This is a genomic window from Telluria sp. ZB4P37, assembly GCF_059685855.1.
This window is the reverse complement of sequence record NZ_JCASID010000012.1, coordinates 1-114,083: the sequence shown is the minus strand read 5'-3', so window position 1 is coordinate 114,083 and position 114,083 is coordinate 1. Positions and strand designations below refer to the sequence as shown.

104 protein-coding genes and 1 pseudogene (1 of these 105 running past the window's edge) are annotated in these 114,083 nt (G+C 64.0%); 63 read left to right on the top strand and 42 right to left on the bottom strand.

Annotated elements, in window-relative coordinates; genetic code table 11:
* The 16 genes from AC56K1_RS17850 to AC56K1_RS17775 all read left to right on the top strand — a co-directional run.
* Window positions 1-125, top strand: the end of a protein-coding gene (locus tag AC56K1_RS17850) for a prohead protease/major capsid protein fusion protein (RefSeq protein ID WP_497159140.1). 1,963 nt of this gene lie to the left of the window's left edge; only the last 125 of its 2,088 coding nucleotides appear in the window; the start codon falls outside the window, past its left edge; the stop codon is at window positions 123-125.
* Window positions 126-175: 50 nt separating this feature from the next.
* Window positions 176-508 (top strand): DUF2190 family protein, encoded by a 333-nt coding sequence (locus tag AC56K1_RS17845; RefSeq protein ID WP_497159139.1) that lies wholly within the window; start codon window positions 176-178, stop codon window positions 506-508.
* Window positions 509-521: 13 nt separating this feature from the next.
* Window positions 522-818: a head-tail joining protein gene (locus tag AC56K1_RS17840; RefSeq protein ID WP_497159138.1), complete on the top strand. Its 297-nt coding sequence runs from the start codon at window positions 522-524 to the stop codon at window positions 816-818.
* A complete protein-coding gene (locus AC56K1_RS17835; protein WP_497159137.1) occupies window positions 815-1,252 on the top strand; it encodes a hypothetical protein in 438 nt (145 codons plus the stop codon). The genes AC56K1_RS17840 and AC56K1_RS17835 overlap by 4 nt, the downstream gene beginning before the upstream one ends.
* Before the next feature lies 1 nt (window position 1,253).
* A complete protein-coding gene (locus AC56K1_RS17830; protein WP_497159136.1) occupies window positions 1,254-1,427 on the top strand; it encodes a hypothetical protein in 174 nt (57 codons plus the stop codon).
* Window positions 1,428-1,430: 3 nt separating this feature from the next.
* The gene (locus AC56K1_RS17825; RefSeq protein ID WP_497159135.1) at window positions 1,431-2,390 is read left to right on the top strand and encodes a phage tail tube protein; all 960 of its coding nucleotides are present in this window, start codon (window positions 1,431-1,433) and stop codon (window positions 2,388-2,390) included.
* Between the two features lie 42 nt (window positions 2,391-2,432).
* On the top strand, window positions 2,433-2,774 hold the full coding sequence (locus tag AC56K1_RS17820; RefSeq protein ID WP_497159134.1) for a hypothetical protein: 342 nt from the start codon (window positions 2,433-2,435) through the stop codon (window positions 2,772-2,774).
* Window positions 2,775-2,848: 74 nt separating this feature from the next.
* Window positions 2,849-3,136: a DUF1799 domain-containing protein gene (locus tag AC56K1_RS17815; protein ID WP_497159133.1), complete on the top strand. Its 288-nt coding sequence runs from the start codon at window positions 2,849-2,851 to the stop codon at window positions 3,134-3,136.
* Window positions 3,137-3,154: 18 nt separating this feature from the next.
* Window positions 3,155-7,804, top strand: coding sequence for a DUF4214 domain-containing protein (locus AC56K1_RS17810; protein ID WP_497159132.1), 4,650 nt, complete (start codon window positions 3,155-3,157; stop codon window positions 7,802-7,804).
* An 8-nt stretch (window positions 7,805-7,812) separates the two neighbouring features.
* Window positions 7,813-8,715: a hypothetical protein gene (locus tag AC56K1_RS17805; protein ID WP_497159131.1), complete on the top strand. Its 903-nt coding sequence runs from the start codon at window positions 7,813-7,815 to the stop codon at window positions 8,713-8,715.
* The gene (locus AC56K1_RS17800) at window positions 8,716-9,690 is read left to right on the top strand and encodes a hypothetical protein (RefSeq protein WP_497159130.1); all 975 of its coding nucleotides are present in this window, start codon (window positions 8,716-8,718) and stop codon (window positions 9,688-9,690) included.
* Window positions 9,687-10,184: a hypothetical protein gene (locus tag AC56K1_RS17795; RefSeq protein ID WP_497159129.1), complete on the top strand. Its 498-nt coding sequence runs from the start codon at window positions 9,687-9,689 to the stop codon at window positions 10,182-10,184. The genes AC56K1_RS17800 and AC56K1_RS17795 overlap by 4 nt, the downstream gene beginning before the upstream one ends.
* Window positions 10,185-10,422: 238 nt before the next feature.
* Window positions 10,423-10,779, top strand: coding sequence for a phage holin family protein (locus AC56K1_RS17790; RefSeq protein WP_497159128.1), 357 nt, complete (start codon window positions 10,423-10,425; stop codon window positions 10,777-10,779).
* Complete coding sequence (locus AC56K1_RS17785) at window positions 10,757-11,302, top strand: glycoside hydrolase family 108 protein (protein WP_497159127.1); 546 nt, start codon at window positions 10,757-10,759, stop codon at window positions 11,300-11,302. Before AC56K1_RS17790 ends, AC56K1_RS17785 begins: the two co-directional genes overlap by 23 nt.
* Before the next feature lie 154 nt (window positions 11,303-11,456).
* Window positions 11,457-11,882: a DUF1353 domain-containing protein gene (locus AC56K1_RS17780; protein WP_497159126.1), complete on the top strand. Its 426-nt coding sequence runs from the start codon at window positions 11,457-11,459 to the stop codon at window positions 11,880-11,882.
* A 159-nt stretch (window positions 11,883-12,041) separates the two neighbouring features.
* The gene (locus AC56K1_RS17775) at window positions 12,042-12,332 is read left to right on the top strand and encodes a hypothetical protein (protein ID WP_497159125.1); all 291 of its coding nucleotides are present in this window, start codon (window positions 12,042-12,044) and stop codon (window positions 12,330-12,332) included.
* Between the two features lie 267 nt (window positions 12,333-12,599).
* On the opposite strand, the gene AC56K1_RS17770 is transcribed toward AC56K1_RS17775, so the two are convergent.
* Complete coding sequence (locus AC56K1_RS17770) at window positions 12,600-13,082, bottom strand: hypothetical protein (protein WP_497159124.1); 483 nt, start codon at window positions 13,080-13,082, stop codon at window positions 12,600-12,602.
* Between the two features lie 72 nt (window positions 13,083-13,154).
* Here AC56K1_RS17770 and AC56K1_RS17765 point away from each other — a divergent pair, with 72 nt between their 5' ends.
* On the top strand, window positions 13,155-13,772 hold the full coding sequence (locus AC56K1_RS17765) for a hypothetical protein (protein WP_497159123.1): 618 nt from the start codon (window positions 13,155-13,157) through the stop codon (window positions 13,770-13,772).
* A 277-nt stretch (window positions 13,773-14,049) separates the two neighbouring features.
* On the opposite strand, the gene AC56K1_RS17760 is transcribed toward AC56K1_RS17765, so the two are convergent.
* Entirely contained in the window at window positions 14,050-14,280 is a 231-nt protein-coding gene (locus tag AC56K1_RS17760; protein ID WP_497159122.1) for a site-specific integrase, read from the bottom strand.
* 59 nt (window positions 14,281-14,339) lie between these two features.
* Between AC56K1_RS17760 and AC56K1_RS17755 the strand changes: the two genes are divergently transcribed.
* Window positions 14,340-14,846 carry a recombinase family protein gene (locus AC56K1_RS17755; protein ID WP_497159121.1) on the top strand — a complete coding sequence of 169 codons (507 nt, stop codon included), beginning with the start codon at window positions 14,340-14,342 and terminating at the stop codon, window positions 14,844-14,846.
* 187 nt (window positions 14,847-15,033) lie between these two features.
* On the top strand, window positions 15,034-15,528 hold the full coding sequence (locus tag AC56K1_RS17750; protein WP_497159120.1) for a hypothetical protein: 495 nt from the start codon (window positions 15,034-15,036) through the stop codon (window positions 15,526-15,528).
* Window positions 15,529-15,944: 416 nt separating this feature from the next.
* Here AC56K1_RS17750 and AC56K1_RS17745 read toward each other — a convergent pair whose 3' ends face one another.
* From AC56K1_RS17745 to AC56K1_RS17735, 3 genes are read right to left on the bottom strand one after another with little or no spacing between them, the layout of a single operon-like run.
* Window positions 15,945-16,196 (bottom strand): hypothetical protein, encoded by a 252-nt coding sequence (locus tag AC56K1_RS17745; RefSeq protein ID WP_497159119.1) that lies wholly within the window; start codon window positions 16,194-16,196, stop codon window positions 15,945-15,947.
* Complete coding sequence (locus AC56K1_RS17740) at window positions 16,193-16,912, bottom strand: hypothetical protein (RefSeq protein ID WP_497159118.1); 720 nt, start codon at window positions 16,910-16,912, stop codon at window positions 16,193-16,195. The genes AC56K1_RS17745 and AC56K1_RS17740 overlap by 4 nt, the downstream gene beginning before the upstream one ends.
* A 12-nt stretch (window positions 16,913-16,924) precedes the next feature.
* Window positions 16,925-17,182: a helix-turn-helix transcriptional regulator gene (locus tag AC56K1_RS17735; RefSeq protein WP_497159117.1), complete on the bottom strand. Its 258-nt coding sequence runs from the start codon at window positions 17,180-17,182 to the stop codon at window positions 16,925-16,927.
* Between the two features lie 762 nt (window positions 17,183-17,944).
* On the opposite strand from AC56K1_RS17735, the gene AC56K1_RS17730 reads away from it, so the two are divergent.
* Entirely contained in the window at window positions 17,945-18,145 is a 201-nt protein-coding gene (locus AC56K1_RS17730) for a hypothetical protein (RefSeq protein WP_497159116.1), read from the top strand.
* A gap of 200 nt (window positions 18,146-18,345) precedes the next feature.
* On the opposite strand, the gene AC56K1_RS17725 is transcribed toward AC56K1_RS17730, so the two are convergent.
* Window positions 18,346-19,731: a sialidase family protein gene (locus tag AC56K1_RS17725; RefSeq protein ID WP_497159115.1), complete on the bottom strand. Its 1,386-nt coding sequence runs from the start codon at window positions 19,729-19,731 to the stop codon at window positions 18,346-18,348.
* A gap of 11 nt (window positions 19,732-19,742) precedes the next feature.
* Here AC56K1_RS17725 and AC56K1_RS17720 point away from each other — a divergent pair, with 11 nt between their 5' ends.
* Complete coding sequence (locus tag AC56K1_RS17720) at window positions 19,743-20,906, top strand: GNAT family N-acetyltransferase (RefSeq protein WP_497159114.1); 1,164 nt, start codon at window positions 19,743-19,745, stop codon at window positions 20,904-20,906.
* Between the two features lie 80 nt (window positions 20,907-20,986).
* Here the strand turns inward: AC56K1_RS17720 and AC56K1_RS17715 are convergent, their stop codons facing one another.
* Together AC56K1_RS17715 and AC56K1_RS17710 are read right to left on the bottom strand one after the other, a co-directional pair.
* Window positions 20,987-22,306 carry a tyrosinase family protein gene (locus tag AC56K1_RS17715; RefSeq protein WP_497159113.1) on the bottom strand — a complete coding sequence of 440 codons (1,320 nt, stop codon included), beginning with the start codon at window positions 22,304-22,306 and terminating at the stop codon, window positions 20,987-20,989.
* Between the two features lie 610 nt (window positions 22,307-22,916).
* Window positions 22,917-24,032, bottom strand: coding sequence for a succinylglutamate desuccinylase/aspartoacylase family protein (locus AC56K1_RS17710; RefSeq protein WP_497159112.1), 1,116 nt, complete (start codon window positions 24,030-24,032; stop codon window positions 22,917-22,919).
* A 188-nt stretch (window positions 24,033-24,220) separates the two neighbouring features.
* On the opposite strand from AC56K1_RS17710, the gene trmB reads away from it, so the two are divergent.
* Window positions 24,221-24,901 carry a tRNA (guanosine(46)-N7)-methyltransferase TrmB gene (trmB, locus tag AC56K1_RS17705; protein ID WP_497159179.1) on the top strand — a complete coding sequence of 227 codons (681 nt, stop codon included), beginning with the start codon at window positions 24,221-24,223 and terminating at the stop codon, window positions 24,899-24,901.
* A gap of 54 nt (window positions 24,902-24,955) precedes the next feature.
* Here trmB and AC56K1_RS17700 read toward each other — a convergent pair whose 3' ends face one another.
* Genes AC56K1_RS17700 through AC56K1_RS17690 form a run of 3 tightly spaced genes read right to left on the bottom strand, consistent with a single transcriptional unit; the run spans window position 24,956 to window position 28,983 of the window.
* Window positions 24,956-26,257, bottom strand: a complete 1,302-nt coding sequence (locus AC56K1_RS17700; RefSeq protein ID WP_497159111.1) for a sugar MFS transporter — start codon at window positions 26,255-26,257, stop codon at window positions 24,956-24,958.
* Between the two features lie 38 nt (window positions 26,258-26,295).
* Window positions 26,296-28,119, bottom strand: a complete 1,824-nt coding sequence (recQ, locus tag AC56K1_RS17695) for a DNA helicase RecQ (protein ID WP_497159110.1) — start codon at window positions 28,117-28,119, stop codon at window positions 26,296-26,298.
* A gap of 30 nt (window positions 28,120-28,149) precedes the next feature.
* Entirely contained in the window at window positions 28,150-28,983 is an 834-nt protein-coding gene (locus AC56K1_RS17690; protein WP_497159109.1) for an undecaprenyl-diphosphate phosphatase, read from the bottom strand.
* Window positions 28,984-29,243: 260 nt separating this feature from the next.
* Here AC56K1_RS17690 and AC56K1_RS17685 point away from each other — a divergent pair, with 260 nt between their 5' ends.
* Both AC56K1_RS17685 and AC56K1_RS17680 read left to right on the top strand, forming a co-directional pair.
* Window positions 29,244-29,654, top strand: a complete 411-nt coding sequence (locus tag AC56K1_RS17685; RefSeq protein ID WP_497159108.1) for a hypothetical protein — start codon at window positions 29,244-29,246, stop codon at window positions 29,652-29,654.
* An 82-nt stretch (window positions 29,655-29,736) separates the two neighbouring features.
* Window positions 29,737-29,934, top strand: a complete 198-nt coding sequence (locus AC56K1_RS17680) for a hypothetical protein (protein WP_497159107.1) — start codon at window positions 29,737-29,739, stop codon at window positions 29,932-29,934.
* A gap of 131 nt (window positions 29,935-30,065) precedes the next feature.
* Here the strand turns inward: AC56K1_RS17680 and AC56K1_RS17675 are convergent, their stop codons facing one another.
* Complete coding sequence (locus AC56K1_RS17675; protein ID WP_497159106.1) at window positions 30,066-30,389, bottom strand: YkgJ family cysteine cluster protein; 324 nt, start codon at window positions 30,387-30,389, stop codon at window positions 30,066-30,068.
* A 250-nt stretch (window positions 30,390-30,639) separates the two neighbouring features.
* Between AC56K1_RS17675 and AC56K1_RS17670 the strand changes: the two genes are divergently transcribed.
* The 5 genes from AC56K1_RS17670 to glf all read left to right on the top strand — a co-directional run bounded on the left by AC56K1_RS17670 (window position 30,640) and on the right by glf (window position 35,262).
* A complete protein-coding gene (locus AC56K1_RS17670; protein ID WP_497159105.1) occupies window positions 30,640-31,293 on the top strand; it encodes a TetR/AcrR family transcriptional regulator in 654 nt (217 codons plus the stop codon).
* A gap of 164 nt (window positions 31,294-31,457) precedes the next feature.
* A complete protein-coding gene (locus AC56K1_RS17665; RefSeq protein ID WP_497159104.1) occupies window positions 31,458-32,111 on the top strand; it encodes a protein-L-isoaspartate O-methyltransferase family protein in 654 nt (217 codons plus the stop codon).
* Between the two features lie 7 nt (window positions 32,112-32,118).
* The gene (locus AC56K1_RS17660; RefSeq protein ID WP_497159103.1) at window positions 32,119-32,451 is read left to right on the top strand and encodes a rhodanese-like domain-containing protein; all 333 of its coding nucleotides are present in this window, start codon (window positions 32,119-32,121) and stop codon (window positions 32,449-32,451) included.
* 39 nt (window positions 32,452-32,490) lie between these two features.
* Window positions 32,491-33,852 (top strand): TolC family outer membrane protein, encoded by a 1,362-nt coding sequence (locus tag AC56K1_RS17655; RefSeq protein WP_497159102.1) that lies wholly within the window; start codon window positions 32,491-32,493, stop codon window positions 33,850-33,852.
* Between the two features lie 255 nt (window positions 33,853-34,107).
* Complete coding sequence (gene glf, locus AC56K1_RS17650; RefSeq protein WP_497159101.1) at window positions 34,108-35,262, top strand: UDP-galactopyranose mutase; 1,155 nt, start codon at window positions 34,108-34,110, stop codon at window positions 35,260-35,262.
* A gap of 195 nt (window positions 35,263-35,457) precedes the next feature.
* Here glf and gloA read toward each other — a convergent pair whose 3' ends face one another.
* A complete protein-coding gene (gloA, locus tag AC56K1_RS17645; protein WP_497159100.1) occupies window positions 35,458-35,871 on the bottom strand; it encodes a lactoylglutathione lyase in 414 nt (137 codons plus the stop codon).
* A 297-nt stretch (window positions 35,872-36,168) separates the two neighbouring features.
* On the opposite strand from gloA, the gene AC56K1_RS17640 reads away from it, so the two are divergent.
* Window positions 36,169-36,801 (top strand): hypothetical protein, encoded by a 633-nt coding sequence (locus AC56K1_RS17640; RefSeq protein WP_497159099.1) that lies wholly within the window; start codon window positions 36,169-36,171, stop codon window positions 36,799-36,801.
* Here the strand turns inward: AC56K1_RS17640 and AC56K1_RS17635 are convergent.
* Both AC56K1_RS17635 and AC56K1_RS17630 read right to left on the bottom strand, forming a co-directional pair.
* Window positions 36,798-37,232, bottom strand: a complete 435-nt coding sequence (locus tag AC56K1_RS17635; RefSeq protein WP_497159098.1) for an OsmC family protein — start codon at window positions 37,230-37,232, stop codon at window positions 36,798-36,800. The two genes, AC56K1_RS17640 and AC56K1_RS17635, sit on opposite strands and share 4 nt — an antisense overlap.
* Before the next feature lie 10 nt (window positions 37,233-37,242).
* Window positions 37,243-37,563 (bottom strand): hypothetical protein, encoded by a 321-nt coding sequence (locus AC56K1_RS17630; protein ID WP_497159097.1) that lies wholly within the window; start codon window positions 37,561-37,563, stop codon window positions 37,243-37,245.
* Between the two features lie 163 nt (window positions 37,564-37,726).
* On the opposite strand from AC56K1_RS17630, the gene AC56K1_RS17625 reads away from it, so the two are divergent.
* The 10 genes from AC56K1_RS17625 (at window position 37,727) to AC56K1_RS17580 (ending at window position 48,780) form a co-directional block, all read left to right on the top strand.
* Complete coding sequence (locus AC56K1_RS17625) at window positions 37,727-38,620, top strand: DUF3667 domain-containing protein (protein ID WP_497159096.1); 894 nt, start codon at window positions 37,727-37,729, stop codon at window positions 38,618-38,620.
* 153 nt (window positions 38,621-38,773) lie between these two features.
* Complete coding sequence (locus tag AC56K1_RS17620) at window positions 38,774-39,676, top strand: NAD kinase (protein WP_497159095.1); 903 nt, start codon at window positions 38,774-38,776, stop codon at window positions 39,674-39,676.
* Window positions 39,677-39,731: 55 nt separating this feature from the next.
* Window positions 39,732-41,396 (top strand): DNA repair protein RecN, encoded by a 1,665-nt coding sequence (gene recN, locus AC56K1_RS17615; protein WP_497159094.1) that lies wholly within the window; start codon window positions 39,732-39,734, stop codon window positions 41,394-41,396.
* A gap of 328 nt (window positions 41,397-41,724) precedes the next feature.
* Window positions 41,725-42,153 (top strand): organic hydroperoxide resistance protein, encoded by a 429-nt coding sequence (locus AC56K1_RS17610; RefSeq protein WP_497159093.1) that lies wholly within the window; start codon window positions 41,725-41,727, stop codon window positions 42,151-42,153.
* Window positions 42,154-42,233: 80 nt separating this feature from the next.
* Window positions 42,234-43,337: a ferrochelatase gene (gene hemH / locus AC56K1_RS17605; RefSeq protein WP_497159092.1), complete on the top strand. Its 1,104-nt coding sequence runs from the start codon at window positions 42,234-42,236 to the stop codon at window positions 43,335-43,337.
* 390 nt (window positions 43,338-43,727) lie between these two features.
* Window positions 43,728-44,309: a nucleotide exchange factor GrpE gene (gene grpE / locus AC56K1_RS17600; protein WP_497159091.1), complete on the top strand. Its 582-nt coding sequence runs from the start codon at window positions 43,728-43,730 to the stop codon at window positions 44,307-44,309.
* Between the two features lie 120 nt (window positions 44,310-44,429).
* Window positions 44,430-46,370 (top strand): molecular chaperone DnaK, encoded by a 1,941-nt coding sequence (gene dnaK, locus AC56K1_RS17595; protein WP_497159090.1) that lies wholly within the window; start codon window positions 44,430-44,432, stop codon window positions 46,368-46,370.
* A gap of 140 nt (window positions 46,371-46,510) precedes the next feature.
* A complete protein-coding gene (dnaJ, locus tag AC56K1_RS17590) occupies window positions 46,511-47,641 on the top strand; it encodes a molecular chaperone DnaJ (protein ID WP_497159089.1) in 1,131 nt (376 codons plus the stop codon).
* A 100-nt stretch (window positions 47,642-47,741) separates the two neighbouring features.
* Window positions 47,742-48,434: a carbonate dehydratase gene (can, locus tag AC56K1_RS17585; RefSeq protein WP_497159088.1), complete on the top strand. Its 693-nt coding sequence runs from the start codon at window positions 47,742-47,744 to the stop codon at window positions 48,432-48,434.
* Window positions 48,412-48,780, top strand: a complete 369-nt coding sequence (locus AC56K1_RS17580; RefSeq protein WP_497159087.1) for a nucleotide pyrophosphohydrolase — start codon at window positions 48,412-48,414, stop codon at window positions 48,778-48,780. The genes can and AC56K1_RS17580 overlap by 23 nt, the downstream gene beginning before the upstream one ends.
* Before the next feature lie 189 nt (window positions 48,781-48,969).
* Here the strand turns inward: AC56K1_RS17580 and AC56K1_RS17575 are convergent, their stop codons facing one another.
* Window positions 48,970-50,424 carry an NAD-dependent succinate-semialdehyde dehydrogenase gene (locus AC56K1_RS17575; RefSeq protein ID WP_497159086.1) on the bottom strand — a complete coding sequence of 485 codons (1,455 nt, stop codon included), beginning with the start codon at window positions 50,422-50,424 and terminating at the stop codon, window positions 48,970-48,972.
* Between the two features lie 339 nt (window positions 50,425-50,763).
* Between AC56K1_RS17575 and AC56K1_RS17570 the strand changes: the two are divergent.
* The 5 genes and pseudogenes from AC56K1_RS17570 to AC56K1_RS17550 form a co-directional block, all read left to right on the top strand.
* A pseudogene (locus AC56K1_RS17570) lies at window positions 50,764-50,922 on the top strand (S41 family peptidase); the annotation flags it as partial.
* Window positions 50,923-50,971: 49 nt separating this feature from the next.
* The gene (locus AC56K1_RS17565) at window positions 50,972-51,133 is read left to right on the top strand and encodes a hypothetical protein (protein WP_497159182.1); all 162 of its coding nucleotides are present in this window, start codon (window positions 50,972-50,974) and stop codon (window positions 51,131-51,133) included.
* 288 nt (window positions 51,134-51,421) lie between these two features.
* Complete coding sequence (locus AC56K1_RS17560) at window positions 51,422-52,216, top strand: gamma-glutamyl-gamma-aminobutyrate hydrolase family protein (RefSeq protein ID WP_497159085.1); 795 nt, start codon at window positions 51,422-51,424, stop codon at window positions 52,214-52,216.
* A 142-nt stretch (window positions 52,217-52,358) separates the two neighbouring features.
* Entirely contained in the window at window positions 52,359-53,729 is a 1,371-nt protein-coding gene (locus tag AC56K1_RS17555) for a glutamine synthetase family protein (protein ID WP_497159084.1), read from the top strand.
* 31 nt (window positions 53,730-53,760) lie between these two features.
* Complete coding sequence (locus tag AC56K1_RS17550) at window positions 53,761-55,209, top strand: aspartate aminotransferase family protein (protein WP_497159083.1); 1,449 nt, start codon at window positions 53,761-53,763, stop codon at window positions 55,207-55,209.
* A 19-nt stretch (window positions 55,210-55,228) separates the two neighbouring features.
* Here the strand turns inward: AC56K1_RS17550 and AC56K1_RS17545 are convergent, their stop codons facing one another.
* Window positions 55,229-56,689: a high affinity choline transporter 1 gene (locus tag AC56K1_RS17545; protein WP_497159082.1), complete on the bottom strand. Its 1,461-nt coding sequence runs from the start codon at window positions 56,687-56,689 to the stop codon at window positions 55,229-55,231.
* Between the two features lie 129 nt (window positions 56,690-56,818).
* On the opposite strand from AC56K1_RS17545, the gene AC56K1_RS17540 reads away from it, so the two are divergent.
* Complete coding sequence (locus AC56K1_RS17540; RefSeq protein WP_497159081.1) at window positions 56,819-58,321, top strand: aldehyde dehydrogenase; 1,503 nt, start codon at window positions 56,819-56,821, stop codon at window positions 58,319-58,321.
* 20 nt (window positions 58,322-58,341) lie between these two features.
* Here AC56K1_RS17540 and AC56K1_RS17535 read toward each other — a convergent pair whose 3' ends face one another.
* The gene (locus tag AC56K1_RS17535; RefSeq protein ID WP_497159080.1) at window positions 58,342-58,980 is read right to left on the bottom strand and encodes a Vat family streptogramin A O-acetyltransferase; all 639 of its coding nucleotides are present in this window, start codon (window positions 58,978-58,980) and stop codon (window positions 58,342-58,344) included.
* A gap of 209 nt (window positions 58,981-59,189) precedes the next feature.
* On the opposite strand from AC56K1_RS17535, the gene AC56K1_RS17530 reads away from it, so the two are divergent.
* On the top strand, window positions 59,190-60,755 hold the full coding sequence (locus AC56K1_RS17530) for a S8 family serine peptidase (protein WP_497159079.1): 1,566 nt from the start codon (window positions 59,190-59,192) through the stop codon (window positions 60,753-60,755).
* A gap of 74 nt (window positions 60,756-60,829) precedes the next feature.
* Here the strand turns inward: AC56K1_RS17530 and AC56K1_RS17525 are convergent, their stop codons facing one another.
* Both AC56K1_RS17525 and AC56K1_RS17520 read right to left on the bottom strand, forming a co-directional pair.
* Window positions 60,830-61,579 carry a LytR/AlgR family response regulator transcription factor gene (locus tag AC56K1_RS17525; RefSeq protein WP_497159078.1) on the bottom strand — a complete coding sequence of 250 codons (750 nt, stop codon included), beginning with the start codon at window positions 61,577-61,579 and terminating at the stop codon, window positions 60,830-60,832.
* Complete coding sequence (locus AC56K1_RS17520; RefSeq protein ID WP_497159077.1) at window positions 61,576-62,652, bottom strand: sensor histidine kinase; 1,077 nt, start codon at window positions 62,650-62,652, stop codon at window positions 61,576-61,578. Before AC56K1_RS17520 ends, AC56K1_RS17525 begins: the two co-directional genes overlap by 4 nt.
* 289 nt (window positions 62,653-62,941) lie before the next feature.
* On the opposite strand from AC56K1_RS17520, the gene AC56K1_RS17515 reads away from it, so the two are divergent.
* Both AC56K1_RS17515 and AC56K1_RS17510 read left to right on the top strand, forming a co-directional pair.
* The gene (locus AC56K1_RS17515) at window positions 62,942-64,087 is read left to right on the top strand and encodes an MFS transporter (protein ID WP_497159076.1); all 1,146 of its coding nucleotides are present in this window, start codon (window positions 62,942-62,944) and stop codon (window positions 64,085-64,087) included.
* Window positions 64,088-64,530: 443 nt separating this feature from the next.
* A complete protein-coding gene (locus tag AC56K1_RS17510; protein ID WP_497159075.1) occupies window positions 64,531-64,803 on the top strand; it encodes a hypothetical protein in 273 nt (90 codons plus the stop codon).
* A 118-nt stretch (window positions 64,804-64,921) separates the two neighbouring features.
* Here AC56K1_RS17510 and AC56K1_RS17505 read toward each other — a convergent pair whose 3' ends face one another.
* Window positions 64,922-65,440, bottom strand: coding sequence for a CcdC protein domain-containing protein (locus AC56K1_RS17505; protein WP_497159074.1), 519 nt, complete (start codon window positions 65,438-65,440; stop codon window positions 64,922-64,924).
* Window positions 65,441-65,615: 175 nt separating this feature from the next.
* Between AC56K1_RS17505 and AC56K1_RS17500 the strand changes: the two genes are divergently transcribed.
* A complete protein-coding gene (locus AC56K1_RS17500) occupies window positions 65,616-65,780 on the top strand; it encodes a hypothetical protein (protein ID WP_497159073.1) in 165 nt (54 codons plus the stop codon).
* Here AC56K1_RS17500 and AC56K1_RS17495 read toward each other — a convergent pair.
* Window positions 65,777-70,216 carry a translocation/assembly module TamB domain-containing protein gene (locus AC56K1_RS17495; RefSeq protein ID WP_497159072.1) on the bottom strand — a complete coding sequence of 1,480 codons (4,440 nt, stop codon included), beginning with the start codon at window positions 70,214-70,216 and terminating at the stop codon, window positions 65,777-65,779. The two genes, AC56K1_RS17500 and AC56K1_RS17495, sit on opposite strands and share 4 nt — an antisense overlap.
* A gap of 5 nt (window positions 70,217-70,221) precedes the next feature.
* Window positions 70,222-72,075, bottom strand: a complete 1,854-nt coding sequence (locus AC56K1_RS17490; RefSeq protein WP_497159071.1) for an autotransporter assembly complex protein TamA — start codon at window positions 72,073-72,075, stop codon at window positions 70,222-70,224.
* Window positions 72,076-72,240: 165 nt separating this feature from the next.
* Between AC56K1_RS17490 and queC the strand changes: the two genes are divergently transcribed.
* Complete coding sequence (queC, locus tag AC56K1_RS17485) at window positions 72,241-72,948, top strand: 7-cyano-7-deazaguanine synthase QueC (protein WP_497159070.1); 708 nt, start codon at window positions 72,241-72,243, stop codon at window positions 72,946-72,948.
* A 68-nt stretch (window positions 72,949-73,016) separates the two neighbouring features.
* Here the strand turns inward: queC and AC56K1_RS17480 are convergent, their stop codons facing one another.
* The 3 genes from AC56K1_RS17480 to AC56K1_RS17470 form a co-directional block, all read right to left on the bottom strand.
* Window positions 73,017-74,630: a methyl-accepting chemotaxis protein gene (locus AC56K1_RS17480; protein WP_497159069.1), complete on the bottom strand. Its 1,614-nt coding sequence runs from the start codon at window positions 74,628-74,630 to the stop codon at window positions 73,017-73,019.
* Between the two features lie 274 nt (window positions 74,631-74,904).
* Window positions 74,905-77,556, bottom strand: coding sequence for an EAL domain-containing protein (locus AC56K1_RS17475; RefSeq protein WP_497159068.1), 2,652 nt, complete (start codon window positions 77,554-77,556; stop codon window positions 74,905-74,907).
* A 129-nt stretch (window positions 77,557-77,685) separates the two neighbouring features.
* Window positions 77,686-78,081: a hypothetical protein gene (locus tag AC56K1_RS17470; RefSeq protein ID WP_497159067.1), complete on the bottom strand. Its 396-nt coding sequence runs from the start codon at window positions 78,079-78,081 to the stop codon at window positions 77,686-77,688.
* A gap of 579 nt (window positions 78,082-78,660) precedes the next feature.
* Here AC56K1_RS17470 and AC56K1_RS17465 point away from each other — a divergent pair.
* Window positions 78,661-79,173, top strand: coding sequence for a hypothetical protein (locus tag AC56K1_RS17465; RefSeq protein WP_497159066.1), 513 nt, complete (start codon window positions 78,661-78,663; stop codon window positions 79,171-79,173).
* 91 nt (window positions 79,174-79,264) lie between these two features.
* Entirely contained in the window at window positions 79,265-81,205 is a 1,941-nt protein-coding gene (locus AC56K1_RS17460; RefSeq protein ID WP_497159065.1) for a GAF domain-containing sensor histidine kinase, read from the top strand.
* 163 nt (window positions 81,206-81,368) lie between these two features.
* Here AC56K1_RS17460 and AC56K1_RS17455 read toward each other — a convergent pair whose 3' ends face one another.
* Entirely contained in the window at window positions 81,369-82,886 is a 1,518-nt protein-coding gene (locus tag AC56K1_RS17455) for a DUF3369 domain-containing protein (protein WP_497159064.1), read from the bottom strand.
* A gap of 189 nt (window positions 82,887-83,075) precedes the next feature.
* Window positions 83,076-83,816, bottom strand: a complete 741-nt coding sequence (locus tag AC56K1_RS17450; RefSeq protein WP_497159063.1) for a DNA-formamidopyrimidine glycosylase family protein — start codon at window positions 83,814-83,816, stop codon at window positions 83,076-83,078.
* A gap of 161 nt (window positions 83,817-83,977) precedes the next feature.
* Between AC56K1_RS17450 and AC56K1_RS17445 the strand changes: the two genes are divergently transcribed.
* A complete protein-coding gene (locus tag AC56K1_RS17445) occupies window positions 83,978-84,469 on the top strand; it encodes a DUF3016 domain-containing protein (protein WP_497159062.1) in 492 nt (163 codons plus the stop codon).
* A gap of 56 nt (window positions 84,470-84,525) precedes the next feature.
* Here the strand turns inward: AC56K1_RS17445 and AC56K1_RS17440 are convergent, their stop codons facing one another.
* The 9 genes from AC56K1_RS17440 to mepK form a co-directional block, all read right to left on the bottom strand.
* Window positions 84,526-85,650 carry a hypothetical protein gene (locus tag AC56K1_RS17440; protein ID WP_497159061.1) on the bottom strand — a complete coding sequence of 375 codons (1,125 nt, stop codon included), beginning with the start codon at window positions 85,648-85,650 and terminating at the stop codon, window positions 84,526-84,528.
* Window positions 85,651-85,677: 27 nt separating this feature from the next.
* Window positions 85,678-86,169 carry a hypothetical protein gene (locus AC56K1_RS17435; protein WP_497159060.1) on the bottom strand — a complete coding sequence of 164 codons (492 nt, stop codon included), beginning with the start codon at window positions 86,167-86,169 and terminating at the stop codon, window positions 85,678-85,680.
* Window positions 86,170-86,177: 8 nt separating this feature from the next.
* Window positions 86,178-86,780, bottom strand: coding sequence for an RNA polymerase sigma factor (locus AC56K1_RS17430; RefSeq protein ID WP_497159059.1), 603 nt, complete (start codon window positions 86,778-86,780; stop codon window positions 86,178-86,180).
* A gap of 566 nt (window positions 86,781-87,346) precedes the next feature.
* Window positions 87,347-87,790: a thioesterase family protein gene (locus AC56K1_RS17425; RefSeq protein ID WP_497159058.1), complete on the bottom strand. Its 444-nt coding sequence runs from the start codon at window positions 87,788-87,790 to the stop codon at window positions 87,347-87,349.
* A 27-nt stretch (window positions 87,791-87,817) separates the two neighbouring features.
* Window positions 87,818-89,281 carry a PQQ-dependent sugar dehydrogenase gene (locus AC56K1_RS17420; RefSeq protein ID WP_497159057.1) on the bottom strand — a complete coding sequence of 488 codons (1,464 nt, stop codon included), beginning with the start codon at window positions 89,279-89,281 and terminating at the stop codon, window positions 87,818-87,820.
* A 115-nt stretch (window positions 89,282-89,396) separates the two neighbouring features.
* On the bottom strand, window positions 89,397-90,701 hold the full coding sequence (locus AC56K1_RS17415; protein ID WP_497159056.1) for a M20/M25/M40 family metallo-hydrolase: 1,305 nt from the start codon (window positions 90,699-90,701) through the stop codon (window positions 89,397-89,399).
* Between the two features lie 66 nt (window positions 90,702-90,767).
* Window positions 90,768-91,070 carry a hypothetical protein gene (locus AC56K1_RS17410; RefSeq protein ID WP_497159055.1) on the bottom strand — a complete coding sequence of 101 codons (303 nt, stop codon included), beginning with the start codon at window positions 91,068-91,070 and terminating at the stop codon, window positions 90,768-90,770.
* Window positions 91,067-91,864, bottom strand: a complete 798-nt coding sequence (locus tag AC56K1_RS17405) for a hypothetical protein (RefSeq protein ID WP_497159054.1) — start codon at window positions 91,862-91,864, stop codon at window positions 91,067-91,069. Before AC56K1_RS17405 ends, AC56K1_RS17410 begins: the two co-directional genes overlap by 4 nt.
* Before the next feature lie 4 nt (window positions 91,865-91,868).
* A complete protein-coding gene (gene mepK / locus AC56K1_RS17400; protein ID WP_497159053.1) occupies window positions 91,869-92,408 on the bottom strand; it encodes a peptidoglycan L,D-endopeptidase MepK in 540 nt (179 codons plus the stop codon).
* Between the two features lie 135 nt (window positions 92,409-92,543).
* Here mepK and AC56K1_RS17395 point away from each other — a divergent pair, with 135 nt between their 5' ends.
* Both AC56K1_RS17395 and AC56K1_RS17390 read left to right on the top strand, forming a co-directional pair.
* Window positions 92,544-93,734 (top strand): PQQ-dependent sugar dehydrogenase, encoded by a 1,191-nt coding sequence (locus tag AC56K1_RS17395; RefSeq protein ID WP_497159052.1) that lies wholly within the window; start codon window positions 92,544-92,546, stop codon window positions 93,732-93,734.
* A 228-nt stretch (window positions 93,735-93,962) separates the two neighbouring features.
* Window positions 93,963-96,749: a M16 family metallopeptidase gene (locus tag AC56K1_RS17390; RefSeq protein WP_497159051.1), complete on the top strand. Its 2,787-nt coding sequence runs from the start codon at window positions 93,963-93,965 to the stop codon at window positions 96,747-96,749.
* A gap of 83 nt (window positions 96,750-96,832) precedes the next feature.
* Here AC56K1_RS17390 and AC56K1_RS17385 read toward each other — a convergent pair whose 3' ends face one another.
* Together AC56K1_RS17385 and AC56K1_RS17380 are read right to left on the bottom strand one after the other, a co-directional pair.
* Entirely contained in the window at window positions 96,833-97,894 is a 1,062-nt protein-coding gene (locus tag AC56K1_RS17385) for a serine hydrolase domain-containing protein (protein WP_497159050.1), read from the bottom strand.
* Window positions 97,895-97,974: 80 nt separating this feature from the next.
* Window positions 97,975-98,961: an LLM class flavin-dependent oxidoreductase gene (locus AC56K1_RS17380; protein ID WP_497159049.1), complete on the bottom strand. Its 987-nt coding sequence runs from the start codon at window positions 98,959-98,961 to the stop codon at window positions 97,975-97,977.
* A gap of 141 nt (window positions 98,962-99,102) precedes the next feature.
* Between AC56K1_RS17380 and AC56K1_RS17375 the strand changes: the two genes are divergently transcribed.
* Window positions 99,103-100,365, top strand: a complete 1,263-nt coding sequence (locus tag AC56K1_RS17375) for a serine hydrolase domain-containing protein (protein ID WP_497159048.1) — start codon at window positions 99,103-99,105, stop codon at window positions 100,363-100,365.
* 132 nt (window positions 100,366-100,497) lie between these two features.
* Window positions 100,498-101,376: a hypothetical protein gene (locus AC56K1_RS17370; protein WP_497159047.1), complete on the top strand. Its 879-nt coding sequence runs from the start codon at window positions 100,498-100,500 to the stop codon at window positions 101,374-101,376.
* Window positions 101,377-101,486: 110 nt separating this feature from the next.
* Here AC56K1_RS17370 and AC56K1_RS17365 read toward each other — a convergent pair whose 3' ends face one another.
* Complete coding sequence (locus AC56K1_RS17365) at window positions 101,487-103,073, bottom strand: FAD-dependent oxidoreductase (protein WP_497159046.1); 1,587 nt, start codon at window positions 103,071-103,073, stop codon at window positions 101,487-101,489.
* 273 nt (window positions 103,074-103,346) lie between these two features.
* Here AC56K1_RS17365 and AC56K1_RS17360 point away from each other — a divergent pair, with 273 nt between their 5' ends.
* The 4 genes from AC56K1_RS17360 to AC56K1_RS17345 all read left to right on the top strand — a co-directional run bounded on the left by AC56K1_RS17360 (window position 103,347) and on the right by AC56K1_RS17345 (window position 111,534).
* Window positions 103,347-104,729, top strand: a complete 1,383-nt coding sequence (locus tag AC56K1_RS17360) for an HD-GYP domain-containing protein (protein WP_497159045.1) — start codon at window positions 103,347-103,349, stop codon at window positions 104,727-104,729.
* A gap of 301 nt (window positions 104,730-105,030) precedes the next feature.
* Window positions 105,031-107,667 (top strand): TonB-dependent receptor, encoded by a 2,637-nt coding sequence (locus tag AC56K1_RS17355; protein ID WP_497159044.1) that lies wholly within the window; start codon window positions 105,031-105,033, stop codon window positions 107,665-107,667.
* Between the two features lie 61 nt (window positions 107,668-107,728).
* On the top strand, window positions 107,729-110,224 hold the full coding sequence (locus tag AC56K1_RS17350) for a family 20 glycosylhydrolase (RefSeq protein ID WP_497159043.1): 2,496 nt from the start codon (window positions 107,729-107,731) through the stop codon (window positions 110,222-110,224).
* Entirely contained in the window at window positions 110,221-111,534 is a 1,314-nt protein-coding gene (locus AC56K1_RS17345; protein ID WP_497159042.1) for an MFS transporter, read from the top strand. Before AC56K1_RS17350 ends, AC56K1_RS17345 begins: the two co-directional genes overlap by 4 nt.
* On the opposite strand, the gene AC56K1_RS17340 is transcribed toward AC56K1_RS17345, so the two are convergent.
* Window positions 111,521-112,426, bottom strand: coding sequence for a helix-turn-helix domain-containing protein (locus AC56K1_RS17340; protein WP_497159041.1), 906 nt, complete (start codon window positions 112,424-112,426; stop codon window positions 111,521-111,523). The two genes, AC56K1_RS17345 and AC56K1_RS17340, sit on opposite strands and share 14 nt — an antisense overlap.
* Window positions 112,427-112,930: 504 nt before the next feature.
* On the opposite strand from AC56K1_RS17340, the gene AC56K1_RS17335 reads away from it, so the two are divergent.
* Window positions 112,931-113,467 carry a DUF2058 domain-containing protein gene (locus tag AC56K1_RS17335; protein WP_497159040.1) on the top strand — a complete coding sequence of 179 codons (537 nt, stop codon included), beginning with the start codon at window positions 112,931-112,933 and terminating at the stop codon, window positions 113,465-113,467.
* A gap of 48 nt (window positions 113,468-113,515) precedes the next feature.
* Here AC56K1_RS17335 and AC56K1_RS17330 read toward each other — a convergent pair.
* Window positions 113,516-114,083 (bottom strand): transposase (locus AC56K1_RS17330; protein WP_497159039.1); only part of this gene is annotated, 568 nt, incomplete at its 5' end.

Genomic DNA, 114,083 nt, shown 5'->3' with positions numbered 1-114,083 from the left:
CCGAAGGCCCGGTCATCGACAGCCAGAACGGTTTCGAGATCGACGGCGTCACCTGGAAGTGCCGCCTCGATTTCGCCGCCAAAGCCGTCGATCACCGTGGCCTGTACAAGGGCAACGGCGCATAAGCCGCACCCTAGTAGTCCACCCGTCCAACAAACGATAGGAAGCAAAAGCTATGAAGAACAAGATCCAAAGCGGCAAGGTGGTCTCGGTCATCGCGCCGTACGCCGTCACCAGCGGCCAGGCCCTGCAGGTGGGCGCGCTGGTCGGCGTCGCATCGAGCGACGCAGCCAACGGCGTGCCGGTCGAGATCGACCGCGAAGGTGTGTACTCGCTGGCGGCCACCACCGCCGACGTGGGTGCCTTCGGCGCCAAGGCGTACTGGGACAACACCGCCAAGCGCATCACCGTCACCGCCGGCGCAAATGCGCTGGTCGGCTGCCTGATGGCGGCGAAGGGCAACGGCGAGACCAGTGCCACCGTGCTGCTCGACGGCGCGATCCGCTAAGCCCTGACCCGTCATGTTCTTCGCCAACCTTGAAGCCACCGCCAACGCCGCCGTGCTGAACCACCTGGCCAATGTCCAGGTGACGATCGCGGGCGTGACGGTGCCGGGCATCTTCCGGAATCCTTCGAGCGTTGCGGCGCTAGGGCACGGCGCAGCCGACACCAGCCCGACCGTCTCCGTCGCCTCAAGTGCGGTGATGGACGAACCGGAAAACCAGTTGATCCACATCGCTGGCGTACCGTATTCCATTGTCCGGCCCGAACCAGACGGTACCGGCATGACGAAACTCATCGTGGAGTGCGTGCAATGAGTACCGCCTTCTCGAAGGTGGTCAGCGCGGTCATGGCGGTACTCGCCGCCAGTCCGGCAGTCTGCAACACGAGAGCCATCCACCGCGCACGCACAATCGTGATATCCGACCAGGACGACGAGGCGGTCACCGTGCAGTGGGAGCAGGGTTTGCCCCGGCCCGGCACGATCAGCGGTGCCCCGATTGATTGGCAGACCCGTATCACCGTCGAGTGCTTCGCGCGCAGCACGCGTGAGACCGGCGACGTGGCGGTGGATCCGCTGCTGCAGCGGGTGTTCGAGCGCCTCAGCGCGGACCCGACGCTGGGCGGAATGGTTGACGACTTGGTCATTGCAGGTGTTGAAGCGGAGAACACTGCCGAAGGAAAAAAAACCGGGTGGGTTCGACTCACCTATATCGCAGAACACCGCACTGAAAATTCCCTCATCAGCTGACATGTACACACTCGACAAACCGAATCCCCGCGCGATCCCGCCGCTTCCCGGCGGGGGCTCGTACACCTTCAACGAAGAGCAGTGGGCATGGATCTCGAACGATCCAGCACCTGCCGAAGTCCCTGCTGCTGCAGGCAACGAACAGGCCGAGCTGTCGGCCGCCGACCCGGAGTAACTCATGCCGCGCATTATCAAAAATACCGTCGTCACTGCAAAGGTTCAAACCGGCTCCGGCGAAGACGCTGCGCCAACCGGCGCGGATGCCGTTCTCGTGTCCGATGTCAGCATCACCCCGCTGGACGCGCAGGCAATCGACCGCAACCTGATCCGTGGTTACTTCGGTGGCAGCGAACAGCTGGTCGGCCCGTCCAGCGTGAAGGTGAGCTATACGGTCGAGCTCGCTGGTTCCGGCACTGCCGCAACCGCGCCTGCCTGGGGCAAGCTCCTGCAGGGCTGCGCGGCAGGTGAAGGCCTGCTGACCACCCCTGCCCGCGTCGAGTACTCGCCGCAGTCGTCGAACCTGAAGGCGCTGACCCAGTATTACTACGACGACGGTGTCGTTCACAAGCTGATCGACACGCAAGGCAACTGCACCCTGTCGGCCAAGGTCGGCGAGCGCCCGGTCCTGCGCTTCGAATGGGTCGGCCTGGACGGTGGCATTGCCGCCACTCCAAACGTCGCTCCAGTCTATACGCCGTGGAAGAAGCCCGTGGCCATGACAAAGGCGAACGTGGTCGACATCACTCTGGGCGCCACCTATGCCGCTGGCGCGCTGAACGGCGGCACGGTCTACAACAGCACCGGCCTCGAACTGAACTTCGGCAACGTCGTGAACTTCAGCCCGATGCTGAGTACCGAGACCGTCGACATTACCGACCGGGCATCGACCGCATCGCTCGAGCTGGAACTGACCGCTGCGCAGGAAGTCGCGCTGATGGCCGCCGTCAAGGCGAACACGACGCAGAGCCTGGCCCTGACCATCGGTACCGTGGCCGGCAACAAGATCATCGTCTTCGCGGCGGCCGCGCAGCTGACCACCCCACGTAAGTCAGAACTGAATGGCAAGCGCCTGATCGGTTTCGATGTGCGCCTGGTCCCGGCCAACGGCAACGACGAATGGCTCATCGTCACCCAGTAATGGGTGGCGGTACCCCTTAATACTCAGATCACATACAAACAAATGGCACACAAACTCATCGTACGCAACAAGCTCAAGGTGCACGTCAAGGGCGAACTCAAGGACGAGGACGGCAGCGCTGTTCCGTTCGACTTCCACCTGCATTGCAAGCGCAAGACTCAGGAAGAGCTCAACGCCCTGATCGGCGGCGGCGCAAGCCAGCCGATCAAGGACTTCTTGAAGGAGAACACCGAAGGCTGGGACAGCGACATGCAGGACGAGACCGGCCAGCCGCTCGCCTTCAGCGCCGAAAACTTCGACCGCGTGCTCAACCAGGACCCGGGCATGGCGATGGTCTGCTTCCAGTCCTACTTGCGCGATTCGGGCGCTGTAACAAAAAACTAACCACGGCCGCGCGCTACCTGGCGCGCGGCCAGCTCCGCTTCGGCGGCGACGACGAGCCGCCGGCCGAAGAGTACGTGGACAAGGCGCTAGCCGCCTTCGGCCTGTATGCCGTCGATGCGCTGCAGCTCGACCGGGATGAATACTGGCTGTGGCCGGAGAACGACGAACCGTTCCGGCTGTGGCTCGCGGTCCAGACCCAGTGGAACGTGGCCGGCATGGGTGGGGCAATCGGCCTGAACTACCCCGGCGTCGAAGCCTGCATGCGGTTGAAGGGCATGACCCGCAAGAAAAGCTCTCAAGCGTTCGAACAGATACAGGCAATGGAACAGGTGACCCTCGAAGAGTGGGCACATCGACGTTAAGTCCAAGGAACAAAGCACATGGCATCAACTTCCCGTCAAGGTTCGGCAACCATCACCATGGGTGTGGACGGCGCGGACGCGTCACGCCGGGAGATTGAGACCGTCGGCGATGCACTGCGCCGTATCAATGCCGCGTCCCTCGACCGGCTCACTGGCCAGGTCTCGGCCATGGAAGGTAGGTTCTCCAGCCTGCAGTCCACGATCGGGAACGTCGCCGGGTTCAGCATCGCCGGTCTGTCGCTGGGCGCCCTGGCCTCGAAGGTCAAGGACGCTATCGACGTCATGGGCGACCTCGACGACATGGCCCAGAAGACCGGCTCCAGCGTCGAAAGCCTGTCGCGCCTGCAGAAGGTGGCCAACGCCTTTGGCGTCGACATGGGCACTGTCGACAGCGTTCTGACCAAGCTGGCCAAGGGCATGGCCGGTACCGACGAGAAGGGCACCAAGACGGGCAAGGCGCTGGCTGCGCTCGGTGTGTCGTCGCGCGCAGCAGACGGCAGCATCCGCAGCGCCGCTGACGTCATGGTCGATGTCGCCCACAAGCTGCAGGGTTACGAGGACGGCGCAGCCAAAGCCGCGCTGATGAACGATCTGCTCGGCCGCTCAGGCGCGGACCTGCTGCCGTTCATGAACGACCTTTCCGAGAACGTCGACAAGTTCTCGGCGGTGTCGGCCGAGTCGGCCAAGCGCGCCGCTGCGCTGCAGGATCAATTTGGTTTCCTCCGTGTTCGTACCGACGAGCTGTACACATCGGTAGCGGAAGCTACGCTGCCGGCGATGACCGACCTCGCCGGCGCAATGCTGGACGTAGCTAACGAGCAAACAGGCTTGACGTCTGGTAAGGGGGTCGAGTGGGCGGATGACATCGCGGTTGGCCTGGCGCGAGTCGTCGACGTGGCAATCCTTCTGCCAAGGCTATTCAAGGCCATCGCCGGGAGTTTCCAGACCGTTGCGGCGGACGTGAGCGTTCTGTGGGATGCAGCGCCCGTGAACATGGCCTACAAGCTCACCCAAGGCAGGGACCCGATCGCTGAGTTTAAGAAGACACTTGCCGAAAGAAATGCGGTCCTTGCGGCGGCCAACAATGCTTGGGACATTGCGTGGAACAAGCCGGCCAATGAAGTTGAGCAGGCAATGCTGAAGCGCATCGCCGGACGGGGCACCACGGCTCTGGCTGCGGCGGCGGGTTTCAATGATATTTTGCCGAAAGACCCAGCGAAGAAAACCCTCAACTATGGAGGTGACGACGCCGCGGATAAAGCTGCGGCTGAAGCCAGTCGCAAGGATGCCGCCCTGCTGGCTGAGTTGTCCGGGGTAACCGCCGACTACATGGAGAACCTGGAGCGGTTGCAGAAGCTGCGTGCCTCCGGCAATGTAGGCGAGGAGCGCTACATCGAGCTGGTCACCGAGCTGATCTCCAAGCAGCCCGGCGCCAAGAAGTGGATTGACGAGCAGGCGAAGGCGCTCGAGGAATCGAACAAGCGCGCGGCCGAAGGCGGCCGTGCCTGGGATGCGATCATGAAGACGCACCAGGCCACCACGGCGCGCACGATCGAGGACGCCACCCAGGAGGCACTCAAGAACGAGGAGCTGGCCCACACCTTTGGCTTGACCAAGTCGGCTGTGGAGCAGCTCGAGCTCGCGCGCCTGGAAGAGCAGCTGGCCCAGCGCGCGGCCACCCCCCTCACACTCGTCGAGATCGAGAATCTCGAAAAGCTGATCGCAGCCAAGAAGCGGAACGTGGCCGCCTTGGTCGCCATCGATTCGAACGAGGCTGCCCGGAAGGGAGCGCAGGAGCTAAACAGTTTCCTCGACCCGTCCAAGGCCGAGACCTTCGGCGACGCGCTGCGTGAGGCCTTCGGTAGCGCCGGCACCGCCCTGACGAAACTGACCGGTAACCTCGACGGCTTCGCCCGCCGCCAGGCCGAGTTCACCAAGCAGCGCGGCAATGCCGCCAACGCCTACCTGAACGGGCTCGACGACGAGCAGACCTACCTGCGCAACGTCGCGCGCCTGAACGAGATGGAAACCAAGGACCGGCTGGCCGGCTATGGCGACATGGCCAGCGCGGCAGCCGGGTTCTTCGGCGAGCAGAGCAAGGGCTACCAGGTCCTGATGACCGTGTCCAAGGTGTTCCACGCGGCCGAGCTGGCGATGACGCTGGCCGAGCTGGTCCCGAAGGGGATCTCGGCCGTGCTGAACCAGGCAAGCGGCGACCCTTATTCTGCCTTTGGCCGCATGGCAGCCATGGCCGCCATTGTCGCCGGCCTTGGCGTCGCGATCGGTGGCGTGGGTGGCGGTGGCGCGGACACGACTGCCGCCGACCGCCAGAAGGCCAACGGCACCGGGTCCGTCCTGGGTGACCCGACCGCGAAATCCGAATCGATCGGGCGCGCGCTCGGCCTGATCGAAGACAATACTTACCAGGGCCTGGAGATCAGCTCGAGCATGCTGTCGGTCCTGCAGGCGATCAATGTCGGCATCAATGGTCTGGGCAGTATCCTGTATCGCACGGACGGCTTCAGCACCGAGACGGCTGGGATGAAGGAAGGCTGGGTGTCGCAATCCTTCCAGACCGGTGTGCTCGGTGAGATCAACAAGGCGTTCTCGGGCGGCGAATGGTTTGGCAAGCTGCTGGGCAAGGCTGGCAATGCCATCTTTGGCGGCAACGTACATACCATCGACACTGGTCTTACCGTTGGCAAGGGCGCGCTCGGGCAGATCCTGTCGTCGGGAGCCAGCGTCAGCCAGTTCGCCGAGACCAAGAAAGACGGCGGCCTGTTCCGGAGCGACAAATACGGCACCCAGCTCGCCGCCCTGGGCAGCGAGATCAACGACCAGTTCACGAAAATCCTGGCCGGGATGGGCACCGCGGTCACCGAAGGCGCAGGCATCCTTGGGATCAGCGGAGATGCGTTCACCGACAAGCTTGGCAGTTTCGTCGTAGACATCGGCAAGATCAGCACCAAGGACATGTCGTCCGAAGAGGTGCAGGAAGCGCTGCAAAGCGCCCTGAACAAAGTCAGCGACGACCTGGCGAAGTATGCGGTTGATGGGCTGCAGCAATTCCAGAAGGTGGGCGAGGGGGCTTTCGAAACCTTGGCGCGCATCGCGACCAGCTACCAGGCTGTGACAGTGGTAGCTGACTCGCTGGGCATGGCCTTCACTGCCGTGGGATTCGATTCAGTCGGAGCGCGCGAGCGGCTGATTCAACTGTCTGGTGGACTGGAAGAATTCACGTCGAGTGCCGAGAAATTCCTCACCGACTTCTATACCGACAAGGAACAGGCCGACGCGCTGCGCACACGCATCAAGCCGGCCCTCGACCAGTACGGGATTGCGACCGGCGCCGCGGACTCGCTCAAGCAATTCCGCAATGTCGTCATCGGGCTCGACCTGACAACGGCTGCTGGCGCCCAGGCCTATGCCACCTTGATGCAGATTGCCCCGGCGTTCAAGCAAATTGCCGATGTCGACGCCTCTATCTTCGAAGAGCGCGCGGACTTGCAGCGACAGTACGACGAGCTGACCATGTCTTCTGCGCAGCTGCTGACCCAGCAGCGTGATGCGCTCCACGAAAGTAACCGCGCCCTGTTCGACCAGGTGCAGGCAGTCAAAGATGCCGCAGCAGCCTCGCAGACCGCGGCCCAAGCCGCCACTGCTCGCGGCGCAGGCCTGCTGTCCGGCGTGGACAGTGCCTTCGCGGCGCTGCAAACCGTGGTTGGTCGGGAGAAGGAGCTGTTACAGGAGGTCACTGGCAAACATCAGGCGCTGGCGTCCGCGTTGCGCGGGACGCTGGACGGAATGAGCGTGGCCGGCCAGGAGCCGCAGGAGCGCCAGACTGCGCAAGCCCAGATCCGCGCTGCGCTGCTGATCGCCAAGGCATCCGGTCCACTGCCGGACGTCGACAGCCTGAAGGGCGCCCTGTCGATCGTGGCACGGGATTCGTCGGCCATGTTCGCCACGCAGGAAGAGTACCTGCGCGATTTTTACTCCACCCAAAACGATATCGCCGACCTCGCGGGCCTGACCGACAAGACGCTGAGCGTCGAGGAACAGTCGTTGAAGTCGCTCGACGGCATTCTTGAAAAGGCGGAGCTGCAGATCAACGTGCTCAAAGGAATAGACCTTTCCGTGCTGACGGTGGCGGATGCGGTCAGCGCGATGGGCCGCGCCCTTGGTGCGGCCCAAGCTAACCCCGTCGCCAGCTCCGGTGGGAGCATCGCCAGTTTGTACCAGTCGCTGCTAGGCCGCGCACCCGACTCGGCAGGCCTGGCCTATTGGCAGGACCAGGTTGCTGGTGGCATGTCGATCGAGCGCATCCGAGAACTCATCAAGGGCAGCAGCGAGTTCGCCAGCTTGGGCCGCATTCCCGGGTTTGCCGCCGGCGGCGACTTTGCTGGCGGCGTCCGGATCGTGGGCGAGCGCGGTCCTGAAATGGAAATTACCGGAGCGAGCCGGATCGTCAGCCACGAGCAGCTGATGCGCCGGCTCGCCAGCCCATCCGAGAATAATGCAGCCCTGGCTGCAGCTGTTGAACGGCTGACGCGCCAGGTTGAAGGTTTGCGCTCCGAGGTGCGGGCTACCGCAACGCATACCGAGAAGTCTGCCCGCTTGCTTGGCCGGGTCATCAGCGAGGATGTTTTGAGAGTGAAGGCGGAAGTCTAATGAGCGGCATGAAGATCATCAAGCCTACCGTCATCACTGATGCCATGCTGATCAGCAGTTCAGTGGCCGAGCCGGCTGCAGGTGAACCGGCGTGGAACGGTGGGACAGCCTATGCGAAAGGCGCTGTCGTAACACGTGTGACCACCCACTGCCGATACGAGCGGCTGGTTGCCGGAGCCACGCCTGCTGCGCCAGAAAGCGATACGGCCAACTGGCTTAATCTGGGCCCGACCAACCGCTGGGCTGTGCTCGATCGGAAGGTCGGCACGGCCACCAGCGCATTAGGTTCGCTGACTATGGTGCTTCGGCCTGGAGGCGTGTCTGGCATCGGCGCCCTGGAGATCGTTGGCCGCGGGTTTACGGCGACGCTGAAGGATGCCCCGGGTGGCACGGTCGTGTACAGCAAGGCGGTGCCGCTCGACGGCACGGTAATCACGAGCATCTACGACTGGTTTTACTCGGAATTCGAGCAACTGACTGATGTCGTGCTGACCGATCTTCCGCAGCACTACGAGAGCGGTGAGCTGACAATTGAACTGACTGGCACGGGCGTCGTGTCGATGGGCGTGCTTCAGGTCGGACAGGTGATCGAGGTCGGCGATACGCAGTACGGCGCATCGGTTGGCATCATCGATAACAGCCGCAAAGAGAAGGACCAGTTCGGGAACATGGACGTTCTCGAGCGCAGTTACAGCAAGCGCAGCAGCCTGCAAGTCGTCACCAGGAAGGCTGAGTTCAACAAGATCTACCGCCGCCTCGCGTCGCTTCGCGCCACGCCCTGCATCTTCATCGGCGCCGACCAGGTCGGCTACGAGCCCATGATTACATACGGGTTCTACAAGGACTTTGGCATCGCCGTTAACTATCTGCATACACACCTGCTTAACATCGAAATCGAAGGGCTCAGCTAAATGGCAATAACATCTCTTTCACCTCTGGACCGTACCAGCCCATCGTTCCGTTCTGACGTGGATCAGTTCTTCGGGGCGCGTCTCCCGCTGCTGGTATCGGAGATCAACACGGCGGCGGCGGGTATGTCGGCCTACGCCGCGGGAGGTGCATTCGCCATCCCGTACACCTTCGACACGGCTACGGCCGCTGACGACCCGGGCGCTGGCAAGCTGCGCTTCAACAACGCTACGCAATCGTCGGCAACTTCGATGTACCTCGACCTGACCAGTTCGGACGCCCAAGACGTGAGCGGCCTTCTTGATCAATTCGATGCTGCAACGAGCACTATCAAAGGTAAGGTGCGGCTGGTCAAGGCCACCGACCCAAGCAAATGGATCACGTTTGACGTCTTGTCGCGCAGCGCACCGGGCGGCTACCGCAGCATCCAGATTAGCGGCGCTTGGGGCGCGTCGCCGAGTCCATTTGCGAACGGCGACGCGCTGGTTCTCTTCTTTCAGCGGACGGGCGATAAGGGCGATACCGGCCCGGCTACCTTCAACGTGCCGATATTGCATGTTCGGGAAGAGTACAGCGGGGGCACCAACGCGCCAAGCGCCGGTAGCGGTGCGGCCCGCGTGCTGAATACGGTTCTGCTGAACGGCATTACCGGCGCTTCGCTCGCAAGCAACCAAGTCACTCTGCCAGCGGGAACATATGATGTTGACGCGAGCGCAACGATCATCAACGGCGCCACACACCGCATCAAGATTTTCAATGTCACCGACAACGCTGTCGCGGCAATGGGCAGCAGTGCTTATGTCGGCCCCAACCAGTATAACGACGGCATCCCGAGTCGCGTCCAAGGCCGCTTCACCATCGCCGCCGCAAAGGTGTTTGAGGTTCGCCACTATGGCAATTCGGGCGGCGGTGGGCAATCGCCGAATGACGGAAGCAACGCAGCGTATGCCGAAGCAATTTTCAGAAAGGTCGCATGATGGGCAACATCTCTTACGTCACCTACGATGCCGAGGGCAAGTTGACCGGCGTATACCTGCAGGAGTTGCAACCGGAGCACGTCGACTGCCACATCGCGATCAGCGACGAGCAACGCCTCAACTGGCTGGCCTACCACGCAAATGAAGCACGCGATAGGATCGAGCTTCTGCCGCCCGCCGCGCCGCCGGCGCCCACCGAAGCTCAGGTGGTTGCCGCCTACATGGCAGCCGTGCAGCAGCACATGGACGCGCGTGCCGTCGCGTTCGGCTACGACAACCTGATCAGCGTGATCACCTATGCAGAGGAGCCTGCGGTCGCGCGCTACCAAGCCGAGGGCCAGGCTTTCCGCGCATGGCGGTCCTCGTGCTGGTTCGCCTGCGAGCAGATGCTGGTCGCCGTCAAGGCTGGCGACCGCACGGCACCAACGCACCAGGAGCTATTCGACGAACTGCCCGCCCTCGACCTGTCCGATCCGGTGGCCCTTACAACTTAATTTTCCACTATGCGTCGCCTAAAGCCCGCTTCCTGCGGGTTTTTTTTCGCCAGTTGAATTGTCTCAACTTTCCTAGAAATGAGACGGCTTCAACAGGACACTATGGACTTCTAGGAACGTCACGACTATGAGAGAAAAATTAATAAGCGAACCGTTCCCGAACCGCTCGCGTAGCTACACCGCGCATTCCCACGCCCTAGCCACCCAAGGTGGCCTTTCTTTCACCTGAAAGGTTCGCATGAACCCACCAACCCCACAAGGCGCAGACGACGTCGCCGAGGCCATCACCTGGCTCTGGATCTTCGGCCTGTCCCTTCTCGGCGGCTTCGTCTCGTTCTACCGCAAGCTGCGTGAAAAGCACGTGCGCGCATGGAATTTCACCGAGTTCATCGGCGAGATCGTGACCTCTGCCCTAGTGGGGATCATCACTTTCAACCTGTGCCAGTGGCTCGGGTACCCGCTGTCGCTGTCGGCCGCCCTGGTCGGTATCACCTCCCACATGGGCAGCCGCGCCCTCTTCAAGTTCGAGAAGGCGCTCGACGCGAAATTCCCACAAGCCAAGGAGGCAAGCGATGACCATCCAAAAAATCATTGAAGGCGTGCTCGAGCGCGAGAAGGGTTATGCGAATAATCCGAAGGATGCGGGCGGCGAGACCATGTGGGGGATCACCGTCGCGACGGCGCGCCGCAACGGCTACACCGGGGCGATGCGCGAGCTAACGCGCGAGCAAGCCACCTCGATCTACCTACAGGAATACGTGGTCGCGCCCGGCTTCAAGCGCATCGCGGCGATTAACACGCTGATCGCCGAGGAGTTGGTCGATTCCGGAGTGAACTGCGGCCCCGGCCGGCCCGGCCCATGGCTGCAGCGCACCCTGAACCTGCTCAACCGCGAAGCCCAACTTTTCCCTGACCTGGTCGTCGACGGCCAGCTCGGCCCGGCCACGCAGGCAGCACTGATGCACGTGCTTAGGTACCGCGGCGCCGACGGCGAGAAGGTGATCCTCCGGACGCTGAACTGCCTGCAGGGCGCGTACTACATGGAAATCACCGAGCGCCGCGCGGCGAACGAGGAGTTCTTCTTCGGCTGGCTGCTGCACCGCGTTGCAGCCGCATGACCGACACAGCCCGTTTGCCCACCCACTCGCAAAGGAAAAGTCTGATGAAAGCCCGTACCCTGATCGCCGCCCTGCTGCTAGCCACCCTCGCCGGCTGTGCCAATGTCACCGTCAAGGCGACCTACCAATATCCGGCATCGACCGCCGCGGCGAAATGACAACGCCGGCCCGGTTTCACACGACGCTGCAGGTTGAGCAGATCGGCGAAGCGCGCTGGCGGCTGACGGAGCTGCTTGCGTTTTACTCGGCGAAGTTTGACCGCATGATCATCGTCGGAAAAGGCTTCGTCACCGACTTTGCGAGCGTGCCGCGTGTGCCCGGGGCGTACCTGTTGTTCGCTGGCGTGGGGGAGCAGGCGGCCGTGGTGCACGACGCGCTGTACAGCAGCGGGGAGGTGTCGCGCAAATCGGCCGACGAGATCTTCCTGGAGGCGCTGGAGGCGTGCGGCGTGTCAGCCTGGAGGCGCTGGCCGATGTACTGGGCGGTGCGCACTCTCGGCGCTGCGCGTTACACCTCGTCGCAACCAGGGTTGCAGCAAGACCCGCCGAGCGACATCGATCGAGACACCATGCTCGAATAGCGCTCGGGCGCCGGCGGCGACACCACGGACGGCGGCCAGGTTAATGGCCAAGTCCACGTGGGTCGCCGTCAGGCGGTCGGTTCGCTTTTTCATCCAGGGAGCGTACCAGGCCCGCAATGAGCCGGGTTTGATTCAGCTCAACGGTGATAGACTTCCGCGATGCATGGAAAAGTCAAAAAGCTACGCAACCGCGGAGCCCGCCTGTCGGATCAGGACATCGGTCGGTCCGATTTTGTCGAGGGCGACGTCAAGTTGTCCGGCCTGAACGATACCTTGGTACTCACGGTGAGCGACCCTAACTCTACGGTCGGTGCCTCACTATTCCCCCAATTGTTCGAGGCCCGCCTCATCACCATGCATGGGAACAAGATGCTATTCAAGGGCGAGGAGCACCCCCAGGGCGACGCCGGCCCTGCCTTCGTTCAGGAGTGGGCTGTGGTAGTGGGGTAGGCGAAACACAGTTCACAAACCCAGTTCTTACTCCAGCACCCGCAACCTCATACACTTGCTCGTCCCGACTGTCCGCAATCGGCCCAGGCTGTGTAAAAACGCAGAGTGGACAGCATGCCAGCGACACCCGGCCTCTCAAAACGCTCTCCAAGGCGTTTTCTCAAGGTCGGGAATGGTAAAGAGACCCCTGAAAAACACGCTGATCTCGCGTTTTTACACAGCCTGGGCCAGTAGCGGACATAACCTCCTAAGAAGCCCGGATGTCGCTTAGCAAGCAGTAACCCGCCATAGATGAGATCCAGAGCGTTGGGCCCATTGGGTGTTTCTTAAGGGCCACGCAACCTGTGAGGAAAAAAACTGATTCGGAACCTCATACACATAACGTCCACAACCGCGCCTAAACTGGTGCTGTAACTGCATAACAAAAGCATTTGTTGGGTTGGTGAGAGTAATTGTGACCACTACATCATTCCCCCATTCGGGGTGATCTGTCGCGGCATGGACCGGTGTATCGACTACCCAATGAAATAATGCTCGAACAGAAAACTCGCTAACTTCTTCCAGATCTACTCTCATTTCTGAAAGTGTAGTCACCCAAGCATAGGATCTAAATTCCCACGGCTCGGGCCATCTAAAACTGGCGGTCGGGCCTATATTTTCAATCGCGGATTTTTCACCTACAACAAATCCAATTTCCCCATCACTGCCGAGATGCGTGCCAGACTCGATCACTTTTTCAGATGAATTCATGGCACGCTCCAAGTAGAAAGAATCGACGGGATTATTTTACCTTTTAAATCCCAGTTGCTCGCGCGCGTACATTTGAGCAAAATCAACACATCAGGTATAAAGGCATATTCGGCTCGTTATAAGTTCGCTTTAGCGCAAGATCGACAACCTGCGGCACCCTCCACAGCTGTAGAGGAAGAGCATACGTTGGTCTATGCGACGTCCCCTATCGGGCCAGAAGCGGACGAACAGATAACAGGCAAACACCAAGAGGAACATATGCTCGCAGCCTTATTGCTCAGCACTACTGTTGTTGTCAGCACAGACGATAGTTATCACATACCACAAGTTGAGCGCTCAATGCTTGAAGGAAAATGTTCTACGCAAGAGCTTAAGTTGACTGAGCAGCGCGGGACGATGACGCTCTCTGTCAATGGCAAAGTTCGTGATATCAGCGATACCTCGTTTGCGAAAAGCTACCTGTCAGGAAGCTATCTCGGTCGCTTTACCTTTACATGTCGCAGGGACAGCAAAGAGTTCTCTATCAACTTCTTTGGGTTGGAAGTTCCCGAAAATGGGGCCCCCAGGACGTCGACTGGGTCAGTCTCGTATGATGTGTCCTTCTCCGTCACCCAAGACTCAGCCATCTCAAATCAGGAAGTAAATCTGCACAAATTCAACATAAGACGCAACGAGCGCTGGGTCCGGTAACTTTTGAGTCGCATGTGCAATGTCCGATCTGGGTCGATTGCGGACGTAGCGCTCCACAAAGTTTTTTGCACCCGCATGGGTAGTGGGTCTTAGCAGTGCTTGCGCTGCAGTTTTGTGGAGCGGAAACAGCACTTCAGCCCGCATGGTTGTGCGATTCCTTATGCAACTTCCCAAGCTTACGACGAGGGTTCGATTCCCTTCACCCGCTCCATAGGAGAATTGCCGGTTTTTCGGGGCGCTCTCTGCTCCCCAAAAATGGGTTTGCTCCCCAAAATCCCTATTTCGTAGACCCGACGATCTTGCCCCGACGCAGGTAATGCCGCTGGGTTGTCTTGACGCTGTCGTGCCCAAGCAGGTCACTGGCGGCCTGCTCGCCGCGCTCGTCGCTTGTGTCGTCGGCGGCCTTCGCGCGTAGGTCGTAGAAGTGGAAAGCCTTGATCGCGGTGGCCAGCGCCGGGTGCTTCTCGGCGGCCGCGGTGCGCGCGTCATCGAAGTGATTGCGCAGCACGGCCGGGGTCAGCCGCTTGCCTTGCTGGTTGACTCGAGATCGAGCGGGCCGGCTTCACGGTGGACTACTGGTTTGCCCACCAGGTCAGTGGCAAGGTCTCGGCGACGCAGCGCCTGGAGTTCCGACAGCTGCTGGCCAAGATCAGAGATGGTGAGCGCCTGGTGGTCGCAAAGCTCGACCGGCTTGGACGGGATGCCCAGGACATCGGCGCGACGATCAAGCTGCTCGCCGCACGCCAGATCGAAGTCGTCGTACTCCAGCTCGGGAAGCTGGACCTGACGTCGGCGCCAGGGAAGATGATCTTGGCCGTGCTCGCCGCGATGGCGGAAATGGAGCGAGACCTGCTTGTAGAGCGGACGCAGTCAGGGCTGGCCCGGGCCAAGGCCGAAGGCAAGACGCTCGGCCGGCCAAGCAAGACCACCGCACGCGACCAGGCCAGGATCGTGGAGCTGCACGCTGCCGGCCAGTCGCTCACGAAGATTGCCGCCCAGTTCAAGATCGGCAAGGCGACCGTTCACAGCATCACCAAGGCCGCCAAAGCCGCAGCGCAGGCACCGGCCCCCTAATGTCACAGCGAAGGCACTCAAAGCCATCAGGAAGCTCGCAGCAGGCTGCACAGCCGAAGGGGTTGACATAAGGCGGTGTCCTTGAAGCGGCCACATGAACAGCGCCGCTAAACCCCTGCCCAAGCCGGTTGCCTCCTCCTAAAAAAGAGCTATAACTAGATTAGGTAATGCCATTAAGGAGAACGAAATGAAAGCGTTATTGCCGACAGTAGTCATTTTGTCCACGCTGGTCAGCCCAGTGTGGTCGCAAACCAAGCCAACCAAGCCAACGACCAACACACCAATGGTTGTTAATTCCGCAGGACAGGCAATTGGTCGCTACGTTGCTGACGCACATGGGCGCGTTGCTGTATTGATCAATTCTGGAAACCAGGTTGTTGCTATAGGGCTTACAAATGGTGCAGCAGGTTTAGATTGGGCAACAACAACTTACCCTCTTTTTACTTCTAGTAATTGTACTGGACAGGCTTATGTTAATGCCAACACTGGCCTGACGCGATTTGCAGGAACGGTTATTCCTGCGCCTTCGCCTCGCGGATTTGTTCAGTCAGGAGCGCCGCAGATGATCAATCCCCAGTCGTATCTTTTATCGGATGGGACATGTAATGCAACCACAGGGAACTCCCTGTTTGCCCCAGCCAATACCATTTCATTGGATAGCCCGCCCTTGTACGTCCAGTAAAGATCGCTGGCTTGCGAAGCGAAGATCGCGGCCAGTTCAAGATCGGCAAGGCGACCGTTCACAGTGTCATCAAGGCCGCGAAGAAGGCTGCGCAGGCATATCGCCCCACACCAAACCTGCAAAGGTCGCCAAGGCCACCAGGAAGCTCACAGCGGCCCGTACAGACGATGAAACGGACATGGAACGGCGAGTGGCCCTGGAGTAGCAGCACGGCCAGCTGCGCCTGCATCCATAAACAGGCCACGACAACGGTTCAAGGCTGAAAAGAACAAGGGGACCCTATGGCGTGGGGTCCCCCTGCGGGAAGCACCTTAGAAGGGACATGTCCCAAAATCGGGTGCTAAGACCTTTGACGGTTTATACGCCGTCGCATAACCTGGGGTCGGTGAAGCTTGTGTCGTACTGGCCGCCTTCAATCAACGCCGACGACGCGCCGCTTCGACCGCCTTCAGCCGCTGCATCACCACCTTCAAATCGACGATCATGCCCGCAATCTGCCGCCGCACCGAGTCCGGCTTGTAGGCGTTCTTGGCGACGCGAGCCTTCCCTTCCGGCGTGACAGGTCCTTGGCTTTGGAGCCACGGCTTCCAGCGGTGGATAGCCTGCGACTGCTTCGCGCGGCGGGCGGCGGTCCAGCCCCAGGGATGGGGAGGATCGGGATCGGTCATGACGAACGAATAGACTGTTTGGATGAAACTTGCGCCAGTCGTGCCAGCGCGTCGTTTGCCGCAGTTCTCGCCTGCTCCTGACGCGATGGCGACTTGGCCGGGGGCGGCATGGGCTGGCCTAGGGTGTCGTCCCAGTACGCCACTGGGACCTGGTCTTCGCGCACACGGATGAAGTCGTCGATGGCGACGTCGACATCGGCGGACTGCCCAGCGGCGTCGAGCACGATGCGGGTTGGCTGTGCAATCAATTGCACTACGGGGCTGGCGCTGCCGATGGCCGCGATCTGCCAGGTCGGCAGGACCAGCCACGCTTCGCTGGCGAGGACGTTCGCCGCGTCATGATGGTCGGGCAGCTCGACCACCGGGCGGGCACGCTGGCCGACACCGTCAGCACCCACCAGGTCATCACCCATCACGTCAGTGTCGACCGCATAACATAGGTATGCGGTCGACACTCCCACCGCATCCGCTTCCACCACGCCGGCAACCGCATAAGCTTTCTTGTCGACATCACCGGCAGGCGCCGTCTGCATCAAGCCGAGCGCCTGTGCCATCGACACCGGGTCGGCGGTCAGCATCTTGCGCAGTGCCGCCACGGCAGCCGGGTCGTCGGCCCATGCCGCGCCGTCGGCCGCCATCTTGACCAGCACGCGCTCCGCGACGTGCTGACCGGGCGCGTCGCGCCCCAACGTGTCGTCGTTATGGATGAAGTTCATGGACGTTCTCGCTTAGCGGGCGCGTGCTTGTTCGAGGGCGAACACCAGAGCGCGGATGGCGTTTTCGCTCTTGCCGGCGATGCGCGCTTTGTTGATTGCGTAGACTTCGGAAGCGGGCCATCCGACGAGGCGTGAGCCTAGCTGGACAGGCGTGGTGAAGGTGCCATCGGAGACGCGCAGGTACAGCGTCGAGCGGGACACGCCAGTTTCGATGGTCGTGTCGGAGACACGGAGGATGCGGGCGGACGGTGCGGTCACGAAGTCGTTCATGTGACGGATTCACTAGGAGGGGAATAAGCCAACCCGTTCGCAAGAAGAATCGGGTTGGACCATTCGCCGCCCCGCCGCATTCCTCGGGGTCCTTAAATGTTCCGTCGGGTATTGGGCCGAGGTTGAAGCAACCTCGTCAGCTCACCGCACATCAGCTACAACGCATGCTATAGGATTGTCAAAACAACTCAAGAACATTTTATTGATCCCGCCTTCGTCTGACAAAAAACCACGTTGAAGTTTAGAACGGTGCGGACAACATCGTGACGAGAGGTTGCGGTTCAGGCTGCATCGCGTTGCCGGTCCTGCGACTACGCTGCGGCTGTCTGAGGGACCCGCCTATTTCGAGGGTGGCGTCGGAGCGACTGGCACGTCATCGTCATCGGCCAGATCGGTGCCATGATCGAGCTGCGGTCGTCTTGGCCGTGCCGGAACGCATGTGGGCGGACAGGCAGCGCCGGCAGCGGGTGTCCATGACACACCCTACGCTTAATTCAGCGGAGGTTGCGGGCGAGAGCCGCAAATTGCAGGCCAGGATCGCCGGCGCCGGCAGCGACCCGTGCGCAAGGTCGAACAGATCATCGCCAAGGCCACGCCCGAGGTAGTGGCGAAAGTGCAGCGGCGAGCTGTCGATCAACGCGGCGGCCAAGCTGGTGATGGCGTCGAAACCGGCGAAGCTGGTCGTCCGCCACCAAGTGGTTCGACACGTCGCACGCCTTGGCGGTGTTCATCGTCGCCGTCGTACCGTGCTTGGTGGTGTAGGTGCACCGGCATCGGACCCAGCCTAAGCCAGATGAAGCGGTCGACGAGACCGTCGATATCCTGACGACGACGCAAAAGAGCAACGACGACACGTCGCCGCTTCAATTCATCAGCAACGAAAAGCCGGCGTATTTTGAAGGGCCGGAAAAGGCCGTGATGGCGTTCGCTGAGGCCATCGGTGCACTGTCCGCGAGCGAGTAATTCTGCTTCCCAAAGCAGGGTAGCCGGGGCAATTTGCCGGGCAAGGTAACACGGGATTTTTAGGCTTTTGGGGAGCAGGAAACCTTTTTAAACCCGCGCCAATCCTCATCTCATGAGACAGCTTCCCAAGCTTACGACGAGGGTTCGATTCCCTTCACCCGCTCCAGTGACCGGCCGCAGTACCTGCCGCTCCAAGTCGCTTAGCGATCCTCCTGTACCCGCCCCCGTATCACCCAAACACGGCTTCCGCGTCCCGCTGCCAAGCTGCTGCCGACGACCGCGATCATTCCATCCGGACCCATGGCGAGCTTTTGGCCCAAGATGCCTTGCTGGCTGCCATGTCGTCCGTCATCCTTGCTATGCAGGATCACCGCGGAACGCGTGAAACCGGCACCGGCCATGTACGCATGTCCCAAGCTGGTACGCGACACCGGCTCCCGCACGACGTGGGCGCGGCCATGTCCGTCGATGGCGAGGTGCGCGGCCAACGCGCCTTCTACGGACAGAGTGTGCGGTCTGCCGAAACTCAAGGCCTGGCCGTTGGCGCGCGCGTAGCGGATCACGGGCGCGCCCTTTCCCACCTGTTCCACATAGACCAGATGCAGGAAGCCATTGCGGTCTACGGCAATGCGCGGCGCGTCGGCGCGTGCCCTCGCGGCGCCAACCTGCACCGGTGACGCAAACGTGGCGCCGCCATCGCCCGACCGGCTCACGCGGATATCGGCGTCGCGGTCTTCGCCGACGGTCCAGGCGAGGTAGACCTGGGAGGCAGCACCGATGGCTAACGAGGGGGCCCGCGCCGGCAGCTTCGTGTCGCCTGCAATATGCTGCGGCCTCGAAAAGCTGCGGCCGGCGTCAAGCGAGCACGCCAGCCACAACATCCCGTCGTACTCCGTCCATACTGCATAGACGCTGCCATCCACGCCTGCCGCAAGATCCAGGCTGCCGTTCGACCAGGTATCGCGGTCGAGGCGGCCCTTGCCGTCGCCGCCGCGTGAGGACGACAGGTTGCGCGGCTGGGAGAAGGTTTCCCCCCCATCGGTCGAATGCGCGAACAGGATGTCGCCGCCGTGGGAGCCTCCCGAAAAGATAATCTCCTGCCAGAGCACGTACAGCGTGTCCGGCCCCGCGCTGACGATGCGGGGCTGCCAGGAGAAGGTGGCCGGGTTGCGCGAGACATTGACTGGCGCGCCCCGCGGGCGGCCGTTGGCGCCGAGCACCTGCAACAGCACGTCCTTGCGCCGCTGGTCCACCCAAGCCACCGCCAGCGCGCCGCTGGGGAAGAAGGCAGCGGTGCCGTCGTCGACGTAATCGTAGTCCGAGTCGTTCTGGCGCCATGGCCCCTTGGTGCCGCCACCGCTGGCGATCTCCACGCTTGGCAACCATTCCGCGCCATCTGTACCAGGCAGGGATAGCGCTAATAATGAGGGAACCCAGGCAAGCACGGCCGCAATGATGAATGCGCGTTGGTTCATATAAATAATCCCCTGGGCTGGAGCGCGATCAAGGTCGCTGCTCTTATTGATCTCTCGCAAAGAGAGGGGCTGATTAGCACTTAATATCAATTGAACCGGGGATGACATCAAGGGGGTCTTCAATGAACCGAGAGACCTTTATCCGATCTAAGCAGCCAAATTTGAAATCCGCAGGCCCTCAAGAACCCGAGAGTGCCGATGGAAACGTTTTTGAGCATTTATTTTACGAACAGCACATACCGGATTTTGCTGCGGCAACTCTGGAGCGGCTATACTCGAATATTTACTGCACTTTAGCCCGCATAGATGCCTACGAATCCCTCGAAGGGATCAGTACCTACGTCAGGCAACGCGGGTCTTCTGTCGAGACATTGATTATGTTTCGACAGAAAAATCATCTTATAACAGTTGTAAATCAACAATCCGACTTTTCTGTCGAAGAACTTTCATCATTTTGCAAGGCCATATTTTCTCGTTATAAAACAGCGCAGGCAATTTGCTTTTATGCACTAGACATGCGCTTGACAAGCTTTCCTTTTGTTTTTCATCAGGTTGAGCAAATTGAAGAAAACATCATTTTGTTGCCGAAAGAGAAAAGCATATATGTTGATAGCATACGACCTCAATTCAGAAAGCAGTTGAGGTACGGAAGTGAAGGTATCAAAGCAGCTCATCCGACTTATCGTATAGAGCTCGTTTCAAAAAGCGACATCCAAGCCGAGGCCGTTGAGTCAATCCTCATGCATGCAATGAAACGGATGCAAGTGAAAGGGCAGTGCAACTATACAGCTAAAGTAGAGAAAAAAGCATTGCTCAAAATGCTTAAAAAATATGGGCATATCGCGCTAGCAACTATCAACGGCAAGATCTGCGGAGGGGCAATGTGGTTGAGTGTGGGAAAGCGCCACTTTCATCAGATCGCGGCCCATGATCCAGAATACGACCAGTATATGTTGGGGAACCAAATTTGGATGGCGGCTATATTATATTGTCTCGATCTCGGCGGAGAGGAATGTTGGCTGATGGGAGGTGCTAGTGCACACAAAGCAAGGTTTCGTGCTCAGAAGCGGATCTTTAACAGCATCACTGTCTACCGATCCAAACTCCATCAGTTTCTGAACTGGAAAATATCTCTTCCATGCTGGGCAAGTCTACAGGCCGCCCGGTTCAAGGCCGCTGCAATCTCGCGCTCGACTCGCCCCGACCATATTGGACGCAACATGGAAAAAGCCATTGCTGCCATAAAAAATATGCGCAAAAATGCCCGTCAAAAAGGAAGCCGGTGAGGGCCCACTATCGGGTTGCATCAAGATCCCTGACTGCCTGGCCAGGGATCAGTGAGTTTAAACGCTTTCCGTCGCTTAAACTATTCTTCGGTGGACAATTCCAGCCGCGCTTCGCCCACATTGATCGTCTTGCCGACAGGGCTATTGTCTCCGTCCACACGTACAAACGAGATGGAGACTATGCCAACCTGCAGCGACGGCGATGTTGGCAGGACGTCGCGTAGAGAATAGCGTAGTTTAATCCGACCATGCCCGTGGTGTGCAGCGCCGCGAATCTGGAAGGCGCCAAGTGTGCCTAACAGTAGTGACTCAGGTTTATTTTGACCGGATACAACAGATGGTACATTCAGATAGATCTGATAGAAGTAGCCGCCGTTTTTTCCGTTTTCAGCAAGCTCGACCTGATCGAGTACAAGATGCGCAGCCCGGTACTTTACGGTACTGCCGCGTAACGATACCGCATTACCCCGTGCAATTCCCTGCAAAGCAGTCCAATGCTCTCCGTCCACCGGAAGTTGGGCGCTGATCGACCTCTTTTCCAAACCAATATTCAGTGCCCCGCCGAGCGAAAAATTCGCGGGCCCGATCAGCCGTGGACTGCTGATTCTGAACGATCCGGTAGCAGGCATGGACCGCATCAGATTGCCGGGCGTTGCCTGTACTTTGGCGAATCTTGCGCCAGGAACGGCTGCAACTGGCAGGGTGTTAGGCATTACTTCGTTTTGATAGTAATAATGCAGGCCAATTCGTGTTTCATAGGTTGTCCTTCGTGGGAGGGTCAGCGCGGTAGCGTAAGTGTGACTGCCCGACCAGTATGAATGCGTCTGCGCAGGCATTCTTCGTTTACCACCTGCGGCTACCCATGCAACCCATAGTCGATCAATGTTTGCATGGTGGAGCCAAAAGATAGGATCTATCGGAGAATTCATTGTAGACATAACATTTCCGATGATATCGTGAACCGGATTATGTGGAGCGTTCTCGATGCTTGGCTCAAAGGCATTACTCGTCCAACGTTGGAAATTCGTTACGGAAGATGCAAACGGAGCCAGCGTCAGCGCTTGGCGCACGTTTGTATTCAAACGCTCAACGTACAAGGGATTTGTGGTGCTTGAGTCGGTAAACTCTGCAGGTATTGTAGCATTGGAATAATAATTCCAATAAGGAAGGACGAGGCTGGGGTCTCGGGACACAATCCGAAGTTGCCGTTCGAAATAGTACAGATATCCACGGTGCCAAGCCAAAAAATATGCTACCCCATGCGGACAGTATTTGATATGGACATTGGTCCAGTACGCCCAGCTATTCGGGTCAGCAGCGTTCGTATTCGCCTTCATCAAGCGGATCGCGTTTAAAAGGGAATCATATTGGGAAGTTGTCTTGAAGTCCTGCCACTCCATGCGTCTATAAAGAGCGTCTTGCGCTAGAAGGGATGTGGGAAACGCCGGAATCGTGAGTGCGAGGGCTGAATTCCGAAGGAAATATCTTCTGCCAATGCAATGTTGCCACATGGTGCTCTCCTGGCCATTTGAGGATTGAAAATGGCAAGCTGCAAGCCATTCCAGGAAATCTGTTGAGCTTGCCATTGGAAACACAAGTCACTGACTTGATATTTGTCAAGAATAAGCTTCCCGTGATAAACACCTTTGATAAATATCATAGGCTATGCAATCTCGGGGTGTGATGCTGAATGGATCAGTTATCATCATTGATGAAGTGGGATTGGTTACGTCTCGTTTTCCAGGCGTGACTGATATGTTGGTGCCGGTATATTTCCCGACCGCCGGCTCCGGTAGAGCATCAATATGCTGTTTGTCAAAGAAAGTGGACAATAGAAACTGCCCGTCTCCAAGCCCACAAAGATATCTTTGCGGGCTCAGCTAACTTCACTTTGCGCAGGCGCAAACTACTATCGCCTGGCCGGCTATATTTTTCACATTCTATTGTTGAGCGCTTGTGTCTATCGGCCTGTAATGAGCAGATCCGCTCTTAACGTTCGGCAATAAATCGCTAGTTCGACAATAAGCTTCCCGAGCGGAAGGATTTCTCGCCGGCGATCTTACAGATGTGCATTCCGCGCAGCAGGTGGCGGTGCGCGGTGCTGGCGAACAGCAGGCCGGCATGGCTGGCCGCTACCGTCGTCACCTTGCCGCTGACCGGATTGACGACGTCGGCGATCGGCTCGTTGGCCTCGACCCGGTCGCCCAGCTTCTTGTGGAAGACCAGCACGCCGGCATGCGGCGCGTGCAGAGGCTCGACGGCATCAAGCGGAGTGGGTCCGCAGAGGGCGTCGGGCAGAGGGCGCAGGGGCATGTCGATCACACCTTCCAGCGCCAGGTACTGCAGGATGGCGGCGGCATCCTGGCCGGCATACTCGTAGCTGACGTCGTTCTCGCCGCGCAGCTCGACCGTGACGGCCACGCAGGACGGCGGAATGGCCGCCTCGGTGAAATGGTCGGCCAGGTCCCACCAGAGGCGGCTGCAGGCTTCATCAAAAGCTTCGCCGCCCGAGGCCTTGGCCACCAGCAGCACGCGCGCCTCCATCAGCGTGGCCAGCGGCAGCACCGCGTCCACCAGCGGCGTGCCGGCGTACATGTGCAGCACCGCTTCGTTATCGCAGTGCAGGTCGAGCACGATGTCGGCGTCGATCGCCATCGACAGCAGGGTTTTCTTGAGCGTGCCGGCGTTGTCGGTCGGCTCCCAGGCGTCCACGCCGCGCTTGGCTTCGGCGCGGATCAGCGCCACGTTGGCTGCGGCGTCCTGCCCCAGCCGGCCCGCGAGCGAGGTCTTGAGGCCATCGGCGGCGTGATGGTAGGCGCGGTTGAAATTGGTGCCGGTCGAGAGGTCGTAGCGGCCGAACGGCGCGCCGTGCAGCACCTGCGACAGCCCGAGCGGATTGGCCGCCGGGACCAGGATGACTTCCCCCTTGATTCGGCCTTCGGCATCGAGCCGCTCCAGGTGCTGGCGCAGCAGGTGGGCGACCAGCATGGCCGGCACTTCGTCGGCATGGATCGCCGCCTGAATGTACACCTTCTTGCCGGCGCCGGCCTGGCCGTAATGATGAGAAGTCAGGTGCAGGGTCGCGACATTGTCATCGAGGGCGATCGGGTGTTTCGTCGAATGCATGGCAGGGACTCCGGCGGTGCGGCAAGGGATAAACCACGATTATGCAGGATAGCGCCCCCGAGCATCCGCACGCTGCGGGGCGCTGGCTCGGGAAGGCGGCTAGGCTATAATGGCAGCCGTTTTTCCTCACTTGTCCCCACATCGCTCCCATGTCCTCTGATACGCCCACCAACGGCCCGGCGCGGCCCATGCTTTACGACCCGACCGAACACCGCATCCGCAGCTTCGTCACGCGTGCCGGACGGATGTCGACCGCGCAGGCGCGGGCGCTGAAAGAACTCGGTCCCAGATTCCTGATCGAGTACAAGAAGGATGCGCTCGACATGGAAGCGGCGTTCGGGCGCAAGGCGCCGGTGGTGCTGGAGATCGGCTTCGGCATGGGCGACACCACGGCGCACATCGCGCGTCTTATGCCGGAAAAGGATTTCATCGGCGTCGAGGTGCACACGCCGGGCGTGGGCAGCCTGCTCAAGCAGATCGGCGAGCAGGGCATCGAGAACCTGCGCCTGGTCCAGCACGACGTGGTCGAGGTGCTGGCCAACATGATCCCGGGCGGCTCGCTGCACGGCGTGCACGTGTTCTTCCCGGACCCGTGGCACAAGGCGCGCCACAACAAGCGCCGCCTGATCCAGCCGCCGTTCGTGAAGGTCTTGTGCGACAAGCTGGCGCCGGGCGGCTACCTGCATTGCGCGACCGACTGGGAAGACTACGCGGTGCAGATGCTGGAGGTGCTGGGTGCCGAGCCGGCGCTGCAGAATACGGCCGAAGGCTATGCGCCGCAGCCGGCCTACCGCCCGCTGACCAAGTTCGAGAACCGTGGGCTCAAGCTGGGGCACGGGGTGTGGGATTTGGTGTTCACCAAGAAGTAAAATGCGGCGCCTGGGCGCGCATAAAAAACGCGCGCCCAGGCGCGCGTTTTGCGTTTACGTCGCCGCGTGCGGCCGTCGGGCATACAGCCCAAAATACAAAATCACCACATAGCACAGCGCCGGCACGACCAGCGACATCTTCAGGCCCGCCGCATCGGCCGCAAAGCCCGTGATCAGCGGCACGATTGCACCGCCGACGATCGCCACGCAGATCACTCCCGAACCTTCCGCCGCGCGCGAGCCCAGGCCCTCGCAGGCCAGCGAGAAGATGGTCGGGAACATGATCGAGTTGAACAGGCCGATGGCCAGCAGCGACCAGCCCGACACCGTTCCGGTTGTATTCGCCGACACGAACAGCAGCACGAGCGTCATGCCGGCCGCGCAGGCCAGCACCTTCCCCGGCGAGAACATGCGCAGCAACGCGGCGCCAATGAAGCGGCCGACCATCGCGCCGCCCCAGTACAGCGGCACGTGCTTGCCGGCCGCCTCGGCGCCCAGGCCCAGCACGTCGGCTTCCATCAGGTAGTTGACGATGATCGAGCCGATCGCCACTTCCGCGCCCACGTACAGGAAGATGCACAGCGCGCCGCGCGCGAAGCGGGGTTGCCTGAGCAGGCCGAAGGCGCCCAGGACGTTTTCCGACGGCGCCGGCGTCTCGGTCAGCTTGCTGCGGTTCAGCCACACGGCCCCGGCCAGCACCACCAGCGCGATCGCCAGCCCGATGTAGGTGTGCACCACGACGCGGGTTTCTTTCTCGCGGAAGGCGTCGAGCGCTGCGCCGCTGAGCGTCGTCGGATCGACCGTCGCCAGCGAACCCAGGATCAGGATCGCGCCGACATACGGGAACACCGTGGTGCCCAACGAATTGAAGGCCTGAGCGAAGGTGAGGCGGCTGTGGGCCGTCTGCGGCTTGCCGAGCATCGAAATCAGGGGATTGGCCACCACCTGGACGATGGTGATGCCGGCTGCCAGCACGAACAGCGCCAGCAGGAAGGTGGCGAACACGCCGGAAGACGAAGCCGGGATGAACAGCAGGCAGCCGACCGCCATCGTGACCAGGCCGGTGACGGCGGTGCGCATGTAGCCGATGCGCTGCACGATGGCCGCCGCCGGGATCGACACCACGAAGTAGGCTGCGAAGAAGGCCGACTGCACCAGCATCGCCTGCGCATAGCTGAGGGTGAACAGGTCCTTCAGCTTGGGAATGATGACGTCGTTCAGGCTGGTGATGCCGCCGAAGACGAAGAACAGCGCGAAGACAAAGGTCTGCAGGCTGGCGGCGTTGTCGGGGATCTGTGCGGGAGCGCCGTCCTTGGCGGGTGAGGCGGTTGTGCTGGTGGGAGTCGGGATGGCCATGTAGGTGTCGTTGGGTTGAACGGATTCAACCCATGACACTACATCATCTCATTGATGATTGCGACGATTTCATCGCCATACGACACCAGCTTCTTCTCGCCGACGCCCGAGACGCCGCGCAGCGCATCGAGCGAGGTCGGCTTGCCCTTGGCGATCTCGCGCAGGGTCGCGTCCTGGAACACGACATAGGCCGGCACGCCGTGCTCGCGCGCGGTGCCCATGCGCCAGGAGCGCAGGCGCTCGAAGATGGCCTGCTCGGAGCGCGACAGTTCGATTTCCTCGTAGCTGCCGGCGGCGCGCGAGGACGGGCGCTTGGCCTTGACCGGTTTCTGGTACTGGCGCAGCTGCACCTTCTGCTCGCCCTTGAGCACCGGGCGCGCCGCGTCGGTCAGCTTGAGCGAACTGAAAGCGTCGTGGTCGACCGTGACGAAGCCCAGCGCAATGGCCTGGCGCGCAATAGCGCGCCACTCCTGCTCGGAGCGGTCGGCGCCGACGCCGAACACGGTGAGCTTGTCGTGGTGCCACTGACTGATGCGTTCGGTCTGGGCGCCGCGCAGCACGTCGATCACGTGGCCGGCGGCGAAGCGCTGGTCGACCCGGTAGACGGTGGAGAGCAGCTTTTGCATCGGCACCGTGCCGTCGACCTGCACCGGCGGGATCAGGCAGGTGTCGCAGTTGCCGCAGGGGCCGGAGCGCTCGCCGAAATAGTCGAGCAGGCGCATGCGCCGGCAGGACAGGGTTTCGCACAGGCCAAGCATGGCATCGAGCTTCATCGACAGCACGCGCTTGAAGGTCTCGTCGGCGTCGGATTCGTCGATCATCCGGCGCTGCAGCACCACGTCTTGCAGGCCATAGGCCATCCAGGCGCTGGCGGGGGCGCCGTCGCGGCCGGCGCGGCCGGTCTCCTGGTAATAGCCTTCCAGGCTTTTCGGCAGGTCGAGGTGGCAGACATAGCGCACGTCCGGCTTGTCGATGCCCATGCCGAAGGCGATGGTGGCCACCATCGTGATGTTGTCTTCGCGCAGGAAGCGCGACTGGTTCGCGGCGCGCACGCTGTATTCCATACCGGCGTGGTAGGGAAGGGCGCGGATGCCGTTCTGGTTCAGGAAGTCGGCAGTTTCCTCGACTTTTTTGCGCGACAGGCAGTAGACGATGCCGGAATCCTGCGGGTGCTCGCTGGTGATGAAATCGAGCAGCTGCTTGCGGCCGGTGGTCTTCTCGACGATCGAGTAGCGGATGTTGGGGCGGTCGAAGGACGAGACGAACTTGCGCGCGTCGTCCAGCTGCAGGCGGTGCGCGATCTCGTCGCGGGTTTGCTGGTCGGCCGTGGCCGTGAGCGCGATGCGCGGGATGTTCGGGTAGCGCTCGTGCAGCACCGACAGGCGGATGTATTCGGGCCGGAAGTCGTGGCCCCATTGCGACACGCAGTGCGCCTCGTCGATGGCGAACAGCGAGATGGTCGACGCGTCGAACAGCTCCAGGCAGCGCTGGGTCAGCAGGCGCTCGGGCGCCACGTAGACCAGGTCGATCTCGTTTGCCCGCACCAGGCGTTCGATGCGCAGGGTTTCTTCGAAGGTTTGCGTCGAGTTCAAAAAGGCGGCGCGCACGCCGACTTCTTCCAGTGCATCGACCTGGTCTTGCATCAGTGCGATGAGCGGCGAGACGACCACGCCCACCCCGTCGCGCAGCAGCGCCGGGATCTGGTAGCACAGCGACTTGCCGCCGCCGGTGGGCATCAGGACAAGTGCGTCGCCGCCGCCGGCGACGTGCTCGACGATCTCCCCCTGCTGCCCGCGGAAGGCGGGATAACCGAAGACCGTCTCGAGGACGTGCAGCGCGCGCGCTTGAAGCTCGGAATTCATGCTCTTAGTTCACTTGCTGGTTCAGCCCGCTCATTCAGCCCACTGGACGAGGTTGAAATGCGCGGTCACGAGTACGAGGATACCGAATACGATACGGTACCAGGCGAAGATCGTGAAGTCGTGCGTGCTGATGTAGCGCAGGAGCCAGCGCACGCACAGGAAGGCCGAGACGAACGCAGCCAGGCCGCCCAGGCCGAACATCGGCAGGTCGGCCATCGACAGCAGGTGGCGCTCTTTCACCACCGAATACACGGTGGCCGCCAGCAGGGTCGGGATCGCCAGGAAGAAAGAAAATTCGGTGGCCGCCTTGCGCGACAGGCCGAACAGCATGCCGCCAATAATGGTCGCACCGGAACGGCTAGTGCCGGGGATCAGCGCGAAGGCCTGCGCCAGGCCGACTTTCAGTGCATCGTCGAAGCCCATGTCGTCCACGTTTTCGACGCGTGCCGCGCGGTCGCTGCCTGCATGGCGGCGTTCCACCCACAAGATGATCAGGCCGCCGACGATGAAGGCGGTCGCGACCGGCACCGGCGCGAACAGTTCCGCCTTGATCATCTTGTTGAACAGGAAGCCGAGCACGGCCGCCGGGATGAAGGCGATGATCAGGTTGGCGACAAATTTCTGCTGCTTCCGGTCCGAGCCGAGGCCGGAGAGGACGGTGGCGATGCGCTGGCGGTATTCCCAGATCACGGCCAGCATGGCGCCGGCCTGGATCGCGATCTCGAAGACCTTGACCTTTTCGCCGGTGAAATTGAGCAGGCTGCCCGCCAGAATCAGGTGGCCGGTGGACGAGATCGGCAGGAACTCGGTAAAGCCCTCGACCAGGCCCATGATGATCGCCTTGATGGCGAGAAGAATATCCATGAATGCGTAACAGTCAGTGTGGGTGAATGCGGTGGTATCGGGATGGACCGTGGGCGAACCGGCGGGGTCGAAGCTTACCATGTGCACGGGCAGCGCCGGGGTGTCCCGGCCTGCAGCTGTGCCCGGCGCAAGATTGTACCGCGCGCGCCTTGCCGCCGGGTTACAACTGACGCGGCGGCAACGAAATTGTTTCGTGCGCCGCCACGGAAAACGCGTGCTACACTCAAGCGCATGAGTATTTTTGATGTTCTCATCCCTGCATGAGTCTTCTCGTTGTCCTGATCCTTGCTGCCCTTGCCTGGGCCGCATTCCACGGTTGGCACAAACCCAACCACTTGCGCTACCGCCCCTACCAGGGCCGGGCCTGGCGCAGCACCTTCCCTGGCGCCTCGCGCAAAGATATTCGCGACTTCCTGTCGCTGTTCGTGTCCGCCTTTTCGTTCCGTGCGAGTGAGCAATCGCATTTCCGCCCGGATGACGAAGTGCTGGGCATTTATCGCGCGGTCAACCCGACCCGCTGGCTGCCGGACTCGACCGAAATCGAGACGCTGGCCAAGGCGCTGCGCGACAAATACGGCCTGATGCTCGACGATATCTGGCACGAAGGGCTGACCCTGGGCGGCTTGTTCCAGCGCGTGCAGCAGGCGAGCGGCAAGCTGGCGACGGCCTAAGCGCGCAGGTTTTCGGCAAGTTACCGCTGCTGGGTAACTGTTTGTTCTTGTGTTTACGCCAGCCCAGCACTATCTGCTGGGCATGCTGAAACAGAAACTGAACTGGAAACGGCCGCTGTTTTTTCTCCTGCTGCCGATCTTTCTCGTGATGGTCTTTCTTGGTTTTCCCCTGCCGGTTGCACCACCGCCTGCCATCAAGGCGGCGCAGGAGCAGACGGTCGTCGTGAAAAAGAAGAAGAAAAAGTTCAATCTGGTGAGGCAGGAAAGCGATGAGTCGTAGGGTAGGCGGCTGCACCCGGCCCCGGATGCATTGAAGCGCTCGGGCCGCCAACGCGGTCAAATCACAGTGCTGCAGCCCGTGCGACTTTCATAGCGCAACTATCACGGCGTGGGCGGCGCAAGAGCCGCCAATCAATCCCGGGGCCGGGTGGAGCCGCCCACACTACGAATCTCGGAAGGCGCAGTCGCCCTCTCCAGTTCATCGAGCCAGCGAATCGCATATTCCCGGCTATCCCCGCACATCTCCGCCGAAGGCTGCAAGCCACCACAAAACGCCGGCCGCTCCGGCTTGCCGAAGATGCGGCAGCGGTTGTCGTCAGCCAATTGAACGCAGCGCAGGCCGGCCGGCTTCCCCTTGGGCATGCCGGGGATCGGACTGGTGATCGAGGGCGCGGTGCAGCAGGCGCCGCAGTGGTCGCGGCATCGCACGGTAGCTGGAGAAAGAAGGGCGGTCATGGGAGGCAGGAGTATACCGCTCCTCGGGCCCAAAGAGGGCGCGTCGCCGCGTGTTTTGCTGCTAGCTTGTGGCTAACGCGCGTCGCATTGCGGGCCTCGCGGCGGTCGGTCCCGGACCGTCCCGAAATGCATTGTAAAGACACGTAAATACCTGTTTATATTGACAGTTTCGATATCGCAACGATTGCTTGACTGAGTGACAAGCCCCGTCTATATTCGATGGCTCTTCAGTTGGTTTCTAGGCAGTAGCATGGAATGCTCAATCGACAGCAAGCCGCGCTGGGAGCGCCGCAAGGATGCCCGTCCCCAGGAGCTCCTGGCTGCTGCCATTGACCTGTTCGTCGAGCGCGGTTTCGCCGCTACCCGGCTGGAAGACGTGGCCCGCCGTGCCGGTGTTTCCAAGGGTACGCTGTACCTGTACTACACCAACAAGGAAGAGCTGTTCAAGGCAGTCGTGCGCGAGAGCATCGTTCCCTTCCTGGGCGAGGCCGAAGTCTCGGTGGCCGAATTCGAGGGCCACAGCGCCGACCTGCTGCGCCATGTCATGCTGAGCTGGTGGGGGCGCATCGGCCAGAGCAAGGCTTCCGGCATCAGCAAGCTGATCCTGGCCGAGGCCGGCAATTTCCCCGAGCTGGCCAAGTTCTACCAGGAAGAAGTCACCCGGCGCGGCACCCGCATGATCTCGAGCATGCTCGAGCGTGGCGTCAGCCGCGGAGAGTTCCGCAACATTAATATCCCGCAGCTGACCCAGGTCCTGATTGCGCCGATGATGATGCTCAATACCTGGAAACATTGTGCTGTAGCGCCCTGCGACGCCCATGAGCTGCAGCCGCTGGCCTTCATCGACGCCTTCCTCGACATGGCCCTGCACGGCCTGCTTCCGCGCGCCTCGCAGCCGCAATAAAGCTTGCCATTTACGCCAAGCGGTCGTTTTTTTGGCGTTCAACCCCTCTAAACTGCAGACTGTCGCAATTTCCCCTGTCTTGGGGAGCCCATCGCTAAGATGTGCGTCCTGAGGCCGTTCAACGATAAAATATCGGATTATTTATTTTTCCACCGAGAACTCAGATGAATATCGAACAAGCCCGCTTCAACATGATCGAACAGCAGATCCGCCCCTGGAACGTGCTTGACCAGGACGTGCTCGACCTGCTGCACGTCGTCAAGCGCGAAGGGTTCGTGCCGGCTGCGTACCAGAACCTGGCGTTTGCCGACGTCGAAATCCCGCTGCCGGGCGGCGAGGCGATGTTCAACCCGAAGGTCGAAGCGCGTATTGCGCAGGAGATCGCGGTCAAGAAGCATGAGAACGTGCTCGAAATCGGCGCCGGCTCGGGCTATATGGCGGCACTGCTGGCGCACAAGGCGCGCCACGTGACCACCGTCGAGATCCTGCCGGAAACCAAGGCGCTGGCCGAGCAGAACCTGGCCCGTGCCGGCGTCACCAACGTCACCGTCGAACTGGGCGATGGTGCCCAGGGCTGGGCCAAGGGCGCGCCCTACGACGTGATCGTGGTGTCGGGCGGGCTGCCGGTGCTGCCGGAAGCGCTGCTGCAGCAGGTCAAAGTGGGTGGCCGCCTGGCGGTGATCCTGGGCGATGCGCCGGCGATGAGCTTCAACATCATCACCCGCGTATCGGAGACGGCGTATGACACGGTCAAGCTGTTCGAGACCAATGTCAAGACGCTGACGGGCGCGCAGACGCCGTCGCGCTTCCGGTTCTGAGGACGCGATGCAGCACCTGACCGCACCGGAATTGGCCGCAAGACTGGCTCAGGTTGACGCCGGGGCAGCCGAGCAGCCGCTGTTGCTGGACGTGCGCGAGAACTGGGAGTTCGCTACCTGCCATATCGCAGGCTCGACCCAGATCCCGATGCACCTGATCCCGATCCACGTGGGCGAACTGGACGACGATCGCGAGATCGTCTGCATTTGCCACCATGGGGCGCGCAGCATGCAGGTGGCGGCCTTCCTGGAACGTAACGGATTTACGAACGTAACGAATTTGACGGGCGGGGTACACGCCTGGGCCGTACAGGTCGATCCTTCGATGCCGAAGTACTGACCTGCATCCTAACTTTTGATGACTCCTGTGGAGAATGCAATGCAGAAACCCCTTATTGCCGTGCTGGTTGCCAGCGCCTTCCTTTCGCTGAGCGCAAGTGCGGCCGACCTGATCCAGGTGTACCAGCAGGCACTGGCCAACGACGCCACGTTTGCCAGCGCACGCGCGTCGGCGGCTGCCGGCCGGGAACGGGTCGCACAGGGGCGCGCAGGCCTGTTGCCGACGGTAGGCATCACCGGCAGCAGCATCAAGAACGACGCCGACAACACGCCATGGAACGAGGGGCAGTTCGTCAACAATCCGATCACCGGCGCGCCGACCCTGGTGGTCGCCAGCGGCTCGAACGTGCGCACCACCGAATACACGCTGGCGCTGACCCAGCCGCTGTTCCGCTGGGCCGCATGGCAGACCTACCAGCAGAGCAAGCTGCAGCAGGCCGTGGCCGAGGCGCAGTTTGCCCAGGCCCAGCAAGACCTGATCACCCGCGTGGCGCAGGCTTATTTCGACGTGCTGGCGGCCCAGGACAAGCTGGAATCGACCCGCGCCCAGAAGACCGCGGTGACCGAGCAGCTGGCATCGGCCAAGCGCAATTTCGAGGTCGGCACCCAGACCATCACCGACACCCACGAAGCGCAGGCAGCGTATGACCTGGTGATCGCCCAGGAATTCGCGGCGGCTAACGACCTGGACAACAAGAACAATGCCCTGCAGGCGATCATCGGCACCTCGCCGGCGACGCTGGCGCCGCTCAAGGCCGGCATCACCCTGGCGCCGCCATCGCCGGCTTCGCCGGATCCATGGGTCAGCTCGGCCGAAACCCAGAACTATGGCGTGACCGTGTCGCAGCTGCAGGTGGAACTGGCGCGCCGCGAAATCTCGCGCAACCGCGCCGGCCACTACCCGACCCTCGACCTGGTGGCGGCATCGACCCGCCGCGACGTCGGCGGCCAGCTCAACGGCTCGGGTGTCGCCAAGAACAACGGCATCGGCGTGCAGTTCGCCGTCCCGATCTTCAGCGGCTTCGGCGTGACCAGCCGCGTGCGCGAATCGATCGCCCTGGAAGACAAGGCGCGCAACGACCTGGAAGCGACCCGCCGCCAGGCCGCCCTGCAGGCGCGCCAGGCCTATCTCGGCGTGAACAGCGGCATGGCCCAGGTGAGGGCGCTGGAAGCAGCGGAAGTGTCGAGCCAGTCGGCACTGGAATCGAACAAGCTCGGTTACCAGGTCGGCGTGCGCATCAATATCGACGTGCTCAACGCGCAGCGCCAGCTGTACTCGACCCGCACCGACCTGTCGCGCGCCCGCTACGACACCATCCTCAACGGCCTGCGCCTGAAGGCTGCTTCGGGCTCGCTGCGCGAAGCGGACCTGGCGGCGGTGAACAACCTGCTCGCCAAATAAGTTCCTGCGCAGGCCAGTCCCGAGCCTGAAAATGTCAAAAGCCCGAGCCATAATGGTTCGGGCTTTTTGCATTTGGGAACGATTTAAGTCCTTGATTTTAAGACTGAATAGTTGGCGCACGACAAGTAATGTAAGCGTGGGTTTTTTCATAAAGCTGATAAACTGACAACGTTAAGCACTCCCCCCGTGGCACGCCGGCAGAGGCCGCTTGTCACCAGTGCGCGGAGTCAAGAATCCACTTCCTAAGGAAAAAACATGCAAAAGAATATCGCGATTGTCGGCGCCGGTTTTTCCGGAGCTGTCATTGCCCGCGAGCTGGCGCAGGCTGGCTACAAGGTCGAGATTTTCGAATCGCGTCCCCATATTGCCGGTAACTGCCACTCCGAACGCGACGCCGAGACCGGCGTCATGGTGCACATCTACGGTCCGCATATCTTCCACACCGATATCGAGCGTGTCTGGGAATACGTGAACCGCTACAGCCGCTTCATGCCTTACGTGAACCGGGTCAAGGCGATCACCAACAACAGCGTCTACACGCTGCCGATCAATCTGCTCACGATTAACCAGTTTTTCGGCAAGACCTTCCGCCCGGCAGAAGCCCAGGCGTTCCTGGCCACGCTCGGCGACAAGACGATCGAGAACCCGGTGACCTTCGAAGACCAGGCCCTGCGTTTCGTCGGCCGCGAGCTGTACGAAGCCTTCTTCAAGACCTATACCGTCAAGCAGTGGGGCATGCAGCCGTCCGAACTGCCGGCCAGCATCCTCAAGCGCCTGCCGGTGCGCTTCAACTACGACGATAACTACTTCAACCACAAATACCAGGGCATGCCGGAAGACGGCTACACCTCGCTGGTCGAGAAGATCCTCGACGTCCCGGGCGTGACCGTGCACCTGAACACCCGCTTCGACCCGGCCCAGAAAGACGAGTACGCGCACGTGTTCTACAGCGGTCCGATCGACGCCTGGTTCAACCACGCCGAAGGCCGCCTGCCATACCGCACGCTCGACTTCGAAGTCTTCCGCGATACCGGCGACTACCAGGGCAATGCGGTGATCAACTACTGCGACAATGCGCAGCCCTATACCCGCATCACCGAGCACAAGCACTTCTCGCCATGGGAACAGCACGAGAAGACGCTGCTGTACAAGGAATACAGCCGCCAGTGCGAAGAGAAGGATATCCCGTACTACCCGATCCGCCAGGCGCGCGACAAGGAGCAGCTCGAGCGTTACGTGAAGGTGGCGAAGGAAGAGCCGAACGTGACCTTCGTGGGGCGCCTTGGTACCTACCGTTACCTGGATATGGACGTGACCATCAACGAGGCGCTGTCCACCGCCGATAAATTCCTGGCGTGTGCCAAGGGGAATGAGCGGATGCCGGCGTTTGTGATTGATCCGCTGGCGTAAATCGCGGGCGTCGCGGGTTCGATTTTCGTAGGGCGGGCAGGTTTCCTGCCCGCGCGTTCAAACAACGTATGAATTGGCGCTCTGTCTGTTCATATTCGGTTTGAACGCGCGGACGGCGAAGCCGTCCACCCTACATTGAAACGGGCGGCATGGCTTGATAGCCATGCCGCCCGTTTTTGTATTGGCGCCGCCGTCTTAGCTGCTCAAGCCGCCACCCGCAGCATGGTCCTTGCGCTCGATCAGCTCGACCTTGTAGCCGTCCGGATCGGTGATGAAGGCGATCACGGTGGAGCCGCCCTTGACCGGCCCTGGCTCGCGGGTGATGTTGCCGCCAGCGGCGCGGACGCCATCGCAGGTGGCGTAGATGTCGTCGGCCGAGATGGCGATGTGGCCGTAGGCCGAGCCCATGTCGTAGCTGTCGACGCCGTAGTTATAGGTCAGTTCGAGTTCGGCGTGATCCGGGTTGCTGCCGTAGCCGAGGAAGGCCAGGGTGTACTTGTATTCGGGGTTGTCGCTGGTGCGCAGCAGTTTCATGCCGAGTACCTTGGTGTAGAAGTCGATCGAACGCTGCAGGTTGCCGACGCGGAGCATGGTGTGCAGGATGCGCATGGGCTTGTCCCTTTGATAAATCAGAAAGCAGTCATTTTAAGTGCTCTACAGGATTCTTGCCGACGCACGCACGCACGCACGCAAGCATGAGCCTGGGCATGGCAATTAACATGCCGGGAAGTTTTACATGCGCCAGTCGGTGCTGCGGTATGTCGCCTGCAAGTGGCTGATTTCATACGCTAACTCAAAATGGGTATGGTTCCTGCATTCGGTTAACGCGACTATCCTGGGAGCTGGGACAAGTCCTGGCACGGCAAGATTTTCCTATTATGGAGTGCAACCTTGTGGAGTAATGCGATGCACATTTTCCGTTCACTCATGCTGGTCTTGATCGGCTTGATGACTGTCGCGCTCGGCCAGGCGACCGCGCAGGCTGCAGTGATTGTTGCTCAACTGATCGACACCAATCCTGGAATACGTGGTCTCACCTACATCGACGGAATATTGACCCAGGATGAGTTGTTGGGTGACGAAGTGTATGACGGCAGGTTTACTGGTTTTGTCCTGCGGGATCCAGGCCTGCTGGTGGACGACATTGAACAAAGAATCAATATCTTCGATGGCGGCGGCAAGAACCTGATCGCTACGCTGGCATTTGGTGGAAATCTGGCTACCAACTTCGTCCATGCCTCGTATTTCTCGGATTCGGACAGTTACGTGCTAACGCCCGTGGTATTTCCTACCATGGCCCTGAGCGCGGACGGAAGTCTCCAGACTGTGCTGGAATTTACAACCGACATAGGCGATCAATACATTTTCCAGTACCAATATATTTCAGCCGCCATCCCGGAAGCTTCGACGATCCCGCTCTTTGCCATCGCAGCAGCTGCCTTGGGCTTCATGCACCGCCGACGTCTACTGCGGGTCAAAGCGTCAGGCCGCCATATGAATGCGGCCTGGGACGCCCGACAGGAAAATCTTCTGGACTAGGCTGTCTCGAGCCGGGAACTGAGTGTAATCGTTGCATTCAGCAGCTTCGACACCGGGCAGTTTTCCTTGGCGGTGGTGGCCGCCTTATCGAAAGCTTCCTGGCTGGCGCCGGGAATCTTCGCGACCAGGTCAAGGTGCACGGCGGTGATCGAGAAGCCGCCTTCGACCTTTTCCATCGATACTGTCGCGGTGGTACGCAGCTCGTCGGCGGTCAGGCCGGCCTGGCCCAGCTGGCCCGACAGCGCCATCGTGAAGCAGCCCGCGTGGGCGGCGCCGATCAGTTCTTCCGGATTGGTGCCGGGGCCGTCTTCGAAGCGGGTGTTGAAGCCGTATTGCGAATCCTTGAGCACGCCGCTGGCGGTCGAGACCGCGCCCTTGCCGTCCTTCAGGCCGCCGCTCCAGACGGCGCTGCCGTTGCGTTTGATGGTCATTGTTTGTTCCTTAGAGGTTGTTCTTGTCGGTGGGTGCGTCGTCGGCGTCGTGGCGGCGCATCGAGCGGTGGTTGTCGGGCAGGGGATTGGCTTCGCCGGTGGCGCCGGCCTTGGGGGTGACTGCCTGGTCCAGGCCCTGGCCGTTAGTGCCATAGCAGTCGGTGTTCTGCAGGCCTTGGGCCAGGTCTTCGGCGGCCTGCTTCATGACGCCGCGCGGCGCCTGGTCCTGCGCGTCCGGGGTCTCGTCGCGCTCGTGCGGCTGGCGCTTGACGCCGTCGTTTTCGATCGGTGCTTTCGTGTTGACGAAGCGGTCTTTGGTTTCGGTGACCATGTGCATCTCCTTGCATAGCAGTTGACTGAATCCTAACCGTGCGCCGCCGATGGAGTCGCGCAATTGGAAGTTGGCCTGGACCGGCTGGTGTGTAAATGCATGATGCTTTTTTGCAATTGTCCCGCTAACATGGCGACTCCGACGACCTTTCCGGATTGGCACCTTGACGACCGAAGCCCTCGACCACCACCAGCAGCACGCCGGCACTTGCAGGAATTGCGGCGCTTCTACCTGCGGCAACTTCTGCCAGGCCTGCGGCCAGGCCACCCACCTGCATGTGCCGAGCGCGCGCGAATTCCTGCATGAATTCCTGTCGCATTACGTGGCGCTCGAAGGCAAGCTGTGGCGCTCCTTGATGCTGCTGCTGTTCAAGCCTGGCTTCCTGACCCGCGAATACATCGAAGGCCGGCGCGTGCGCTATGTCGAGCCGCTGCGCCTGTACCTGAGCTTTTCCATCATCTTTTTCTTCCTGGTCAAGCTCAGTGGCGTGCAGATCATTGAGAACGAGACCGACGCGCCGGCCAATGCCCGGCCGGCGGTGAGCGCGCCAGCGCTTGACGCGCCGCGGCAGCCCGCAAGCTTTACCGAATTCGAACGCGATGTCGTGCGCGAGCTGGGGGCAATCAGCCCGCGGCTGGGCAAGGGCGCCAAGAATTTCCTCGGCCTGCCGGGCGAGCAAAAGAGTGCGGCAGCAAAAAGTGCTTTCTTCAGCTACGCCCCGTATGCGATCTTTCTGTTGATGCCGGTATTCGCGCTCTACCTGAAGCTGCTCTATCTCGGATCGGGCCGGCGCTACGGCGAGCACTTCCTGTTCGCCCTGCACAGCAATGCCTTCGCCTTCTTCATGCTGAGCCTGTTCATCCTGGCGAACGGCTGGGATTTCGTGCGCTTCCTGCTGCTGGCCTGGCTGGTCATCTACCTGCCCGCCGCCATGCGCCGGGTGTATGGGGGAGGGCGCCTGGTGACCGCGCTGCGCTGGATCACACTGGTGGCCCTGCATCTGCTGAGCTTGATCGCGGCGGTGGCTGTGGCCGTTGGCCTGGTCCTCGTCAATTAAATTCGCTGCCCCGCAACTGCCGACTTGCCGGTTGCGCGCCGTCCCCGCTATACTGTTTATTTGTACAGTCATTCCGGGCGCGCGTAGCCGAACCTTCTATCGCAGCCGCTAATCGGTTAATCTCACTAGTCCTGCCCCAACCGCCCGAGACCCATGCCCGTGACGTCCCAACCGCAACAAATCATCGCGCTCGTGGTGCGGCAAAACACTCCCGGCATCGAAGAGCCGGTGAGGCGCCTGACCGAATTCCTGGCCGCATCAAGCTACCGGGTCGTGTACGAAACCGACACCGCGGCGCACCTGGGAACGGACGGCATCGAGGCCATGAGCGTCGCCGAGATCGGCGAGCAGGCCAGCTACGCGGTGGTCATGGGCGGCGACGGCACCATGCTCGGCATCGCGCGCCAGCTCGCCAAGTACGACATTCCGCTCATCGGCATCAACTCCGGCCGCCTGGGCTTCATTACCGACATCCCGATCGACCGCATGGTCCCGGCGCTGGGTGAAATCCTGCAGGGCCAGGCCAAGACCGAGGAGCGTACGCTGCTGGAAGCGCGCGTGGTGCGCGACGGCCAGCAGATCTTCTGCGCAGTCGCGTTCAATGACGTCGTGGTGGCGCGTGGCGCCGGCGCCGGCATGGTCGAACTCAAGCTCACCGTGGATGGTGAATTCATGTACAACCAGCGCGCGGACGGCCTGATCGTCTCCACGCCCACCGGCTCGACCGCCTATGCGCTGTCGGCCGGCGGCCCGCTGCTGCATCCGCGCGTGCAGGGCATCGTGCTGGTGCCGATCGCGCCGCATGCGCTGTCGAACCGGCCCATCGTGGTGCCGGAGTCGAGCGAGATCGTGGTCGAACTGGTGGCCGGGCGCGACATCAGCGTGAACTTCGACATGCAAACCTTTACCAGCGCGCAGCTGGGCGACCACATCGTCATCTCGCGTTCGCCGCACACGATCACCTTCCTGCACCCGCGCGACTGGAGCTATTACCATACGCTGCGCGAAAAGCTGCATTGGAACGAATACCCGACCAACGAAGGCAAGCTCACGTAAGGCCTTCCGGCCGCGTCCAGCACCAAACAAGCCACGACAGGAGACCCGATTTTTCATGCTGCGCACACTTACCATCCGTGACTTCGTCATTGTCGACGCCATCGAGCTCGAATTCGCGAACGGTTTTTCCGTGTTCACCGGCGAGACCGGCGCCGGCAAGTCGATCCTGATCGACGCGCTGCAACTGGCGCTGGGCGGACGCGGCGATGCAAGCATGGTGCGCGAAGGCGCGGCCAAGGCCGACATCACGGCCGAGTTCGCGCTGACACCAGGCGCAAGCGAGTGGCTCGCGCAGCACGAATTCAGCATCGAAGAGGGCGGGGCGCTGCTGCGCCGCGTGATCGACAACGCCGGCCGCTCGAAGGCCTATATCAACGGCATCAGCGCCACCGCCGCGCAGCTGCGCGAGCTGGGCGACATGCTGGTCGACATCCACGGCCAGCATGCGCACCAGTCGCTGCTCAAATCCGACGCCCAGCGCGCCCTGCTCGACAACCAGATCGCAGTGCGCGACCCGTCTGCTGCTGCGGACATCGAGGCCGTGGCCGGCAGCTACAAGACCTGGCGCGCCCTGGTGCGCCAGCGCGAGGAGTTCGAGAACGACGCGCGCAATGTGCTGCTCGAGCGCGAGCGCCTGGAATGGCAGGTGGGCGAGCTCGATAAACTCGCCCCGAAGGCCGGCGAATGGACCGAGATCACCAATGAGCACAGTCGCCTGTCGCATGCCGCCAGCCTGCTGGAAGGCGCGCAGGAAGCACTGCTGGCCATTTCCGAAGCCGACCAGCCGATCCTGTCGCAGCTGTCCTCGCTCAACGCCAAGCTGGGCAAGCTGGTCGATGTCGACACAGGCCTGCAGCCGGTGCTCGACTGCATGGAGCCGGCTCGCATCCAGCTGCAAGAGGCTGTGTACGCGCTGAACAACTACATCGACAAGGTCGAACTCGACCCGGACCGCCTGCGCCAGGTCGACGCCCGCATGGAAGCCCTGCACGGCGCCGCACGCCGCTACCACGTCACGCCCGAAGAGCTGCACGAAGAACACGCCACCCTCGCCGAGCGCCTGCGCCAGCTGGCCGATGCCAGCGACATGGACGGCCTGCGCAAGCAGGAAGACAAGGCCAAGGCGGTCTACCTGACGGCGGCCGCGCGCCTGTCGAAGCGCCGTGCGCAGGCGGCCGTCGAACTGGGCAAGGGCGTGACCGCCGCAATGCAGGAACTGAGCATGACCGGCGGCAGCTTCGCCGTGGCCCTGAACGCCGGCGAGCCGGGCGTGCACGGGGTCGAGCAGGTCGAATTCCTGGTGGCGGGCCATGCGGGCGTGGCGGCGCGGCCGCTGGCCAAGGTAGCTTCCGGCGGCGAACTGGCGCGCATTTCGCTGGCGATCGCCGTGATCACGGCGCATGCCACGACCACGCCGACCCTGATCTTCGACGAAGTCGATACCGGCATCGGCGGCGGCGTCGCCGAGGTGGTGGGACGGCTGCTCAAGCGCCTGGGACAGCAGCGCCAGGTACTGTGCGTGACCCACTTGCCGCAGGTAGCCAGCCAGGCCAACCAGCACTTCCAGGTGGCCAAGGGCACGACCGGCGAGGGGCGCACCGTGTCGCGCATCGACGTGCTGGACAACCGCTCGCGCGTTGAAGAAGTGGCGCGCATGCTGGGCGGGATCGAGATTACGGAGACGACACGCAAGCATGCAAGGGAGCTGCTGGCATCGTGATGGGGGAGGATGTTGTGGCATGCCCGCGAGACGGGAAAACCACCGACTTGCATCTTTTCCTACGCCCTTAGCACGTCGTTCCGGCGAAGGCCGGAACCTCATGTTTGCGCATATCGGATGGCTGGCGTTTTCAGGGAAAGCCAGCGTATTGGTTGTTCCGCAAACCTGGATCCCGGCCTGCGCCGGGAGTCGTAGGCGCCAGTGCGCGTATGACGGTTTTTAAGGCAGTGGTGGAATCAGGCGACACCATCCAACGTACCGTCATCCCCTTTCGACCGTTCTGTGGCAAAGTCTTGGCTTGTCCACCACCACACAGAAGGGAGTTCGAATGAGCATTGATAAAGTGCTGTACCGCGCCCAGGCGACGTCGCAGGGCGGCCGCGAGGGGACCTCGAAAAGTGCAGACGGCGTGCTGGACCTGAAGCTGAGCACCCCGAAAGAACTCGGCGGCGGGGGCGGCCCCGGCACCAATCCCGAGCAGCTGTTTGCCTCCGGCTATTCGGCCTGCTTCCTCGGCGCGCTGAAATTCGTCGCCGGCCAGCAAAAGGTGACCTTGCCGCAAGACCTGACCGTCAAGGGCGACGTCGGCATCGGCCCGATCCCGACCGGTTTCGGCATCGAAGTCGACCTGACCATCCACGGCCCCGGCATGGACCCGGCCCAGCTCAAGGACCTGGTCGACAAGGCCCACATCGTCTGCCCGTATTCGAACGCCACCCGCAACAACATCGACGTGCGCCTGCACACGACCACCTGACCCGGTGTTGTCCGCCGTACACATGTTCGGCGGCAGGACGCCACTTTATAATAGCGGCGTCCCCTGACCCTTCCCCACTCATGCCATTCCGAAAAGAACCGCCCTTCACCCACGGCACCGTGTCCACGAACGCCATCGTGCTGGTCAACCTCGGCACGCCGGATGAGCCGACCCGCAAGGCCGTGCGCCGCTACCTGAAGGAGTTCCTGTCCGACGGGCGCGTAGTGGAGATCCCGGCCAAGGTCTGGTGGTTCATCCTGCACCTGTTCATCCTGCCTTTCCGCTCCGGCAAGTCCGCGGCCAAGTACCGCACCATCTGGACCCGCGACGGCTCGCCGCTGAAGGTGCATACCGCGAAGCAGGCGGCGCTGCTCGACAAGATGCTGCACGAGCGCGGCCATGAAGCAGTTAAGGTGGTGATGGCGATGCGCTACGGCTCGCCGTCGCTGCCCGAAGCGCTGGATCGCCTGAAGGAAGAGCATTGCGAGCGGATCGTGGTCCTGCCGGCCTATCCGCAATATTCCGGCACCACCACCGCCTCGGTCTGGGATGCCGTATACGCCTATTTCGGCAAGATCCGCAACATCCCCGAGCTGCGCCTGGTCAGGCACTACCACGACCACGAAGGCTATATCGAGGCGCTGCGGGCGAGCGTCGAAACGTATTGGGAAACCCATGGCCGCGGCCAGAAGCTGGTGATGAGTTTCCACGGCATCCCCAAGCGCACGCTGCTGATGGGCGACCCGTATTTTTGCGAATGCCAGAAGACTGCGCGCTTGCTGGCTGTTGCCCTGGGCATGGGTGCGGACGAATACATCGTCACCTTTCAGTCACGTTTCGGCAAGGCCGAATGGCTCCAGCCTTACACGGCCCCGACCGTGCAACAGCTGGCGCGCGAAGGCCTGGAGCGGATCGACGTGATCTGCCCGGGCTTCACCAGCGACTGCCTGGAAACCCTGGAAGAAATCAACATGGAAGTGCGGCACGATTTTGAAGTGGCGGGCGGCAAGGAATTCCACTACATTCCCTGCCTGAACGAATCGCCGGCCTGGATCACCGGGCTGGCCGAGATCGCCGAACAGCACCTGATCGGCTGGCCGACCATCCTCACGCCGGCCCAGCGCGCGGCCCAGCGCCGCGATGCCCAGGTGGGCGCCCAGCATGCGGCGCAACTCGGCGCCTGAGTTGCACCGAAGTAACCTCATTTCCGGCGTCTTGCCAACCTGTTAAAATAAACGGTTGTCAGGGCGTCGCGCCGATTCCCACGTAGCACAGCCAGACCAGCACCGCGAGGGTGTACAGGATCACGGCGCCGCTGATCAGTTGTAATCTCATGAAGTCTGCTCCCAGGAGTCTGCGGCCCCCATGCCGCACCCTTATTGGAAGAGTAAAACTTTTCAATGGGAAATGATCCAGGGAAACCGTAAATCTTGTAACAAATAATTTCCGAATTTTCATCATGGGACCTCTGCAATCCCCTTGAAAATGTAGGAGATCACCCCATCTGCGGGCCTGTGTGTCAGGCAGGATACGTTACCAATTAAGCCAAGTCCTTGATTCTAGGAGTTTTTTCGATGCAAGACCAAGAAAACCAAGAGGTGTCCCAGCAATCGCCGGCCGATGCCGCCATTGCAGATGCAGCCGCCGAGGCCGCGCCGGCCAGCGCCGGCCAGGCGGGTGTTCCGCCGGCCGCCGAGTCGGACCTGGAAGCCCAGCTGAGCGCCACCGAGGCCAAGCTGGCCGAGATGCACGATGCCTTCATGCGCGCCAAGGCAGACGCGGAGAATATCCGCCGCCGCGCCCAGGAAGACGTCGCCAAGGCCCATAAATTCGCCATCGAAAGCTTCGCCGAGGCCATGGTGCCGGTGCGCGACAGCCTGGAAATGGCGCTGAAGGTCGAGACCCAAACCGTCGAGGCCATCCGCGAAGGCGTGGAAATGACCCTCAAGCAGCTCAGCGCCGCGTTCGAAAAGAACCGTGTGCTCGAAGTCATGCCGCAAGCGGGCGAAAAGCTCGATCCTAACAAGCACCAGGCCGTGGCCGTGGTGCCGTCCGAGCAGGAGGCCAATACCGTGGTCACCGTGCTGCAAAAGGGATACATGATTGCCGACCGCCTGCTGCGTCCGGCAATCGTGACGGCCGCCGCGCCGAAGTAAGTGGAAGTCACGCTGCGGCGCGCTCGTCAGGGTTTCGATCAGTATCCCCTTGAAAGCACGCAGTTTTTCCCAATATTGAATCCATCCGAAACTAAGCGTTTTATATAAAAGGAACACATCATGGGCAGAATTATCGGTATTGACCTGGGAACCACCAATTCCTGCGTCGCGATCATGGAAAACGGCCAGCCTAAGGTCATCGAGAACGCGGAAGGCGCGCGTACCACCCCGTCGATCATCGCCTACCAGGAAGACGGCGAGATCCTCGTCGGCGCACCGGCGAAACGACAGGCCGTGACCAATCCAAAAAATACCCTGTTCGCCGTGAAGCGCCTGATCGGCCGCAAGTACGACGAAAAAGAAGTCCAGAAGGACATCGGCCTGATGCCGTATGCGATCGTCAAGGCCGACAACGGCGACGCCTGGATCGGCGTGCGCGACAAGAAACTGGCGGCACAGCAGGTGTCGGCAGAAATCCTGCGCAAGATGAAGAAGACCGCCGAAGACTACCTCGGCGAAGAAGTCACCGAAGCGGTCATCACCGTGCCGGCCTACTTCAACGACTCGCAGCGCCAGGCAACCAAGGATGCCGGCCGTATCGCGGGCCTGGACGTCAAGCGCATCATCAACGAGCCCACCGCGGCCGCGCTGGCTTTTGGCCTGGACAAGACCGAAAAGGGCGACCGCAAGATCGCCGTGTATGACCTCGGCGGCGGCACCTTCGACGTCTCGATCATCGAGATCGCCGACGTCGATGGCGAGAAGCAGTTCGAAGTGCTGTCGACCAATGGCGACACCTTCCTGGGCGGCGAAGACTTCGACCAGCGCATCATCGACTACATCATCGACGAGTTCAAGAAGATCAACGGCCTGGACCTGTCGAAAGACGCGATCGCCCTGCAGCGCATCAAGGCCTCGGCCGAGCGCGCGAAGATTGAACTGTCGTCGTCGCAGCAGACCGAGATCAACGAGCCGTACATCGCCATGGCGAACGGCGCGCCGGTCCACCTGAACCTGAAGATGACCCGCGCCAAGCTGGAGTCGCTGGTCGAGGAATTGATCGCGAAGACGATTGAACCATGCCGCATGGCGATCAAGGATGCGGGCGTCAAGGTCACCGACATCGACGACATCATCCTGGTCGGCGGCATGACCCGCATGCCGAAGGTGCAGGAGAAGGTGAAGGAGTTCTTCGGCAAGGATCCACGCAAGGACGTGAACCCGGACGAAGCCGTCGCCGTCGGCGCCGCGATCCAGGGCTCGGTCCTGTCGGGCGAGCGCAAGGACTTGCTGCTGCTGGACGTCACCCCTCTGTCGCTGGGTATCGAAACCCTGGGCGGCGTGATGACCAAGATGATCCACAAGAACACCACGATCCCGACCAAGTTCTCGCAGGTGTTCTCGACCGCCGACGACAACCAGCCGGCAGTCACCATCAAGGTCTACCAGGGCGAGCGTGAAATCGCAGCCGGCAACAAGAGCCTGGGCGAATTCAACCTCGAGGGCATCCCGCCGGCACCACGCGGCACCCCGCAGGTCGAAGTGACCTTCGACATCGACGCCAACGGCATCCTGCACGTCGGCGCGAAAGACAAGGCCACCGGCAAGGAAAACAAGATCACCATCAAGGCGAACTCGGGCCTGACCGAAGACGAGATCCAGAAGATGGTGAAGGACGCCGAGCTGAACGCGGAAGAAGACAAGAAGGTCAAGGAACTGGCCGAATCCCGCAACCAGGGTGACGCGCTGGTGCACTCGACCCGCAAGTCCCTCATCGAATACGGCGACAAGCTCGAAGCCGGCGAGAAGGAAGCGATCGAAACGGCCATCACCGACCTGGAAGGCGCGATCAAGAGCGGCGACAAGGCGGACATCGATGCCAAGACCGCGGCCCTTTCGACCGCATCCCAGAAGCTGGGCGAGAAGATGTACGCCGACATGCAGGCCCAGCAGGCAGGCGCTGCCGGCGCGGCCGGTGGCCAGCAGGCCGGCGGTGGCGAGCAGCCGCAGCAGGACGACGTGGTCGACGCCGACTTCAAGGAAGTGAAAGACGCGAAGTAATCCCGGCCGGGGCGGGCTGCACCGCCGCCCCATCCCGTGGGAACCGCCGAGCCGCTGCGACCGAAGGGTTCCCCGGCTCGGTTTTTTTGCATATACATCGTTTGACCAGTTTCACTACATAACAAAGCAAGGTGCCGCCTATGGCAAAGCGTGATTTTTACGAGATCCTCGGGGTCGCGAAGAATGCGTCGGAAGACGACATCAAGAAGTCGTATCGCAAGCTCGCGATGAAGTACCACCCCGACCGCAATCCCGACAACAAGGAAGCGGAAGAGAAGTTCAAGGAAGTAAAAGAAGCCTACGAGATGCTGACCAATCCGGAGAAGCGCGAAGCGTATGACCGCTATGGTCATGCCGGCGTGGACCCGAACATGGGCGGCAGCGGAGGCGGTGGCTTCGGAGCCGGCGGTTTCGGCGACCTGGGCGACATCTTCGGCGACATCTTCGGCGGCGGCCGTGGCCGCGGCGGCGGCGGGGGACCTCAGGTCTACCGCGGCGCCGACCTGCGCTACAACCTCGAGATCACGCTCGAGCAGGCAGCCCACGGCTACGAGACCACGATCCGCGTGCCGAGCTGGGACAAGTGCGACACCTGCCACGGCAGCGGCGCCAAGCCGGGCACCCAGCCGGTCACCTGCACCACCTGCGCCGGCCACGGCCAGGTGCGCATGCAGCAGGGCTTCTTCAGCATCCAGCAGACCTGCCCGAAATGCCACGGCAACGGCAAGATCATCCCGGATCCGTGCGCGGCCTGCGGCGGCGCTGGGCGCATCAAGCGCAACAAGACGCTGGAAGTGAAGATCCCGGCCGGCATCGACAACGGCATGCGCATCCGCTCGACCGGCAACGGCGAGCCGGGCACGAATGGCGGGCCGTCGGGCGACCTGTACGTCGAGATCCATATCAAGCCGCACGCAGTATTCCAGCGCGAAGGCGACGACCTGCACTGCGAGATGCCGATCTCGTTCTCCAAGGCTGCCATCGGCGGCGAGATCGAAGTGCCGACCCTGACCGGCAAGGTGTCGTTCACGGTGCCCGAAGGCACCCAGACCGGCAAGACCTTCCGCCTGAAAGGCAAGGGCATCAAGGGCGTGCGTTCCGGCTACGTGGGCGACCTGTTCTGCCACGTGGTGGTCGAGACCCCGGTCAAGCTGACCGACAAGCAGAAAGACCTGCTGCGCGAGTTCGAGCGCTCGACCAACGAGGGCGGCGCCAAGCACAGCCCGCAGAGCAAGGGCTGGATGGACAAGGTCAAGGACTTCTTCGAATAAGAAGGCGTCATGATGAACCGCTGACCGGTGTGAACCGGCAGCGGTTTTTTTTGACGTTACACTCTTGCCTATTCAAGACGCAACAAAACAGGGAGAAAAATTGGAAAATAAAACAGGACTGACTGCGGAAGACCTTTTCGCACGCAACCGCAAATGGGCTGCCTCGATGGTGGCCGAAGACCCGAACTTCTTCAAGGACCTGGCAGCGCAGCAGGCCCCGGAATACCTGTGGATCGGCTGTTCCGACAGCCGCGTACCGGCCAACGAGCTGCTGGGCATGGCGCCGGGCGAACTGTTCGTGCACCGGAACATCGCCAACGTGGTCGTGCACTCCGACCTGAACTGCCTGAGCGTGCTGCAGTTCGCGATCGACGTGCTGAAGGTCAAGCACATCATCATCTGCGGCCACTACGGCTGCTCGGGCGTGCACGCGGCGCTGACCGGCCAGCGCGTCGGCCTGGCCGACAACTGGCTGGGCCACGTGCGCGACGTGCGCGAGAAGCATGGCAAATACCTCGGCAATGTGGTGGGCCGCGCCGCGACCAACCGCCTGGTGGAACTGAACGTGGCCGAGCAAGTGATCAACGTGGCGCAGACGACGGTCGTGCGCGACGCCTGGGAACGCGGCCAGCCGCTGACCATCCACAGCTGGGTCTACGGCGTGCACGACGGCCTGCTGCGCGACCTCGGGATTACCATCGGCAGCCAGGACGAGATCGCGCCCAAGCTCGAGCGCGTGCTCAATGGCTACCTGGACGGGGGACAAGTGCGTGACGAACGGCGCGGACAGTGATCTAACCCGGCTGCGCGACATCGTCCGCAGTTTTGTCGACGAGCGCGACTGGGACCAGTTCCATACGCCGAAGAACCTGGCCTCGGCCTTGAGCGTGGAAGCGGCCGAGCTGCTGGAGCATTTCCAGTGGCTGCAGCACGGCCGCGTCGACGAACTGGGCGAAGCCAAGCTGGTGGAAGTGCGGCACGAGATGGCCGATGTGCTGGTCTACCTGGTGCGGCTGGCCGACAAGCTCGATGTCGATTTGTTCGCGGCGGTGCAGGAGAAGATGGTGCTGAACCGGGAGAAGTATCCTGCGGAGCAGGTGCGTGGGGATGCGCGGAAGTATTACGAGTACAAGAAGTAAGGCGCTGCGTGCTTGAGATGCAGCCGCGTCTATTTGTATTGTTATCCTCAAAACCGTCGTGCCGGCGAAGGCCGGTACGACGTGCAAGAGGAGCGGACCGAGCTTGATGGATCAGCCAAATAAATAGCTGAACCCATGCTCCTCTCTCACACCCAACGGGCCGCGGCAGGAGCGCGGCCCGCCAGGGCTTTAGATCCCGCCCATGCAGATGTACTTCACGACCAGGTAGTCATCCATGCCATAGGTCGAGCCTTCGCGTCCCAGGCCCGACTGCTTCACCCCGCCGAACGGCGCCACTTCGGTCGAGATCAGGCCGGTGTTCACGCCCACCATCCCGGTTTCAATGGCCTCGGCCACGCGCCACACGCGCCCGATGTCGCGCGCGTAGAAATACGAGGCCAGCCCGAACTCGGTGGCGTTGGCCATGGCGATCACTTCTTCCTCGGTCTTGAAGCGGAACAGCGGCGCCAGCGGGCCGAAAGTCTCTTCGCTGGCCACCAGCATGCTTGAGGTGACTTCGGTCAGCACGGTCGGCTGGAAGAAGCTGTGCCCGAGTTCATGGCGCTTGCCGCCGGCCAGCAGCTTGGCGCCCTTGCCGACCGCGTCCTCGATGTGCTGCTCGACCTTGCGCACGGCCTTCTCCTCGATCAGCGGGCCCTGGTTGACGCCTTCATCGGCGCCATTGCCGACCTTGAGCTTGCCGACCGCCGCCACCAGCTTGCGCGCGAATTCGTCGTAGACGCCGTCCTGCACGTAGATCCGGTTGGCGCATACGCAGGTCTGGCCGGCGTTGCGGTATTTCGAGGCGATCGCGCCTTCCACGGCCGCATCGATGTCGGCATCGTCGAACACGATGAAGGACGCATTTCCGCCCAGTTCGAGCGAGACTTTCTTGATCGTCGGCGCGCATTGCTCCATCAAGAGGCGTCCCACCGCGGTCGAGCCGGTGAAGCTGAGTTTGCGCACGATGGGGCTCGCGGTCATCTCGCCGCCGATCGCCTTGGCGTCGCCCGGCACCACGCTGAACACCCCTTTCGGCACGCCGGCGCGTTCGGCCAGCACCGCCAGGGCCAGCGCCGAGAAGGGCGTCAGTTCGGATGGTTTCAGCACGATCGGGCAGCCCGCGGCCAGCGCCGGCGCGACCTTGCGGGTGATCATCGCGGACGGGAAGTTCCAGGGCGTGATGGCGGCGCACACGCCGACCGGTTCCCTGGTGACGACGATGCGGCGGTCCGGCCACGGCGAGGCCAGGGTTTCGCCGGCGATGCGCTTGGCTTCCTCGCCGAACCACTCGAAGAACGAGGCGGCATAGGCCACTTCACCTTTCGATTCGGCCAGCGGCTTGCCCTGCTCGAGCGTCATCAGGAGCGCCAGGTCATCGGCGTTTTCCAGCATCAGGTCGTTCCACCGGCGCAGGATGGCGGCACGTTCCTTGGCGCTCTTCTTGCGCCAGGCCGGCCAGGCGGCGTTCGCGGCCTCGATCGCGCGGCGGGTTTCGACAGCGCCCATGTGCGGCACGGTGCCCAGGGTCTCGCCGGTGGCGGGGTTGGTCACGGCGACGGTCGCGCCGTCGTCGGCAACGCACCATTCGCCGCCGATGTAGGCGTGCTGGCGCAGCAGGGAAGGGTCTTTGAGGTTCGGCATGGTGGTCCTTTGCATGGGCTGCGATTTGCGATGCGACATAGTAGACCTTTTTGCCACGGTTTGCCGGGTGGCGCCTTGCCGCCGCCGTGCAGCCCGCCCCGCGTTTCCTGCAGTCCGTCGCAGGCCGCTTCAGCAGGCAGGGCCCGGCTTTATAAAATCGCGCCATTCGTTCAACCAGGAGACCCCATGGTTCGTCGCATCATCGCGGCCGCGGCAATTGCGCCAGGTGGCGCCCTACTGAGCGCATCGACGCCGCAGGACATGGAGCGGCGTGCCTATGGCTTCCAGTAGTGGGCGACCCGCCATTACCTCCCGGCCTACCGCGCATGGAAACGTCCGATGCCGGACTTCGAGGGCAAGCAGAACGCCTGGCAGCCCGACGCCAAACGCCATTTCAGCAAGCCGGTCGCGGTGCTCATTTCGGGCCCGACCTATTCGGCGGCGGAAGACTTCATGGTGGCCTTCGAGTCGATGGGCCGTGGCGCCATCGTCGGCGAGGCCACGGGCGGCAGCACCGGACAGCCGCTGGTGGTGCAGCTGCCGGGCGGTGGTTCGGCGCATCCGCACCAAGGCCGACACCTATCCCGACGGGCGGGCCTGGGTCGGGCACGGTATCGAGCCCACCGTGAAGGTCGCGCCGAAGGTGGCCGACCTGCGCCGCGGCCGCGACACGGTGCTGGAAGCGGCGCTGGCGCAGTTGCGTAAATAAGCGGCAGGCGGGCGCGGCGGCATGCCCGCTGCGCCTATGCTGGAGTGAAATAATATTTCTCTGCAGGCTATTTTCTGTAAGGAAATTTCATATACCGCCGACTTACCGTGTTGGCATGGTTTTCCGGAAACCGTTAAGATTTTGTTACGGAACTCTTGTTCCGAGGCAGATCAGCAGGAAGCCGGTACGGCCTTTCGCTACTATCCTTGATCTGGATTAATGGCCCACTCGCGCCCGGAACGGAATGCTCGTATCATGGTTTCGCGCGCTTCACACAAGGTAGAGACCATGCGCCCCATCGTGATCGTCCCCGCATGCACGCGTGATTTCGGCGAACACCCGTATCACGCCGCCCAGTACAAGTATGTCGACGCCGTCGTCCTCGGCGCCGACTGCGCGCCCATGATCCTGCCTTCGCTCGGCGAATCGCTCGACCTGGAGACGGTGCTCGACCTGTGCGACGGCATCATGCTCACCGGCTCGGCCTCAAACGTCCATCCCAGCTACTATTCCGAAGAACTGCTCGACCCGTCGCTGCCGCAAGACCCGGCGCGCGACCAGACCACGCTGCCCCTGATCCGCGAGGCGGTCCGGCGCGGTATCCCGATCATCGCGATCTGCCGCGGCTTCCAGGAGATGAACGTGGCCCTGGGCGGCAGCCTGCACCAGGCGGTGCAGGCGGTCAGCGGGAAGTTCGACCACCGCGAAAATCCCGAACTCGGCATGGACGAGCAGTACGGCGACGCCCACAACGTCACCATCATCCCCGGCGGCTGTCTCGAGCGCATGCTCGGCGTGCCCGAGATCCCGGTCAATTCGCTGCATGGCCAGGGCGTCAACGAACTCGGGCCGGGCCTGCGCATCGAAGCCGTCGCCGAAGACGGCCTGGTCGAGGCCTTCTCGGTCGAGACCGCGCATGGCTTCACGCTGGCGCTGCAGTGGCATCCCGAATGGCGCATCCAGCACAACCCGTATTCGATGAAGATGTTCGGCGCCTTCGGGCAGGCCTGCCGCGACTACCACGCCCAGCGCATGGCGCGCACCCTGGCCCAGCGCCAGGCGCAGGAGTGGAACCAGTCATGAGCCCGAGCATCCAGGCCGCGGCCCGCCAATGGGCAACCAGCGCCGTCCCCTAGCTTCCCTGCCTGAAGCATCCAGCGCGCCCGGCAGCGGCGCCTCCGCGCGCACTGCCGCGCGACCCCCCATCACAGACAGAGAGGCAATCATGGCAATCCGCGACAAGTTTTCTTATACCGACATGGAGGAGTGGCTCAACGCCAAGCGTGTCACCGAAATCGAATGCCTGGTGCCCGACCTGACCGGTGTCGCCCGTGGAAAGATCCTCCCACGGGTGAAATTCACCGAAGACCGCGGCATGCGCATCCCCGAAGTGGTGCTGGGCATGACCGTGACCGGCAACACGCCCGAGCGCGACGACTCCTACAACAGCGCCATCGCCGTCACCGACCGCGACATGATCCTCAAGGCCGACCCCACCACCATCACCATGGTGCCCTGGGCGGTCGACCCGACCGCGCAGGTGATCCACGACTGCTATTTCGCCGACGGCAGCCTGGTTGATTTCGCGCCGCGCAGCGTACTGCGCCGCGTGCTCAAGCTGTACGCCGATCGCGGCTGGAAGCCGGTGGTGGCGCCCGAGCTGGAGTTCTACCTCACCGCCAAGAACATCGACCCGAACCTGCCGCTGGCCCCGCCGGTGGGCCGCAGCGGCCGCGCCGAGACCAGCCGCCAGGTCTACAGCATCGATGCGGTCAACGAATTCGATCCGCTGTTCGAGGACATCTACGACTACTGCGAGTTGATGAACCTCGATGTCGACACCCTGATCCACGAGATCGGCGCCGGCCAGATGGAAATCAACTTCCTGCACGGCGACCCATTGGGGCTGGCCGACAAGGTCTTCTACTTCAAGCGCACCCTGCGCGAAGCCGCGCTCAAGCATGAGATGTACGCCACCTTCATGGCCAAGCCGATGGCCGACGAGCCGGGATCGGCCATGCACGTGCACCAGAGCGTGGTCGATGCCGAGACCGGCCGGAACATCTTCAGCAACGAGGACGGCAGCGCGTCGGCGGCCTTCAGTCACTACATCGGCGGCCTGCAGCGCTACATGCCGTCGGCGATGGCGATCGTCGCGCCCTACGTGAACTCCTACCGCCGCATCGTGCGCCACACGGCCGCGCCAATTAACCTGCAGTGGGGCATGGACAACCGCACCGTGGGCTTCCGCGTGCCGGTGTCGGGCGCGCAAGACCGGCGCGTCGAGAACCGCGTGATCGGCGCCGACGCCAATCCCTACCTGGCGCTGGCGGTCACGCTCGCCTGCGGCTACCTCGGCATGACCGAGGCGCTCGACCCGAGCCCGATGGTCGAGGGCAGCGCCTACGACATGCCGGTCGAGCTGCCGGGCGGCCTGTCCGAGGCGATTACGCAACTACGGCGCGAAGACCGCCTGCGCGATGTGCTTGGCGAGCGCTTCATCGACGTGTACTCTGCAGTAAAGGATCTCGAGCACCAGGAATTCATGCGCGTCATCAGCCCTTGGGAACGCGAACACCTCTTGCTGCACGTCTGATCCATGCGAGTCCACACGATGGGAGGCGATCATGACAACCAATCCACCGCAGGCCTGCGTGCCTGCCGCAGCAGCGGAGGGCGCCGAGCAGCAGGAGCGTGATACCAGGGCCCTGCAGCAGCTCGACAGCGCGCACTACCTGCATCCGTTCACCGACCACGCCGCGCTGCGCGAACGCGGCGCCCGCGTGATCGTGCGCGGCGACGGCGTCTACCTGTGGGATTCCGAGGGCAATAAAATTATCGACGGCATGGCCGGCCTGTGGTGCGTGAACGCCGGCTATGGCCGCAGCAGCATCGCCGACGCGGTGCACGCGCAAATGCTGCAGCTGCCTTTCTATAACAGCTTCTTCAACACCACCAACGTCCCCGCGGTGAAACTGGCGGCGCTCCTGGCCGAGCTGGCGCCGCCGCAGTTCCAGCACGTGTTCTATACCGGCAGCGGCTCCGAGGCGAACGACACCATCGTGCGCATGGTGCGGCGCTACTGGCAGCTGGCCGGGCAGCCGTCGCGCCAGGTCATCATCAGCCGCCGCAACGCCTACCACGGCAGCACCATGGCGGGCGCTTCGCTGGGCGGCATGGCCGGCATGCACGCCCAGGGCGGGCTGCCGATTCCCGGCATTGTCCACATTGGCCAGCCGAGCTACGCGGAAGGCGGTCGTGGCATGAGCGAGGCCGAATTCGGCTTGGCCGCCGCCGGCTGGCTGGAAGCGAAACTCCTTGAAGTGGGGCCCGACAAGGTGGCTGCCTTCATCGGCGAGCCGGTGCAGGGCGCGGGCGGCGTCATCATCCCGCCCGCCACCTACTGGCCCGAGATCCAGCGCATCTGCACCAAGTACGACATCCTGCTCATCTCCGACGAAGTGATCTGCGGCTTCGGACGCCTGGGCACCTGGTTCGGCTGCGAGCTGATGGGCTTCCAGCCCGACCTGATCGCCTTTGCCAAGGGCGTCACTTCCGGTTACGTGCCGCTGGGCGGGGTGCTGGTGGGCGGACGCGTGGCGCACATGCTGATCGAGAAGGGCGGGGACTTCAACCACGGCTTCACCTATTCCGGCCACCCGGTAGCCTGCGCCGCGGCGCTGGAAAACATCCGCATCCTCGAGACCGAGCGGCTGGTCGAGCGCGTGGCGCTGGAAACCGGGCCGCACCTGAAGGCCTGCTTCGCTTCCCTGGTGTCGCATCCGCTGGTGGGCCATGCCGAAACCTGCGGCCTCACGGCAGGGCTGAACCTGGTGCGGCGCAAGGGCGCGACCGTGCACGACTGCGAACCGTTCGCCTCAACGCATGCGGTGGGAATGCTGTGCCGGAAGCACATGTTCGACAATGGCGTGATCATGCGCGCGGTCGGCGACCGGATGATCGTGGCGCCGCCGCTGTCGATCACGGTGGCGGAGATCGACGAGATGGTGGGGCGGATTCGGGAGTGCCTGGATTTGACGCTGGAGGAGGTGACACACCGTGGGTGGATGGATTAGCTGGTAGCACAGTGCCAACTCAAGCATTCACCGCAATATGCTTCGCCGGCTCTCCACCATTTTTAAACACCTGCGGCATCAGCGACCCAATAAACATCCCGACAAACGCCGCCACCAGCCCCGCCAGCTGCCCCGGGAAATGCTCGCCCCAGCTGGTGAAATGCGGGAAGAACAGCAGCCACACGATGATGCCGGCGCCGATCGACACGATCGCCCCCTGCGTGGTCGCGCGCTTCCAGTACAGCCCCATCACCAGCGGCACGAAGGCGCCCACGAGCGTCACCTGGTAGGCGCTCGACACCAGCTCGTAGATCGAGGTGCCTTCCATCGCGATCGCATACAGCAGCACCGTCGCTGCGAAGATCACGATCGTGACGCGCATGGCCAGCAGCTTCTGCTTGTCCTTCATGCCGGGGCGCAGGTTCAGCAGGATGTTCTCGACGAAGCTGGTCGACGGCGCCAGCAGCGTGGCCGACGAGGTGCTCTTGATGGCCGACAGCAGGGCGCCGAAGAACAGGATCTGCATCACCAGCGGCATCTTGGTCATGATGAAGGTCGGCAGCAGGCGCTGGTAGTCGTTCTTGGCAATGTCCATCGCCTGGCCGCCCATCACCACCACGGCCGCGGCCACGATGAACATCGGCACGAAGGCGAACAAAATATAGCTGGCGCCGCCGATCACGGCGCCGGCGCGCGCGGTCGGGGCGTCCTTGGCCGACATCACGCGCTGGAACACGTCCTGCTGCGGAATCGAGCCGAACATCATGGTGACGGCCGCGCCCACGAAGAACATGATGTCGGTGAAGCTCGGCTCCGGCAGCACGCGCCACAGGTCGGCCTGCTGCGCCATCGCCAGCACCTTGTCGGCGCCGCCGGCGAGATCCGCCGCGAAGATGGCGATGATGCTCATGCCCACCACCAGCACGATCATCTGGATGAAGTCGGTGATCGCTACGGCCAGGAAGCCGCCCACCACCACGTAGATCAGCACGGCCATCGTTCCGACGAACATGCCCACCGAATGTGACATCGCGCCATTGGTCAGTACCGTGAACACCAGGCCCAGCGCGGTGATCTGCGCCGCCACCCAGCCCAGGTAGCTCAGGATGATCGCCACCGAGCAGAAAATCTCGATGCCCTTGCCGTAGCGCTGACGGTAATAGTCGCCGATGGTCAAGAGGTTCAGCTTGTAGAGTTTCGAGGCGAAGAACAGGCCGACCAGGATCAGGCACATGCCGGCCCCGAACGGGTCTTCGATCACGGCATTCAGGCCACCCTGCACGAACTTGGCCGGGATACCCATCACGGTCTCGGCGCCGAACCAGGTGGCGAAGGTGGTGGTAATCACCATGATCAGCGGCAGGCTGCGTCCGGCCACCGCGAAGTCGCTGGTATTCTTGATCCGCGTGCCCGCCCACACACCGACTCCCAGCGTGCCGATCAGGTAGAGGGCGACGAAAACGATCAACGTGGTGTTCATGCGGTCGGTGCTCCGAAGAGAAAAATGTTCGCGCGGAAAATCCGCGATTATAAAGGCAGAATCTGGCCGCTGGATCCAAGTTTGCTAGTATTTGGCATCGAGTGTTGTTCAACAGGGAAGGAAACCGACATGTCGGATAGCAGCAACTCCACCACCTCCTGGCACGACCGTGCCGCCAGCCTGGCCATCGACGGCCGCGCCTTCATCGATGGCTTTCGGGTGGAAGCCCGCAGCGGCGCCCGTTTCGACTGCCTCTCGCCGGTGGACGGCCGCAAGCTGGCCGAGGTCGCGCGCTGCGACGGCCTGGATGCCGATGCGGCCGTGTCCAGTGCCCGCGCCGCCTTCGAAGACCGCCGCTGGGCCGGCATGGCGCCCGCCAAACGCAAGCGCATCCTGATCCGCTTCGCCGACCTGATGCTCGCGCACCGCGACGAGCTGGCGCTGCTGGAAACCCTCGACATGGGTAAACCAATTCGCTACAGCCTGAGCGTGGACGTGCAGCAGGCGCAGAACTGCATCCGCTGGTACGGCGAGGCCATCGACAAGATCTACGACCAGGTGGCCCCCACGGCAGAAGACAGCCTGGCCCTGATCCAGCGCGAGCCGGTCGGCGTCGTGGCGGCCGTCATCCCGTGGAACTACCCGATGCTGATGGCGTCTTGGAAGATCGCTCCGGCGCTCGCCGCCGGCAACAGCGTGATCCTCAAGCCATCCGAAAAGGCGCCGCTCACCTCCCTGCGCATGGCCGAACTGGCGCTGGAGGCGGGCATGCCGCCCGGCGTGTTCAACGTGCTGCCCGGGTACGGCAATGAGGTCGGCAGCGCGCTGGCGCTGCACATGGACGTCGACTGCATCGGCTTCACCGGCTCCACGCGCGTGGGCAAGCAGATCCTGCAGATGGCCGGCCAGTCGAATTTGAAACGCGCCTGGACCGAATTGGGTGGCAAGTCGGCCAACATCGTTTGCGCCGACTGCCCCGACCTGGACGCCGCCGTGGAAAGCGCGATCGGCTCGATCTATTTCAACCAGGGCGAAAGCTGCAATGCGCCCTCGCGCCTGTTCGTGGAAGCCTCGATCAAGGACGCCTTTTTAGAAAAGGCGCTGGCGCTGATACCGCGTTATGCGCCGGGCGACCCGCTCGATGCAGCCACGGTGATGGGCGCCATCGTCGACCCGATCCAGATGAAGACGGTGCTCGGGTATATCGAAGAGGGGAAGACTGGCGGCGCGCGCCTGCTGGCGGGCGGCAATGCGGTGCGGCAGGACAGCGGCGGCCTGTTCATCGAGCCGACGCTGTTCGATGGCGTCGAGGCCGATATGCGCATCGCGCGCGAGGAGATCTTCGGGCCGGTGCTGTCGGTGCTGTCGTTCACGGATCTCGACGAAGCGGTGCGGCAGGCGAATGCCACGCCCTACGGCCTGGCCGCCGGCGTGTGGACGGCCGACATGAGCAAGGCGATCCGCGCCTCGCGCGCCCTGCGGGCCGGCACGGTGCACGTCAACCAGTACGACAGCGACGATATCACCGTGCCTTTCGGGGGCTATAAACAGTCGGGCAATGGGCGCGACAAGTCGCTGCATGCCTTCGACAAGTACACCGAGCTGAAGACGACCTGGATCCGGGTCGGCTGAACGCCTACCCGGGCGCTTCCTCAGTTGCGCGCGGCGCTTTCGAGCGCCGCAATGTCGCCTCCGCGAATCAGGTCGAGGTGCTGGGTGATCCACTCTAGCGGGCGGTCCCACCAGGCCAGCGCCAGCAGCCTGCGCACGTGGTCGGCATCGAAACGCGGGCGCACGACCCGGGCCGGGTTCCCGCCCACGATGGCATAGGCCGGCACGTCGCTCGTCACGACCGAACGCGCCGCGATGATGGCGCCGTCGCCGATACGCACGCCAGGCATGATCAAGGCATCGAAGCCGATCCAGACGTCGTTGCCGATGACCGTATCGCCCTTATACGGCAGCTCACCCTCGGCTGGCCGCGCGCCTTCCCAACCATTGCCGAAGATGAAGAACGGATAGGTCGAGATCCCGTCCATCTGGTGGTTGGCGCCGTTCATGATGAACTTCACGCCGCGCGCGATCGCGCAGAATTTGCCGATGCGCAGGCGGTCGCCGATGAAGGGAAAATGGTAGAGGACGTTATTTTCGAAGTTCTTGGCGCCGTCCAGATCATCGTAATAGGTGAATGCGCCGACCTCGATGTTCGGGCGCGTGACCAGGTTTTTCAGGAAGCAGACTTGCGGGAAGCCTGGCAGGGGGTACGGGTTGTCCGGGTCGGGGTGGGGCATGGTCGCAGCGCAGTTTTATTAGAAATTTCTTTGAGAAAATAATAATAAACTGCTGAGTCTGTTTTCGTTCACATAAATGGTGAGTTCTTTGCTCGCGTTGGCGCTTTCGAAATACACTGCCTGATCACATGTGCATACATGTGGCCGGAGACAACACCGGCGCAGCCGCAAGCCTCGGCGTCATCATCAGTATCCAACGGAGAAGACACATGATCAGCAAAGAAACGCGCGCATCGAAGCCCCTCACCATTTGCCTGGCCGCCCTGGTCGCCGCCGGCGCATTCGGTAGCGCGCAGGCTGCCCCACCCGCAACGACGCGCGTCATCGTCGCGTTCAAGCCTGGCGCCGCCGCCAACGTCAAATCCGCGGTCAGCGCCGCCAAGGGCGCCGTCAAGCACGAGATCTTCGGCATGAACGCCATGGCAATCGAAGTGCCCGCCGTCGCCCTGAAAGGCCTCGAGAACAACCCGAACGTGCAGTACATCGAAGAGGACGTCGTGCGCCGTCCATTTGCCCTGACCAGTCCTTCGACAGGTATGCCCTATGCAGAGGGTCAGTTGGTCCCTTACGGCATCAAGCTGGTACAGGCTGACCAGCTGCCGGACAGCGCCGCCGCCAATCGCAAGGTCTGCATCATCGACTCCGGCTACGACCGCGCCCACGAAGACCTGTCGGGCAACAACGTGACTGGCGAATACGATGCCGGCACCGGCTGGTGGTACAGCGACGAAAACCACCACGGCACCCACGTGGCCGGCACCATCGCCGCGATCAACAACAGCGGCACCGGCCTGGTCGGCGTCAACGCCAACCGCCAACTCAAGCTGCACATCGTGAAGGTGTTCGGCAAGGACGGCTGGGCCTATTCCTCGACCCTGGCCTCGGCCGCCAACAAGTGCGGGGCGGCAGGCGCGAACGTGATCAGCATGTCGCTGGGTGGGGATCGCAGGAGCCAGACCGAGCAGGTCGCCTTCGATAACCTGTATGCCAAGGGCGTCTTGAGTGTCGCGGCGGCCGGTAACGACGGCAACCGTGCCGTGTCTTATCCGGCCAACTATCACAGCGTGATGTCGACCGGCGCCCTGGACGAGAACAAGCAGTGGGCCAGCTTCTCGCAGTACAACAACAAGGTCGAGCTGTCGGCGCCTGGCGTCAGCGTACTGTCCACGGTGCCGATGGGTAGCGGTATCGACGCCGCGCTGACCGTGGGCGGCGTCGCCTTCGCCGCCGCGACGATGGAAGGTTCGCCTGTCAAGACTGCAAGCGCACCGCTCGCCGATTTCGGGCTTGGCGACCAGGTGAATGGCGCTGTCGCCGGCAAGGTCTGCCTGATCCAGCGCGGCAGCATCGACTTCGCGACCAAGGTGTCGAACTGCCAGACCAGCGGTGGCGTCGGGGCGGTGGTGTACAACAACGTGGCAGGCGCGTTCGGCGGCACGCTGGGCAGCACCGTGACCAGCATTCCATCGGTGACGGCATCGGACACCGACGGCATGGCCATGAAGGCACGGCTCGGCCAGAGCGCGACGGTGAGCGTCAAGGCAAGCAACTACGCCTACTATGACGGCACCTCGATGGCGACCCCCCATGTGTCTGCCGTCGCCGCCCTGGTGTGGAGCTACTTCCCAGGCTGTAGCGCCGCACAGCTCCGTACCTCGCTGAACAACAGCGCACTGGACCTCGGCCCGGCCGGACGCGATACCCAGTACGGCTATGGCTTGGTGCAGGCAAAAGCTGCCTACGACCGCATCAAGGCTAAAGGTTGCGGCAACTAATTTCCGCTACTTGTGAAAAGGACGCTTCGGCGTCCTTTTTTTGGCCGTCGCGCGGAGCTCGCTGCGTGGGCGTATCACACTGCCATGTCGCGCAAGATGCGCGACGCATCCCTGTTCGCACCCAGCACCGTCCCGTCGCGCATGTGGATCTGCAGCTGCGACTGGTCGTCCGCCCGCATCGACTCGACGAAATCGAGATTCACCAGCGCCGAGCGGTGGATGCGCACGAAGCGCGCCGGGTCGAGCTGGGCTTCGAGTTCCGAGATGCCGATCCGGACCAGGAAGTGCTGGCCGCGCGCCGCGATCACGGTGTATTTTGAATCCGCCTTCATGTATTCGATGTCGCCGGCGGCCAGCGGAAAGATGCGGCCACGGTCGCGCACGAGGATGCGTTCCAGCCGCGCCGGGGCAGCGAGCGGCCTGCCCGCCTGGTTTAGCGCGCCTTCGAGCGATTCGCGCGCATGCACAGCGCCCTCCAGCAGCCGCGACACGGCTTCCGCGAACCGCGCTTGCGTAAATGGTTTGAGCAGGTAGTCCACTGCATTGAGCTCGAACGCGGTCACCGCATACTGGTCGTAGGCCGTCGTGAACACGATTTGCGGCAGGTAGTCGAGCCGGCGCAGCACTTCCAGCCCGGTCATCTCGGGCATCTGGATATCCATGAACACGACGTCCGGACGCAGGCGCTCGATTCGTTCTAGTGCACCCGCCCCGTCGGACGCTTCGCCGACAAGGCGCAGGCACGGGTGGGCATAGATGGCGTCGCGCAGCACGTCGCGCGCCAGCGGTTCGTCCTCGGCGAAGAAGGCGGTTTTGGTCGTCATGCGTAGCTCTCCTGGCGCACGGCGGGAATGGTGACGGCGACGCTGAAGCCCGCGCCCGGCGCGCACTGCACGCGCAGTGCGGCGCGGCTGCCGTAGTCCAGCTGCAGGCGCCGCTCGACGGTGCGCAGGCCCAGGCCGTTTGAGGCTGCGACGGCCGCAGGGTCGGCGCCGGGACCGGTGTCGCGCACCGTCATGGTCAGCGCGCCGGAAGCAGGGTCGCGGCGGGTGCGGATCTGCAGGATGCCCGGCCGGCTGTGCGGGTTGAACGCATGCTTGATGCTGTTCTCCACCAGCGGCTGCAGCGACAGCGCGGGCAGCGGATGGTCGCCTGCGTCATCATCGAGGTCCCACTCGACGTGCAGGCGCTCGCCCAGGCGCAGCTGCTCCAGCTCGAGGTAGTCGCGCACGAAACCAAGTTCCGCATCGAGCGTCACGCGGTCGCTGCCGCTGCGTTCCGTGTCGAGCACATAGCGCAGCATGTCCGAAAATTGGAACAGCGCCGTCTCGGCGGCGGCCGGGTTGCGCTGGGTGAGCGCGATGATCGAGTGCAGGGTATTGAACAGGAAGTGCGGATTGAGCTTGTTGCGCAGCGCGCTCAGCTCCGATGCCACCAAGAGCGTGCGCGCCTGCTGCGCGGCCAGCGCCTGCTGCTGGGCGGCCATGCCGGCGCGTACCGTGTGGAAAATCCCGGCGACCAAGGCATAACTCATCAGGCTATACATGAAAGGCCAGGCATGCCACTGGATCGAGCGCGTGACCGCGCCCAGCATCGCTAACGTCAGCAGGTGGGACCCGACGGCAAAGCACAGCGCCGCGCAGGCGTGGATCGCGACCAGGGCAAAGCCGCGCACCGCGCGTGCCTCGAGCCGGCCGGTGAGCGGCCACACCAGCGCCAGCAGGGCGGCGGCGGGGATCGTACTGTAGGCGCCCTGCAGCAGGTCGAGCCAGCGCACGCCTTGGTCGAGGGTGTCGGCCTGCAGCACGAAGCCGACGATGACGCCGTATAGGCTCCATCCGGCGATGTAGGCGCGCCACATGAGCGGAACGCGTGCGAAGAAGGTGGTCGGTTTCATGGGGCTAGTATGGCGCGGCTACGGGTGCGTGCATCAGACCATGCGACGGATCGCGGGAAAACGACGCGGATTGCGCATGCCGGGGAATCAAGTGCAGCGGCCGAGTGTAGCAAGTTCGAGTAGGGCCGACTATTGCTACCTGTCCTGCATGACCGCGCCTTATCAAGGCCCGGCGTGGATTTGCAAGTTGGCGCCCGTTTGCGTAAAGTCGTGCCGACTCGACAGGACAACAGATCGGCCGCGATAGTCGCAGCCGCCCCTTGCCTGCCTACCGCCGCAAAGACCCGCCATGACCCCGCTTCCCGCTTCCCTCTCGCCCGCACGCTGGGCCATCTCCACCGTTTTCCTGCTCAATGGCGCCGGCATCGGCCTGTGGGCCGCGCACGTGCCGGTCGTGCAGGCGCGCACCGGCATCGACACCGCGACCCTGAGCATGGTCCTGCTCACCATCGCCGCCGGCGCCTTGCTGGCGATGCCGCTGATGGGCGGCTTCACCGCGCGCTGGGGCACGCGCCGCATGACGCTGGTCGCCGGTTTTGCCTTTGCGGCGGCGCTGGCCGTGGTCATGGGCGTGACCGACCTGCGCCTGCTGTTCCTGGTCGCCTTTGCCTTCGGCATCAGCAACGGCGCCCTGGACGTGGCCATGAATGCGAATGCCAGCGAGGTAGAAACGGCGCGCGGCCTGCCGACCATGTCGTCCTTCCACGGTTTCTTCAGCCTTGGCGGCCTGCTAGGCGCAGCGCTGGGCGCCGTGATGATCAGCCAGGGCTGGGGCGACGGGCGGGGCGCGCTGGCCATGGCCATCGTCACGGCGCTTGCGCTGGCGGTAGCAAGCAAGCGCGTAATGGCCTTCGCACCGAGCCATGAAGCCGGCAGCCATTTCCAGCTGCCGTTCGGCGCCGCACTGAGCCTCGGCCTGCTGGCGTTGCTGTGCTTCGCGGTGGAAGGCGCGCTGGTCGACTGGAGCGCGCTGCTGATGCAGGAGCGTACCGCGGCCGCACCCGCGACGGCGGCACTGGGCTATTCCGCCTTCTCGATCGCGATGGCGGCCTGCCGTTTCGCCGGCGACCGCCTGATCCTGCGCTTCGGCGCGATGCGCGTGATGGTGCTGGGCGGGCTGGCGATGTTCGCGGGACTGGCCACCGCGGTGCTGAGCACGCACTTGCTGCTGTCAGCGGCGGGCTTTGCGCTGATCGGGATCGGGGCTGCAAACGTAGTGCCCTTGTTGTTCGGTGCCGCCGCGCGGATTCCTGGCATGAGCGCAGGCGCGGGCGTGGCGGCGGTCGCGACGCTGGGGTATGGGGGATTGCTGCTGGCGCCGCCGGTGCTGGGTTATATCGCGGCGCAGGCGAGCATCATGGTGGCGCTGGGGGCCTTGTCGCTGTCGGGGCTGGTCATTGCGCTGAGCGCCGGGATTATCAAGCGCCAAGCTTGATGTCTGCGCGCTATTTTTGGTTAGTTTTCAAGGCAGTGTGGCTTGCACACTGAGCCGTACTGAATGTCTGCATTCGGCCCAGCCCGTGTCAGAACTCAAATAGATGGGCTGGTAGTCCATTTGTATGAATGAAGGGTGCCCTTAAGATGTATAGAGGCGCTCCAGGCCACGTTGTCCCGTTTGGACATTCTCATCAAGGCCAGCAGGGAAAACGCTTCAAGCAGGCCTTGTAGCGTCAGAAAATGGGCATACGCCCGGATCGCGGCCAACATTCTTTCAGTGCCGAGAATCGCCAGCAAACGTCTGAAGTTAGAGGCGAGCACATGTTGCCCACTCATGAACCCAGCAAGGAGTAGCGATGCCCCGACTCGAACTAAGCGACCGCGAACTCATTGTCCACCTAGCGGCATGGGAATCGATCTGGTCTGCGCCGTAGCTTTCGCGTGCCGCTGGCCCAAGTTCGCGGCGCGACTGAGGACAATGGCTATGGCGGCAGAGCACTCGGTCTGCGCATCCCGGGCACTCACATCGCCGGCCTGATCGCGGCGGGCACCTTCATTAAAGACGGTGACAAGCAGTTCGGCTATACCATGCGCAAGCTGCAGACCATCGTGATCGAACTAGCCGGAAATCACTGGGCTCGTTTGGTAATTGGAGTGCCAGACGTGCGCGTCGAGGTGGCGCGAATTAACGCCGCCGTGGCCCGCCACCGCTAGCATCTAGAATCGCACGGCTGGTTGAACGCGTGGGCTAGGTAGTTCAGGCCAGTGGCCTGAACTACGAATTGCCCACCCTACGAAGCGCGGCCAAGCGGTGTCAAGCGACGATACCCGATCACCCTGCATCGAGCGCTTTGCGCATCTTGCGGCGCCAGCGTAGCAGCCCCGCCGAGTAGTAGCCGAAGTAGCCCGCCGTGAGCCCCACGCACAGCATGGTCAGCGGGCTATCCGTCAGCTTCGGCGCAGGAATCCCCTTGCCCTGGTTCGCATAGATCTCCACGCCGATATACAGCACCCGCGCCACGAAGATCATTGCCATCACGATGCCCAGCCGCGCGTTCGGCGTGAAGAAATAACCCTGCGGCGTATCCTCGAAGCGCGTGAGCTTCAGGCCCCACACGCTCCAGCCGATGCCGAACAGGGCGCCGACCACCAGCGCACCCAGATTGTAGGGCTGGTCAAGCAGCTGCGCGGCCGGCACGATGACCAGCGCACCGAACACCAGCACGCCGGTGTAGTGGCGCGAGACGATCGAGCGCTGGCGCGCCATGCGGGCCTTGATGCGGTTGTAGACGCGCCAGACCAGCAGCGGGGTCAGGACGAGCAGGGCGAGGGTGGTGATCGAGAGGTCCATGTGGCGCTAAAGAGAGTCAAGTCCGCCATTGTAATGGAGGGGGCGGATGCCGCACGGGAGGCGGCCCCGGAGGGCGGCCGGCACCGCATCATGATAAAGTGATCACACCGTTTTTTTCGAGGAGATCCGCACCATGAATGCCGCCTTGCGCACGAGTTCGCACGAATATGTTCCGATGAGTTTCCCCATCCAGGCGCACCGCGCACCCGACCCGGCCCCGATCGAGGAACCAAGCCCTGAGCCCTTCGATACGCCCCATCCGCACCACCAGCCCGGCCACGGCCATACGCCCCAGACCGAAGAGCCGGTCCCCGATCCGAAGCCGAGCGTCTTCCACTAATCGAACGCCCAGGAATACAGCACATCCAGGGCGGTATTGGTGCCGGTCTGAAACTGCAGCGAGATCCTCGGGGTCAGTTTGTAGCGCAGGCGCACCAGACTCGAGGCCGTGGTGGCGCCCTGTTCGAAGCTCAGGTAGGCGCGCGACGAGATGCGCTTGCCCACCGTCACCACGGTGCCCTCCAGGCCGGTCCCGCTACCGTTGGCCTGCCTCAGCCCCAGTTCATCCACACCGAGCGAGCTCGCCAGCTTCTGCGTGAATCCGCCGCTGCCGCCCTTGCCGCCCAGCAGGGCGCCCGCAGCGGCCGCCAGCACGTCCTTCTCGTTGCCGCTCGTGCCTTCCATGCCGTGGCCTAAGACCAGCCAGGACAGCTTCTCGCTGTCCGGCACGTTCGGCGTCGACACCAGGCGCGCGTCCGGCGACTGAGCGGTGCCGCGCACCTGCACGCCGGCTTCCACGTTGGTCTGCGAGAGCTGCTCGCCTTCCGGACGCTTGCGCACCGCGAGGATGTCGAGCGCCGGGTTGTCGTAGGCGCCGCTGAAGGTCATCACGGCGCGCTCGATCGCCAGTTTCTGGCCATAGGCCGCGTAATTGCCTTCGACGGCGCGGATGGTGCCGTTGATCCGTGGAGCGGCAGCCCCGATCTTGCGTACGCGGACGTTGCCGGCGAGGGTGGCGTCGATGCCCAGGCCGCGCAGGCGGAACTCGTCGCCCAGGTCGGCGCGCAGGTTGATCGACAGTGGCATTTCCGGTTCCTTGTTCGAGGGCACCGGCTTGGCGCCGCCCTGGCCCAGCACGATGACGTCATCCGACATGGTCGGCCGGCCCTGCGGAGCGAATTCGATCAGCGCACGGTCGGCGCGCACATTGCCTTCCAGCGTGAACTGCTTGGCGTCGCGCACCAGTGCGGCATTGCCACTCACGACCACGGTGCGGTCAGGGCGCGACAGCACCTCGAGCTTGTCCGCCGTGACTTTCAGATTGGCAGCCGACAGGCCGCTCGAGAAGCGCACGAAGCCGTCGGCCGTGGCGCTGCCCTGGCGGCCCTGGAAATACAGGCGCTGCAGTTGCAGCTCGTCGCCCGCAAGCTGGGCGCGCAGCTCGCCGTTCTGCAGGCGCACGCCCTGTTCGGCCCAGCGCACCGCCAGCTTGTCGCCCGTGACGTTGCCGTTCAGGCGAGGCGTGCCGATGGTGCCGGCGCCCGTGAGCGCCAGGCGCAGTGCGCCGTCCAGTTCCAGCCCGGGCTGGCCGGCAAACGATGCCAGCCAGGCGATCGAGGCCATGTTGGCGTTGGCCGTCATGCGCATCGGGCTGTCGCGGTCCAGGCGCCCCTGCAGCAGCTGGGCGCTGCCGTCGAGCGTCGCGGTGCCGGTGCGGGTGCCGTCCAGGTTGACGCGCACGCGCAGTGCGCCCGCCTGGACGTCGGCGCGCGCGTCCAGCTGGCGCAGGCCGAGCGGCACCGGGCTGTCGCCGCCGGCGATCACGTCGCCTTTTTCGCGGAACACGTGGACCATGCCGTCCAGTGCCGGGGCGCCGCCGGTGGCAGTCGCGGTACGCAAATCGAGCGCCCATTGCGCGCCCAGGGTCAGGTCGCCGCGCGCATTCTCGCGGATCGCCGGCGAGAACTGCGCCAGGTAGGTGAGGGGCACGTTGTCGGCATGGCCGCGGCTGTTCCAGCGCGGGCCGTTCTTCACCAGCGAGTCCACCGTGATGCTGCCCGAGGCCAGCTTGATCACGGCGCCGTTGAAGGCGATCCGTTCCGGTTTGGCCAGGCCCATGACGCCGCTGCCCGGTGCGCCGCTGATGCGCAGCGGGACCGGCGCCTGCAGCGACATGGCGTAGCGTCCGCGGTTCTGCAGGGTCGCCAGCGTGCCGCCCCAGGTATCGCCCGTCCAGCCGCCGCGTACCTCAAGGTTCGCGTCGAAGGCTTCGCCGACCGCGGCGGCCCGCAAGGTGTGCGCGCCGCGCATGCCTTCGGTCTTTACGCTGGCCGAGGCGATGCGGGTCTCGCCGTTGACGTACCCGGTGATTTGCACGTCGCTGGCCAGCGCGTCGCGTGCGCCACGGCCGGCGCCCAGGTTGGCGTTCGCGCGCAGCGCGCGGATGCTGTGGGTGCCGAGCAGGCGCAGGTTCTGGCCTTCCAGGGCAGCGGTGAGCGAGGGCGTGTCCATGGTGCCGGACAAGCTGCCCTGGCCACGCAGCACGCCGCTGTAATCAGGGCCGAGCGCCGCCAGCTGCGGCGCGTCGATGCGCCAGGTCAGCTGGTCGCTGCCCGCACCGAAGCTGCCCTTGGCAGCGACCACGTTGGCCCCGACGTGCAGGTCGACGTCGGCATCCGATACGTGGCGGCGGTCGGCGCTGAAGCGGGCATGGCCCCACAGCGGGGATTTCGACAGCGTCGAATCCTGCACGCGCATATCAAACGCGGCACGCCAGTCGGCGCCGCCGCGGCCCCTGCCGCTGAAATTGGCGTTGATGGAGCCGGCCAGCGGTGAGCCGAATGCGGCCGGGTTGAAGCGCTGGGCGGTGCCGGCCAGTTTCGCTTCCACGGTGCGCGCACCATCTGGGCCGGCGAGCCAAGCTTCGCCTTTCGCATTCAGGGTGCCGCCGGCGTCCTTGCGCTGCGCCGCGACCCAGCCGAGGCCATTCGCATTGACTTCGAAGGTGGTGCGCGGATCCTGCATGGTGCCGGTGGCCACGCCATTGGCGACCACGGCGCCATACAAATCGCTGCGCACCGCCGCCAATTGGCGGCCGTCGACGCGCCACTGCAGGCGGTCGCCGCTGCCGCCGAAAGCGCCGTTCAGGGCGACGGTATTCTGGCCAAGGGCCAGGTCGGCATCGATGCCGCTGATACGCTTGGCATCGGCGCGCAATTTACCCTCGCCCGACAGCGGCTGGTCGAACAGGCGGCTGCGGCGGACGGCGAAGTCGGCATCCACGCGCCAGGCCGGAGCGAGGGCGCCGGCCACGTTGACGCTGGCATTGATGTCGGCTTGCGGATAGTCGCCGAAAGCGGCCGGGTTGAAACGGCTGGCGCTGGCGCTGGCCTTGAAGGCCTTGTCCTTCAGCAGGCTCATGGTGCCGGTGACATCGACGCTGCTGCTACCGGCGGACAGTCGGCCTTCGCGCAGCGTGACGACGTTGTCTTCCAGCGTCGCCAGTGCCGCCAGGCGCAAGCCCTTGTCCAGCAGGTTCGCCTGCAGGGTCTGCGTCTTGCCGGCATTGGTCACCTGGATGTCGCCGCGGATGGCGGTCGGCTTCATGCTGGAGTGGATCTGTTTCAGGTCAAAGCGGTCGGTGCGCAGGGTGAAGCGCGCAACGCCGAGTCCTTTTGCATCGGCACCGCGCTCCACGCCGCCTGTGCCGGTAAAGCGTCCGGCGCCGCCGAAGTCCATCAGCACGTCGGACACTTGCAGCGCATCGAGATTGCCGCCCAGTTGCCCGCGCATGGCGCGCAGCGGCAGGCGTTGCTGGTCGATGGTGCCCTCGGGCCCCTCGTTGACGATATTCACACTGCCGCTGATGTTGCGCTTGTCATCCAGCTGGCCGTTGACGGCGAAGGTCAGGTCGGCCGTCGGCAGCGAAGGGTTGAAGAAGCCCGGATCGACGTTGCGGCCGCTGATGCGCATCGAGCGCAGCGGAATTTTTGCATACGGCGACAGCACCATGTGGGCTTCGCCGACGGCGCGCCCGGCCTGGCCGGTAGCGTCGAGCAGGGTCGTCTCGAGGTCGCCGCCGACCTTCATTTTTAGCTGGGCCGCGCGTGCGCCGGCCTTGGCTTGCGACTGGCTCAGGCTGGCGGTGGCGTCGATCTTGAAGGGACGCTGGGCCTGGATACTGCCGGCGGCCGTCACGTCGCCCCAGGGCGTCACGGCGGCGGCGTCGCGGATCTGCCAGCGGGTCTTGTTGCCTTCCAGGCGCAGGCGGATATTGTCGATATGGGTTTCGGCGCCATTGGCGACAAAGGTGGCCCGGTTCAGGCGCGCGTCCTCGATCGAGATGGGGAAGGGCGCAGCCAGCTTGACCGGCATGGTGCTCGGCTCTTCGCTTTCCTTGAGCGTCTCGACCCGCAGGTTGGCCGCGTGCAGCGTGTCGACCAGGATGCCGCGCGAGACGATCTGGCGGGGAGACCATTGCAGGTCGATCTTGTTGGCGACGATGAGCTGCTCGTCGGTGCGCCAGGTCAGGCGCTCGATGTGCATGGCGCCGTACAGCGAGCCGGATACGCCGCTCAATGTAAGCTTGCCGCCGGTGGACGCGGCGACCTTTTGCGCGATCATCTGGAGCGTGGTTTCGCGCCCCAGGTACCAGAGCGTGCCGCCGACGATGGCGCCGGTCACGACGACGCCAATGGCGACGCGGCGCGGCCAGCGGCGCTGTTTGTGCGGAGCCGGCGCAGGAGAATCCGCGGCGGCTGGGGTGGTGTCGTTCATGTCCATCAGAAGGTGAATCCCAGGGAGAAGTGCAGGCGCGCCTTTTTCACGGCGTGGCCGTAAGCCAGGTCGACATTGATCGGGCCGACCGGGCTGCGCCAGCGCGCGCCGACGCCGAAGCCCGATTTCGGCTGCAGGTCCCCGACCTTGTCGGCCGCATTACCGACGTCGTAGAACACCGCCACGCCCCATGGTGGACGGAACCAGTACTGGTATTCGGCGCTGGCAGTGGCCAGGTACTTGCCGCCGACGATGGCGCCGTTTTCGCGCACGCCCAGTTCGCGGTAGCCGTAGCCGCGCACCGACTGGTCGCCGCCGGCGCGGAACAGGAAGGTGCTCGGCACGCCGATCTTTTCCTTGGCCGCGACGGCGCCGAATTCGCCGCGCAGGATCAGCGTGCCGCTCGGGCCCAGCGGCTTGTACATCAGCCCGCGCAGGTAGAGGCGCAGGAATTTTTCGTCGGTCAGGATCGGCAGCAGCGCGCCGCCCAGCTGGCCCTGGAACACATAGCCGTTGGTTGGCTGGATCAGGCTGTCGAGCTTGCGCCGGGTCATGCTGTAGGTAAGCGGAATACTGCGCGTGGTGGTCGCTTCGTTCGGCGGCACCTCGCGTTTTTCAATCAGCGCTTCTAACGTGAGGCTGCGTTCGAGCAGCGGCGAGCCCCAGGCGCGGCGCGCGGCGACCGTGGCCAGCGTGGTGATCTCGCCGCGCACGTCGTTGCGCTCGACGCCGGCGCCGACGCTGTCGTTATAGCCCTTGGGCGTGGTCGGCCAGTAAAAATCGACGCGTGCGGTCTGGCGCTTTTGCTCGTAAATCAGGTCGCTCTTCATGCGCTTCCCAAACACGTTCAGGTCGTCGTAGCTGGCCTGCAGGCGCCCGCCGGTGTCGGTCGAGAAGCCGACGCCGACCTCGACGTTCTTGCGCAAGTTCTCGGTTACGCGCACCAGCACCGGCAGCACCGTGGGGCCGGTCGGCGGGTTTGGGGTGGTGGCGTCGCCATCGGGATCGTCGTCGCCTTCGCGCAGTTCGCGCAGCTCTTCGTTGAGCACGGCGCGCATGTCGGCGCTCACTTCAACGCTGGCGAAATAGCCGGTGTCCTGCAGGCGCGATTGCAGGGCCTGCAGCGCGGACTCGCTGTACATGTCGCCCGGGTTGATCTTGTTCAGGTTGGTGATGACTTCGCGCGGATAGCGCTTCAGGCCGCGGATACGCAGCTCGCCGAAGCGCATCTCGGGGCCGCTGTCGATGACGACGTGCAGCAGTGCGCGCCGCGCTTCCGGATCGACCGTGGCGCTGGTCTCGACCAGTTGCGCACGCGGGAAGCGCGTCTGCGCCACTTCGCGCAGCAGGCCTTTCTTTGCGCCTTCCCAGTCGGCCTGGCGGAAGCGCGCGCCGACCGGCAAGGTCCAGCGGCTGCGCAGGGCGGCCGCGTCGAATGGGGCCGCTCCCTTTTCGAGCGGCGCAAAGCCCTGCAGCACCAGGTCGACTTCGCCCACCACGGTCGGCTCGCCCACGTCGACGATCACGCGCGCGACCGGCCGCCCGCCATCGGTATCGAGGCCGGCCGAGATCTTGGGCGAGTAATAGCCTTCGGTGGCGATCAGGGTCTTGGCCTGCTCGGGCGCTTCCTTGACCAGGCGCTGCAACTGCTCCATGTCGACCTTCGGATTGCCGCGCCAGCGCATCAGGTCGAGGTTTTCTTCCAGCATGTTCTCGATCTGGCGCGGCGCGTCGATGCGAACCTGGTAATCGATGCCCTGGGCGTGAAGGGAGCTCGCCACCAGCAAGGCGCCAAGGCCAAGGGCCAGGCGGGGCAGGGGACGCAGGCGGTGGCGGGGAATCGATCGTGCAGCAAACATGGGGCTCCGATGGTAAGGTTCATGGCAATCTTAGCGGATCGGCAAAAATGATGACGGACGCTTAACTCATCCGTGTGAGGCTTGCAGCTTCACGCAAGCCCCCGTTTTATGCCAGAATCCGCGCTTCCCCAAGTTTGTTGCCCATCATTTTTCCGGACCACCACCATGCCATCCCAAGATACCGCGCTCGTCCTCTTCAGCGGAGGCCAGGACTCCGCCACCTGCCTGGCCTGGGCGCTGCAGCGCTATGCGCGCGTGGAGACGATCGGCTTCGACTACGGCCAGCGCCATGCGATCGAGCTGGAGGTGCGCCCGACGGTGCTGGCCAAAATGCGCGCGCTCGATCCGGGCTGGGACGCGCGCCTTGGCGAAGACCACATGATCGACCTGTCCCTGATCGCGAAGATCTCGGATACGGCGCTGACCAGCAACGTGGCCATCGCGATGCAGGAAAACGGGCTGCCGAATACCTTCGTGCCGGGCCGGAACCTGCTGTTCATGACGGTGGCGGCCACGGTGGCCTATCGCCGCGGCCTGAGGGTGCTGGTGGGCGGCATGTGCGAGACCGATTTCTCGGGTTACCCGGACTGCCGCGACGATACGATGAAGGCGCTGCAGGTGGCGCTCAACCTGGGCATGAACACCCGTTTGAAAGTCGAGACCCCGCTGATGTGGATCGACAAGGCGCAGACCTGGGAGCTGGCCCATGACTGCGGGGGCGATGCGCTGGTGGACCTGATTCGGTTCGACACCCACACCTGCTACCTGGGCGAGCGCGGCGCGGCGCATCCGTGGGGGCATGGCTGCGGGACTTGCCCGGCGTGTGCGCTGCGGGCGCGGGGGTACGAACAGTACGTGGCCCGCAAGGGCTGAGGCCAGTTAGCCCGTAGGGTAGGCGCTTTGCCGCCCACCCTCCGAGATGCGGCTGTGCTGGCGTGTCCTCAGGCGGCGAGAAGGCGCGTGCGGCCAGGCTGCTGCACAGCGCGCTGAGCCTGCCCAGCCTCCGCCTTGTGCACCGTAAACGTACTGACCAGCTGCGCCAGCGACGCCGCCTGATCCTCCAGCGATTGCGCCGCCGCTGCCGCTTCCTCTACCAACGCAGCGTTCTGCTGCGTGACGTCGTCCATCTGGCTGATCGCGGCATTGACCTGTTCGATGCCCAGGGTCTGTTCCGCGCTGGCTGAGGCGATCTCGGACACGATGTCGGTGACACGGGTGATGCCTGCCACGATTTCCTGCATTGTTGATCCCGCCTCATCAACCAGGCGTCCACCGGCATCGACTTTTGCTACCGAGTCAATAATCAGGCTACGGATTTCCTTGGCGGCGCCGGCCGAGCGCTGGGCCAGGTTGCGCACTTCGGAGGCCACCACGGCGAAACCGCGGCCCTGCTCGCCGGCACGCGCCGCTTCCACCGCGGCGTTCAGGGCCAGGATATTGGTCTGGAAGGCGATGCTGTCGATGACGCCGATGATGTCGCCGATCTGCTTGGACGACGCATTGATCGACGCCATCGTCGACACCACCTGCGCCACCACCGCGCCGCCGCGCACCGCGATTTCGGAAGCGGTGGAGGCGAGGGTGCTGGCCTGGCGGGCGCTGTCGGCGTTTTGGCGGACGGTGCTGGTCAGTTCTTCCATCGACGAGGCGGTTTCCTCCAGCGAGCTGGCCTGTTGCTCGGTACGGGAGGACAGGTCGAGGTTGCCCGCCGCGATCTGCTGCGAGGCGGTGACGATCGCATCCGTCCCCCCGCGCACCTCGCTCACGGTCTTGAGCAGGCTGGTGTTCATGACTTTCAGCGCCCCGAGCAGGTCGCCCACTTCATCGCGCGAGGTGACCTGGATGTCGGCCGTGAGGTCGCCCGAGGCCACCTGCCGGGCCAGCGCGAGCGCACGGGCCAGGGGACGCGTGATGCTGCGGGTCAGGAAAATGCCGAAGGCGCCACCGCACAGGATGGCGCCGATGCCGGTGGCGACCAGCATGCGCTGGGCATCCGCATTGAGCGCGTCGATCTGGTTGCTCGCGGCAACGAACAGCTGGGTCTGGTAAGCGGCCACGGCCTCGACCGAATCCACATAGGCCTTCATGGCGGGCATCAGGGTAGTGGCAACATAGGCCTTGAGTTCTGCGTCGGCCGGGCCGGCAGCGGCCTTGCGGCGGAAGGCCTCGTCGCGGATGGCCACGTACTGCTTGCGCCGTTCGGCCACCTGGGCGAGCAGCTGTTTGCCCTGTTCGCTGCCGACCAGGGATTCGAGCTCTTTCTGGACCTTCGAGACCCCGGCGCTGACCGCCTTCATCTCGCGGGTGTAGTAGTCCTCGTCTTCCGGGTCGGTGCTTTTCACTTTGGCAAAGGTGCGTACGCTGTTGGTGGCAATGCCTTCGAGCCAGTCTTTGGCAAGGTTGGCCTTGTGACTGGTGGCGGCCATGACGTTCTTGCCTTCGGCGATGCGGCTTAGTTGCCACAAGGCGCTGCTGAGCATGATCGCCATCAGGACGAGGAGGGCGGCAAACGCGCAGCCGAGGCGCGAACCGATACGCAAATTATTGAAGACCATTTTTACACCTAAGAATCGACACTGACACTAGCGTAGGTACACGTACTACCTTGCCGACGTACACCAATATACCCAAGCTGGGTGTAACTACTGTACGCCAGTGTCGTTTCTCAAACGTAACTAAACTGTAGAAATACGTCGTCTTTTGTCAGGATTTTAAGAAAAACAGGTTAAAAAACAACGATCTAGTAAATATGCGACATGCAAGTTGCTTGATATGAAACATGAACAACACGCCACGTGCATTGCACGGGCAGGCTGCAGCGTCGCAGGCTCAAGCAGGAAGCCTGCCGCGTTCGAGCAGCGGCAGCACGTCCTCGCGCTCGAGCGGCCGGCTGAACAGGAAGCCCTGGTATTCGTCGCAGGCCATGCCGCGCAGCACGTCGAGCTGGGCCTGGGTTTCGACGCCCTCCGCCACCACTTTCAGCTTCAGGCCGCGCGCCAGGTTGACGATCGACAGGGCAATCGCGGCGCTGTCCTCGTCGCGGTCGAGGTCGCGCACGAAGGCGCGGTCGACCTTCAGGCGCGAGACCGGGAAGCGCTTGAGGTAGGCCAGGCTCGAGTAGCCGGTGCCGAAGTCGTCGATCGACAGGTCCACGCCAAGGGCGCGGATGTCGTGCATCAGGACGTCGACTTCCTTCTCGCGGCTCATCAGGGCGGTCTCGGTGATTTCCAGTTCCAGGCTGCCGTCGGGTATCCGGTACTGCGCCAGGCAGCGCCGGATCGTGTCGAGCAGGGATTTTTGATAGAACTGGCGCGGCGACAGGTTAACCGCCACCTTCACCGGCCGCCCCAGCTGTGCCGACCACTCGCCGATCTGGCGGCAGGCCTGCTCGAGGGCCCAGGCGCCGATCGGGATGATCAGGCCGGTACGTTCGGCCACCGGGATGAACTGCACCGGGGAGACCTCGCCCAGCTCGGGGTTGGTCCAGCGCAGCAGCGCTTCGAAGCCGACCACGGCTTCCTCGGATACCGTGACTTTCGGCTGGTAGACCAGGCGCAGCTCGCCACGCTCGAGGGCGCGGCGCAGGTGAGCCTCGACCGTGAGCCGGTGGCCGAGTTCGGTGTGCATGCCGGCCGAGAAGAAATGGATGGCTTCCTCGTCGGTGCCGGTATTGCTGCTGGCGCCCTGGGCATTGCGGTAGAGCTCGTCCGCCTGGCGGCCGTCCTGGGGCGACAGGGCCACGCCCAGCACCGGGTTGAGGAAAAAATCGCGCCCGTCGACCGAGAACGGGCGCGACAGCAAGTCATGGACCTCGGTGGCAAAGCGCTCCACCGCCTGGCGGCCGCCGGCCGCATCGAGCATGAAGGCGAACTCGGCGCCGCGGATGCGCGCCACCATGGCCTGCTCGCCGAATGCGGTGCCCAGCAGCTCGCCGATCTGTTGCAGGGCGCGGTCGCCGGCATCGTGGCCGAGCAGGTCGACGATCTCGCGCAGGCGTTCCAGCGCCAGCGCCACTACCGCCAGGCCGGCGCCGGCGCCGGCCTGCGCGATGCGCGCGGCCAGCAGGCGCCCGAACTGGGCCTGGTTCGGCAGGCCGGTGACCGGATCGAACTCGGCCAACCACGCCAGGCGCGCTTCGGCGCGCTCGCGCTCGGTGATGTCGCTGAGCACATTGACCAGGTGGGCCTTGCCGTCTTCGGCCGTCAGGCGCGTGGTCAGCTGGATCACGGTGCGGGTTTCGCCGCTGCCGTCGCGCATGGTGCCGGCCGCGTCCAGGCTGGCGCCCTTGTCCAGCACCGCCTGGTAGCGCCGCTCGCGGTCCGGGTCGCTGCCGTCGAAGACCGCGTGCTCGTCCTGTCCCGGCAGGGCGTCGCGCGGCCGCCCGACCAGGCGGGCAAAGGCTTCGTTGGCCAGCACGATGCGGCGCTCGCTGTCGAGCACCCAGATCGGCGCGCCGACGGCATTGACGATCGAGTCGAGATAATCGAAGCGCTTGACCAGGCGCGCCTCGCTGGCCGAGACCAGTTCGATCAGGCGGAACTGGCGGCGCGCGTCGCGCGCGATCCGCCATGCCAGCAGCACCAGCATGCTCGATAGCAGCAAATAGAAGGCCAGCGCCGTCCACAGGCGTCCGTACCAGGCTTCCAGGGCCACATGTCGCTTCATGCCGGTAATGATTACCAATGGGAAGCCTTCGACGCTGTCATAGCCGTACAGGCCGATGTTGCCGGTGATCGGGCTGCGCGCCTCGAAGGCGCCGCGGCTGGCATGCGGCAGCTGCTCGTTGAACAGCGGCGTATCCAGGAACGAGCGCCCGATCCCGGCAGGGTAGCCCGGCCCGCGGATGAGCATGGTGCCGTCGCGGTGCAGCAGGGTGACCGAGCCGCCTTCGCCCAGCTCGATCAGGCGGTACAGGCTTTCGAAGCGGATGGAGTCTACCTGGGCCGACACCGTGCCCGCGTACTCGCCGGCCGCATCGCGCACGGTGCGGCTGAAATTGAGGATGCCGTGCCCGGTGGCACGGCCGACATTGCTGATGCTGATGTGCGGCCCTTCAGCGCGGCCGGGGGGCAGCGAGGGCGGGGGCAGGTCGCTGCCGCCTTCGGCCGGCACGACGCTGGCCGCGACCTTGCCGGTGGCGTCGAACACGACCAGGCGCAGCAGGTAGGGATGGGCCGGTCCGGCATGCTCTTCCATGAAGCCCGGCACAAGCACCCCGGCGCCGCGCGCGCGGTACAGGGTGGCGGTGCGGCGCGCCGTGCTGTCGATGGCCTGGGCCACGCCCGCGGTCTGGGCGGCGAAGGCAATTGCCATGTTGCGCAGCGTTACCTGCTGGTCGCGCAGGGTGTCCTCGTAGCTCGCATACAGCATCGATGCCGTCACCAGGCCGAGCGCAGCGATCAGCCCGGCCGTCACGACCACGAGTCGGGCAAGCGGGTAGGGGCGGATCGGAGGTGTTGGTTCAGGCTTTTTTAAGGGCATCTGCGCCGGTGTCGTTTGCGGAATGACTACAGGTCGATTCTACATGCGACGCTGGAAGCGTAGCGCAAAAGCCGTGCCAGATAAAGACGGCCGGGCTGGGCCGGCCGTTATTCGCGAGGGCAAGCAGGCTCAGGCGGTAGCCGGCGCGGTAGCCTGCGCGGTAGCCGACGCGGCCGTGGTCCTGCGCTTGCGACCGGCCAGGTACCAGATGATCGCGACCGGCACCAAGAGGGGCAGCAGCAGGGGCGAGATCGCCAGCGCCACTGCGATGGCGGCCACGCACAGGGCGCCCAGCAGGATCACGCCGAGGCCGGCAAACACCACGGCCAGCACCGCGCCGACGATCAGCATCACGAAGCCGCCGATGATGGCGCCGCCGCCGGCAAACACCAGCGCGAGGAAGGCGCCCAGCGGCCCGTCGATCTCGTCGCGGTCGAAGTTGACGGTCATGAAGTCGGCGGTGGCCATGTCCCACAGCAGCAGGGCGAGCAGGAAGAGAAGAACGTAGGGAAGGTATTTTTTCATGGCGGTCCTCATCGGGTGGTGTGTTGAAACAGGTCAGGGAATGCTCGTACTGTAAGCACACGCATCCCTACCAGCCACCGGATTGCGACAGGCTGCAATTTTTGCACACCGGGAGGCGTGCGGGAGCGATAAACCTGCAAGACTGCACCTGGCGCGCGGGAAAGAACCGTGGACGGTTTGGCATTGCAATCATGAGTTCGTTACCTATACTGACAGCCTGCTCCTTACAGGGGGATCCTATGCACGCTGTCATCCGGAGAATCGGGGACCACCTGGCCGTCCTGCACTGCACGTTGGCCAACAGTGGTCCCAAAAGCCCGCCATCGGCGCCACCAGCCATTCCGCCGATCATCATCAATCCCTTTAACCGCGAGGCCCCGCCGCCCGCCGTCGACCCGCGTCCCACGCCGGACCGCCCGCCGGTGCGGCCGCCACCGCGGCCCGACTGGCGCTTTCCGCGCATTGCCTGATGTGGCTGGATCGGTATATATAGCGGGGCCAGCCAAACGGGCTTCGCCCTGCGCCGTGTTTCCTCTATGATCTTGGCTTACCGTTACAGGAAGCACGAGGAAACACGACATGAACGACAATATCGAGCACGACCACGAAGACCACGAAGGCGAGCCCGAACCGGTGCAGGAACCGCGCTTGTGGCAGGGCAACGGCTGGACCGCGCGCGTCATCAAGAACGAAGACGACGAGGGTTGGGCCGTGGCCATGATCAAGGACGGCGAACCGGAGCCGGCCCTGGTCGGACCCTGGACCATGGGGCGCGACAAGAAGAACCCGAAGCCGCTCGACACCAATGCCTTCAATACGCTGGTGAAAACCGCCTCGGAAGTCATCCGCCGCCACGAGCAGCACCTGCACGCCATCCTGCACAAGAACCTGCATGTCTGGACCGAGAAAAGCGGCAACCTGAAGGTGACCCTGGATATCGTGCCGGACGACGACGATCCGTACGGGATGCTGGCCGCCACCGACGAGATGAGCGAGCAGGTGGCCAAGGTCAGGGTGCCGGCCGGTTTCAAGCTGACGCAAGCGTCGGCGATCGCGTGGATTGAGGCAGATTTCAAGGCACCACGTTCATAAGGCCTTAAAAGCCACACTCGCGTCGATAGCGCTTCGGCCGGCTGGCACGAACTGTTAATATTTCCCCTGTGCATTTATTCTTGGGGAAGCAATGGAACGTCTCGACCGGCTGGAAGCCGTCCAGTCGATGCTGCTCGAAATCGGGCAGCTGTCGACCACCTGCAGCGACATCACCGACTTCATCGGCGCGGTCCACTGCGCCCTCGGCCGCATCATGTATGCGGCCAATTTCTATGTAGCGCTGTGCGACCGCGAAGACGGAACCATTCGCTTCCCCTATTTCGTGGATGAAGCCGACGACGAAGTGCCGGCCCCGGGCCAGCGCGTCACCCTGGCCGCGCCGGAACAGTCGCCCACCTCCTGGGTGGTGGTGAACCGCCAGCGTCTGATGATCACGGCCGACGACTTCGAGGCGCGCGAGCGCGAAGGCATGCAGTGGGGCCACGGCAGCGCCGCCGAGCACTGGATGGGCGCGCCGCTGCTCGACCAGCACCAGCAGGCGCTGGGCGCGATGGTGATCCAGAGCTATACCAAGAACGTCACCTACAGCGAGGAAGACCAGGCGCTGTTTTCCCAGATCGCCAACCACGTCTCGAACGCGCTGCAGGGCCTGCAGAGCATGGACCGGCTCGAGCGCGCGGTGCAGGAACGCACCGCCGCCCTGGCGCATGAAGTCGCCGAACGCAGCCGCGCCGAGCAGGTGCAGCACGCGCTGTACCAGATCGCCAGCCTGTCGGCCCAGGCGCTCGATACCGCCGCGCTGTCGGACAGCCTGCACCGCATCATCGGCGAACTGATGGTGGCGGAGAACTTCCTGATCGGCCTGTACCACCCCGATACCCAGGAAATCAGCATCCCGTATTTCGTCGACCAGAAAGATGGCGAGGCGCCGGTCAAGCGCTTCCCGTTCGGGAAGGCGATGTGTTCCTATGTATTGTCGAGCAAGCAGCCGCAGCTGCACGACGCCACCAGCTTCGGCCACCTGGTCGCCAACGGCCTGGTGCAGCAGCCGCTCGGGAACCTTGATATCGCCAGCTGGATGGGCGCGCCGATGCTGGTGCACGAGCAGCCCTACGGCGTGCTGATCGTGCAGAGCTACGATCCGGCGATCATCTACACCAAGGCCGACCTCGACCTGCTGGCCTTCATGGCCAGCCACGTCGCGGTGGCGCTGGCGCGCATGCAGGCCGACCACCGGATGCGCAAGACCAAGGAAGCGCTGGAAGCGCAGAATACGGCCCTGAACGAAGCCTTGCACCGCCTGCAGGAAGCGCAATCGGAACTGGTGCGCCAGGAAAAACTCGCTTCGCTGGGACGGCTGGTGGCGGGTGTCGCGCACGAGATCAATACACCGCTGGGCATCTGCGTGACCGCGACCAGCCACCTGGTGCAGGAACTCAAGCTCACGCGCGAAGAGCTGGCGGCGGGCGAGCTCACCGAGGACAGCCTGAACTCCTTTTTGGAGATCATCGACCAGTCGCTGCGCATCATGACCACCAACACCCAGCGCGCCGCCGCGCTGGTGCGCAGCTTCAAGCAGGTGGCGGTGGACCAGTCCTCCGACGACATCCGCAACTTCAATTTGTGCGCTTACCTGAATGAGGTGCTGCTGTCGCTGCAGCCCAAGTTCAAGGGCCGCAAGGTGAAGGTGGACGTGGAGTGCGCCAAGGACCTGGTGCTCGACAGCTTCCCGGGCGCGGTCTCGCAGATCGTCACCAACATGGTCATGAATTCGCTGGTGCACGGCTACGAGCACGAACAGCCCGGCCGTATCACGATCCGGGCGGCGCTGGAAGACGAGCAGGTGGTGTTCGAGTACACCGACGACGGCGCGGGGATGGACAAGGAGACGCTGGACAAGCTGTTCGATCCGTTCTTCACGACCAAGCGCGGGACCGGGGGGAGTGGGCTGGGGGCGCACATCCTGTACAACCTGGTGACCGGGCCGCTGGGCGGGACGGTGCGGGTGGAGAGCGCGCCGGGGCAGGGATTGCGGTATTACCTGCGGTTTCCGCGCTCGCGGAAGAAGTGATGTTTAAGGGCGGGCGGCCGATGGCTGATGGGTGGCAGGTCAGCTGTTAGCGCTTGCCTTTATCCTGCGCCGGGATGACGGCCTTCAGGCTAGGGGTGAAAACCGGCGCAGGTAGCATGCGGGCCGGCGGAAACTCGCCCGTCCACTCAAACCGCCCATCCGCTCAATCAGCCGCGTTATCCGGCCACTGCGCATTGATCTCCAGCGCCTTGTCCATATTCTTGATCAGCAAATCCACGTAATACGGATCCAGGTGGTGCCCCGCCACTTCGCGCAGGTGCTCGGTCACTTTCGCGGCCGGCCAGGCGTCCTTGTAGCAGCGCTTGTGGCTCAGCGCGTCGAACACATCGGCCACTGCCACGATGCGGGCATACGGGTGGATTGCTTCGCCGCGCAGGCCTTGCGGATAGCCGCTGCCATCGAATTTCTCGTGGTGCTGGTGGGCGATCACGGCGGCCGCCTTGAGGATCGGGCGCTGGGAGCCGTCGAGGATCTGCAGGCCGATGGTGGGGTGCTGGCGCATGATTTTCCACTCTTCGTCATTGAGCTTGCCCGGCTTGAGCAGCACCGCGTCCGGGGTGGCGATCTTGCCCACGTCGTGCATCGGCGCGGCGTGCATCAGGGTCGCGGTTTCATCTTCCGGCATGCCGGCGGCCTGCGCCAGCAGGTAGCAGACCTGCGACATGCGGCGCACGTGGTTGCCCGCCTCGTGCGAGCGCGATTCCACCACGTCGCCCAGGCGCAGGATCAGCTCGGCCTGGGTATCGGTGATCTCCTGGTTCAGCAGGATGTTGTCGAACGCGATCGCCACGCCCGAGCAGAACACCTCGAGCAGCTGGGAATCGATGTCCGAGATCTCTTCCACGCCCTTGAGCACCAGCAGCGACGCCTTGCCGCTGGCGTTCGGGAAGTAGCCGACATAGGTGTCGCCGTGCAGGCGCGAGATGCGGTTATGGCGCGCGTCGTCGAGCTTGGCCACCAGTTCCGGACCGATCTCCTCGCCTTCCATCTCGCCGATTTTGGCCAGCACCTCGTACTGGCTCTGGCCGGCGATCACGCTGGCGCCTGTGACCCGCAGCAGCATGCTCTGCTCCAGGCGCAGCAGCGCGACCACCTGCTGCAGCAGGCCGTTGGCAAAGTCCTTCAGGTTCCGTTGCTGGAAGATGTACGCCGAGGCGGCGATCACGCGCTCCAGGCCTTCGCGGTAGTTCTGCTGCGCGCGGCGCGCTTCCTCGACCTTCATGATGTCGCGGTAGGCGCGCAGGGCGGCGAAGGTGGTCGTGAACAGCTTGGTGCGATCGAGCTCGGTCTTTTCCTTGTAATCGTTGATATCGTAGTCGACGATCACGCGTTCTTCCGGCGCCTGACCCGGCTGGCCGGTGCGCAGCACGATGCGGGTGAACTGGTTATCCAGTTCCTTACGCATCCAGCGCGCAACTTCCAGGCCGCTGTCCTCGCGCTCCATCACCACGTCGAGGAACACCAGGGCGATGTCCTTCTCGCGCGCCAGCACTTCCTTGGCCTCGGCGCCGCTGTACGCGTGCACGAAAGACAAGGCACGGCCATCGAGACGGAAGCGCGACAGGGTCAGCTTGGTGATGTCATGAATATCCGGCTCGTCATCGACAAGCAGGACTTTCCACGGAACCAGCTTTGGCGCGACAGAGGACAAAAAGGACATAGGTTTCCGTTACCTTGGTTGATCGGCGACACAATCCGCGGCGGGGAGTCACAAGAATAATGCCGCAAGTCAATTCGATTGTAGTACGCCCCCTGAGGCTTAACAACAGGCAACATTAAAAGTGTTGGTTAACGATGTCACAGATGGCCTTCTGTGAGCGTTCAAGCAACACGAAAGGGGAAAACCTGCTCAGTCGTAGCGTTTCTGGCAGCGTTCGCAGTAGAAGCTGCGACGGTTGGAGCGGCCGAGATTGGCCTTGAGGTAGGGGATGTCGCAGCGCGGGCAGATCTTTTTCGCGTGCGCCAGCCAGTGCTGCTTGAGCACGTACTGGCGCTTCCATTCCAGGAAATCGAAGCTGTATTGCCGGGCTTCGTCTACCAGGGCGCGCACTTTCGGCGCCGGCAGGGCGCCCATGGTGGACAGCGGGTGCACCCGGATGCGGAACAGCACCTCGTTCTTGATGATGTTGCCGACCCCGGAAAAGATGTCCTGGTCGAGCAGGGCGTCGCAGGCCAGCATGTCCGGATTGGCACGCAGCTTCTTGCGCGCCTTCTTCGGGTCCCAGGTCTCGGACATCACGTCGGCGCTGAAGTCGTAGGCTTCAAAGGTCTCGCGGTCGATTTCGCGGATGGCGCAGGCGTAGAAATTGAGTACGTCGCCCGTGGCTGTTTCGATCGACAGGCGCGGCACCTTGCCTTCGCGCGTCTCGTTGATGCGGTAGGTGCCGAACAACAGGAAGTGCACGCGCAGGACGATCTCCGGCGTCTCGATCAGGAAGTGCTTGCCCCAGGTGTGGATGGCCGTGATGCGCTGGCCGACCAGGCGCTCCGGGTCGATGGCGCGCACGTTGCCGCCGGCGCGCACGATCTGCTGGCCGGCGAAATCCTTGGCAAGCTCTTTCAACATGTAGAGTGAGGGTCCTTCGGGCACGGTAGCTGCCTCCTTCCCCCCATTGTCGACTCGGTGCGCAAAATGGCGTGTGCGGGGCCTAACATTTGGATACAAAACTTCGACAATCGGCACCCTCGAAAAGCCGGGCAAAGGGCGTATATTGGATTGCGAGAATAGTCCGAACATTGAAAGGAAGTGCGATGAAAACCTCGATCGGCAAACTGGCCCTGGCAGGCCTGCTCGCGCTGGGCGCCGGCGCCGCCTCGGCGGGCGTGACCGTCAATTATGTGGAGTCCGACAAATTCGCGGACCTGCCGTTTGCGCCATGGGAGCGCCAGGAAGTGCTGCGCGACCTGGCGGACCATTTCATCAAGCTCGGTAAAACCCTGCCGCCAGGCGTCGACCTGACGGTGGACATCACCGAGATCGACCTGGCTGGCCGCGAATACCCGAATGCGCGTTCTGGCCGCGAACTGCGCGTGCTCAAAGGGATGGCGGACTGGCCGACGATCGAGCTGCGCTATACGCTCACCAGCAATGGCCAGGTCGTGGGCAGCGGCAGCGAGCGGCTGCAAGACATGTCTTACCTCAACCGCGTCAGCCGCTTCTCGGACAGCGACAGCCTGCGCTACGAAAAGCGGATGATCGACGAGTGGTTCAACAAGACCATCCTGCAAAAGAAACCGGGCTGATTTTCACCCGGCAGGAAATGAAAACGGCGCTGTGAAGCGCCGTTTTGTCGTGTGGACTACTGCGATTTCTTTTCGATGCGGCTTTTCGCCATGGCCATCGGGTCCTTCACGGTGTAATCGGAGGGCACCGTGAACAGTGCCGCCGCCGGTTCCTCGCGCTTGAGGCCCTCTAAGCGCAGCACCGCGTCGCCCGCGCGCGGGTCGGTGCGCTTCTGGTAGACCACTGCCTGCAGTTCCGGCGACACCCAGGTTTCGGTGCTGACCACGATCGGGTTGCGGTTGCCGATTTCGCCGGCCGGGATTTCGTAGCTGCGGCTGCTGCCCTTGGCCTTCACGCCATTGAATTCGCGGGTGCCGAGGTCTTTCGTTTCGGCTTTTGCCGCCCATTTGTGCTCGTCCATGGCGCCGGCGATCATCGGGGCGACCCGCGCCGCAATGGCAGGCGACGCGACCTGGGCGATGCGGATCTGGACGTCGCGGTGCTCGCCGCTGCCGCTGCGCTCGACCTGCTTGACGATCACGCGCTCGTGCGCGCCCTCGGGCAGCTTGCCTTCCTTGCGCAGTTCTTCGAGCCTGGCATGGGCGGCGGCGCGGGCGGCAAGGCGGGCTTCGGAACCGGCCACGCGCGCTTCGGCAGCCGCAATGCGGGCTTCGCCGGCGGCGGCGCGGGCGTGCTCGCGGGCGGCGATCACGCTGCCGTTCGGCGCCGAGATCTTGATGGCGGTCTTGTCGCGCGGGCGCAGGATATAGCGTGCGCCTTCGACCGGGTCGACGATCGTCACGCTGCGCACCTCCCCTTCGGCATTGCGAACTTCGATACGGGTGCGGCCGGCGCTGTCGCGGTAGCTCATGGTGCTGGTCTTGTTGACGATCTGGTTGCCGTCGCCGAGCGTCTGGATGCGTTCGGAAACCATCTCGGCGCTGTAGGGTGCATTCTTCACCAGCCTGGCGCCGTGCATGTGCACGACGGTGGCGCCGCCCATGGCATCGAGGGCGCGCAGTTCGGCCAGGTTGCCCAGTTCGACGTGGACGGCGTCGCCGCTGCGGGTGACGATGCGGCGCTCGGTGCGCACGGCCTGCTCGTCCGGCTCGAAGCCGGCGTCGAGGCCCATGTCGGCAGCCAGGGCAGGGGCGAACGCGCAGGCCAGCAGCGCGGCAATCAGGAGCTTCGTGGTTTTCATCGTTTCCTCTTGTGATTGATTGGACATTCAGTTGGTGGAACTGAGCCGCACGGCCAGCGGGTGGCCGTCAGCGGCAACAAGCATCTCGGCGCGCACCGTGTCGGCTGCGTTGCCGGGATTGACCGGTACGCCGAGCGAGGCCAGTTCGGTGCGCGGCAGCTCGGTCTCGACCAGCTGGGCATCGGGTTCGCTTTCGATGCGCTCGAGCGTGTCCAGAGCAACAAAGGCGCCGCCCTGGTCGATGCTGACAAACGGCTGGCCGCCCACGCTCACGGCCTGGTGCGGTGACAGCGCCAGCAGCATGGCCACCACCGTCAGCAAGCACAGGGCACCGGCAGTGCCCCATTGGGGCAGGCTCAGGGCGTGGTACCAGCGCTTGCGCGGCGCGAAATGGCGGGTGAACGCCTGCAGCAATTCCTTCTCGACGCAGCGTGGCGCGTCGATGCCGGCAAGCTCGCTGCGCAAGGCTGCGAAGCGGGGGGCGAGGATGGCTTCCGAATCGTCGTGGGTGTCCATCATTTACTCCATCAATTCACGAGGCAGCTTGGCGCGTGCGCCTGGAGGCGCTTGGCCAGGGCCGCCCGGCCACGCGACAGGCGCGAGCGGACGGTGCCGATGTCGACCTGGCAGACCGTGGCGATCTCCAGGTAGGACAGGTCGTGCAGTTCATACAGAATGACCACGTCGCGGTAGTGCGCCGGCAGCAGCGCCAGCGCGCGTCGCACTTCCTCTGCGGCCTCGTTAGTCAGCAGGCGGGCCAGCGGTTCTGGGGCCTCGCACACCAGATCGAGTTCGACATCGCCATCTTCATCCGGCTCGGGCAGCGCGACCTGGCGCTGGCGCGCTTCTTCCAGCTTCAGGATCAGGTTGCGCACCACGCCGAACAGGAAGTGCTGCAACTGCCCGCGCAGCGGATCGAAGCCGAAGCGCTTGGTGAGCAGGCCCATGAAGGCTTCCTGCACCACGTCGGCTGCCGTGTCGCCCGAACCGCAGCGCATCAGCGCGTAGCGAAACAAAGGCCCCTGGTGACGCCGGTACAGCGCCGTGAAGGCCTCGGCGTGGCCGGCGTGCGTCTGGCGCAGCAGCTCAAAATCGGCGGCGGTGTCGGGTGGCGTGGTCATGGTCGTCATCTTTACCTTCTATTCCGATGACGGGGCGGGAAAGTTCCAGGTTTTTTTTAAATCGTGTATTCACTCTTGGCTGACATGTTGGGTTGCTTGATCATCTCGACAAATGTCATTGGCAAGAAAGCGTTCGCTCCATCGGGGGGACGTCGATTCCATGCCGCATCCAGAGCGCTATCGACGGGTGGCGGTGGGGCGTCGCCGAGCGCATTTTTGCCAGACAATATTGAGCAAGCAACTGATCTTGGTGGAGGCTTAATCTTGATCAAGGTTCGTCACGTGCAGAGAAGTGGCGAAGAACCCGCGGCGCGGTAGGGAAACGAGGGGCTGCCGCCGGTGTCGCCAAGCGGATTGCGTGCAGCCTTGGTCAAGCTGAGCGTCTTGCACAAGGGCAAGGAATCTGACGCCCTGCAGCCTGATTCGACAGCCATTCCTACCTGAAGAGCGCAAACGTTCTGGAGTTCGATGGAGCCGACCTGAATCTGCTATTTCTGGCCGGACCGCTGCTCAAGCGCGCTCATCCTGCCTGCGTCGCAAGAAATGATCACCATCAGCACGTGCCGAACCAGCCTTCAATCCACCCAGTTCACCCGGTCGAATTTGCCCCGGAACTCATCCGGCATCACTACTACCTGGCTGCTCTTATAATTGAAAAACACGAACCCCGACTTGGCCATCGCAATCAAGGTGCGGTCGCGCGGACGCGTGACGCGGAAGGTGATGTCGCCGCCGTATTTGTTGAAGTCCATGACGCCGACTTCGAACAGCAGCTGGTCGCGAGCGTGGGCTTCGGCGCGGTAGGTGGTCGCCAGGTCGGTGACGATGATGCCGGTGCCGTCGCGCTCGGTCTCGCCGACGCCGAACTCGAACAGGAAGCGCGCCCGCGCCTCGGAGATCATCGAAATCATCGAGTCGTTGCCGAGGTGGTTGGCGGCATTGATGTCGGTGACCCGCACCGACATCGGGGTGGAATAGTAGAACTGGTCTTCCGGGAAGTTAAGTTGTAAGCGTGCCATTGTTCAATTTTAACCTCAGGCAGTCCTTCACGGCACGGCACGTCCGATTTTATAGACGCTGCCGCGTGCGGTCGTGAGGTAGAGCTCGCCCACGCCATCCTGGCCGAATGAAATCACGTTGCCGATGCCGGTGATGTTCCAGTCGCGCTGCTCGGTGACGTTGCCGCCCGTGGCCAGGAAACTCTTCAGGAAGCCGCGGCAATAGTCCGAGTAGAAATAGCGCCCGGCCAGCTCGGGCATGGCGCTGCCGCGGTAGACGAAGCCGCCGGTGATGGAGCACCCGTTGGCGTCGTTGGTGCCGTGGTCGTATTCGAAAACGGGCAGGGTCAGGCCCGTACGGTCGCAGGTGGTGGCGTTGAAGCAGAGCGTGCCTTCCATCGTGTTCCAGCCGTAGTTCAGGCCGGCAGTGCTGGCCGCGCCGATATTGACTTCCTCGCGCTGGTCCTGGCCGACGTCGCTCAGGTAGAGCTGGCTGTTGTCCCAGCTGAAACGCCACGGATTGCGCAAGCCCGCCGCCCAGATCTCGCCGCGGCGCCCGGCCTGGTTGATGTAGGGATTACCGGGCGGTATGGTGTAGGGCTGGGCGGCGGTGGCGGTCGCCACGTCGACGCGCAGCAGCTTGCCCAGCAGCGAATTAAGGTTTTGGCCGTTGCGTTGCGGATCGCCCGCGCCGCCGCCATCCCCGGTGCCCAGGTAGAGAAAGCCGTCCGGCCCGAAGGCAACCTGGCCGCCGAAATGGTTGGTGAAGTTCGGGTGCGGAATGCGCAGGATCACCAGGTTCGAGGTCGGGTCAGCCAGATTGGGATTGCTGCCGGCGGTGAAGCGCTCGATGACGATGTTCTGCTGCAGGTCGGTGTAATAAAGATAGAAGTAACCGTTGCGACTGAAAGCCGGATCGAAGGCTAGCGACAGCAGGCCGCCTTCGCCGCTGGTGAAAACGCGGCCGCTGATGTCGAGGAAGGGCAAGGCCAGCAAATTGCCGTTCTGGACGATGCGCACGCGCCCGGGGCGCTCCAGCACGAAGAGGCGCGTGTCGCCAGTGGGCGCCGTCAGCCAGGTGGGGTTGTCGAGCTTACTCACCACTTCGCTCAAGGCGACGTTGACGGCGGTGCCGCCGTAAGCGACGGTGGCGGTAACGGTGCCGCCGGCCGTGACGACTGCGCTCTGGGTGGCAGGAGCCGGCGTGTAGGTAATGCCGCCGGAAGTTACCGGCGCGGCGGCCACGCTATAGCTGCCTACTGCGAGGTTGGGCAGGGTTTGCGGGCCGGTCAGGTCTTGCTGGAAATTGTTGGGGCCGGTGATGCGCACCGAGGCGTTGACGCCCGCCGGCAGACCGCTGGTAGTCACGGCCAGCGTGCCGGTGGTAGCCGCAGGTGGCGGAGTGGGGCCGGGCGTGCCGGGACTGCCACCACCACCGCCACAGGCGACTAGCGAAGCCAGCATTGCCAGCAAGAGCATCCGCAAGACCATTCGCACAGGGTCGGTCAGCATGTTGCCTCCATGGGAGCCGCAGCACATCGTCGAACCCCATTCTGCCAGCGAAGGCAAGCGCATGCGCGCACCGCAGATCAGCGTGGCTGCTGCGCCACGCCCTTGCCGAAACGGCTTAGCGCGTCAGGCGATAAATCAACAATGCCGCGCGTATCGCGGAGCGTTCCAGCGAACCCAGGTCGACCGTTTCGCCCGGCGCATGCGCGCCGCTGCCGCCGGCGCCGAGGCCATCCAGGCTGTCGACGAGCGGCGCCACGAATTGGATGTCACCGGCGCCGCGCGCCGAGGGCGGCACCGCGCCGACCGCGCCCAGGCCGGCGTCGCTGCTTGCCTGCGAATACTGCGCCAGCAGCGCCAGGTTGCCCGGCGTGACGGCCATCGGCGGATAGGAATCGCGGAAGCTGATGCTGGCGCTGGCACCCGGCAGGCTTTGGGCGACGATCTCGCGCATGCGGGCCTGGGCGCGGTCGCGCTGGGCGTAGTCGAGGTAGCGCAGGTCGCCGCGCACGGTGACGGTATTGGCGATGACATTGGTTTTTCCCGCCGCCGTACCCTTCGAGTTGGCCTCGTCGATGGCGACGTCGGTACCGCCCAGGATCACGCCGGGGTTGAAGGTCAGGCCGGGCTCGACCACCGCCTGCCGAAAGCCGTCGAGGATGCGCGCCGCCTCATAGACGGCGCCATAGCCGCCGTTACCGAACACGCCTTGCGAGTGGCCCTGGCGGCCCTTGACGTCGAGGTCGAAGGAAGCAGTGGCGCGGCGCCCGACGGTGGCCATCGCCTGGCCCGATGCATCGGTGATGGCGCCTTCGAAACTGAGCGCGACGTCGCTGCGTTTTGCCAGTTCGACCAAATCGCGGCGCGAGATCTCGCGCGGATGGCCGGCGTTTTCCTCGTCGCCGGTGAACACCACGCTGATGTTCGACTTGTCGAGCGCGCCCGCACGCTGCAGGGCGCGCAGGGCGGCGATCACGATCACGTTGCCGCCTTTCATGTCGCCGACGCCCTGACCGCGCGCACGCATGCCTTCGCGCTGCCACAGCGGGCCGGGCGCGTCCGCTTCGAAGACGGTGTCGAGGTGGCCGAGCAGCAGCAGGCGCTTGCCCTGGGCCGCGGTGCCGGTGCGGTTGGCGACCAGGTGGCCGGCGCGGCCCATCTCGGCCGGCATGTCGATCCACACGGTCTTGAAGCCCAGCGTGTCGAGTTCCTGGCGGAAGATGTCGCCGACGGCGCGCACGCCGGGCAAGTTCATGGTGCCGCTGTTGATGCGCGCGCTGCGCTCGAGCAGGTCGATTGCCTGGGGCTGCCACGCCTTGATGTCGTCGGCAATGCGCTGTTCAACCGGGGACAGGCCCTGGGCCGCGGCACTCCCGCACAGCAGCGCGGTCAATACGAAGGAGGGAGCAAGCTTGCGTGGCATCTGGGCATCCATTGCATTGAAGAATGCCTCACTCTACTACGGAAGGGCCGGGCGGCCGCAAACCGCTCAGGGCTGCGCAGGCGCCCGCGTACGGGTTTTGGTGACGACACCCTGGGGATTGATGAGCACGACATATTCGGCAAAGCGTCCGGTACCAGCGGGCGCCTGGTAGACCCAGGTCTCGAAGCCGCTGTCGAAAACGACGCTTTTGGTTGGACCGAAGGCCGCCAGCAATTGCGCTTTGGTCGTGGTGCCTGGAACGACGGTTTGCTGGAGCCTTTCGCTCGAGACTTGCGCACCGGGCGGCACGGGAGAACTGGCGCAGCCGGCGAGCACCATGGCGGCGAGAACGACAGCCGATACCTTCATGGCGCGTCCTCCATATAGGTGAACTCGACCAGCGTATCGTTCGGCCAGGACGCATCCCAGATCGGCGCGTAGAAGGTGCGGTCGAGCATCACCTGGCAATCGCAGTATTGCAGGTCGGTTTTGGTCTGCTCGCCACCCGCATACATCATCTTGAAGGGCAGGATTTCGACGCGTTCGCCGGCGCGCAAGGTGACGGCAAACACGGGACGGTCGGCAAAGAACAGGTAATTGCCATCGGGGCTGCCGCAGACCTGCTCGGGCGAGTTCAAGGCATTGGTGACCCAGGCGAACAGCGGCGAGCTGTTGGACACCAGCCCGGCCTCGACGCCGACCCGGCATTCGAGGCGCATGTCGCCCAAGCGCCGGGTACCCGGGGGCAGGCCGGGGGTGTTGATGAGGGCGCGCCAGGTCATGCTGGTCGTCTTGCGGTTGGCGAGAACGGCGGCGTCTTCGCGTAGCGCGGCATCGACACGCGGCAGGACGAAGCTATTGTCGGCCGCGACCTCTACCGGGACGCTGACGCTGTCGCCGGCCACGCGCAGGGTGATGCCGCTCATGTTCACGGTCGGCAGGCGCGGCAGCAACTGGAAGCGCAGGGGTGCGTTCGGCGCCAGGGCATGCTCGCGCTCGAAGCGCTCCATGCCTTTGATCATTTTTCTATACGATTTATCGACCGGATCACGGGTGGATTGCACCGTGACGGTGGCGGCTTGCCCGGCGGCTTGCGCCAGGACTGCCGAAGGGCCCGCCAGTGCGGCCAGGCCCAGAATGACGCAGGCAATTTGCCGCGTCATGGACTTACCAGTAACGGACGCGGCCGGTGTCCACGTGGACAAATTGCGAGTCCGCGTAGTAGCCGACGCCGCCCACCTTGGCCGACATGGCGGCGCGCTGCAGCATGCGCAGGTCCTTGCCCGGAATGCGGATGTCGATGGCTTTCGCCTCCATGTGCAGGCTGTGCTTGGCCACGCCGCCGCTCGCCGCGACCAGCTTGGCGTTCGACTCCGGCGAGCGGTAGCCCGAAATGATGTGCAGTTCCCTGTTGTTGTCCATCTTCTCGTTAACAGCGCTCAGCAGCAGCATCAGTTGCGGATCCATGTCAGCAACCTTATTGTTGCGGTGGTCGCGCAGCACCTTGTTGATGTCCTTCAGCGCATCCGGAACGAACTCGCCATCGGCCCAGAACACGCTGGTCAGCTTTTCGCCGGTGTGCGTGTTGTACAGGCGCAGCGTACGTTCACCTGGCGCGGCTTGTGCATTTTTGGCAAGTGCTGGGACGCTAAGGGTGGGTGCTGCGAGGAAGAGAGAGGACTTCAGGAAAGCTCGGCGTTGCATCATCGGATTAGATCCTTATGGTGGGTGCGCTCAAAGGTTAATTCTACGCCGATTGTGTTAAACCTGCTGGCAAAATCGTGGAAAACGCGACAAATACGCTACGATCTTGGTGCTTTAAACAACTTCAGGAGATTTTCGATGACGAGTTATCAACGAATGCCGGCTGCGGGTCTCATGTCGATCGCCGTCTTGCTTGGTTCGCTGTCCGGGCAGGTCATTGCACAGGCCAATCCGCAGCTTGTGAAGCCGGTGAACCAGCCGCCTGCGGCGACCGGCTGGCGTGTTGAGACTGTCGCCGACGGCCTGCCGCAGCCCTGGGGAATGGCCTGGCTGGCCGACGGACGCATGCTCGTCACCGGCAAGAAGGGAACGCTGCACCTCGTGAACGGCAAGCGCGTCGATGAGGTCGCCATCGAAGGCTTGCCGGCGCTGTTCACGGGCGGCCAGGGCGGCCTGCTCGACATCGCCGTGCACCCGCTTGATACAGGCCCGAATCCGCGCATCTACATGACGATGGCCAGCGGCACCCAGGACGAGAACCGCACGGTGCTGGTGCAGGGCATCTTCGACGGCAAGCGCGTGCACGGCGTGAAAACGCTGTTTACCGCCTCGCCTTCGAAGAGCGGCGGCCAGCACTTCGGGTCGCGCATTGTCTTCCTGAAGGACGGCAGCCTGTTGATGAGCATCGGCGACGGCGGCAACTCGCCCCAGCGCGTGGGCAACATGCTGGCGCGCGACCAGGCCCAGAACTTGGGCAGCCACAACGGGGCCATCCTGCATCTCACGGCCGAGGGCAAGCCCGCCGCAGGCAACCCGCTGGCCAGCCAGCCCGGCGCGTTGCCGGAACTGTGGAGCATTGGGCACCGCAACATCCAGGGCATGGCGGTCGACCCGCAAAGCGGCCGCGTCTGGGCCAGCGAGCACGGCCCGCGCGGTGGCGACGAAATCAACCTGGTCGAAGCCGGCAAGAACTACGGTTGGCCGCTGCAGAGCTATGGGCTGGACTACAGCAGCCGCGAGCCGATCGGCACCAAGGTGGTGCCAGGCATGGTGCAACCGATCGTGGTCTGGGTGCCGTCGCCGGCGCCCTCGGGCCTGGCCTATTACACCGGCAAGGCCTTCCCGGCCTGGCGCGGCAGCCTGTTCTCCGGCAGCCTGGCGGGCCAGGACATCCGCCGCGTGGCGTTTGATGCGCAGGGCAAGGTCACGCGCCAGGAAAAGCTCGCCATCGGCAAGCGCGTGCGCGACGTGCGCCAGGGACCGGATGGGCATCTGTATGCGCTGACGGATGAAAGCCGCGGCAGCCTGCTGCGGATCGTGCCGCGGTAGGGTAGGCGGCTTGTGATCTGATCCGCTGGACCAAATCACTCCGCGCGTTCAACGAACGTATGCAGATCACGGCGCGGGTATGCATAGGTGATGTGAACGCACGGACGGCGAAGCCGGCCACCCTACGCACGGATTTCGACCGATCCATGCACCTGACATTGTTGCAATGAGAAAAGCTGCCTAGAATGCTCTTTCCATCCGTCCCGGATGACCCACAGGAGGAGCAGCATGGCAGTATCCGTTCGCAATCTCAGGCTGGCCGCAGCGCTGGCGCTGGTGACCAGCATCTCCGCAGTGCACGCCGCGCCGGCCAAGCAGGCATCGATGCCTGATATCCCGATCCCCAATGTCCCGTACACCAAGTTCGTCCTCAAGAACGGCCTGACGGTGCTGGTGCATGAAGACCACAAGACTCCGGTGGTCGCGGTCAATACCTGGTACCACGTCGGCTCGAAGAACGAGAAGGCCGGCAAGACCGGTTTCGCCCACCTGTTCGAGCACCTGATGTTCAGCGGCAGCGACAACTTCAAGAAGACCTACCTGAATGCGATGGAAGGCATCGGCGCGACCGACCTGAACGGCACCACCAACCAGGACCGCACCAACTACTTCCAGAACGTGCCGACCTCGATGCTGGACTATGCGCTGTTTGCCGAGAGCGACCGCATGGGCCACCTGCTGGGCACCGTCGACAAGAAGAAGCTCGACCTGCAGCGCGGCGTCGTGCAGAACGAGAAGCGCCAGCGCGAGAACCAGCCGTATGGCGTGGCCTACGAGCTGCTGGTAACGAACACCTATCCGGTCGGCCACCCGTATTCCTGGACCGTGATCGGCAAAATGGAAGACCTGGACGCGGCCTCGATGACGGACGTGCAGGACTGGTTCAAGACCAACTACGGCCCGAACAACACGGTGCTGGTGCTGTCCGGCGACATCACGCCGGAAGTGGCGCGCCAGAAGGTCGAGCAGTATTATGGCCATATTCCCCCTGGCCCGCCGCTGGCCAAACATGAAGCCTGGATCGCCAAGCGCACTGGCAGCCACCGCACGGCCGTGCAGGACCGCGTGCCGCAGTCGCGCATCTACCGCACCTGGAACGTCCCGGGCGCGCACACGCCGGAAGAAGCGCAGCTCGACCTGGCGGCGCTGGTGCTGGGCGGCGGCAAGACCTCGCGCCTGTACAAGCGCCTCGTGTACAAGGACCAGCTGGCCACCAGTGCGGTGGCGGGCGACGACGCGGCGGAAATCGGCGGCCAGTTCGACATGACACTGACCGCGCGTCCTGGCGCCGACGTCGCCAAGATGGAAAACGCAGCGGATGAAGAACTGCGCGCGCTGATGAAGAACGGCCCGACCGAAAGCGAACTGCGCCTGGCCAAGACCACCATCCTGGCCCAATACACCCGCATGATCGAACGCGTCGGCGGCTTCGGCGGCAAGAGCGATTTGCTGGCTTCGTGCACCACCTATACCGGCAACCCGGACTGCTACAAGGTATACCTGCAGCGCATCAAGGCCGCGACCCCGGCGAGCGTGAAGAAGGCCATGAACGACTGGCTCAGCGACGGCGACTTCGTGCTGCAGGTCGACCCTTACCCGACCACCCTGGTGGCCGGCGCCGCACCGGACCGCAGCAAGGAACCGGCGCTGGGCAAGCCGATGTCGCTCAAGCTGCCGGACATGCAGAAGGTGACCCTGTCGAACGGCCTGAAGGTCGTGCTGGCGGAGCGCCACGATGCACCGGTGGTCAACTTCCAGCTGCTGGTGGACAGCGGCTTTGCGTCCGACGCGTTTGATAAGCCGGGCGTGGCCAGCCTGGCGCTGCGCATGCTCGAAGAAGGCACCAAGACCCGCAAGTCGCTGGAAATCGGCGAAGAGTTCGCGGGCCTGGGCGCGCAGTTCGGCGCCGGCACCAACCTCGACAGTGCCTTCGTGTACATGAACACGCTCAAGGCTACGCTGCCGCAGTCGCTCGCCGTGTACTCGGACCTGGTGCTGAACCCGGCCTTCCCGCAGAACGAGTTTACCCGCCTGCAGAAAGACCGCCTGGCCGCGATCCAGCGCGAGAAGACCGTGCCGCAGCTGATGGCGCTGCGCGTGCTGCCGAACCTCTTGTACGGCAAGGACCACGTGTATGCGCGGCCATTCACCGGCACCGGCACCGAGGAAGCGGTCAAGCGCATGACCCGCGACGACCTGGCCAAGTACCACGCCACCTGGTTCAAGCCGAACAACGCGACCCTGCTGGTGGTGGGCGACACCACGCTGGCCGAGATCAAGCCGCTGCTCGAGAAATCGTTCGCGGGTTGGAAAGCGGGCGAGGTGCCGAAGAAGGTGCTGGCCACCGTGGCGCCGCAGGAGAAAAGCGTGGTCTACCTGGTCGACCGTCCGGGCGCGCTGCAAAGCGTGATCGTCGGCGCCCAGCTGGCCCCGCCGCGCAACAGCCCGGAGTCGCTGCCACTGGAAATCGTCAACGACGTCTTCGGCGGTACCTTCAGCTCGCGCATCAACATGAACCTGCGTGAAGACAAGCACTGGTCGTACGGCGTGTCGAGCCAGCTGTCGCCGGCCATCGGCCAGCGTCCGTTCATGAGCGTCTCGCCGGTGCAGACCGACAAGACCCGCGAAGCGATGCAGGAACTCGTTACGGAGTACCGCAATATCGCCGGCGGCAAACCGATCACGGCCGAGGAGCTGAAAGGCGCGCTGGACAACAACACGCTGGGCCTGCCGGGCAGCTTCGAGACCGCCGGCCAGCTGACCAATGCCTATACCAACATCGTGCAGTACGGCCTGGGGGATGACTATTACAACACCTTCACCGAGAAGGCGCTGTCGCTCACCCCGCAGCAGGCCAATGCGCTGGCCGCCCGCAGCTACGCACCGGACCGCCTGGTGTGGGTCGTGGTGGGCGACCTGAGCAAGATCGAGTCGGGCATCCGTTCGCTGAACATCGGCGAAGTGCGCAAGATCGATGTGGATGGGAATCCGGTGGCCGGCACTCCGGTCAAGTAAGTGTTAGCGTTGAACGTCGTCCCGCGCAGGCGGGGACGACGTTCAGATGCCAACATAATAATTGGCATCGCGTTTAGCGCCCGTTAATCAAGCGCCTGGAACAAGGCCGTCGCAATCTTCGCCTGCTCGGCCTGTGGCATGTCGGTGTTATTGAGCAGCACCACCGCACGCCCATCGGCCGGATCGTAGGCCAGCAAGGTCTTGTAGCCGCCAAAGGCGCCCGTCTCCCACGCAAGGGGACGGGCGCCTTTTTTCGTGCTGATGGTTTTGATGCGGCCGCCCAGCGCATAGTCTTCGGAGGCCACCTGCACGGTGGACAGCTCGCGCCGCGCCTTATCCGACAGCAGCCTGGTGAAATAGACGCTGTCGGCAAGCGCCACCAGGTCGCGCGCGGTGCTGTACAGGGTGCCGCTGGCGGCCACCATCGGCGGCGCGGTCGGGACCTTGCGCCCGCCGGCAGCGGTATAGGCCACCGCCATGCCGACCGCATCCTCGTAGCCGGTGGCGCCGAAGCTGGTGTCGCGCACGCCGGCCGGCGCCAGCACCAGTTCTTCCACGACTTCGGTAAACGGCTTTTTGGTGGCGCGCTCGACGACGGCCCCGACCAGCACCCAGTTCGTTACCGAGTAATCGTAGGCCGAGTTTGGCGCGCTGGCATGGCCGGCGCCGAAACGCAGGGCGGCTTCGACCGGGCCGATCTCGAGGTTCTCGATCGCCTTGTCTTTTTTGAGCGCCTCGGACAGGCCGTTCGGGATGCCGCTCTGGTTCGACATCAGCTGGCGCAGCGTGACCGCGCCGTTCGCGGCCGGCAGTTCCGGCAGGTGGCGCGCGATCGGGGCATCCAGGTCGAGCTTGCCCATGTCGGCCAGGCGCAGCACCGTGACGGCGCTGACCCACTTGGTCATCGAGCCGATCATGAAGCGGGTGTCCTTGGTGTTGGCCTGGGCTTCCTCGCGCAGGGCCAGGCCGCTGGCGCGCGTGACCAGGGTCGAGCGGGCATCCTTGCGCACTGCGGCCACGCCGCTGTAATCCTTCGGCAGGTGGCGCTCGATCAGGGGTTCGGTGGTGACCTTGTCGATCACGGCGCAGCCGGACAGGGTGAGCGTGAAGGCAGCAGGGGCGAGCAGGGAAAAACGGATACGCATGGGGTCTCCCGGTAAAGTGGCAGCTGCATTGTAGCTGCCGCTCTCCGGGAACGGCGGACGCTGGGAACGGCGTGCGCCGGTCAGCCCTTGCGCTGGATGCCGGCCGTGATCTCGTAGGCGCGCAGGCGCGCCGCGTGGTCGAACACCTGCGAGGTGATCATCAGCTCGTCGGCTCCGGTGCGTGCGATGAAGGCGCGCAGCTGGGCTTCCACGGTGTCCGGTGCCCCGATCGCGGTGCAAGAGAGCACGCTGTCCAACATCATGCGCTCGGCCGTGCCGAGGCTCTCCAGATAGCCGGGCATCGGGGGCTGCAGCTTGCTTGGCCGGCCGCTGCGCAGGTTGACGAAAGCCTGCTGCATCGAGGTCGCCAGCACCTGGGCTTCGGCATCGGTATCGGCGGCGAACACGTTAAAGCCGAGCATGACGTAAGGTTTTTCGAGCTGGGCCGACGGACGGAAGGTCGAGCGGTAGATCTCGATCGCCTGCATCATCATCTGCGGCGCGAAATGCGAGGCAAACGCATACGGCAAGCCGAGTGCGGCGGCCAGCTGGGCGCCGAACAGGCTCGAGCCGAGGATCCAGACCGGCACGTCCAGGCCCGCGCCCGGTACCGCGCGAACCTGGCGGCGTGGCGAGTCGGCGAAATAATCCGTCAGCTCGACGACGTCCTGCGGGAACTCGTCGGCATCGGACGCCAAATTGCGGCGCAGGGCGCGCGCGGTGACATGGTCCGAGCCGGGTGCGCGGCCCAGGCCCAGGTCGATGCGTCCCGGGAACAGCGATTCGAGGGTGCCGAATTGTTCGGCAATCACCAGCGGCGAATGGTTGGGCAGCATGATGCCGCCGGCGCCCACCCGGATGGTCGAGGTGCCGGCCGCCACATGCCCGATCAGCACCGCGGTGGCGGCACTGGCGATGCCCGGCATGCCATGGTGTTCGGCCAGCCAGAAGCGGTTGTAGCCCCAGCGTTCCCCGTGCTGGGCGAGGTCTAGTGACCGGTGGAAAGATGTTGCCGCATTGCTGCCTTCTGCGATCGGCGAGAGGTCGAGTATCGAGAATGGAATCATCCAATGATGATACGCCGATGCGGTTTTTCGCGTGCGCGAAGGCCCAGAACGCTTGCCGCTGCTTGGTGTTCTGTAAAGATTGACCCGAGGCGGACACGTCCTTATGATCAAGCGCGCAGCCCCTTCATTGATTCCCTGCCCATGTCCAGATTCCTGCATTCGCCATGCCGCCGCACGACCATGTTTGCCGCCTTCTGCGCCGCCCTGTTGGCCACCGGTTGCACGCACCTGCCTGGCGCGGACACCGCCGCCATGCGTGCTGAGGCCGGGTTCGACACCAGGCCGCTGGCGGAGTTGGAGCGCGCCATCCTCGACCATATCGCCGCCCGCAAGCTGCCGGGCGCCGTGTTCCATCTCGAACGCGCCGACACGGTGGTCGAAAAGGGGTTTGGAAGCTTCACTTACGAGCCCGGCGCCACGCCGGTGCGGCTGGACACGGTATTCGACGCCGCGTCCCTGAGCAAGGTGCTCTCGACCGCTCCCTCGGTGCTGATCCTGGCCGAAGACGGCAAGCTCGCACTCGACGCGCCGCTAGTGCGCTATTTTCCCGAATGCGCGAACGGCGGCAAGGACGCGATCACCGTGCGCCAGCTGCTGACGCATGCTTCCGGGCTGCCGGCGGGCTTGCCGGCCACACCCGCCTGGAAAGGCGGGGAGGCGGCGCATGCCCTGGCCTGCGCGCAAGCCCTGACGCATGCGCCGGGCAGCTTCTTCCGCTATTCGGACATCAATTACATCCTGCTCGGCCAGCTGGTGGGACGCGTGGCCGGCATGCCGCTCGACCAGTTCGCGCAGCAGCGCATCTTCACGCCGCTGGGCATGAGGGACACCGGCTACCTGCCGCTGGCGCGCATGCCTGCCGGGCGGATCGCGCCGACCCAGCGCGCGCCGCTTGAAGGCGACGCCGCCCTGCATGGCGACCTGGCCCCGGGCCAGCTGCTGCAAGGCGCGGTGCACGACCCGACCGTGCGGCGCATGGGCGGCGTGGCCGGTTCCGCCGGCGTGTTTTCCACCGCGCGCGACGTCGCGCGTTTTGCCCGCATGCTGCTGGGCAGGGGGGAACTGGACGGCGTGCGCGTGTTGTCGGCGGAGAGCGTGCGCCTGCTCACCACCGCGCAGTCGCCGCCTGGGCTGGCATTGCGCGGCCTGGGCATGGACATCGACTCGCCCTATGCCCAGCGTCCGCGCGGCACGCTGTTCCCGGTCGGCTCCTACGGGCATACCGGCTTCACCGGCTGCATCCTGTGGATCGATCCGCAGTCGCGCAGCTTCTACGTCTTCCTCTCCAACCGCGTCTATCCTGACGATAAAAGCAATGTGCTCGCGCTGTACACCCAGCTCGGCACGCTGTCGGCGCAGGCCGCGCGCGTGGCGGCGCCTGCCATAGCAGCGATCCGCGATTGACCGGGCTTGCTTATTTTTCCGGCAGGCTACCGTGCGCCTGCCGGTGTTGCACATCTTTACACTCGGACCCCTATGCAATATCTCATTGATATTGTTCAGCTTTTCGCCAGAAGACAATTTTAGGAGATCCACATGAAGATGAACAAGCTACTGAAAGGCCTGCTGGGTGCGTCCGTTGCCGCTGCCATGTTCGGCGCCACTACCGTCCATGCGCAATCGAGCAACACTGCCGGCCAGTCCGGGGCTACCTCCAGCACCGGCACCACCGCCGGCACCAGCCAGAGCGGCAGCATGAACGATCAAAGCAGCGGCAGCTCCTCGGCCAGCGCCACGGGCAGCTCGCAGAAGCAGGACAAGAAACACAGCAAGAAGGGCAAGCACCATAACGCGTCCCACGGTTCCGGCGGCACCGGCGGCACCAGCGGCTCCAGCATGAGCGGCTCCACCAGCGGTGACACCAGCGGTGCGACCAGCTCGAGCGGCAGCACCGGCTCGATGGGTGCCACCGGCTCCAGCGGCCAGACCGAGTCGGGCAGCATGGGTGTCGAGGCAGGCCGCACCAGCACCGGCGCATCGAGCGAGCCGCCAACCCATTCGAGCACCAGCAGCTCGTCGGGCACCAGCGGCGCGACCGGCACCAGCGGTTCCTCGGGCTCGATGGGCACGAGCGGCGCCACCGACACAACCGGTACCACGGGCGCTGCCGGCACCACCGGTTCGACCGGCACGATGGATGCTACCGGCCGTAGCGGCACCAGCGGCACCAGCGGCACCAGCGGCACGTCGGGCACTTCGGGTACGACCGGCACCACCGGCACCACCGGAACGACTGGAACCACGGGTACGTCGGGCACTTCGGGTACGACCGGCACCACCGGAACGACTGGAACCACGGGTACGTCGGGCACTTCGGGTACAACTGGAACCACGGGTACGTCGGGTACGTCGGGCACTTCGGGTACCACCGGAACTACCGGCACCACCACCGGCGGCACCGGTCGCGGCTACTGATCCGCCACGGAACTCCTGTTCTCCCCCTGCGCGGCCATGTGGCCGCGCTCGACACCAGCCTGCGGGCTGGTGTCCTCGTTTACACGCCGGGATAGTGCTGCGGCGCGCTGTCAGCGTGCATTGCGTCCCCGCATGCCGGGACGCGGCGAACGTGGGAGCAGGCTGCCTTCTGCCAGTTCGATCTTCTCAAGCGGCTCGGGCGCCGGGCCATGCAGCACCTTGCCCTCGATGTCGAAGCGCGAGGCGTGGCAGGGGCAGTCCCAGGAGCGCTCGGCCGAATTCCAGTGCACGGCGCAGCCCAAGTGGGTGCACTTGGCCGACACCGCGTGCAGCCCGCCCTGGGCGTCGCGGTAGACCGCGATCTTGCGCAGGCCGTCGCGCACCACCGCGCCTTCGCCGGCGGCGATCTCCTGTACCGAATCGACGCCGCCCCCGGTCAGCCATTCGCCGTAGCGCGCCAGGGTATTGGCCTGTTCCGAGGCGAAATCGGCCAGGCCGTGCACCGGTTTGCGCGACGGGTCGTACAGCGCCTGCCAGGGATTGTCGCGGCCGCCGATCAGGTCGGTGACCAGCATGGCGCCGATGGTGCAATGGGTCATGCCATTGCCCGAGTCGCCGGTGATCAGGTAGACGTTGTCGTCATCCATCGGGTTGCGGCCGAGGTAGGGCAGGCCGTCGGACGGCTCCATCACCTCGCCCGACCAGCGGTAGGCGACCGCCTGCGCCTGGGGAAAATGCTCGCGCACCCAGCGCTCGATCTCGTCGTAGCGGTGTTCGGGGTGGTCGTCCTGCCCGGTCTTGTGGTCGGCCCCGCCGACGATCAGGATGTCGTGGTCCGCGCCCGCGGGCGACTCCAGGCGCACGTAGTAATAAGGATCGCCCGTATCCCACAGCAGGATGCGCGGCAGCGCCCCACGCGGCACCTGCAGGCCCACCACATAGGTGCGGTAGCCGGCCTGCTTGGTGTGCATCACCACGCGGTCGTTGAAGGGCGTGTGCGTGGCCAGCACCACGGCGCGTGCACGGATGTCGCCGCGGTCGGTGGCGACGGTTTGCTGCTGCTGGTCGCCGCGCACCCGGTGCGCGTGGGTGGCGCCGTAGACGCTGCCGCCCAGACGCTCGATGGCGCGCGCCAGGCCGGCCAGGTAGTTCAGCGGATGGAACTGGGCCTGGCCTCTGTACCGCACGGCGGGGCCGGAATCGAAGGGCAGGCCGGGCACGCAGGTCAGCAGTTCGACCGCCACGCCGGCGCGCCTGGCGCAGTTGTATTCCTTCTCGAGGTCGCGCAAGCCGTTGCCGGGCCGGGCGTACAGGTAGCCGTCGAGGCGCTCGAATCCGCAGTCGATGTTTTCTTCGGCGGCGATCGACTCCACCAGGGTGATCGCGCGCGCATGGCTGTCGGCCACCAGCCGCGCATTACCGGCGCCGAACTTGTCTTCGATGGTGGCGTACCACTCGTCGGGCGGGAACAGGTGGGCCGTGGTGCGGCCGGTTTCGCCGGCGCCGATGCCGAGCGCGTCGATCACGGCCACCTTGCGTCCCTCTTTGGCCAGCAGGTAGGCGGTAGTCAAGCCGGCGATGCCGGCGCCGACGATGCAGACCTCGGCATCGAGGTCGCCGGGCAGCGGAGGACAGGAGGGCAGGTCGGCGGTGTCCAGCCATACCGAGAGCGAAGCGCCGTTCGTCGTAGCAGGCATGTCGTCATCCTTTCTGTGCAGGGCGCCGGGCGCCGGCGCGCGGGAAGGTGAAGCGGGCCGCGCCAGCGGCCGATGAGTCCTTGGCACAGTCTACCGGGCGCCAAAAAAGCCCGTAGCACGATGCCGCGCCTCCGCCGGCCGGGGGAAATGGTGCGTTCCCGGCCGGCGGTGTGTGGCAGGCGTGCACCACTATTGTCGAAATTGACGACCAGACGGTTCACCGAGGACGTTGTAGCGTAGAATTAATTTATATTACCCACAGGAACTATCGCGATGAATAAAGCTACCGGTCCAGTCCAGGCATTTCCGCCCAGCGCCATGAAGCTTTCCGAGCTCATCGGGGCCCTGAGCTACGCGCTCGACATCACCGAAGGGCAGCCGGACGGCCATTGCGTGCGCTGCTGCTGGATCGGCATGCACATCGGCCAGGCCATCGGCCTGCCGCAAGAAGAACTGTGGGAGCTGTATTACACGCTGCTGCTCAAGGACCTGGGCTGCAGCAGCAATGCGGCGCGCATCTGCGAGCTCTACCTGACCGACGACCTGCAATTCAAGCGCGATTTCAAGACCGTCGGCGACAGCCTGCCGCAGGTGCTGTCCTTCGTGCTGTCCCACACCGGCCTGAAGGCCGGCCTGGCCGAGCGCTTTCGCAGCGTGATGACCATCCTGCGCGACGGCCCGAGCATCGCGCAGGGCCTGATCGCCACGCGCTGCCAGCGCGGCGCCGAGATCGCGCGACTGCTGCGTTTTTCCGAAGGGGTCGCCGCCGGCATCTATTCGCTGGACGAGCATTTCAATGGCAAGGGCAAGCCCGCGGGCTTGGCCGGCGACGCCATCCCGGTGTACGCGCGCATTGCGCTGCTGGCCCAGGTGATCGACGTGTTCAATACTTCGTCGGGACGCGACAGCGCCATGAAGGAAGTACGCAACCGCGCCGGCACCTGGTTCGACCCACGCCTGGTGGCGGCCTTCGAGCAGGTGGCTGCCGCCCCGGCCTTCTGGGACATGCTGGCATCAACAAGCGTCGACCAGGCCGTGTTCGCGCTGGAGCCGGCCGGCCGCGAAGTGGCGCTCGACGACGAGTACCTCGACGACATCGCCACCGCCTTCGGCCAGGTGGTGGACGCCAAGAGCCCCTATACCAGCGGCCACAGCGCGCGCGTGGCGCTGTACACCGACCTGATCGCGGAAGAACTGGGCATGGGCGCGCAGCAGCGCCGCTGGCTCAAGCGCGGCGCGCTGCTGCACGACGTGGGCAAGCTGGGCGTGAGCAACAGCGTGCTGGACAAGGCGGGCTCGCTCGACCGCGAAGAATGGGACGCGGTCCGGCAGCACGCCCAATATACCGAGACGATCCTCGGCCGTATCCATGCGTTTGCGGGCCTGGCCAGGATCGCGGGCGCCCACCATGAGCGCCTGGATGGCACCGGCTACCCGCGCGGCCTGAGCGGCGACGAGATCGGCATCGAGACCCGCATCATCACCACTGCCGACATCTTCGACGCCATCACCGCCGAGCGCCCCTACCGCGGCGCGATTCCGGTGCCGCAGGCCCTGGAGATGATGGAAAAGACCGTCGGCAGCGCGCTCGATGCGGACTGCTTCGCCGCCCTGAAGAAGGCAATGGCGCGCCTGCCCATGGCGGCAGCGGCCTGACGGCGATCCGCCCCGGCAGCCTGGATGACCAGCGGCTGCTGCGGGCACACCTGCATCAAGCCTTGCCTGCCTTGCCCCGGCAGGGCGCCTGCCTGCCCGGTATCTTCCAGCAGTACGCTTGCCCTCGTCCCCGCCTCTTGCATGAAATCCCCTCGTCATAGCAAGATTTGACAAACATCGCCCAAACGATAACGACACAATGCCTTCACACGAGAGACGCCGAACGTCCAGGTATGGCCGAAGGCTGAAGTGAAGCGGTTCCGGCCCGTCACGGAATCACCAACCTGTTTTGGGAGACAACATGAACGAGATGAAGGCAGGGCAGTACAAGCGCACCGCGATCGCGGCGGCAGTAGCGGGTGTCATCGTGGGGATGGCCGCCCAGGCATCCGCCCAGGAAGCGGTGGAGCCCCAGACCGTAGTGGTGACGGGCGTACGCGCCGCGCTGGAGCAGTCGCTGCGCCAGAAGCGCAATGCCGATGCCTTCGTCGAAGTCGTCACGGCCGAAGACATCGGCAAGATGCCGGACAAGAACGTGGCCGACGCGATCCAGCGCCTGCCCGGCGTGAACACCCAGTCCTCGGCCGGCGGCGAAGGCGGCTTCGGCGAGAACGACCGGGTCAGCCTGCGCGGCACCAGCCCGAGCCTGCAGCAGACCCTGTTCAACGGCCACGCGATCAGCACCGGCGACTGGTTCCTGCTGAACCAGATCGGCGGCAACGTCGGCCGCTCCAGCAGCTTTTCGCTTCTGCCCTCCGAACTGGTGGGCTCGATCGTGGTGCAGAAAAGCCCGACCGCCGACCTGGTCGAAGGCGGCGTGTCCGGCGCCATCAATGTGATTACTCGTCGCCCGCTCGACTTCCGCCAGCAGCTGACGGTGGAAGCCTCGGTCCAGGCCAACTACAACGACTTGTCCGATAAAACGCAACCACACCTGTCGGGACTGGTGAGCTGGAAGAACGCCGCCAATACCGCCGGTGCGCTGGTCCAGGCCTTCTCGGAAAAAGCCACCGTGCGCCGCGACGGCCAGGAAATCCTCGGCTACACCCCGATCAGCGCCACCAGCGCCGCGGCGATCGCCAGTCCTGCGCTGGCCGGGGTCGCCATCCCGACCTTCATCGGCGCCAGCCTGTTCGAGCAGACCAAGAAGCGCACGGGCGGCGCCTTCGACATCGAAGCACGTCCAATGTCCGGCCTGTCGCTCGACCTGAACGGCTTTTATTCGAAACTGGAAGCACCGCACCTGAACACCAACTGGCTGGCCGCACCGGCCAACTCGATCAACAGTCTGAACCTGGTGCCGCAGAACCCGGTGGTACGCAATAACACCCTGGTGGCGGCGGGCTTCACCCGCAATGCCGGCGAGGTCGATAACATCTACCGTCCGGATGCCGGCGGCGAGTCCTGGTACCTCGATTTCAACGGCAAGATGCGCGTGAGCGACCAGCTCACCGTCTCCGGCAAGCTTGGCAAAACCCATGGCGTAGGCTGGGACCGCGACGACGTCTTCTACCAGAACAACGTCGACGGCGGCATGGTGTATGCCCTGAACGGCCTGTCGCCGGCCTCGGTCAGCTACCCGGGCGGGAACACCACCTCGCCCGGCTCCACCGCCTGGGCCGGCGGGGGCGAAGCGCAATCGGTCGACCAGGAAAAATATGCGCAGCTTGACGGCGAATGGCGGGTGCGCGATTCCAGCCTGCAGGCGATCCGCTTCGGCGCGCGCTGGACCGACCACCACCGCACCGCCGAACATCCGCTGGAAACCCGCCCGGGGCCGAACGGCTTTACGGCGCCGGGCCCGGCGTGGAACGGCCAGATGTATCCGTCCGACTTCGCCAATGACCTGGGCGGCAACCTGTCGTCGAACTATTTCAAGTACGACGGCGCGGCCCTGGGCGCCTGGGGCGCGGCGCCCGGCAACCGCCTGCTCGACTACACCTTGCGGCATAACTGGATGGACGAATTCCAGGTGGCCGAGAAGACCGCCGCGCTGTATGCGATGGCGGACTTCGGCGGCGAGCGCTGGAGCGGCAACGTCGGCCTGCGCGCGGTCGAGACGCGCCAGACCACGGTGGTGAACCTGCCGGGCGGCCCGAGCCCGATCACCGGTTCGGCCTTCGGCCCCTATACCCCGACCACCTTCAAGCGGAGCTACCGCGACTACCTGCCGAGCATGAACGTCAAATACGAGGTGTCGCCGCAGCTGGTCGTGCGCAGCGCGCTGGCCAAGACGATTGCACGTCCCGACTATAGCGCGCTGGGTGGCTCGGTCTCGCTCAACGACGACGCCCTGAGCGGCAGCGGCGGCAACGTCAACCTGGAACCGGTGCGCTCGACCAACTTCGACCTCGGCATGGAGTGGTATTACGCGCCGAAGGCGCTGCTCTCGGCCGGCTTCTTCTACATGGACCTGCGCTCGATCGTGGCCCAGGGTACCTCGACGGGCACCTACTACAACAACAAGCGCAGCGCGCAGGCGGTCTACCAGATCACTTCGCCGTTCAATACGACCGGTACCAACAGGGGCCTGGAACTGAGCTGGCAGCAGCCCTTGTGGGGCAACTTCGGCAGCCTGGTGAACTACACCCATGCCGACGGCGAACTCGATGACGGCGGCGAGCTGCTGAACTCCTCGAAGAACACCTGGAACGTCACCGGGTATTTCGAGAACGAGCGCTTCTCGGCGCGCCTGGCGTACAACTACCGCTCGAAGTACAAGGCCGGCGTGGACCGCGGCGCCAGCCAGCACGTGGACAGCATGCCCTCGCTGGCGGCCTCGCTCAATGTCAAGCTGACCGAGCGCCTGACCCTCACCGTCGATGCGCTGAACCTCACCAACGAGACGATCAAGATGTATGCCGAGAACGAGGACCGCCCGCGCGCGTTCTACTCGAACGGCCGCACCTTCTACGTCGGCATCCGCGGCAAGCTGTAAACAAGCCCCACCACGGCGGGCCGCCCTGCCCAGGGCCGCCCGCCGGCTGCGGAAGACATTCATGACCCCGACTCCCGACCTGCCAGTGGGCGGCCCGGCGATCGCCATCGCCTGGGAATGCCTGAGCAACTTCACGCGCGACGACGCGTTCACCGCGCGCCTGGTGCTGCGCAACGATTCGGGCGCGGCGATCGCACCCGGCTGGACGCTATGCTTCAATACCTGCCGCAAGGTTCTGGCGGGCAGCGTCAGCGACGGCTATGCGATCGCCCACGTCAACGGCGACCTGTTTTGCCTCACCATGCCCGATGCCGGCGCCTGGCTGCCGGGCGAAATCCACACGGTGGACTACGAGGCGCTGCATTGGGCGATCAGCATTACCGATGCCCCGCTGGGGTTTTATCTGCTGCCGGGCGACGGCGGCGCGCCCGTCGACCTGGGAGACCCGGAAATCGCACCGTTCGTGCGGCCGGAACAGCGCCAGCGCATGCGCGGCGACCTGCTGCCGACGGCGGACGCGGCCTGGCGCTTCGAGCAGAATGCCGCGCTTTACCGGCTGCCTGAAGCCTCGGTCGGCCGCGTCACGCCGCGGCCCTTGTTAGCGCAATTCGACGGCCGCCGCTGCCTGCTGTCGCGCCACGCGCCGCTCAGCTACGACGGCGCACTGTGGAACGAAGCTTCGCTGCTTGCCTCGATGCTGGGCAGCCTGCCGGGACTGGTTCCGGGCGGCACGGCCGACATTTTTCTGGAGGTCGGCTCCGTCGGAGATGTCGAGGGCGGCGCGCCGCTGGAAGCCTACCTGCTCGACATCGAGCCGGGCAGGGTGCGCATTCGCGGCGCCAGCCCGCACGGCCTGTTCAATGGCATCCAGAGCCTGGGCCAGCTGCTGGGTCCTGGCGGCGAGCTGCCGACCGGGCGCGTGCTGGACGCCCCGCGCTTCGGCTACCGTGGCCTCATGCTCGACGTCGCGCGCCATTTTGCCGACGTGACGACGGTGCTGCGCCTGCTCGACTGCATGGCCAGCTACAAACTGAACCGCTTTCATTTCCACCTCACCGACGACGAAGGCTGGCGCCTGGCCATCGGCGCGCTGCCCGAGCTCACCGCCATCGGCGCGCTACGCGGCGTGGCCCCCGGTGGCCGTCCCTGCCTGACGCCATCCTTCGGCTCCGGCGCCGACATCGATGCACCGGGCGGCAGCGGCTTCTACACGGCGTCGGACTTCGTCACCATCCTGCGCCACGCGCATGCGCGCCACATCGAGGTCATCCCCGAATTCAACATGCCGGGCCATGCGCGCGCCGCCGTGGTGGCGATGCGCGAGCGCTACCATCGCCTGCTGGACGAGGGCGACGCAGGGGGGGCCGAGCGCTACCTCTTGCATGACCCCGATGACAGCTCGATCTACGAATCGGTGCAGCTGTGGCACGACAACGTGATCTGCATCGCGTTGCCTTCGGTGGACTGCTTCATCGAAACCGTGGTGGGCGAGGTCTGCATGCTGTATCGCGAGGCCGGCGTGCCCCTGCACACCATCCACACAGGCGGCGACGAAGTACCACGTGGCGCCTGGCTCGGCTCCCCGCGCTGCCGCGCGCGCATGCAGGAACACGGCTGGACCGAGGTGCAGCAGCTGCACGACGACTTCACCGAACGCTGCCGCGCGATCCTGGCGCGCCACGGCGTGGCCTTCGCCGGCTGGGACGAGACCGCGCTGGTGCACCGGGATGGCCGCATGCAGCCCAATCCGCGCTTTGCCGGCGCCGGCCTGCAGGTCTATGTCTGGAACAACGCCTGGGGGGCGGGCCAGGAAGATTGCGCCTACCTTCTGGCCAATGCCGGCTATGAAGTGGTGCTGGCGAATGCCGCCAACCTCTACTTCGACCTGGCCCATGCCAAGCATCCGCAGGAGCCCGGCTATTACTGGGCCGGCTTTGTCGACACCCGCGACGCCTTCGGCTTCTGCCCGCTGGATGCGGGAGCGATGGCCGGCATCGATGCGATGGGCAGGGCGCTCGATCCCCGCATGCTCGCTGCACTGCAGCCGCTCGATGACAAAGGGAGGCGCCGCATCAAAGGCCTGCAGGGTCAGCTCTGGGGCGAGAACGCGCGCACCCCCGCGCGCCTGGAATACCTGGCGCTGCCACGGCTGATTGGCCTGGCCGAACGGGCCTGGGCCCAGGAACCCGGCTGGCAGGACATTCCCGGGCCGGACCGGCCCGCCGCATGGGCGCTGCGCGACTGGAACGAATTCGCCAATCGCCTCGGCCAGCGCGAGCTGCCGCGCCTGGACCGCGTGCGCCAGCCCTGGGATTACCGCCTGCCGCCGCCCGGCGCCGTCGTGCGCGGCGGGGTGCTGCATGCGAATGTGGCCTTGCCGGGACTGGCGCTGCATTACACTGTCGACGGCAGCGAGCCTGACGTGCGCAGTCCCCGCTACGTTGCGCCGGTGCCGGTATCCGGGGCGGCGCAGCTGAAGCTGGCCAGCATCGACACCCGCGGCCGCGGCAGCCGCACCGTCACCATCGACCCGACCCCGACCGTGGATACGCCATGACCGCCATGAACGAACTCCCCGCAGCCTCGCTTTCGGCGGCGCGCAAGCGCCATCCGCTGGCCTGGGTGCCCACCCTGTACCTCGCGCAGGGCCTGCCGTTCTATGCGGTGGCGCTGGTGGCCGGCCTGATGTTCAAGTCGATGGGGGTGCCCAACGACCAGATCGCGCGCTGGACCGGCGTGCTCGGGCTGGCCTGGGTCTTCAAGGCCTTGTGGAGCCCCTTCCTGGAACTGGCGCGCAGCAAGCGCGGCGTGGTGGTGACCTTCCAGCTGGCGGGGGGCCTGGCCCTGGGCGCGGTGGCGTTGGCGCTGCAGCTGCCAGGCTGGTTCGGCCTGTCGATCGCACTGTTCGCGGTGGTGGCCATGGCCTCGGCCACCCACGATATCGCGGCCGACGGCATCTACATCGCCAGCTTGAGCGAGCGCCAGCAAGCCGCCTATGCCGGCTGGCAGGGCGCTTTCTTCAATGCCGCCAAATTCCTGTCGCTGGGCGGGCTGGTCATGCTGGCCGGGCACCTCGAGCAGCATTTGGGCCCGGCCCAGGCATGGGCGATCGTGTTCGGCCTGCTCGGCGCGCTGATGGCGGGCCTCGGGCTGTACCACCTGTGGGCCCTGCCGTTTGCCACGCCGGTGGTCCGGCCGCAAGGCGGCGCGCGCGGCGCTGCGGCCACGCTGCTGGACGTGATCCGCGCCTTCTTCGCCAAGCCGGGCATCTGGATGGCGATCCTGTTCATCATCCTGTTCCGCGCCGGGGAGGGGCAGATCCAGACCATCGGCCCGCTGTTCCTGCGCGATGCGCGCGCCGTGGGCGGCCTGGGCCTGACGACCGCGCAAGTTGGCGCCGTGTATGGCACCGCGGGCACGGTGGCCTTCCTGGCCGGCAGCATCGCGGGCGGCTATTTCACCGCGCTGCTGGGATTGCGGCGCGCGATGCCCTTCCTGATCGTGGCGATGAATTTGCCCAATGCCGTGTTCTGGTACCTGGGTACGGCGCAGCCCGAATCGCTGGGCATCATCGCGGCCGCACTGGGCCTGGAGATGTTCGGCTACGGCTTCGGTTTCGTCGGCGTGATCCTGTTCATCATGCAGGTGGTCGCCAGCGGCCCTTACCAGACGGCGCACTATGCGCTCGGCACCGGTTTCATGCAGCTCGGCTTCGTGCTGTCCAAGATGGTCAGCGGCGACATCCAGCGCCTGCTCGGCTATCGCGATTTCTTCCTGTGGGTGCTGGCGTGCGCGCTGCCGGTGCTGGTGCTGAGCCGCTTCATGCGGCTGGAAGGCGGCGACGACAAGGCAGTCAGCGCTTCTTGACCGGCAGCGCCAGCCAGCCGCGCCATTGTCCGGCGCCGTCGCGTTCCACCTTCTGGATATGCGGGCGCGTGCTGTCCAGGCGCCAGCTGGCCTGGCGGTCGAGCCAGTCCTCGTACATCGACCGGAAGCGCGGCCACTCATGGCGAAAATCCAGGCAGGCGTAGGCGCCGGCCGGCAGCACGCGCATGCCCAGGCCCGCATCGGCGGCGTCACCCGCATGGCCAAAGTCGTAGCAGTATTCGTCTTCGCCGGTAAAACCCGGGTCTTCGTCGAACACGCCATACCAGGGCGCGCCGGGCGCGATGCCCTGCCCGCGTTCGCCCTCGCAAATAAAGGTATGGCAGGCGATCGACAGCGCCGCCCCGGACTGGCCGAAGAAGCGCTGGTAGCGCAGCGTCACCGCCGGCAGCGTGCGCACCTCGATGCGCGCGGCCACCGTGCCCGGTTCGGGCGCGCAGTACGGCGCCAGGATCACATCCAGGTTGCCCGGCTCCGCGACAAAAAAACTGACGTCGCTCTCGCGCCCGACCTGCTGGTCCATGTAGGCGCGCCAGCCGCCTTCGCGCCAGGCCTTGGCGGACATCGCGAACTGCTGCCGGAAGGCCTTGGCGAAGGCCGCGTTGGAGGGAAAGCCGCAGTCCTGCGCGATGCGTCCGATCGGCACGTCCGGTTCATGGCGCAGCTGGTGCGCGGCACGGCGCAGGCGCCGCTTGCGCTGGTATTCGACGGCCGAAAATCCGGTCAGCTCGCGGAAGATGCGGTCGAAGTGGAAGCTGGAATAGCTTGCCGATGCGGCCAGGCCGTCCAGGGCCAGCGGGTCGCCCACCGAATCGAGCATCAGGTCCATGACTTCGTACAGGCGCGACACGCGCGACGGCGCCTTGGCGGTCATGGCGCCGCGATAGTGCTGACGGCCGGAGGGAACAGGACGAAACGATGGGACATCGCATGGCAGGGGTGCTGTAGGTACAGCGATTATGCGGCAAATACGATGTCGTGGCGAAATAGTTGACGCGATTGCACAACAGCCGCGCCAGACTTCTTTAGCCCGGCCGGCAGGATTCGGCGTCCAGGCGCGCGCCGACGACCACGATGCCGTTCAGGCGTCCCCGATGGCTCATCGGCATGAGCAGCTGTCCAGCCAGGATGCCCGACCGGTGTCCGCAGCGCGCGCATCGTTGCCTCCTGCACAAGGGTTCACCAGAATGAACCAGCCTCTGCCGCGGCGCAATCGAATTCAAGGTAGGGGAGGGCGACTGTTGCTTTTCCCGCAAGCGCATTCGGTTCCCACAGGCTGTGCCGCTACGGTCATCGGTGCGGGAGCGCTGCGGTTTGCTATGCTAGCGGCTTGACGGCGGCCGGCAGCGTGCGGGCCGGCATTCGAAGGAGCAAGAACATGGTGTCGCTGGCGGAGCAGTTGCTGAAAGCAGGTCTGGTGGACAAGAAGAAGGTCCAAAAAGTCACTCAGGACAAGACCAAGCAAAAAAAGATCGAACGCCGTACCGGCACCGAATCGGTCAACGAATCGCGCGAGGCCGCGCTCGAACTGCAGCGCAAGAATGCCGAGCGGGCGCGCGAACTCAATGCCCAGCGCGACGCCGCCGCCCAGCAAAAGGCCGTGGCGGCGCAGATCGCCCAGCTGGTGCACACCAACCGCCAACCGCGCGGCGCCGGCGACATCGCCTACAACTTCACCCACGGCACCAAGATCGAGCGCATCCACGTCTCGGCGACCGTGCAGAAACACCTGGTGGCCGGCCGCCTGGCGATCGTGTTCCTGAACGGGACCTATGAACTGGTGCCGAAGGTGATCGCCGCCAAGATCGCCGAGCGCGATCCGGCCATCGTGATCCAGGTGAAGCAGGCTTCCATGGAAGCCGATGCGGACGATCCGTATGCCGATTACCAGATCCCGGACGACTTTACCTGGTAGCAGGCCCGCCTTGCCGCATCCGCGACGCCACCTTCGGGTTAATGCCAGTCAGTTAAGCTGACTGGCATTTTTCATTGGAAACTTGGATCTGGGCTGTTTGACGACTCTTGGATAGGAACGCGTTCGCCGTTCCGGCAAGAGGTAGGCGCGTGCGTGCTCGCGTAGCAATGCCAAGCGCTTGGGGAAGGTGCCGGGAGTTTGCAGCGGCCAGTGGTACAAGGCCGTGGTAATGGCCAGGGCCAGCCATTGAAAACTCAGGCGCTGTGGCGGTACGCGTAGCTCGTGGGCCATCTGGGCGATCTCGCGGCGCAGCAGGTTGTAAGCGATGAACATGCCCCATACCTCCTGGCGTACCAGCTCAGGCAATTTGCTACGCAGGGTCGTCGTATTCTTTTGCATGCCTTGCTTGATTTCTCTGAACCCCAGTTCGATCTCCCATCGCTGCACATAGTGCGCGGCGATCTCGCGTGCAGGAAAACGCTGCGCGTCGCACAGGGAGGTGAGGAACTGACGAGGCTCTCCGCCGATCATGCACTTGATAAGTCGTGCTTGCCAATGGCTCGGCAGGTCCGGCCGCTGCTGGCGCGCCTGCGGCGACACCGGAAGGCTCACCAGA

Bases quoted from the DNA above. Each gene is read 5' to 3' on its own strand.
- AC56K1_RS17845 (WP_497159139.1), top strand. From the start codon at position 176: ATGAAGAACAAGATCCAAAGCGGCAAGGTGGTCTCGGTCATCGCGCCG.
- AC56K1_RS17840 (WP_497159138.1), top strand. From the start codon at position 522: ATGTTCTTCGCCAACCTTGAAGCCACCGCCAACGCCGCCGTGCTGAAC.
- AC56K1_RS17835 (WP_497159137.1), top strand. From the start codon at position 815: ATGAGTACCGCCTTCTCGAAGGTGGTCAGCGCGGTCATGGCGGTACTC.
- AC56K1_RS17830 (WP_497159136.1), top strand. From the start codon at position 1,254: ATGTACACACTCGACAAACCGAATCCCCGCGCGATCCCGCCGCTTCCC.
- AC56K1_RS17825 (WP_497159135.1), top strand. From the start codon at position 1,431: ATGCCGCGCATTATCAAAAATACCGTCGTCACTGCAAAGGTTCAAACC.
- AC56K1_RS17820 (WP_497159134.1), top strand. From the start codon at position 2,433: ATGGCACACAAACTCATCGTACGCAACAAGCTCAAGGTGCACGTCAAG.
- AC56K1_RS17810 (WP_497159132.1), top strand. From the start codon at position 3,155: ATGGCATCAACTTCCCGTCAAGGTTCGGCAACCATCACCATGGGTGTG.
- AC56K1_RS17805 (WP_497159131.1), top strand. From the start codon at position 7,813: ATGAAGATCATCAAGCCTACCGTCATCACTGATGCCATGCTGATCAGC.
- AC56K1_RS17800 (WP_497159130.1), top strand. From the start codon at position 8,716: ATGGCAATAACATCTCTTTCACCTCTGGACCGTACCAGCCCATCGTTC.
- AC56K1_RS17795 (WP_497159129.1), top strand. From the start codon at position 9,687: ATGATGGGCAACATCTCTTACGTCACCTACGATGCCGAGGGCAAGTTG.
- AC56K1_RS17790 (WP_497159128.1), top strand. From the start codon at position 10,423: ATGAACCCACCAACCCCACAAGGCGCAGACGACGTCGCCGAGGCCATC.
- AC56K1_RS17785 (WP_497159127.1), top strand. From the start codon at position 10,757: ATGACCATCCAAAAAATCATTGAAGGCGTGCTCGAGCGCGAGAAGGGT.
- AC56K1_RS17780 (WP_497159126.1), top strand. From the start codon at position 11,457: ATGACAACGCCGGCCCGGTTTCACACGACGCTGCAGGTTGAGCAGATC.
- AC56K1_RS17775 (WP_497159125.1), top strand. From the start codon at position 12,042: ATGCATGGAAAAGTCAAAAAGCTACGCAACCGCGGAGCCCGCCTGTCG.
- AC56K1_RS17770 (WP_497159124.1), bottom strand. From the start codon at position 13,082: ATGAATTCATCTGAAAAAGTGATCGAGTCTGGCACGCATCTCGGCAGT.
- AC56K1_RS17750 (WP_497159120.1), top strand. From the start codon at position 15,034: ATGAAAGCGTTATTGCCGACAGTAGTCATTTTGTCCACGCTGGTCAGC.
- AC56K1_RS17745 (WP_497159119.1), bottom strand. From the start codon at position 16,196: ATGACCGATCCCGATCCTCCCCATCCCTGGGGCTGGACCGCCGCCCGC.
- AC56K1_RS17740 (WP_497159118.1), bottom strand. From the start codon at position 16,912: ATGAACTTCATCCATAACGACGACACGTTGGGGCGCGACGCGCCCGGT.
- AC56K1_RS17735 (WP_497159117.1), bottom strand. From the start codon at position 17,182: ATGAACGACTTCGTGACCGCACCGTCCGCCCGCATCCTCCGTGTCTCC.
- AC56K1_RS17720 (WP_497159114.1), top strand. From the start codon at position 19,743: ATGAACCGAGAGACCTTTATCCGATCTAAGCAGCCAAATTTGAAATCC.
- AC56K1_RS17715 (WP_497159113.1), bottom strand. From the start codon at position 22,306: ATGGAGTGGCAGGACTTCAAGACAACTTCCCAATATGATTCCCTTTTA.
- AC56K1_RS17710 (WP_497159112.1), bottom strand. From the start codon at position 24,032: ATGCATTCGACGAAACACCCGATCGCCCTCGATGACAATGTCGCGACC.
- trmB (WP_497159179.1), top strand. From the start codon at position 24,221: ATGCTTTACGACCCGACCGAACACCGCATCCGCAGCTTCGTCACGCGT.
- AC56K1_RS17700 (WP_497159111.1), bottom strand. From the start codon at position 26,257: ATGGCCATCCCGACTCCCACCAGCACAACCGCCTCACCCGCCAAGGAC.
- recQ (WP_497159110.1), bottom strand. From the start codon at position 28,119: ATGAATTCCGAGCTTCAAGCGCGCGCGCTGCACGTCCTCGAGACGGTC.
- AC56K1_RS17690 (WP_497159109.1), bottom strand. From the start codon at position 28,983: ATGGATATTCTTCTCGCCATCAAGGCGATCATCATGGGCCTGGTCGAG.
- AC56K1_RS17685 (WP_497159108.1), top strand. From the start codon at position 29,244: ATGAGTCTTCTCGTTGTCCTGATCCTTGCTGCCCTTGCCTGGGCCGCA.
- AC56K1_RS17680 (WP_497159107.1), top strand. From the start codon at position 29,737: ATGCTGAAACAGAAACTGAACTGGAAACGGCCGCTGTTTTTTCTCCTG.
- AC56K1_RS17675 (WP_497159106.1), bottom strand. From the start codon at position 30,389: ATGACCGCCCTTCTTTCTCCAGCTACCGTGCGATGCCGCGACCACTGC.
- AC56K1_RS17670 (WP_497159105.1), top strand. From the start codon at position 30,640: ATGGAATGCTCAATCGACAGCAAGCCGCGCTGGGAGCGCCGCAAGGAT.
- AC56K1_RS17665 (WP_497159104.1), top strand. From the start codon at position 31,458: ATGAATATCGAACAAGCCCGCTTCAACATGATCGAACAGCAGATCCGC.
- AC56K1_RS17660 (WP_497159103.1), top strand. From the start codon at position 32,119: ATGCAGCACCTGACCGCACCGGAATTGGCCGCAAGACTGGCTCAGGTT.
- AC56K1_RS17655 (WP_497159102.1), top strand. From the start codon at position 32,491: ATGCAGAAACCCCTTATTGCCGTGCTGGTTGCCAGCGCCTTCCTTTCG.
- glf (WP_497159101.1), top strand. From the start codon at position 34,108: ATGCAAAAGAATATCGCGATTGTCGGCGCCGGTTTTTCCGGAGCTGTC.
- gloA (WP_497159100.1), bottom strand. From the start codon at position 35,871: ATGCGCATCCTGCACACCATGCTCCGCGTCGGCAACCTGCAGCGTTCG.
- AC56K1_RS17640 (WP_497159099.1), top strand. From the start codon at position 36,169: ATGCACATTTTCCGTTCACTCATGCTGGTCTTGATCGGCTTGATGACT.
- AC56K1_RS17635 (WP_497159098.1), bottom strand. From the start codon at position 37,232: ATGACCATCAAACGCAACGGCAGCGCCGTCTGGAGCGGCGGCCTGAAG.
- AC56K1_RS17630 (WP_497159097.1), bottom strand. From the start codon at position 37,563: ATGGTCACCGAAACCAAAGACCGCTTCGTCAACACGAAAGCACCGATC.
- AC56K1_RS17620 (WP_497159095.1), top strand. From the start codon at position 38,774: ATGCCCGTGACGTCCCAACCGCAACAAATCATCGCGCTCGTGGTGCGG.
- recN (WP_497159094.1), top strand. From the start codon at position 39,732: ATGCTGCGCACACTTACCATCCGTGACTTCGTCATTGTCGACGCCATC.
- AC56K1_RS17610 (WP_497159093.1), top strand. From the start codon at position 41,725: ATGAGCATTGATAAAGTGCTGTACCGCGCCCAGGCGACGTCGCAGGGC.
- hemH (WP_497159092.1), top strand. From the start codon at position 42,234: ATGCCATTCCGAAAAGAACCGCCCTTCACCCACGGCACCGTGTCCACG.
- grpE (WP_497159091.1), top strand. From the start codon at position 43,728: ATGCAAGACCAAGAAAACCAAGAGGTGTCCCAGCAATCGCCGGCCGAT.
- dnaK (WP_497159090.1), top strand. From the start codon at position 44,430: ATGGGCAGAATTATCGGTATTGACCTGGGAACCACCAATTCCTGCGTC.
- dnaJ (WP_497159089.1), top strand. From the start codon at position 46,511: ATGGCAAAGCGTGATTTTTACGAGATCCTCGGGGTCGCGAAGAATGCG.
- AC56K1_RS17575 (WP_497159086.1), bottom strand. From the start codon at position 50,424: ATGCCGAACCTCAAAGACCCTTCCCTGCTGCGCCAGCACGCCTACATC.
- AC56K1_RS17560 (WP_497159085.1), top strand. From the start codon at position 51,422: ATGCGCCCCATCGTGATCGTCCCCGCATGCACGCGTGATTTCGGCGAA.
- AC56K1_RS17555 (WP_497159084.1), top strand. From the start codon at position 52,359: ATGGCAATCCGCGACAAGTTTTCTTATACCGACATGGAGGAGTGGCTC.
- AC56K1_RS17550 (WP_497159083.1), top strand. From the start codon at position 53,761: ATGACAACCAATCCACCGCAGGCCTGCGTGCCTGCCGCAGCAGCGGAG.
- AC56K1_RS17545 (WP_497159082.1), bottom strand. From the start codon at position 56,689: ATGAACACCACGTTGATCGTTTTCGTCGCCCTCTACCTGATCGGCACG.
- AC56K1_RS17540 (WP_497159081.1), top strand. From the start codon at position 56,819: ATGTCGGATAGCAGCAACTCCACCACCTCCTGGCACGACCGTGCCGCC.
- AC56K1_RS17535 (WP_497159080.1), bottom strand. From the start codon at position 58,980: ATGCCCCACCCCGACCCGGACAACCCGTACCCCCTGCCAGGCTTCCCG.
- AC56K1_RS17530 (WP_497159079.1), top strand. From the start codon at position 59,190: ATGATCAGCAAAGAAACGCGCGCATCGAAGCCCCTCACCATTTGCCTG.
- AC56K1_RS17525 (WP_497159078.1), bottom strand. From the start codon at position 61,579: ATGACGACCAAAACCGCCTTCTTCGCCGAGGACGAACCGCTGGCGCGC.
- AC56K1_RS17520 (WP_497159077.1), bottom strand. From the start codon at position 62,652: ATGAAACCGACCACCTTCTTCGCACGCGTTCCGCTCATGTGGCGCGCC.
- AC56K1_RS17515 (WP_497159076.1), top strand. From the start codon at position 62,942: ATGACCCCGCTTCCCGCTTCCCTCTCGCCCGCACGCTGGGCCATCTCC.
- AC56K1_RS17505 (WP_497159074.1), bottom strand. From the start codon at position 65,440: ATGGACCTCTCGATCACCACCCTCGCCCTGCTCGTCCTGACCCCGCTG.
- AC56K1_RS17500 (WP_497159073.1), top strand. From the start codon at position 65,616: ATGAGTTTCCCCATCCAGGCGCACCGCGCACCCGACCCGGCCCCGATC.
- AC56K1_RS17495 (WP_497159072.1), bottom strand. From the start codon at position 70,216: ATGAACGACACCACCCCAGCCGCCGCGGATTCTCCTGCGCCGGCTCCG.
- AC56K1_RS17490 (WP_497159071.1), bottom strand. From the start codon at position 72,075: ATGTTTGCTGCACGATCGATTCCCCGCCACCGCCTGCGTCCCCTGCCC.
- queC (WP_497159070.1), top strand. From the start codon at position 72,241: ATGCCATCCCAAGATACCGCGCTCGTCCTCTTCAGCGGAGGCCAGGAC.
- AC56K1_RS17480 (WP_497159069.1), bottom strand. From the start codon at position 74,630: ATGGTCTTCAATAATTTGCGTATCGGTTCGCGCCTCGGCTGCGCGTTT.
- AC56K1_RS17475 (WP_497159068.1), bottom strand. From the start codon at position 77,556: ATGCCCTTAAAAAAGCCTGAACCAACACCTCCGATCCGCCCCTACCCG.
- AC56K1_RS17470 (WP_497159067.1), bottom strand. From the start codon at position 78,081: ATGAAAAAATACCTTCCCTACGTTCTTCTCTTCCTGCTCGCCCTGCTG.
- AC56K1_RS17465 (WP_497159066.1), top strand. From the start codon at position 78,661: ATGAACGACAATATCGAGCACGACCACGAAGACCACGAAGGCGAGCCC.
- AC56K1_RS17460 (WP_497159065.1), top strand. From the start codon at position 79,265: ATGGAACGTCTCGACCGGCTGGAAGCCGTCCAGTCGATGCTGCTCGAA.
- AC56K1_RS17455 (WP_497159064.1), bottom strand. From the start codon at position 82,886: ATGTCCTTTTTGTCCTCTGTCGCGCCAAAGCTGGTTCCGTGGAAAGTC.
- AC56K1_RS17445 (WP_497159062.1), top strand. From the start codon at position 83,978: ATGAAAACCTCGATCGGCAAACTGGCCCTGGCAGGCCTGCTCGCGCTG.
- AC56K1_RS17440 (WP_497159061.1), bottom strand. From the start codon at position 85,650: ATGAAAACCACGAAGCTCCTGATTGCCGCGCTGCTGGCCTGCGCGTTC.
- AC56K1_RS17435 (WP_497159060.1), bottom strand. From the start codon at position 86,169: ATGATGGACACCCACGACGATTCGGAAGCCATCCTCGCCCCCCGCTTC.
- AC56K1_RS17430 (WP_497159059.1), bottom strand. From the start codon at position 86,780: ATGACGACCATGACCACGCCACCCGACACCGCCGCCGATTTTGAGCTG.
- AC56K1_RS17425 (WP_497159058.1), bottom strand. From the start codon at position 87,790: ATGGCACGCTTACAACTTAACTTCCCGGAAGACCAGTTCTACTATTCC.
- AC56K1_RS17420 (WP_497159057.1), bottom strand. From the start codon at position 89,281: ATGCTGACCGACCCTGTGCGAATGGTCTTGCGGATGCTCTTGCTGGCA.
- AC56K1_RS17415 (WP_497159056.1), bottom strand. From the start codon at position 90,701: ATGCCACGCAAGCTTGCTCCCTCCTTCGTATTGACCGCGCTGCTGTGC.
- AC56K1_RS17410 (WP_497159055.1), bottom strand. From the start codon at position 91,070: ATGAAGGTATCGGCTGTCGTTCTCGCCGCCATGGTGCTCGCCGGCTGC.
- AC56K1_RS17405 (WP_497159054.1), bottom strand. From the start codon at position 91,864: ATGACGCGGCAAATTGCCTGCGTCATTCTGGGCCTGGCCGCACTGGCG.
- mepK (WP_497159053.1), bottom strand. From the start codon at position 92,408: ATGATGCAACGCCGAGCTTTCCTGAAGTCCTCTCTCTTCCTCGCAGCA.
- AC56K1_RS17395 (WP_497159052.1), top strand. From the start codon at position 92,544: ATGACGAGTTATCAACGAATGCCGGCTGCGGGTCTCATGTCGATCGCC.
- AC56K1_RS17390 (WP_497159051.1), top strand. From the start codon at position 93,963: ATGGCAGTATCCGTTCGCAATCTCAGGCTGGCCGCAGCGCTGGCGCTG.
- AC56K1_RS17385 (WP_497159050.1), bottom strand. From the start codon at position 97,894: ATGCGTATCCGTTTTTCCCTGCTCGCCCCTGCTGCCTTCACGCTCACC.
- AC56K1_RS17380 (WP_497159049.1), bottom strand. From the start codon at position 98,961: ATGATTCCATTCTCGATACTCGACCTCTCGCCGATCGCAGAAGGCAGC.
- AC56K1_RS17375 (WP_497159048.1), top strand. From the start codon at position 99,103: ATGTCCAGATTCCTGCATTCGCCATGCCGCCGCACGACCATGTTTGCC.
- AC56K1_RS17370 (WP_497159047.1), top strand. From the start codon at position 100,498: ATGAAGATGAACAAGCTACTGAAAGGCCTGCTGGGTGCGTCCGTTGCC.
- AC56K1_RS17365 (WP_497159046.1), bottom strand. From the start codon at position 103,073: ATGCCTGCTACGACGAACGGCGCTTCGCTCTCGGTATGGCTGGACACC.
- AC56K1_RS17360 (WP_497159045.1), top strand. From the start codon at position 103,347: ATGAATAAAGCTACCGGTCCAGTCCAGGCATTTCCGCCCAGCGCCATG.
- AC56K1_RS17355 (WP_497159044.1), top strand. From the start codon at position 105,031: ATGAACGAGATGAAGGCAGGGCAGTACAAGCGCACCGCGATCGCGGCG.
- AC56K1_RS17350 (WP_497159043.1), top strand. From the start codon at position 107,729: ATGACCCCGACTCCCGACCTGCCAGTGGGCGGCCCGGCGATCGCCATC.
- AC56K1_RS17345 (WP_497159042.1), top strand. From the start codon at position 110,221: ATGACCGCCATGAACGAACTCCCCGCAGCCTCGCTTTCGGCGGCGCGC.
- AC56K1_RS17340 (WP_497159041.1), bottom strand. From the start codon at position 112,426: ATGACCGCCAAGGCGCCGTCGCGCGTGTCGCGCCTGTACGAAGTCATG.
- AC56K1_RS17335 (WP_497159040.1), top strand. From the start codon at position 112,931: ATGGTGTCGCTGGCGGAGCAGTTGCTGAAAGCAGGTCTGGTGGACAAG.